This is a genomic window from Conexibacter sp. DBS9H8, assembly GCF_023330685.1.
Taxonomy (GTDB): Bacteria; Actinomycetota; Thermoleophilia; order Solirubrobacterales; family Solirubrobacteraceae; genus Palsa-465.
In genome coordinates this window covers 1,244,774-1,357,031 of the sequence record NZ_CP097128.1, presented here as the reverse complement: position 1 = coordinate 1,357,031, position 112,258 = coordinate 1,244,774, and the positions used below count along the sequence as shown (strand labels likewise).

At 71.0% G+C, this 112,258-nt stretch carries 108 protein-coding genes and 1 tRNA gene (2 of these 109 cut by a window edge); 44 read left to right on the top strand and 65 right to left on the bottom strand.

Features of this window, described 5'->3' with window-relative positions:
• Positions 1-613: the final stretch of a protease pro-enzyme activation domain-containing protein gene (locus M3M55_RS06390; RefSeq protein WP_249011995.1), read on the top strand. 1,844 nt of this gene lie to the left of the window's left edge; the window shows 613 of its 2,457 coding nt (coding positions 1,845-2,457); the start codon falls outside the window, past its left edge; it ends in the stop codon at positions 611-613.
• 103 nt (positions 614-716) lie between these two features.
• Here M3M55_RS06390 and M3M55_RS06385 read toward each other — a convergent pair whose 3' ends face one another.
• From M3M55_RS06385 to M3M55_RS06375, 3 genes are all read right to left on the bottom strand, one after another.
• Positions 717-1,541, bottom strand: coding sequence for an adenylate/guanylate cyclase domain-containing protein (locus tag M3M55_RS06385; RefSeq protein ID WP_249011994.1), 825 nt, complete (start codon positions 1,539-1,541; stop codon positions 717-719).
• A gap of 52 nt (positions 1,542-1,593) precedes the next feature.
• Positions 1,594-1,675 (bottom strand) — tRNA-Tyr (locus M3M55_RS06380).
• A gap of 113 nt (positions 1,676-1,788) precedes the next feature.
• On the bottom strand, positions 1,789-2,805 hold the full coding sequence (locus tag M3M55_RS06375) for an RNA polymerase sigma factor RpoD/SigA (protein ID WP_305883320.1): 1,017 nt from the start codon (positions 2,803-2,805) through the stop codon (positions 1,789-1,791).
• Between the two features lie 229 nt (positions 2,806-3,034).
• Between M3M55_RS06375 and mptA the strand changes: the two genes are divergently transcribed.
• Positions 3,035-4,024, top strand: a complete 990-nt coding sequence (mptA, locus tag M3M55_RS06370; RefSeq protein ID WP_249011993.1) for a GTP cyclohydrolase MptA — start codon at positions 3,035-3,037, stop codon at positions 4,022-4,024.
• Here mptA and pgsA read toward each other — a convergent pair.
• Complete coding sequence (gene pgsA / locus M3M55_RS06365; protein WP_249011992.1) at positions 3,985-4,647, bottom strand: CDP-diacylglycerol--glycerol-3-phosphate 3-phosphatidyltransferase; 663 nt, start codon at positions 4,645-4,647, stop codon at positions 3,985-3,987. The genes mptA and pgsA overlap by 40 nt on opposite strands.
• An 81-nt stretch (positions 4,648-4,728) precedes the next feature.
• Here pgsA and clpP point away from each other — a divergent pair, with 81 nt between their 5' ends.
• Both clpP and M3M55_RS17410 read left to right on the top strand, forming a co-directional pair.
• Positions 4,729-5,310, top strand: coding sequence for an ATP-dependent Clp endopeptidase proteolytic subunit ClpP (gene clpP / locus M3M55_RS06360; RefSeq protein WP_249011991.1), 582 nt, complete (start codon positions 4,729-4,731; stop codon positions 5,308-5,310).
• A 17-nt stretch (positions 5,311-5,327) separates the two neighbouring features.
• A complete protein-coding gene (locus M3M55_RS17410) occupies positions 5,328-5,459 on the top strand; it encodes a hypothetical protein (protein ID WP_256469044.1) in 132 nt (43 codons plus the stop codon).
• A 61-nt stretch (positions 5,460-5,520) separates the two neighbouring features.
• On the opposite strand, the gene M3M55_RS06355 is transcribed toward M3M55_RS17410, so the two are convergent.
• The gene (locus M3M55_RS06355; protein ID WP_249011990.1) at positions 5,521-5,676 is read right to left on the bottom strand and encodes a hypothetical protein; all 156 of its coding nucleotides are present in this window, start codon (positions 5,674-5,676) and stop codon (positions 5,521-5,523) included.
• A 220-nt stretch (positions 5,677-5,896) separates the two neighbouring features.
• On the opposite strand from M3M55_RS06355, the gene M3M55_RS06350 reads away from it, so the two are divergent.
• A complete protein-coding gene (locus M3M55_RS06350) occupies positions 5,897-6,259 on the top strand; it encodes a VOC family protein (RefSeq protein WP_249011989.1) in 363 nt (120 codons plus the stop codon).
• Positions 6,260-6,327: 68 nt separating this feature from the next.
• Here M3M55_RS06350 and M3M55_RS06345 read toward each other — a convergent pair whose 3' ends face one another.
• The 10 genes from M3M55_RS06345 to M3M55_RS06300 form a co-directional block, all read right to left on the bottom strand.
• Positions 6,328-7,194, bottom strand: coding sequence for a PhzF family phenazine biosynthesis protein (locus M3M55_RS06345; RefSeq protein ID WP_249011988.1), 867 nt, complete (start codon positions 7,192-7,194; stop codon positions 6,328-6,330).
• Positions 7,195-7,301: 107 nt separating this feature from the next.
• Positions 7,302-7,820, bottom strand: a complete 519-nt coding sequence (locus tag M3M55_RS06340; RefSeq protein WP_249011987.1) for a DUF1697 domain-containing protein — start codon at positions 7,818-7,820, stop codon at positions 7,302-7,304.
• A 59-nt stretch (positions 7,821-7,879) separates the two neighbouring features.
• A complete protein-coding gene (sufD, locus tag M3M55_RS06335; RefSeq protein ID WP_249011986.1) occupies positions 7,880-8,965 on the bottom strand; it encodes a Fe-S cluster assembly protein SufD in 1,086 nt (361 codons plus the stop codon).
• Positions 8,958-10,412 (bottom strand): Fe-S cluster assembly protein SufB, encoded by a 1,455-nt coding sequence (sufB, locus tag M3M55_RS06330; protein WP_249011985.1) that lies wholly within the window; start codon positions 10,410-10,412, stop codon positions 8,958-8,960. Before sufB ends, sufD begins: the two co-directional genes overlap by 8 nt.
• Positions 10,413-10,414: 2 nt before the next feature.
• A complete protein-coding gene (locus M3M55_RS06325; protein ID WP_249011984.1) occupies positions 10,415-10,729 on the bottom strand; it encodes a non-heme iron oxygenase ferredoxin subunit in 315 nt (104 codons plus the stop codon).
• A 117-nt stretch (positions 10,730-10,846) separates the two neighbouring features.
• The gene (locus M3M55_RS06320) at positions 10,847-12,724 is read right to left on the bottom strand and encodes a CocE/NonD family hydrolase (protein ID WP_249011983.1); all 1,878 of its coding nucleotides are present in this window, start codon (positions 12,722-12,724) and stop codon (positions 10,847-10,849) included.
• Between the two features lie 230 nt (positions 12,725-12,954).
• Entirely contained in the window at positions 12,955-13,380 is a 426-nt protein-coding gene (sufU, locus tag M3M55_RS06315) for a Fe-S cluster assembly sulfur transfer protein SufU (RefSeq protein ID WP_249011982.1), read from the bottom strand.
• A gap of 57 nt (positions 13,381-13,437) precedes the next feature.
• Entirely contained in the window at positions 13,438-14,673 is a 1,236-nt protein-coding gene (locus tag M3M55_RS06310; protein ID WP_249011981.1) for a SufS family cysteine desulfurase, read from the bottom strand.
• Positions 14,670-15,458, bottom strand: a complete 789-nt coding sequence (sufC, locus tag M3M55_RS06305; protein ID WP_249011980.1) for a Fe-S cluster assembly ATPase SufC — start codon at positions 15,456-15,458, stop codon at positions 14,670-14,672. Before sufC ends, M3M55_RS06310 begins: the two co-directional genes overlap by 4 nt.
• Before the next feature lie 34 nt (positions 15,459-15,492).
• Complete coding sequence (locus M3M55_RS06300; protein WP_249011979.1) at positions 15,493-16,296, bottom strand: Rrf2 family transcriptional regulator; 804 nt, start codon at positions 16,294-16,296, stop codon at positions 15,493-15,495.
• 123 nt (positions 16,297-16,419) lie between these two features.
• Here M3M55_RS06300 and M3M55_RS06295 point away from each other — a divergent pair, with 123 nt between their 5' ends.
• Together M3M55_RS06295 and M3M55_RS06290 are read left to right on the top strand one after the other, a co-directional pair.
• Positions 16,420-17,619: a ribonuclease D gene (locus M3M55_RS06295; RefSeq protein WP_249011978.1), complete on the top strand. Its 1,200-nt coding sequence runs from the start codon at positions 16,420-16,422 to the stop codon at positions 17,617-17,619.
• A gap of 28 nt (positions 17,620-17,647) precedes the next feature.
• On the top strand, positions 17,648-19,459 hold the full coding sequence (locus tag M3M55_RS06290) for a M3 family oligoendopeptidase (RefSeq protein WP_249011977.1): 1,812 nt from the start codon (positions 17,648-17,650) through the stop codon (positions 19,457-19,459).
• 52 nt (positions 19,460-19,511) lie between these two features.
• Here the strand turns inward: M3M55_RS06290 and M3M55_RS06285 are convergent, their stop codons facing one another.
• From M3M55_RS06285 to M3M55_RS06260, 6 genes are all read right to left on the bottom strand, one after another.
• Positions 19,512-19,889, bottom strand: coding sequence for a hypothetical protein (locus M3M55_RS06285; RefSeq protein WP_249011976.1), 378 nt, complete (start codon positions 19,887-19,889; stop codon positions 19,512-19,514).
• Positions 19,890-19,963: 74 nt separating this feature from the next.
• Positions 19,964-21,175: an acyl-CoA dehydrogenase family protein gene (locus tag M3M55_RS06280; protein ID WP_249011975.1), complete on the bottom strand. Its 1,212-nt coding sequence runs from the start codon at positions 21,173-21,175 to the stop codon at positions 19,964-19,966.
• Positions 21,176-21,244: 69 nt separating this feature from the next.
• On the bottom strand, positions 21,245-22,369 hold the full coding sequence (locus M3M55_RS06275; RefSeq protein WP_249011974.1) for an ABC transporter ATP-binding protein: 1,125 nt from the start codon (positions 22,367-22,369) through the stop codon (positions 21,245-21,247).
• A complete protein-coding gene (locus tag M3M55_RS06270) occupies positions 22,366-23,253 on the bottom strand; it encodes an ABC transporter permease (RefSeq protein WP_249011973.1) in 888 nt (295 codons plus the stop codon). Before M3M55_RS06270 ends, M3M55_RS06275 begins: the two co-directional genes overlap by 4 nt.
• Positions 23,250-24,071: an ABC transporter permease subunit gene (locus tag M3M55_RS06265; protein WP_249011972.1), complete on the bottom strand. Its 822-nt coding sequence runs from the start codon at positions 24,069-24,071 to the stop codon at positions 23,250-23,252. The genes M3M55_RS06270 and M3M55_RS06265 overlap by 4 nt, the downstream gene beginning before the upstream one ends.
• Positions 24,072-24,232: 161 nt before the next feature.
• On the bottom strand, positions 24,233-25,423 hold the full coding sequence (locus M3M55_RS06260; protein WP_249011971.1) for an ABC transporter substrate-binding protein: 1,191 nt from the start codon (positions 25,421-25,423) through the stop codon (positions 24,233-24,235).
• A gap of 205 nt (positions 25,424-25,628) precedes the next feature.
• On the opposite strand from M3M55_RS06260, the gene M3M55_RS06255 reads away from it, so the two are divergent.
• From M3M55_RS06255 to M3M55_RS06245, 3 genes are read left to right on the top strand one after another with little or no spacing between them, the layout of a single operon-like run.
• Positions 25,629-26,315 (top strand): glycerophosphodiester phosphodiesterase, encoded by a 687-nt coding sequence (locus M3M55_RS06255; RefSeq protein ID WP_249011970.1) that lies wholly within the window; start codon positions 25,629-25,631, stop codon positions 26,313-26,315.
• Entirely contained in the window at positions 26,299-27,777 is a 1,479-nt protein-coding gene (locus tag M3M55_RS06250) for an acyl-CoA synthetase (RefSeq protein WP_249011969.1), read from the top strand. Before M3M55_RS06255 ends, M3M55_RS06250 begins: the two co-directional genes overlap by 17 nt.
• Before the next feature lie 13 nt (positions 27,778-27,790).
• Positions 27,791-28,549: a gamma-glutamyl-gamma-aminobutyrate hydrolase family protein gene (locus tag M3M55_RS06245; protein ID WP_249011968.1), complete on the top strand. Its 759-nt coding sequence runs from the start codon at positions 27,791-27,793 to the stop codon at positions 28,547-28,549.
• Positions 28,550-28,597: 48 nt separating this feature from the next.
• Here M3M55_RS06245 and ilvA read toward each other — a convergent pair whose 3' ends face one another.
• Entirely contained in the window at positions 28,598-29,842 is a 1,245-nt protein-coding gene (gene ilvA / locus M3M55_RS06240; protein ID WP_249011967.1) for a threonine ammonia-lyase, read from the bottom strand.
• Positions 29,843-29,854: 12 nt separating this feature from the next.
• Positions 29,855-30,250: a Rid family detoxifying hydrolase gene (locus M3M55_RS06235; protein ID WP_249011966.1), complete on the bottom strand. Its 396-nt coding sequence runs from the start codon at positions 30,248-30,250 to the stop codon at positions 29,855-29,857.
• A gap of 18 nt (positions 30,251-30,268) precedes the next feature.
• Here M3M55_RS06235 and M3M55_RS06230 point away from each other — a divergent pair, with 18 nt between their 5' ends.
• Both M3M55_RS06230 and M3M55_RS06225 read left to right on the top strand, forming a co-directional pair.
• Positions 30,269-32,386, top strand: coding sequence for a thioredoxin domain-containing protein (locus M3M55_RS06230; protein WP_249011965.1), 2,118 nt, complete (start codon positions 30,269-30,271; stop codon positions 32,384-32,386).
• A gap of 90 nt (positions 32,387-32,476) precedes the next feature.
• The gene (locus tag M3M55_RS06225; RefSeq protein WP_249011964.1) at positions 32,477-33,469 is read left to right on the top strand and encodes a type IV toxin-antitoxin system AbiEi family antitoxin domain-containing protein; all 993 of its coding nucleotides are present in this window, start codon (positions 32,477-32,479) and stop codon (positions 33,467-33,469) included.
• Here M3M55_RS06225 and M3M55_RS06220 read toward each other — a convergent pair.
• The 6 genes from M3M55_RS06220 to M3M55_RS06195 all read right to left on the bottom strand — a co-directional run bounded on the left by M3M55_RS06220 (position 33,451) and on the right by M3M55_RS06195 (position 40,972).
• Positions 33,451-34,791, bottom strand: coding sequence for a glutamine synthetase family protein (locus tag M3M55_RS06220; protein WP_249011963.1), 1,341 nt, complete (start codon positions 34,789-34,791; stop codon positions 33,451-33,453). The two genes, M3M55_RS06225 and M3M55_RS06220, sit on opposite strands and share 19 nt — an antisense overlap.
• A gap of 177 nt (positions 34,792-34,968) precedes the next feature.
• Positions 34,969-35,349, bottom strand: a complete 381-nt coding sequence (locus M3M55_RS06215; RefSeq protein WP_249011962.1) for a helix-turn-helix domain-containing protein — start codon at positions 35,347-35,349, stop codon at positions 34,969-34,971.
• 33 nt (positions 35,350-35,382) lie between these two features.
• On the bottom strand, positions 35,383-35,943 hold the full coding sequence (locus M3M55_RS06210; RefSeq protein WP_249011961.1) for a carboxymuconolactone decarboxylase family protein: 561 nt from the start codon (positions 35,941-35,943) through the stop codon (positions 35,383-35,385).
• A 385-nt stretch (positions 35,944-36,328) separates the two neighbouring features.
• On the bottom strand, positions 36,329-36,757 hold the full coding sequence (locus M3M55_RS06205; protein ID WP_249011960.1) for a hypothetical protein: 429 nt from the start codon (positions 36,755-36,757) through the stop codon (positions 36,329-36,331).
• 292 nt (positions 36,758-37,049) lie between these two features.
• Positions 37,050-37,577 (bottom strand): c-type cytochrome, encoded by a 528-nt coding sequence (locus M3M55_RS06200; RefSeq protein ID WP_249011959.1) that lies wholly within the window; start codon positions 37,575-37,577, stop codon positions 37,050-37,052.
• Between the two features lie 41 nt (positions 37,578-37,618).
• On the bottom strand, positions 37,619-40,972 hold the full coding sequence (locus tag M3M55_RS06195) for a DNA polymerase III subunit alpha (RefSeq protein ID WP_249011958.1): 3,354 nt from the start codon (positions 40,970-40,972) through the stop codon (positions 37,619-37,621).
• A 174-nt stretch (positions 40,973-41,146) separates the two neighbouring features.
• Here M3M55_RS06195 and M3M55_RS06190 point away from each other — a divergent pair, with 174 nt between their 5' ends.
• On the top strand, positions 41,147-41,731 hold the full coding sequence (locus tag M3M55_RS06190) for a TetR/AcrR family transcriptional regulator (RefSeq protein WP_249011957.1): 585 nt from the start codon (positions 41,147-41,149) through the stop codon (positions 41,729-41,731).
• On the opposite strand, the gene M3M55_RS06185 is transcribed toward M3M55_RS06190, so the two are convergent.
• The 7 genes from M3M55_RS06185 to M3M55_RS06155 form a co-directional block, all read right to left on the bottom strand.
• Positions 41,725-42,861: an aldo/keto reductase gene (locus M3M55_RS06185; RefSeq protein ID WP_249011956.1), complete on the bottom strand. Its 1,137-nt coding sequence runs from the start codon at positions 42,859-42,861 to the stop codon at positions 41,725-41,727. The genes M3M55_RS06190 and M3M55_RS06185 overlap by 7 nt on opposite strands.
• Before the next feature lie 155 nt (positions 42,862-43,016).
• Positions 43,017-43,262 carry a hypothetical protein gene (locus tag M3M55_RS06180; RefSeq protein ID WP_249011955.1) on the bottom strand — a complete coding sequence of 82 codons (246 nt, stop codon included), beginning with the start codon at positions 43,260-43,262 and terminating at the stop codon, positions 43,017-43,019.
• A 10-nt stretch (positions 43,263-43,272) separates the two neighbouring features.
• Positions 43,273-44,556, bottom strand: a complete 1,284-nt coding sequence (locus M3M55_RS06175; protein ID WP_249011954.1) for a hypothetical protein — start codon at positions 44,554-44,556, stop codon at positions 43,273-43,275.
• A 189-nt stretch (positions 44,557-44,745) separates the two neighbouring features.
• The gene (locus tag M3M55_RS06170) at positions 44,746-45,624 is read right to left on the bottom strand and encodes an SDR family NAD(P)-dependent oxidoreductase (protein ID WP_249011953.1); all 879 of its coding nucleotides are present in this window, start codon (positions 45,622-45,624) and stop codon (positions 44,746-44,748) included.
• Positions 45,625-45,633: 9 nt separating this feature from the next.
• Positions 45,634-48,573: an NAD-dependent epimerase/dehydratase family protein gene (locus tag M3M55_RS06165; protein ID WP_256469043.1), complete on the bottom strand. Its 2,940-nt coding sequence runs from the start codon at positions 48,571-48,573 to the stop codon at positions 45,634-45,636.
• A gap of 16 nt (positions 48,574-48,589) precedes the next feature.
• Positions 48,590-49,621: a DegT/DnrJ/EryC1/StrS aminotransferase family protein gene (locus M3M55_RS06160; RefSeq protein ID WP_249011951.1), complete on the bottom strand. Its 1,032-nt coding sequence runs from the start codon at positions 49,619-49,621 to the stop codon at positions 48,590-48,592.
• A gap of 59 nt (positions 49,622-49,680) precedes the next feature.
• On the bottom strand, positions 49,681-50,382 hold the full coding sequence (locus tag M3M55_RS06155) for a polysaccharide deacetylase family protein (protein ID WP_249011950.1): 702 nt from the start codon (positions 50,380-50,382) through the stop codon (positions 49,681-49,683).
• A gap of 69 nt (positions 50,383-50,451) precedes the next feature.
• On the opposite strand from M3M55_RS06155, the gene M3M55_RS06150 reads away from it, so the two are divergent.
• Positions 50,452-52,620 carry an AAA family ATPase gene (locus M3M55_RS06150; protein ID WP_249011949.1) on the top strand — a complete coding sequence of 723 codons (2,169 nt, stop codon included), beginning with the start codon at positions 50,452-50,454 and terminating at the stop codon, positions 52,618-52,620.
• Positions 52,621-52,654: 34 nt separating this feature from the next.
• Here M3M55_RS06150 and M3M55_RS06145 read toward each other — a convergent pair whose 3' ends face one another.
• Both M3M55_RS06145 and M3M55_RS06140 read right to left on the bottom strand, forming a co-directional pair.
• Positions 52,655-52,906 (bottom strand): RNA-binding S4 domain-containing protein, encoded by a 252-nt coding sequence (locus M3M55_RS06145; RefSeq protein ID WP_249011948.1) that lies wholly within the window; start codon positions 52,904-52,906, stop codon positions 52,655-52,657.
• Positions 52,907-52,948: 42 nt separating this feature from the next.
• Positions 52,949-54,358 (bottom strand): cytochrome P450, encoded by a 1,410-nt coding sequence (locus tag M3M55_RS06140; protein WP_249011947.1) that lies wholly within the window; start codon positions 54,356-54,358, stop codon positions 52,949-52,951.
• Positions 54,359-54,383: 25 nt separating this feature from the next.
• On the opposite strand from M3M55_RS06140, the gene M3M55_RS06135 reads away from it, so the two are divergent.
• Complete coding sequence (locus tag M3M55_RS06135; protein ID WP_249011946.1) at positions 54,384-55,037, top strand: TetR/AcrR family transcriptional regulator; 654 nt, start codon at positions 54,384-54,386, stop codon at positions 55,035-55,037.
• 106 nt (positions 55,038-55,143) lie between these two features.
• Here the strand turns inward: M3M55_RS06135 and greA are convergent, their stop codons facing one another.
• Positions 55,144-55,614, bottom strand: coding sequence for a transcription elongation factor GreA (gene greA, locus M3M55_RS06130; protein ID WP_249011945.1), 471 nt, complete (start codon positions 55,612-55,614; stop codon positions 55,144-55,146).
• A 95-nt stretch (positions 55,615-55,709) separates the two neighbouring features.
• Here greA and M3M55_RS06125 point away from each other — a divergent pair, with 95 nt between their 5' ends.
• The 3 genes from M3M55_RS06125 to M3M55_RS06115 all read left to right on the top strand — a co-directional run bounded on the left by M3M55_RS06125 (position 55,710) and on the right by M3M55_RS06115 (position 58,930).
• A complete protein-coding gene (locus M3M55_RS06125; RefSeq protein WP_249011944.1) occupies positions 55,710-56,909 on the top strand; it encodes an LLM class flavin-dependent oxidoreductase in 1,200 nt (399 codons plus the stop codon).
• Entirely contained in the window at positions 56,906-57,712 is an 807-nt protein-coding gene (locus tag M3M55_RS06120) for a CE1759 family FMN reductase (protein ID WP_249011943.1), read from the top strand. The genes M3M55_RS06125 and M3M55_RS06120 overlap by 4 nt, the downstream gene beginning before the upstream one ends.
• 63 nt (positions 57,713-57,775) lie before the next feature.
• A complete protein-coding gene (locus M3M55_RS06115; RefSeq protein WP_249011942.1) occupies positions 57,776-58,930 on the top strand; it encodes an NAD-binding protein in 1,155 nt (384 codons plus the stop codon).
• A 232-nt stretch (positions 58,931-59,162) separates the two neighbouring features.
• Here M3M55_RS06115 and ilvD read toward each other — a convergent pair whose 3' ends face one another.
• Entirely contained in the window at positions 59,163-61,055 is a 1,893-nt protein-coding gene (gene ilvD, locus M3M55_RS06110; RefSeq protein ID WP_249011941.1) for a dihydroxy-acid dehydratase, read from the bottom strand.
• A 57-nt stretch (positions 61,056-61,112) separates the two neighbouring features.
• Complete coding sequence (gene zwf, locus M3M55_RS06105; protein WP_249011940.1) at positions 61,113-62,573, bottom strand: glucose-6-phosphate dehydrogenase; 1,461 nt, start codon at positions 62,571-62,573, stop codon at positions 61,113-61,115.
• 189 nt (positions 62,574-62,762) lie between these two features.
• Between zwf and M3M55_RS06100 the strand changes: the two genes are divergently transcribed.
• Positions 62,763-63,611, top strand: a complete 849-nt coding sequence (locus M3M55_RS06100; protein WP_249011939.1) for an oxygenase MpaB family protein — start codon at positions 62,763-62,765, stop codon at positions 63,609-63,611.
• A gap of 66 nt (positions 63,612-63,677) precedes the next feature.
• On the opposite strand, the gene M3M55_RS06095 is transcribed toward M3M55_RS06100, so the two are convergent.
• The gene (locus tag M3M55_RS06095; protein ID WP_249011938.1) at positions 63,678-64,028 is read right to left on the bottom strand and encodes an STAS domain-containing protein; all 351 of its coding nucleotides are present in this window, start codon (positions 64,026-64,028) and stop codon (positions 63,678-63,680) included.
• Between the two features lie 290 nt (positions 64,029-64,318).
• On the opposite strand from M3M55_RS06095, the gene M3M55_RS06090 reads away from it, so the two are divergent.
• The 6 genes from M3M55_RS06090 to M3M55_RS06065 all read left to right on the top strand — a co-directional run bounded on the left by M3M55_RS06090 (position 64,319) and on the right by M3M55_RS06065 (position 69,555).
• Positions 64,319-65,737 carry a PP2C family protein-serine/threonine phosphatase gene (locus tag M3M55_RS06090; protein WP_249011937.1) on the top strand — a complete coding sequence of 473 codons (1,419 nt, stop codon included), beginning with the start codon at positions 64,319-64,321 and terminating at the stop codon, positions 65,735-65,737.
• Between the two features lie 29 nt (positions 65,738-65,766).
• Positions 65,767-66,873 (top strand): alcohol dehydrogenase catalytic domain-containing protein, encoded by a 1,107-nt coding sequence (locus tag M3M55_RS06085; RefSeq protein ID WP_249011936.1) that lies wholly within the window; start codon positions 65,767-65,769, stop codon positions 66,871-66,873.
• Positions 66,874-66,884: 11 nt separating this feature from the next.
• The gene (locus M3M55_RS06080; protein ID WP_249011935.1) at positions 66,885-67,616 is read left to right on the top strand and encodes an MBL fold metallo-hydrolase; all 732 of its coding nucleotides are present in this window, start codon (positions 66,885-66,887) and stop codon (positions 67,614-67,616) included.
• Between the two features lie 102 nt (positions 67,617-67,718).
• Positions 67,719-67,883 (top strand): hypothetical protein, encoded by a 165-nt coding sequence (locus M3M55_RS06075; protein WP_249011934.1) that lies wholly within the window; start codon positions 67,719-67,721, stop codon positions 67,881-67,883.
• Entirely contained in the window at positions 67,880-68,596 is a 717-nt protein-coding gene (locus M3M55_RS06070; RefSeq protein WP_249011933.1) for a cytochrome b N-terminal domain-containing protein, read from the top strand. Before M3M55_RS06075 ends, M3M55_RS06070 begins: the two co-directional genes overlap by 4 nt.
• Positions 68,596-69,555 carry a hypothetical protein gene (locus M3M55_RS06065; protein ID WP_249011932.1) on the top strand — a complete coding sequence of 320 codons (960 nt, stop codon included), beginning with the start codon at positions 68,596-68,598 and terminating at the stop codon, positions 69,553-69,555. Before M3M55_RS06070 ends, M3M55_RS06065 begins: the two co-directional genes overlap by 1 nt.
• 9 nt (positions 69,556-69,564) lie before the next feature.
• Here the strand turns inward: M3M55_RS06065 and M3M55_RS06060 are convergent, their stop codons facing one another.
• Positions 69,565-70,035: a MarR family winged helix-turn-helix transcriptional regulator gene (locus M3M55_RS06060; protein ID WP_249011931.1), complete on the bottom strand. Its 471-nt coding sequence runs from the start codon at positions 70,033-70,035 to the stop codon at positions 69,565-69,567.
• 51 nt (positions 70,036-70,086) lie between these two features.
• On the opposite strand from M3M55_RS06060, the gene M3M55_RS06055 reads away from it, so the two are divergent.
• Positions 70,087-70,428 (top strand): hypothetical protein, encoded by a 342-nt coding sequence (locus M3M55_RS06055; RefSeq protein ID WP_249011930.1) that lies wholly within the window; start codon positions 70,087-70,089, stop codon positions 70,426-70,428.
• Here the strand turns inward: M3M55_RS06055 and M3M55_RS06050 are convergent.
• A complete protein-coding gene (locus M3M55_RS06050; RefSeq protein ID WP_249011929.1) occupies positions 70,392-71,330 on the bottom strand; it encodes an adenylate/guanylate cyclase domain-containing protein in 939 nt (312 codons plus the stop codon). The genes M3M55_RS06055 and M3M55_RS06050 overlap by 37 nt on opposite strands.
• 131 nt (positions 71,331-71,461) lie before the next feature.
• Here M3M55_RS06050 and M3M55_RS06045 point away from each other — a divergent pair, with 131 nt between their 5' ends.
• The 3 genes from M3M55_RS06045 (at position 71,462) to M3M55_RS06035 (ending at position 74,308) form a co-directional block, all read left to right on the top strand.
• Complete coding sequence (locus M3M55_RS06045; RefSeq protein WP_249011928.1) at positions 71,462-71,725, top strand: hypothetical protein; 264 nt, start codon at positions 71,462-71,464, stop codon at positions 71,723-71,725.
• A 280-nt stretch (positions 71,726-72,005) separates the two neighbouring features.
• Positions 72,006-73,475 (top strand): APC family permease, encoded by a 1,470-nt coding sequence (locus M3M55_RS06040; RefSeq protein ID WP_249011927.1) that lies wholly within the window; start codon positions 72,006-72,008, stop codon positions 73,473-73,475.
• Complete coding sequence (locus M3M55_RS06035) at positions 73,472-74,308, top strand: nitrilase-related carbon-nitrogen hydrolase (RefSeq protein ID WP_249011926.1); 837 nt, start codon at positions 73,472-73,474, stop codon at positions 74,306-74,308. The genes M3M55_RS06040 and M3M55_RS06035 overlap by 4 nt, the downstream gene beginning before the upstream one ends.
• On the opposite strand, the gene M3M55_RS06030 is transcribed toward M3M55_RS06035, so the two are convergent.
• Positions 74,266-75,210, bottom strand: coding sequence for a LysR family transcriptional regulator (locus M3M55_RS06030; protein WP_249011925.1), 945 nt, complete (start codon positions 75,208-75,210; stop codon positions 74,266-74,268). The genes M3M55_RS06035 and M3M55_RS06030 overlap by 43 nt on opposite strands.
• A 70-nt stretch (positions 75,211-75,280) precedes the next feature.
• On the opposite strand from M3M55_RS06030, the gene hisD reads away from it, so the two are divergent.
• On the top strand, positions 75,281-76,648 hold the full coding sequence (gene hisD / locus M3M55_RS06025; RefSeq protein ID WP_249011924.1) for a histidinol dehydrogenase: 1,368 nt from the start codon (positions 75,281-75,283) through the stop codon (positions 76,646-76,648).
• 10 nt (positions 76,649-76,658) lie between these two features.
• Here hisD and M3M55_RS06020 read toward each other — a convergent pair whose 3' ends face one another.
• Both M3M55_RS06020 and M3M55_RS06015 read right to left on the bottom strand, forming a co-directional pair.
• Positions 76,659-77,909, bottom strand: coding sequence for an EAL domain-containing protein (locus M3M55_RS06020; RefSeq protein ID WP_249011923.1), 1,251 nt, complete (start codon positions 77,907-77,909; stop codon positions 76,659-76,661).
• Positions 77,910-78,077: 168 nt separating this feature from the next.
• Positions 78,078-79,343 (bottom strand): serine hydrolase domain-containing protein, encoded by a 1,266-nt coding sequence (locus M3M55_RS06015; RefSeq protein ID WP_371878740.1) that lies wholly within the window; start codon positions 79,341-79,343, stop codon positions 78,078-78,080.
• Positions 79,344-79,726: 383 nt separating this feature from the next.
• Here M3M55_RS06015 and M3M55_RS06010 point away from each other — a divergent pair, with 383 nt between their 5' ends.
• The gene (locus M3M55_RS06010) at positions 79,727-80,359 is read left to right on the top strand and encodes a hypothetical protein (RefSeq protein ID WP_249011921.1); all 633 of its coding nucleotides are present in this window, start codon (positions 79,727-79,729) and stop codon (positions 80,357-80,359) included.
• Positions 80,360-80,457: 98 nt separating this feature from the next.
• Positions 80,458-80,685 carry an anti-sigma factor gene (locus tag M3M55_RS06005; RefSeq protein ID WP_249011920.1) on the top strand — a complete coding sequence of 76 codons (228 nt, stop codon included), beginning with the start codon at positions 80,458-80,460 and terminating at the stop codon, positions 80,683-80,685.
• Here M3M55_RS06005 and M3M55_RS06000 read toward each other — a convergent pair.
• Genes M3M55_RS06000 through M3M55_RS05970 form a run of 7 tightly spaced genes read right to left on the bottom strand, consistent with a single transcriptional unit; the run spans position 80,678 to position 87,564 of the window.
• Positions 80,678-81,235, bottom strand: coding sequence for an RNA polymerase sigma factor (locus tag M3M55_RS06000; protein WP_249011919.1), 558 nt, complete (start codon positions 81,233-81,235; stop codon positions 80,678-80,680). The genes M3M55_RS06005 and M3M55_RS06000 overlap by 8 nt on opposite strands.
• Positions 81,236-81,277: 42 nt before the next feature.
• Positions 81,278-82,633, bottom strand: coding sequence for an MFS transporter (locus tag M3M55_RS05995; protein WP_249011918.1), 1,356 nt, complete (start codon positions 82,631-82,633; stop codon positions 81,278-81,280).
• A complete protein-coding gene (locus tag M3M55_RS05990; protein ID WP_249011917.1) occupies positions 82,626-83,312 on the bottom strand; it encodes a TIGR04283 family arsenosugar biosynthesis glycosyltransferase in 687 nt (228 codons plus the stop codon). Before M3M55_RS05990 ends, M3M55_RS05995 begins: the two co-directional genes overlap by 8 nt.
• A 2-nt stretch (positions 83,313-83,314) precedes the next feature.
• Positions 83,315-83,956 carry a TIGR04282 family arsenosugar biosynthesis glycosyltransferase gene (locus tag M3M55_RS05985; RefSeq protein ID WP_249011916.1) on the bottom strand — a complete coding sequence of 214 codons (642 nt, stop codon included), beginning with the start codon at positions 83,954-83,956 and terminating at the stop codon, positions 83,315-83,317.
• On the bottom strand, positions 83,953-85,641 hold the full coding sequence (locus M3M55_RS05980) for a radical SAM protein (protein WP_249011915.1): 1,689 nt from the start codon (positions 85,639-85,641) through the stop codon (positions 83,953-83,955). Before M3M55_RS05980 ends, M3M55_RS05985 begins: the two co-directional genes overlap by 4 nt.
• A gap of 49 nt (positions 85,642-85,690) precedes the next feature.
• Positions 85,691-86,326, bottom strand: a complete 636-nt coding sequence (locus M3M55_RS05975) for a class I SAM-dependent methyltransferase (RefSeq protein ID WP_249011914.1) — start codon at positions 86,324-86,326, stop codon at positions 85,691-85,693.
• Positions 86,323-87,564: a cytochrome P450 gene (locus M3M55_RS05970; protein ID WP_249011913.1), complete on the bottom strand. Its 1,242-nt coding sequence runs from the start codon at positions 87,562-87,564 to the stop codon at positions 86,323-86,325. The genes M3M55_RS05975 and M3M55_RS05970 overlap by 4 nt, the downstream gene beginning before the upstream one ends.
• A gap of 174 nt (positions 87,565-87,738) precedes the next feature.
• On the opposite strand from M3M55_RS05970, the gene M3M55_RS05965 reads away from it, so the two are divergent.
• Genes M3M55_RS05965 through M3M55_RS05945 form a run of 5 tightly spaced genes read left to right on the top strand, consistent with a single transcriptional unit; the run spans position 87,739 to position 93,037 of the window.
• Positions 87,739-89,157: a hypothetical protein gene (locus M3M55_RS05965; protein WP_249011912.1), complete on the top strand. Its 1,419-nt coding sequence runs from the start codon at positions 87,739-87,741 to the stop codon at positions 89,155-89,157.
• Complete coding sequence (locus M3M55_RS05960) at positions 89,150-90,595, top strand: NAD(P)/FAD-dependent oxidoreductase (RefSeq protein ID WP_305883319.1); 1,446 nt, start codon at positions 89,150-89,152, stop codon at positions 90,593-90,595. Before M3M55_RS05965 ends, M3M55_RS05960 begins: the two co-directional genes overlap by 8 nt.
• Positions 90,592-91,458, top strand: coding sequence for a CDP-alcohol phosphatidyltransferase family protein (locus M3M55_RS05955; RefSeq protein WP_249011910.1), 867 nt, complete (start codon positions 90,592-90,594; stop codon positions 91,456-91,458). Before M3M55_RS05960 ends, M3M55_RS05955 begins: the two co-directional genes overlap by 4 nt.
• Positions 91,446-92,483 carry an ERCC4 domain-containing protein gene (locus M3M55_RS05950; protein WP_249011909.1) on the top strand — a complete coding sequence of 346 codons (1,038 nt, stop codon included), beginning with the start codon at positions 91,446-91,448 and terminating at the stop codon, positions 92,481-92,483. Before M3M55_RS05955 ends, M3M55_RS05950 begins: the two co-directional genes overlap by 13 nt.
• The gene (locus M3M55_RS05945; protein WP_249011908.1) at positions 92,480-93,037 is read left to right on the top strand and encodes a hypothetical protein; all 558 of its coding nucleotides are present in this window, start codon (positions 92,480-92,482) and stop codon (positions 93,035-93,037) included. Before M3M55_RS05950 ends, M3M55_RS05945 begins: the two co-directional genes overlap by 4 nt.
• Positions 93,038-93,217: 180 nt before the next feature.
• Here M3M55_RS05945 and M3M55_RS05940 read toward each other — a convergent pair whose 3' ends face one another.
• Complete coding sequence (locus M3M55_RS05940; RefSeq protein ID WP_249011907.1) at positions 93,218-94,174, bottom strand: LysR substrate-binding domain-containing protein; 957 nt, start codon at positions 94,172-94,174, stop codon at positions 93,218-93,220.
• Between the two features lie 112 nt (positions 94,175-94,286).
• Between M3M55_RS05940 and M3M55_RS05935 the strand changes: the two genes are divergently transcribed.
• Genes M3M55_RS05935 through M3M55_RS05905 form a run of 7 tightly spaced genes read left to right on the top strand, consistent with a single transcriptional unit; the run spans position 94,287 to position 101,240 of the window.
• Positions 94,287-95,165, top strand: coding sequence for a fumarylacetoacetate hydrolase family protein (locus tag M3M55_RS05935; protein ID WP_249011906.1), 879 nt, complete (start codon positions 94,287-94,289; stop codon positions 95,163-95,165).
• Complete coding sequence (locus tag M3M55_RS05930; RefSeq protein WP_249011905.1) at positions 95,162-95,350, top strand: ferredoxin; 189 nt, start codon at positions 95,162-95,164, stop codon at positions 95,348-95,350. The genes M3M55_RS05935 and M3M55_RS05930 overlap by 4 nt, the downstream gene beginning before the upstream one ends.
• Positions 95,351-95,358: 8 nt before the next feature.
• Positions 95,359-96,741, top strand: coding sequence for a glutamine synthetase family protein (locus M3M55_RS05925; protein ID WP_249011904.1), 1,383 nt, complete (start codon positions 95,359-95,361; stop codon positions 96,739-96,741).
• Positions 96,742-96,755: 14 nt separating this feature from the next.
• The gene (locus M3M55_RS05920; protein ID WP_249011903.1) at positions 96,756-97,988 is read left to right on the top strand and encodes a cytochrome P450; all 1,233 of its coding nucleotides are present in this window, start codon (positions 96,756-96,758) and stop codon (positions 97,986-97,988) included.
• Positions 97,985-98,977, top strand: coding sequence for a VOC family protein (locus tag M3M55_RS05915; protein ID WP_249011902.1), 993 nt, complete (start codon positions 97,985-97,987; stop codon positions 98,975-98,977). Before M3M55_RS05920 ends, M3M55_RS05915 begins: the two co-directional genes overlap by 4 nt.
• Positions 98,974-99,777, top strand: coding sequence for an acetoacetate decarboxylase family protein (locus M3M55_RS05910; RefSeq protein WP_249011901.1), 804 nt, complete (start codon positions 98,974-98,976; stop codon positions 99,775-99,777). The genes M3M55_RS05915 and M3M55_RS05910 overlap by 4 nt, the downstream gene beginning before the upstream one ends.
• A complete protein-coding gene (locus M3M55_RS05905; protein WP_249011900.1) occupies positions 99,774-101,240 on the top strand; it encodes an aldehyde dehydrogenase in 1,467 nt (488 codons plus the stop codon). The genes M3M55_RS05910 and M3M55_RS05905 overlap by 4 nt, the downstream gene beginning before the upstream one ends.
• 41 nt (positions 101,241-101,281) lie before the next feature.
• Here the strand turns inward: M3M55_RS05905 and M3M55_RS05900 are convergent, their stop codons facing one another.
• The 10 genes from M3M55_RS05900 to xylA all read right to left on the bottom strand — a co-directional run.
• Positions 101,282-102,550 carry a D-arabinono-1,4-lactone oxidase gene (locus M3M55_RS05900; RefSeq protein WP_249011899.1) on the bottom strand — a complete coding sequence of 423 codons (1,269 nt, stop codon included), beginning with the start codon at positions 102,548-102,550 and terminating at the stop codon, positions 101,282-101,284.
• Positions 102,547-103,671: a galactokinase family protein gene (locus M3M55_RS05895; protein WP_249011898.1), complete on the bottom strand. Its 1,125-nt coding sequence runs from the start codon at positions 103,669-103,671 to the stop codon at positions 102,547-102,549. Before M3M55_RS05895 ends, M3M55_RS05900 begins: the two co-directional genes overlap by 4 nt.
• Positions 103,658-104,356 (bottom strand): L-ribulose-5-phosphate 4-epimerase AraD, encoded by a 699-nt coding sequence (gene araD, locus M3M55_RS05890; protein ID WP_249011897.1) that lies wholly within the window; start codon positions 104,354-104,356, stop codon positions 103,658-103,660. The genes M3M55_RS05895 and araD overlap by 14 nt, the downstream gene beginning before the upstream one ends.
• Positions 104,357-105,751: an L-fucose/L-arabinose isomerase family protein gene (locus M3M55_RS05885; protein WP_249011896.1), complete on the bottom strand. Its 1,395-nt coding sequence runs from the start codon at positions 105,749-105,751 to the stop codon at positions 104,357-104,359. It lies immediately after the preceding gene.
• On the bottom strand, positions 105,748-107,379 hold the full coding sequence (locus M3M55_RS05880; protein WP_249011895.1) for a ribulokinase: 1,632 nt from the start codon (positions 107,377-107,379) through the stop codon (positions 105,748-105,750). Before M3M55_RS05880 ends, M3M55_RS05885 begins: the two co-directional genes overlap by 4 nt.
• Before the next feature lie 2 nt (positions 107,380-107,381).
• On the bottom strand, positions 107,382-108,206 hold the full coding sequence (locus M3M55_RS05875) for an ATP-binding cassette domain-containing protein (protein WP_249011894.1): 825 nt from the start codon (positions 108,204-108,206) through the stop codon (positions 107,382-107,384).
• Positions 108,199-109,266 carry an ABC transporter permease gene (locus M3M55_RS05870; RefSeq protein ID WP_249011893.1) on the bottom strand — a complete coding sequence of 356 codons (1,068 nt, stop codon included), beginning with the start codon at positions 109,264-109,266 and terminating at the stop codon, positions 108,199-108,201. Before M3M55_RS05870 ends, M3M55_RS05875 begins: the two co-directional genes overlap by 8 nt.
• Positions 109,267-109,275: 9 nt before the next feature.
• The gene (locus M3M55_RS05865; protein WP_249011892.1) at positions 109,276-110,424 is read right to left on the bottom strand and encodes a sugar ABC transporter substrate-binding protein; all 1,149 of its coding nucleotides are present in this window, start codon (positions 110,422-110,424) and stop codon (positions 109,276-109,278) included.
• Positions 110,425-110,877: 453 nt separating this feature from the next.
• Complete coding sequence (locus M3M55_RS05860; protein ID WP_249011891.1) at positions 110,878-111,927, bottom strand: LacI family DNA-binding transcriptional regulator; 1,050 nt, start codon at positions 111,925-111,927, stop codon at positions 110,878-110,880.
• A 39-nt stretch (positions 111,928-111,966) separates the two neighbouring features.
• Positions 111,967-112,258, bottom strand: partial view of a xylose isomerase gene (gene xylA / locus M3M55_RS05855; RefSeq protein WP_249011890.1) — the final stretch only. It continues 857 nt past the right edge of the window; only the last 292 of its 1,149 coding nucleotides appear in the window; its start codon lies off the right edge, out of view; it ends in the stop codon at positions 111,967-111,969.

The following is a 112,258-nucleotide window of genomic DNA, read 5'->3' as shown; positions in this document are numbered from 1 at the left end:
CTGCAACCCGTCCCTCGCGCTGACGGCGACGGCAAGCGGGAGCGGGACCGGGACGACGAGCGGGAGCGGGAGCGGGACGACAAGCGGGACCGGGACGGCAAGCGGGACCGGGACGGCAAGCGGGACCGGGACGACAAGCGGGACCGGAACGACAAGCGGGACCGGAACGACAAGCGGGACCGGAACGACAGGCACGGACAGCGGCCCGAGCCCGGGCACCCCAGTGGCCTGTCGCCCCGAGTCGATCCGGATCGGCCCGTTCCGTCGCGTACTGCTCCTCGACCGGCGCCGGCATCAGATCGTCATCGCCTTCCCGCTCGCCCTGCCGCGCGGTTGTGCTGCGGAGACGCTGACCCTGCGCCGCCTCATCCACACGACCGAGCCCGGCCGGCTGCGCGGACGCGACCGCCTCAGCATCGAGATCTTCAACCGCAGCGGAGATTGGTTGGCGACCCTGCGCACCCTCAGTGGCAGCCAGGCCGCGACCGGCACCGTCGGGGTCAGCCTGAAGCAGTTCGCGGGCCGCGCCCTCATCCTCGGCCTGGTCGCCAGCCGGAGCGGGCGGGCGAGCACCCGCTTTACGATCCTCGGAATGACACTGAGCTGGCACTGACCCGTCCGCTGTCGGAGGTCGTCCAGAGTCGTGTTCAGTCACAGCGAGGACGGTCCGGGCCGGCCTGGGACACACATCCCCAAGGGCACCCGGCGGCGCGGGATCAGCCGCGTCGGGCGACGGCGATCTGCAGGGACGCCGGCGCCTCAGGCGACCGCAGCCGCTTGCGGCGCCCGAACCGGAGCCCGTGCGCTGCGGGGTCGATCTGCAGCAGCGCCGGCGTCGACACGAGCACCTGACCCGGGCGTGCCGCGGCACCCACGGCGGCGACGACGCTCACGTCCACTCCGACGTAGTCCCCGCGCAGCCGGCGGGGACGGCCCCAGTGCACCCCGATCCGCAGGCGCACGCGGGTGCCGTCGACCTCAACGAAGAGCACCGCGTCCTGGATGTCGAGGGCCGCCGCCACTGCCGACTCCGCGGTACTGAAGCTCGCGATGATCCCGTCCCCGAGCCGCCGCACGATGCGCCCCTGATGGGCCTCCACGCAGGCCTGGACCGTGTTGGCAACGGCGCGCAGCACCTCCACGGTCACCTCGTCTCCGACGCGCAGGGCGAGGGAGGAAGAGTCGACGATGTCCGCGTAGAGCAACGCCATCTCACGCTCACCGCGGCCCCGCCCGGTCGCCTCCGCGAGTGACTGCCACAGCTGCAGGCCCGCCAGCCCGACCTCAGCGACGACGCTGTCGGGCTCCGGCGTCAGCGTCGCCACGCTTTCCACCAGGTAGGCGAGCGTCGGGGCTCCCGCAGTGGAGAAGGCGTCGCCGAACTCGGGGTCCCCCGGGAGCCGACGCCGCAGCCGGCGGACGGTGAGCAGCAGGGCGGGCTGGCGGTCAAGACCGGCGAACGCTCCACGCAGTCGGCTCAGGAGGCGGCGGGACCCGCCGGGGTGGGCGGAGATCGGTCTGAGCGGAGGGTCGCCGGCCATCGGCCTGGCGATCCTACCGGGGAGCGCCCGAGGGCCACCTCCGCGAGAGCAATGGCGGGAGCAGGATTCGAACCTGCGAAGGCGTAGCCAGCGGATTTACAGTCCGCCCCATTTGACCGCTCTGGAATCCCGCCGGGAGTCGAGCCGGACCGAGTGTATTAAGCCCGGCGCCGATGTGCTCACCCGCCGCCCACTCACGCGCCTGACCGCCCGCCCACCGCCCGACTGTGTGGCGGGGCACCCCGCGTCAGGAGGCGTCGCGCAGCCGTTGGGCCTCGGGCAGGGACTCGAGCTTCTTGAGGGTGTGGTTCTCGATCTGGCGGATCCGCTCGCGCGTGACGTTGAAGGTCCGTCCCACCTCCTCGAGCGTGTAGGGACGTTTCCCGCTCAGGCCGTAGCGCAACTCGATCACCTCCCGCTCCCGCTGGGGGAGCGCCGCGAGCGCGCGGCGGAGGTTCTCCTTGCGCAGGTGCTCGGCCGCCTGTTCAAAGGGCGACTCCTGGGAGAGGTCCTCGACGAAGTCACCGAGCTGGGAGTCCTCCTCCTCTCCGACGGGACGCTCGAGCGAGATCGGCGCAAGCGACATCGCGAGGATGTCCCGAACCTCATCCGTTGTCATCTCGACCTCGGTGGCGATCTCCTCGGGGCTGGGATCCCGACCGAACTGCTGGAGCAGCTGGCGTTCGGCCCGGCTCACGCGGTTGAGCTTCTCGATCATGTGGACTGGGATCCGGATCGTCCGGCCCTTGTCGGCGATCGCGCGGGTCACCGCCTGACGGATCCACCACGTCGCGTACGTCGAGAACTTGTAGCCGCGTCGGTAGTCGAACTTCTCAACCGCCCGAATCAGCCCCATCGATCCCTCCTGGATGAGATCGAGGAACGTCAGCCCGCGCCCGAGATAGGACTTTGCGATCGAGACGACGAGACGCAGGTTCGCCTCGATCATCTGCTGCTTGGCCGTCATGTCCCCGCGCTCGATCCGCTGCGCGAGCTCCACCTCCTGCTCCTTGGTCAGCAGGGGCACCCGCCCGATCGAGCGGAGGTAGAGCCGCAGCGAGTCGAGCGAGGGCTCGACGGTCAGATCAAGCTGGGCGCGGCGCTGAAAGCCGCGCGGGTCCGAGAGGAAACTCTGCTCCTCATCCACGGCCGCGGTGCTCTCACCCGGGCCATCACTCTCCTCGGCGTCGTCGGCGACCTCGCCCAGCAGCGACTCTTGTTCCTCGATGGTGCCTCCGTCGAGCAGAACCCCGGCGTCGTTCACAAATGCTCCTCTCTGGTCTCTCCCTCGATGAGACTGAAGGAGTCTTACCACAACTGTCCGACGGGACCTAATCCGGTCCGGTCCCCGACCGGCCCGGGCCGCAGGCTCGGGGTGCCGCATTCAGCCGAGCGTGGGCCGACCGCTGCGATGTGCCAACCTTCCCGGTGGGGGTCGACCTTCTGGCCCGGAGCCCCGGCTGTTTCCTGACGATCTCTACCCTTCAGGCTCCATGGCTCTCACCTCGCACTCTCTCGATGTTCAGGCGCGCACGCCCGCTGTCGCGCTGAGTCTCTCCCAGGTCGGGGTCACCGGCGTGGAGAAGGTCATTCGACTCAACCAGGACGGCACCGAACAGCTCTTCTGGGCCCGGTTCGAGTGTGTGGTCGAACTCGGCCCCAACCAGAAGGGCGCGCACATGTCGCGCTTTGAGGAGGTCGTCAACGAGGCGATCGGAGAGGTCGTGCTCGGCGAGTCGGGCTTCAAGGCCGAGACCCTTGCGGAGCGGATCGCCGTGCTCGTGCGCGAACGCCAGCGGGCCCGCCGGGCCGAGGTGAGCGTCACCGCCCGGTTCCCCGAGCACAAACCGGCTCCCCTGTCGGGCATCCAGACCCAGGAGCTCTACACGCTGCACGGGCTCGCGGTGGCGAGCGAGACCGGCACACGCCGGCTGATCGGTGTCACCGCCCAGGGGATGACCGCCTGCCCGTGCGCGCAGGAGATCATCACGGCCGGCGCGCGGGAGCGTCTGGAGGCTGACGGTTTCTCCGAGGAGGAGATCCTGCGCATTCTTGACGCCGTTCCGGTGGCCACCCACAACCAGCGTGGCCTCGGGACGCTCTACATCGGCCTGCCTGAGGGCTCACGCGAGGAGATCGACGCGCGGCTGCTCGTCGAGATCGTCGAATCGTCGATGTCCTCGGAGATCTACGAGCTGATGAAGCGCACCGACGAGGCCCACGTCGTCGAGAAGGCCCACCGCAAGCCGCGGTTCGTCGAGGACTGCGTGCGCGAGATGGTCAAGGGCGTGATCGACCGTCTGCCCGAGCTGGAGGATCGCGCCTTCCTCTCCGCCCGCCAGGAGAACCTCGAGACGATCCACCAGCACAACGTCGTCGCCGAGCGTCACGGCCTGCTCGGGGAGATCCGTTCAGAGCTGGACAGCGGCGAGCCCTCGACCGCTCACACGAGCCGCCGGGCCTGGCTCGACGCGGCCGCCTGAGGCCCGTCGGATTCCGGCGTGGTTGCGGGCCCCGTCGAGCCCGCTTTGACCCCACCCCCACCGTCACCGGTCCCGTCGAGCCCGCGGGCGGCCACCCAGAAGTACTCGGCCCCGGAGACGACGGTGACCGCGACGGTGACATAGAGGACGAGGTGGACCCAGACGGGGTAGTGCTGGGCCCGCGCGGGGTGGCGACTGTGATCGAGGATGAGCACGAGCACCATGGCGATCTGGCAGACCGTCTTGACCTTGCCGAACCGGCTCGCGGCGATCACGACCCCCTGCAGGGCCCCGACGGCGGCCCGGAGTACGGTCACTGCGAACTCGCGCGCGATCACGACCATCGCCACCCATGCGGCGAGGCGGTCCAGGGAAACGAGCACGACCATCGACGAGATGATCAGCAGCTTGTCGGCGATCGGGTCGAGCAGCTTGCCGAGATTGGAGACGATCTCATGCCGGCGGGCGAGCCACCCGTCGAGGCCGTCGGTGAAGCTCGCGATGCAGAACACGATCGCGGCGAGCACGTCCCCGTCGCCGGTCTTGAGGAGGAGCGCGAGCACGAGCACCGGCACGAGCGCGATCCGGACGACGGTCAGCGCGTTCGGGACGTGCCGATGCATCCTCCGATCTTGTCAGCTTCGTGCCGGAAACCGGCGTCGATCGGTTCGGCCCGACCCCGCGTACCCGCTAGGGTTCCTCCCATGCCCCTAGTTCCCATGGTCATTGAGCGCACCGCCCGCGGGGAGCGCGAGTTCGACATCTACAGCCGGCTGCTGAACGAGCGGATCATCTTCCTCGGCACGGCGATCGATGACACGGTCGCGAACCTCGTCGTCGCCCAGATGCTGCACCTCGAGTCATCGGACCCGGACAAGGACATCTCGCTCTACATCAACTCCCCGGGCGGGTCGATCTATGCGGGCCTGGCGATCTACGACACGATGCAGTTCATCAAGCCCCAGGTGCAGACCCTGTGCGTCGGGATCGCGATGTCGATGGGGTCGCTGCTGTTGATGGCCGGAGCCAAGGGCAAGCGCTTTGCGCTTCCCAACAGCCGGATCCTCATCCACCAGCCGTCCGCGGGCTTTGAGGGGCAGTCGACCGACATCGAGATCCACGCCCGGGAGATCCTCGCGATCCGGCGCCGAACCGATGAGATCTACGCCCACCACACGGGGCAGCCGATCGAGCAGGTTCACGCCGACATGGAACGCGATCGGTTCTTCAAGGCGGAGGAGGCCGTCGCCTACGGTCTCATCGACAAGGTCATCGCCAACCACTGACAGGTAAGTTTCCGTCCATGCCCGACATCGACGAATACGACGACGACGACCTCGACGGCGCCGCCTACCGAGACGCCGAGTTCGACGATCCCGACGACCTCGACGAGGACGAGGACGAGGACGCCGACGAGGACGCCGACGACGACTGAAGCCCCGCCCTGCCCGCCTGAGGTCCGTCCCGCCTCACCGGCCGGCGATCGCGGAGCGAGGTCAGTAGCTGGTGTGCATCGCCGCGGCGACCTGGCTGAGGGTCCGCTGAGCGGCGGCGCAGGCTCGAGCGCTGCCGTGGTGGAGAACCTCGCGGAGGTAGCCGCGGTCGGTGAAGCCGCCGTCGATCGTGCCCTGATCTGTGATGGGGACAGTCATGGGTGGTCCTTTCAGCCAGGACCACCCCGGCGACACGCCGTCGCCGATGACGCCGCGGGCCGCCCAGAACACCGATCAGCAGGGCCGCAGGAGAAGCGCCACCACCAGGATCGGCGATCAGTCAACGAGGTCATCACCGCTGAGGATGACCGATCCGGCCAGCGACGGGCACCGGTCCCCGTCACGGCGGCGGGAGCCGAGTAGGCCCACAATGGCAGCGATGCGTCTGCGGATCGCGCGCCACACCGCCCGGCTCGAGGAACTCGTCGCCTTCTACCGGGACCGGGTCGGATTGCCCGAGACGGGACGGTTCGTCGACCACGACGGCTACGACGGTGTCTTCTTCGAGATTCCGGGGAGCCGAGCGGAACTGGAGCTCACGACCGGGGGCGGACACGCCGCTCCCGCGCCACACCCGGAATCGCTGCTCGTCCTCTTCTTCGACGATCCCGCCGAACTCGAGGCGGTGGCCAATCGCATCGCCGGGTCGGAGGTCGTGCCGGCCAACCCATATTGGCGTGCCCGCGCCCGGGCGTTCGCCGACCCCGACGGCTTCCAGCTCCTGCTCGTCCCGGGCCGCTGACACCGCCCCGGGGCGCTGTGACATCCGCCGTGCCCTGAGACGGCCCTCCCGGGTGTGGCTCGCCGGGTTCAGGCGAGCCGGAAGTGGCCGACTCCGACTGCCACGGCGGCACCGGCGACGGTGACCGAGCGGACCGTCTCCCCATCCCCATGGGCACAGGCGAGCAGCCGTGAGGGCCGTCCGAGCTCGACGCCCTGGATGATCTCGAGGCGCTCAGCCGAGACGAGCCGTCCGTGGCGCAGGAGGTGCACCGCGACCGGTCCGGCCGCCGACCCGGTCGCGGCATCCTCCGGCACCCCGAGGCCGGGGCAGAAGTTGCGCGAGTGGATCTGATCGCGGACCGCCCCGGGCGCGATCACGGCGACGCCGTGGGCCCCGAGCCGACTGAGGGCGCCCATGTCCGGAGCGATGCGGGCCAGCATCTCCCGCTCGGACAGGCTGACGACGACGTGACGGGGACCGTTGTCGTAGAGCTCGACGGGCAGGTCCGAGGCCTCGACGCCGAGAGCGTCGAGCAGCGCCGCAGGCTCGGGGTAGGCGACCCAGGTCGGGATCGGCTGGGTCATCTCACCGCTCAGCAGCGCCCCCTCCTCATCCCGAGCGAAGCGCACCACGATGATGCCCGCCCCGGTCCGCAGGCGCACCACCGGCGCCCCCCGGCGCTGGGCGATCGCATAGGCGGCGCCGAGCGTCGGGTGCCCGGCGAAGGGCAGCTCGGTCTGCGGGGTGAAGATCCGCAGCTGGGCGTCCGCGCTCGCCGGGTCGTCGGGGAGCAGGAAGGCCGTCTCAGAGAGGTTGAGTTCGCGGGCGAGCGGCTGGTAGAAGCGTGAGGGGATCTCCTCGGCGTGGGGGAAGACCGCCAGCGGGTTGCCCGCAAGCGGCGTGTCCGTGAACACGTCCCAGATCTCGTAGGGGTGGCCGTCCGCGTCAGACATCCGCACCCGTGCGGTCAGGCATCTTCGTCGTTCCCACCCAGCGTCGGGCGCCGGTCCGGGGTCGGCCCTTCTCTGCCGTCGAGCCGCGGCCCGGGGTCGGCCCTCGGTCAGGCATGGGCGAGCGCGGCGATCGCCAGGACGGTGTTCCAGTTGCGCGAGCTCGCCGCCTCGCCACGGGGGACGACGGCCTCGGCGAGCCGGGAGCCGGCGATCCCGTCCGGATGCCAGGAGTAGATCTCCGCTCCGTTCACGGCGACCCGCTCGCCCCCGCGAGCCTGGGCAGAGAGCGCCGCCTCCAGCCCCGGCTGAGCCGGCAGTCCGCGGAAGGTCACCTGGAGGCGCGGGGGATCCTCGGCCGCCTGCGCAGCGAACGGGTTCGCGGCGATCGCCGCGTCGAAGGCGGTGACGCTGCGGAGCACGCAGGGGACGTCGATGATCCCCCGCAGCTCCGCGATCAGCGCGTCCGGATCACCGTCGGCGACGACGTTGCCGCTCTGGCCGTGCGTGCGGACGCGGACGAACCCGGCCGCGGTGAGCGCGTCACGGAGCGCGGGCATGGCGATCCGGTTGGCCGAACCGACGTTGACCCCGCGCAGCAGGGCGATCCGGGTGCTCAGCGAGGTCACAGATACGTCGATGAGACGAATATTCGAAGGCGCTGGACGATCCTCGCCGCGACGGGCGGCTACAGGATCGTCGCGAGCCGGCCTTCGAGCGCCGCTGACAGCCGCTCGCGGACCGGACCCTCCTCAAAGCGCTCGACAAGCGCCTCCAGGAAGCCCTCGATCACCAGCCGCTTGGCGTCCGCCTCGGACAGGCCGTGGCTCTTGAGGTAGAAGATCTGCTCGGGGTCGACCTGGGCGACCGCCGCCGCGTGGGTGCAGCGGACGTCGTTGGCCTGGATCTCCAGGCCGGGGATCGCGTCCGCGTGAGCGCGCCTGGACAGCAGCAGGTTGCGTGACTCCTGGAAGGCGTCGGTCTTCTGGGCGCCCGGGTCGACGATGATGTTGCCCTTCCACACCGCGGAGGACCGGTCGGTCAGCACCCCGCGGAAGGCGAGGTCCGAGACGGTGTTCTCCGCCGCGTGCTCCTGGGTGGTGTCGAAGTCGACGTGCTGGCGTCCGTGAGTCGCGTAGGCGCCGGTGACCCGCGCGGAGGCGCCCTGGCCGACCAGGCGGGTGCTCATCAGCACATGGCCGGAGCGGCCGCCGAACCCGAGCGCAACCCAGTCGAGGGTGGCGTCACGCCCCACCTGGGCGCGCTGGTCGCCGAAGATCCACGCCGTGTCGGGCAGGTTCTGGCCGCTCACGTAGCGGAGGGTGGCGTTGTCACCGACTGTGAGTTCGGTGACAACGTTGACGGTCGCGTCGCCCTCGGCGAGGAACTGCTCCCACACCTCAGCCTGGGCTCCGGGCTCGAGCACGACGTGCGTGCGCTGGTTGACGAGCGTGCCGGCGGCGGCAACGGTCGCGAGGGAGATCGGCTCGGTCATCGCGACGTTGGCGGCGACGGTGACGACGGTCTCGATCTCACCGACCTCAACGCGGACGCCGTCGGGCAGAACGCCGGTCTCCAGCTCCCAGAGGGCGTCGGCGCCGGGTGTCCGGCCAGCCGGGGCGGCCTCATAGGCGGCCATATCGAAGCCGGTGAGGTCCGTGAACTCCCAGCCCGGACGGCCCTTCCAGGTCGGGATCTCCAGGGCCGGCGCCTGTGGGGTGTCGGGGGCGGCCGACGTGGCCGTCCCCGACAGGGCCCCGACGAATTCAGCCAATGGACCCCTCCATCTGCAGTTCGATCAGGCGGTTCATCTCCACCGCGTACTCCATCGGCAGTTCCTTGGTGATCGGCTCGATGAATCCGTTGACGATCAGCTTGGAGGCCTCCTCCTCAGAGATGCCGTGGCTCATCAGGTAGAACAGCTGATCCTCCCCGACCTTGGAGACGGTCGCCTCGTGGCCGACGTTGACGTCGTCCTCAGAGATCCGGATCGTCGGGTAGGTGTCCGAGCGACTGCGGTCGTCGAGCAGCAGGGCGTCGCAGACGACCTTGGACTTGGCGCCGTGGGCGCCCTTGGCGATCTCGAGCAGGCCCCGGTAGGAGCCCCGCCCGCCGTCCTTGGAGATCGACTTGGCGAAGATGTTCGAGGTCGTGTTCGGCGCCGCGTGGACGATCTTGCCGCCGGCGTCCTGGTGCTGACCCGCCCCGGCGAAGGCGATCGAGAGGATCTCCCCGTGCGCGCGCTCGCCCATCAGGTAAACGGCCGGGTACTTCATCGTCAGCTTGGAGCCGAGGTTGCAGTCGACCCACTCGACGGTCGCGTCACGCTCGGCCACCGCGCGCTTGGTGACGAGGTTGAACACGTTCGCCGACCAGTTCTGCACGGTCGTGTAGCGGATCCGCGCCCCGGGCTTGGCGATCAGTTCGACGACGGCGGAATGCAGCGAGGAGGCGCTGTAGGTCGGGGCGGTGCAGCCCTCCACGTAGTGCACGTAGGAGCCCTCGTCCGCGATGATCAGCGTCCGCTCGAACTGGCCCATCGACTCGGTGTTGATCCGGAAGTAGGCCTGCAGCGGCATCTCCACGTGAACGCCCGGCGGCACGTAGACGAACGAGCCGCCCGACCACACGGCGGAGTTGAGCGCCGCGAGCTTGTTGTCGTTGTTCGGGATGATCGTCCCGAAGTACTCGCGGACGATCTCCTCGTGCTCGCGCAGCGCGGTGTCCATGTCCGTGAAGATCACGCCCTGCTTGACGAGGTCCTCGTGGATCTGGTGGTAGACGACCTCAGACTCGTACTGGGCGCCGACCCCGGAGAGGAACTTGCGCTCGGCCTCGGGGATCCCGAGGCGGTCGAAGGTGCGCTTGACGTCTTCTGGCACGTCATCCCAGGAGCGTTCGGCCCGCTCGGAGGCGCGGACGAAGTAGTGGATGTCGTCGTAGTCGACCTCAGCGAGCATCGGGCTGCCCCAGGTCGGCTGCGGGCGGTCGAAGAAGTGCTGGAGCGCGACCAGACGCTGGTCGCGCATCCACTGGGGCTCGGACTTGAACTCGGAGATCTTCTCGACGATCTCGCGGTTGATCCCCTTGGGCGCCTTGTACAGGTAGTTCTCGGCGTCGTGGAAGCCGTATTTCTCGGTGTAGTCCGCGTTGATGGTGGCGAGCTGCTCGTTCTCGGTCAGCGCGACCGTCGCGATGAGTTCCGGCTCGGTTGTGGCCATGTCTAGCTCACCTCCAGCTTGATGATGTGATCTTCAACTGTCACGGGAAAGGTCTCGACCGGCTCATAGGCCGGTAGCGTCAACGGGCGGCCCGACGCGAGATCGAACTTCGCGCCGTGGCGCGGGCACTCGACCGTGCAGGCGGCGGTGTCGAGGTCTCCCTCGCCCAGTGGCCCGTCGTCATGGGAGCAACGGTCCTCGATCGCGAACAGCCGGCCCTCGCAGTTGAACACGCTCACGTCGATCCCCTCGACCGACAGCTGACGGCGCTGTCCGGAGGGCAGCTCAGCGAGGGTGCAGACATCGACGGTGGACACGTTCTAAATCCTAGCCTATGGCTCGGGATTAGTCAGCGCGGGAGGGACGGCTCAGCGCCGCCCCTCGGGCGAGGCCCCTCATCGAAGTCAGGGGCCAGCGCGGTGCGCCGGTGATGCTCAGTGGCGACCGGTCCGGCGGCGACCGGACCGGCGACCCCGCCGGGAGCGAGCGGGCCGGGGTCGGGGCCGGGGAGGCTTGCGAGCCGCGGGCGGCTGAGCAAAGACGAGTGGTCCGGCGCTCGCCGGGGACGCGAGCGGCAGCGTCAGCGTCCCCGGATTGGCCGGATCGGTGCTGACCGACACCGCGCTGGTGAGGGCGTTGCCGCGGTAGGCGGCGTCGCTGCTGGCGATCACCAGGGCGATCCGGTCGCCGGCCGGAAACCGGTGGACGATCCCCGGAAGGGTCACCGTCACCGGGGATTCGAGGTCATCGAACCGCGCCGGCGAGATGAGCCGGTCCGGCAGGGTGACGGTCCCGTTGGGCGCGATGTCCTCGAGCTTGAAGAACAACGCCAACCCTCCACTGGGATCGAGCGACCCGAGGTCGTTCTCGAGGCTGTCGTGGAGCTGCACCCGTAGGGTCGGGATGCCGACCACATCCTCCGTGTGGGCCAGCGGCGGGGTTTCGTATTCGGCGAAGGTCCCGGGCGCGTCAAAGAGCGGGACGGTCTGGCTGACGCCACTGACCTCAGTCACCGACATCGGCGCCCCGGGCGGGGGAACGAGGAAGGAAGCGGTACCGGGGGAGATCGGAGATCCCGTCCCGACGAGCGCATTGGTTCCGCTCAGTTTCAGCGTCTCCGCGGCCGGGACCGGGTAGGCCGGGGCGCTCGCATAATCACGGGCGGCGGTGGCCGCCGGTGCGTTGACCCACGGCTGGTAGTAGGAGAAGTTCAGCGCCGGGGCGGCAGGAGCTCCCTTGAGGTAGTGGGCGAACCACTGAGCGACCAGGCGCCCCTCAACGGTCAGGGTCCCGTTGGGGTTGAGGGCGTTGTTGGACCATTCCCCGGGAGCGGGGGTGCCGTTGGAGTGGCCCCAGGACTGCCAGACGAGCTTGACCGGGGTGTGTTGGGCCCGCAGTTCCTCGTAGGTGGCGACCGACTCGTGCAGGTTGAAGAGCGTGTCGTCCTCGCCCTGCATCAGCATCACCGGGATCTTGATCGCGTGGATGTAGGACTCGACGGAAGCCTGTTCGGCGAACCCGAAGGTCGACGGGTTGCCGTTCCCCGAGGCGTTGAGCTGAACCATCGCCGAGCAGGCGCGCGGATCGAAGTTCGGGCACGGTGTGAGGCGGCTCGGATCGGTCGAGGCGCCCGTGACGCCGTCTGCGATCCCGTCGGCGGAGAACAGATCGATCCACTCGAACTTGGCGACGCCGGAGCTCTCGGAGATGTCCGCGCCGGTGAGCGCGTTGTTGGGGACGAGTGAGTAGGCGAGGTTGTTCCAGGTGATGAACGGGATGATCGCGTCCAGGCGCGGATCGATGTCGGCGGCGGCGAACTGCACCTCGCCGCCGTAGGAGCCTCCGATCATCCCGACCCGCGGGTCGTAGCGGTAGTGTCGACCGTTGTGGGCCACGGCGTCATGGATGACGTAGTTGACGGTGGTTCCGTTCGTCGCCGCCGAACCACCCCCGAGGAAGGTGATCAGTTGGGAGGCGGCCTCACCGTCCCAGAGCGGGCTGTCGAGCTCGATCTTGCAGCCCGACCCGCCGAAGCCGAGACCCGAGTAGGTGAGCACCGCGTACCCGCGGCTTGCGAACGTTGCCGCCAGGCCCTCCTGGTCTTTGTAGGAGCCACCAAACCCGTTGGTGGTGAGGATCGCCGGCACCCGGTGCGTCGGTGAGGCGCCGGCCGGCTTGTAGAGCTCCCCGACGATGCTGCAGGTTTCCTGCGGCGGGGGGCCGACCGTGACGTCCCAGTGAAGGAGTTGCACCGTGTAGGGAGGCGTGGACGCCGCGGCGGGCCCCACGGCGACGAGAGCGCCCAGAAGCACGAGTGCGGCAATCGCACCTGCACGTACGCACGCGACAGCGCCCGTCCACCCGAGGTTCATCCTGACCATTCTCACCGCGTCCTCTCCTCCGTGATTGCTCTCTCACCGCCACTAACACGCCGCGGGGGCGATGGTTGCGGTCCGACCCCGACGGTCGCCGGAGAGCCCGCACACGCAGAGGACCAGACTGGCTGGCTCCCGACCTGAACCCGAGGCGCGCCCGGGTCGGCTCAGAGACCGCCGGGGGCGCCCCCGGACTCGGGCAGGCCGGCCTCCCAGTCGGCGGACTCGCCGAGTGCGGCGGCTTTGACGACCTTGAGTGAGAGCATCGCGCACTTCATCCGGGTCGCGGAGATGTCGATGCCGAGCAGCTCAAGGATCAGCTCGCGGTCAAGTGCGAGCAGCTCCTGACGGGTCTTGCCGATCAACTCGTCCGAGAGCATCGACGCCGACGCCTGGGAGATCGCACAGCCGTGGCCGTCGAAGGCGACGTCACTGACCCGGCCGTCATCCCCGATGGCGAGCTGGAAGGTCAGCTCATCCCCGCAGAGGGGGTTGAGGTCGTGGGCCTCGAGGTCGGCTCGGTCGAGGCTGCCGTGATGGTGGGGCCGCTTGTAGTGCTCGAGGATGTACTCGCGGTAGAGCTGGTCGTCCATGTCAGTGGTCTCCTCGACGACGGGGGTCGGGCAGGAAGTGGGCGGTGGCCGAGCCGGTCACAGGTCAAGCACCCGTTGGACGGTGTGGATGCCCTCGATCAGGCGGTCGATGTCCGCCGGCCCGTTGTGGACGCCGAAGGACGCCCGGGTCGTCGAGCCCCAGCCGAAGCGGCGCATCAGCGGCTGGGCGCAGTGGTGGCCGGTGCGCACACAGACTCCGTCGCGGCCGAGGATCTCTCCGATGTCGTGCGGGTGGGCGCCCTCGATCCCGAAGGAGACGAGCGCCCCGCGCGCGGCGGGATCGACGCCACCGTGGACGGTGACCCCGTCGATATCGGTGAGGCGCTCGAGCAGTTCGGCGGTGAGCGCGAACTCGTGGGCGCGGATCGCGTCGATCCCGATGCCGGTGACGAAGTCGACGGCTGCCCCAAGTCCGATCGCCTCGGCGATCGGCGCGGTCCCGGCCTCAAACTTGCCGGGAAGCTCCGACCACGTCGAGCTCGCCGTGAACACCTGGCTGATCATGTGCCCGCCGGAGTGAAACGGTGGCATCTCCTCCAGCAGCGCCCGGCGTCCGTGCAGGACCCCGACCCCGGTCGGCCCGTACACCTTGTGCCCGGTCCACGCGTAGAAGTCGGCGTCGATCACGGCCAGGTCGACCGGGATCTGCGGGACCGCCTGGGTGCCGTCGACGACGACGACCGCACCGGCGGCGTGGGCCTGCCGGGCCAGCTCCGCCGCCGGGTTGATCGTGCCCAGGACGTTGGAGACGTGCGTGAAGGCGACGACCTTGGGCTCGCGGTCCAGCAGCGCACCGACCGAGCCGGGGTCCAGTTCCCCCGTGTCGGTGACGGCGATGTAGGCGATCTCCGCTCCCCGCTGGGCGCACACCTGCTGCCAGGGCACGACGTTGGAGTGGTGCTCCATCTCGGTGAGCACGACGAGGTCCCCGGGGCCGAGATTGGCGTGCCCCCACGCCTGGGCGACGAGGTTGAGGGACATCGTCGCGTTCGCGGTGAAGATCGTCTCCTCCGCCTCCCAGTTCAGCCAGGCGGCAATCCGTTCACGCGCGCCCTCATACAGCTCGGTCGCTTCCGTGATCAGGTCATAGACGCCGCGGTGGACCGAGCCGCGATGGTTCGTGTAGTAGTCGACGATCGCGTCGATGACGACCTGCGGGGTCTGGGAGGTCGCGGCACTGTCGAGGTAGACGATCGGACGCCCGTCGACGGTCCGCCTGAGGACCGGGAACTCCTCCGTGACGGCGGCGAGCCTGTCCGGCGCGACGCTCATCCGACGGCCGCGGCCTCGGCGGCGTCGATCGGCTCGGTGATCCAGCCGTACCCCTTCTCCTCGAGCACGCCGACGAGCTCGGGCCCGCCCTCCTTGACGATCCGTCCGCGGTAGAGGATGTGCACGTGGCTGGGCTGGATGAGGTGGAGGATCCGCTGGTAGTGGGTGATGATGAGCAGGCCGAGGCTTGCGCCCTGGGCGGCCGCGACGGTGTTGACGCCCTCTGAGACGGTCCGCAGAGCGTCGATGTCGAGGCCGGAGTCGGTCTCATCGAGGATCGCCAGTGACGGCTTCTGCAGGGCGAGCTGGAGGATCTCCATCCGCTTCTTCTCCCCACCGGAGAAGCCGTCGTTGAGGTAGCGGCGGGAGAACTCCTCCGGCACCTTGGTCAGCGCCATCGCGTCGGTGACGACCTTGCGGAAGTCACGCAGACTGATCGGCTCCTCGCCCCGGGAGGCGCGGTGGGCGTTGAGCACCGTCCGCAGGTACTTGGTGACCGTCACCCCCGGGATCGCGACCGGGTACTGGAAGGCCATGAACAGGCCGAGACGGGAGCGCTCGTCGGTGTCGGCCTCGGTGATGTCCTGGCCGTCGAAGAGGACCTGTCCGTCGGTCACCTCGAGGTTCGGGTGGCCCATGATCACGTTCGCGAGCGTCGACTTGCCCGAGCCGTTGGGACCCATCAGCGCGTGGATCTCGCCGCTGCCGACCTTCAGGTCGACACCGCGCAGGATCACCTTGTCCCCGGCGTTGACGTGGAGGTTGCGGATCTCGAGTTCGGGCATGGGTTCCTTGGGTCGGTGAGGTGTGGGAGAAGGATCAGGCCGCGGCGGGCGCGGGGTCGTGATCGTGGTCGGTGCCGTCGGGGGAGGTCGGATCCTCCGCCGGGGCGGGGCGGCTGTTGAGGACGCGCAGCGGAGTGACGGTCCCCAGACGCCGACCTGAGCCGGTCCGCGGCGGAGCGACAGCTCCACGCCGTCCCGATTGCGCTGCAGCGGGCGCACCGTCGGGCTCGGGAGCGGGCGCCGCCCGCAAGCCGACCGGGAACGGGCCGGACATCTCCCGGCCCGGCGCGTCGGGGTCGGCCGCCGCCGAGCCGGTCGTCGCCCGTTCGGGCGCCCCGGCGGGAGCGGGCGCTGACGCGGTGACCGAGACGAGTCGCCCAGCGGGCTCCGGGTCGGTCTCTGAACGTCGCGAGAACTCGACGAGCTCGGCGAGAGTCGTCGTCTGCAGAGAGCGGACGATCCCACTCTGGACGCGGGTCCAGAGCAGCTTGGTCGCACAGCCGCGGGCGCTCTGGGCGCCGAGATGGGAGCAGACCACGCGCTCCATCTCGTCCCGGACGAAGCACTCCATCGGGGCGATCGTCCCCTCGAGCGCGCCAACGACGTCGAACATCGTGATCTCAGCGGGCTCGCGCGCGAGCCAATACCCGCCGTGCGCACCCCGGGCGCTCATCACCAGACCCGCCTTCTTGAGCCGGGCGACGACCTGCTCGAGGTAGGCGAGCGGAAGCCCCTCGGCGTCGGCGATCGCCTTGAGGCTGGTGGGCTGCTCCGGGGTCTGGCGGCCGAGCTCGACCATCAGGCGCACGCCGTATTCGGCTTTGGAGGAGAAGATCATTCGCCCCTAAATCCTACCACTCAGGTAGGTGTTAGATCGGGTGGCGCCCCGGTACGCGGGCGCCAGCCGTCGCCGGCCGCCGCGGAACCGGCACCCGGTCCGGTACCGTCGCCTCAGCCGATGATGTCTGAACCCTCCCCCGCTGGCGCGCTCGCCACGAGCGCCGACGTCGCCGCCTCGGCCACCCTGGCGGCCCACAGCGGCCGCCTGGGGATCGACACCGAGTTCATGTCCGAGGGCCGCTACCGCGCGCTGCTCTGTCTCACCCAGGTCGCCGTCGAGGACGCTGACAGCCCGACAGGGATCCGGACGATACTCATCGACGGGCTCGACACCGGCGTCGACTGTGCCCCCCTCGCACGGCTGCTGGCCGACCCCGAGATCGAGGTCGTCCTCCACGCCGGACGCCAGGACGTTGCGATCCTCCGCCGCGCCTGGCGGACGGAGATCACCCACATCTTCGACACCCAGATCGCCGCCGGGTTCGCCGGTGAGGCCGCCCAGGCCGGCTACGGGAACCTGCTCGCCGCGGTGCTCGACCTGCGCGTCGCCAAGTCGGCCTCCTACACGCGCTGGGACATCCGCCCGCTCACTGCCGAGCAGCTCGCCTACGCCGCCGATGACGTCGCCCACCTGTTCGGTCTCGCCGACGCGCTGTCGGCCCGCCTGACGGACGCGGGCCGGGAGGAGTGGGCGCGAGAGGAGTGCCGCCGCCTCGAGGGGGTCTCTGACGAGCGCGACCCCGACACCGCCTGGGAGCGCCTGCCGCGGGTGAGCTCACTCGATCCCGGCGCCCGCGCGGTCGCCCGGACGCTGGCGGCCTGGCGGGAACGGACGGCCGCGCAGGAGGACCGTCCGGTCAGCTCGGTCCTCGCCGACCAGACCCTCGTGGAGGTCGCCAAGCGCCACCCGCGCGACCGCGGCGCCCTCGGCCAGATCCGCGGGATGCACCCGTCGGTGATCAAGCGGCGCGGGGATGCCCTCCTCACCGCCGTCGCCGCCGGGCTCGCCGAGGAGCCGATCCCCCGCGAGCCGCGCGGGATCCGCAGCGAGGCGGCCGACGCGCCGCTGATCGCCCTCGCCGAGGCGCTCCTGCGCAGCCGGGCGAGTGAGGCCGGCCTCGCCTACGAGCTGATCGCCTCCCGCGCCGAGCTCGAGCAGATCATCGCCGCCGCCCGCCTCGGCCAGCCCGAACCGGAGGTCCGCACCCTCCAGGGGTGGCGCCGCGCCCTCGTCGGCGCCGACCTCGAGGCGCTGCTGAGCGGCCGGACCGCGCTCGCAGTCGCCGGGCGGCGCCGGCTCGCCCTTCACGACATCGGGTGAGCCGGAAGCGGAGAGGTACCCTGCGGCGATGGCCACCTCCGCTGACGCACTCGCCGACCCCGCCCTGCTCGCCACCGCCTGGGACCTCTCCCCGCTGATCGACGGAGACCCCGCCGGTGGCTTTGACCGCCTGCTCGGCGAGGCCCAGGAGCGGGCCCGGACCTTCGCCGCGGGCTACGCCGGAACGGTCGCGAACCTCGATGCGGACGGGCTCGTCGCGGCGATGACCGAGCTTGCGGCGATCCACGACCTCGCCGGCCGGGCCGCCAGCTTCGCGTCCCTGAACTTCTCCACCGACACGGCCGACGCAGCCCGTGGCGCGCTGCTCGCCCGGATGCAGGAGCAGGTGACCGCGATCGAGACCGCGCTGCTGTTCTTCGACCTCGAATGGGCCGCGCTCGAGGACGCCGACGCCGACGCGCTGCTCACCTCCGCCGGTGACCGGCTCGCCTTCTGTGACCATCACCTGCGGTCGGCCCGGCGCTACCGCACCCACCTCCTCTCCGAGGCCGAGGAGAAGATCCTCGCGGAGAAGGACCTCACCGCCTCCGGCGCGTGGACACGGCTGTTCGGCGAGCTCGTCTCCGCCCTCCGGGTCGACCTCGACGGGGAGCGGCTCGGCTTCGAGCTCGCCCTCTCCCGGCTGCAGGACCCCGACCGCGAGCGTCGCCGCCAAGCCGCAGAGGCGATCACCGAAGCGCTCACCCCCGGCCTGCGCACCCGTGCGTTCATCTTCAACACGCTCATCTTCGACAAGTCCGTCGAGGATCGCCTGCGCCGCTACCCGCACTGGATCGCGAGCCGGAACCTTGCCAATGAGGCCTCAGATGAGTCGGTGGAGGCACTGATCACCGCCGTCACCGGCCGCTACGACATCCCGCAGCGCTGGTACCGGCTCAAGGCGCGCCTGCTCGGGATCCCCAAACTCGCCGACTACGACCGCAGTGCCCCATTGTCAGCCCAGGAGAAGGCCTTCACCTACGCCGAGGCGGTCGAGCTCGTCCGCAGCACCTATGAGGCGTTCTCCCCGGTCGCCGGAGCGGCGGTCGGACGGTTCTTCGACGAGGGCTGGATCGACGCGCCGCTGCGACCGAACAAGCGCAGCGGCGCGTTCTGTGCCTCGACGGTCCCGAGCGTGCACCCCTACGTGCTGCTCAACTACACCGCGACGCGGCGGGACGTGCTGACGATGGCCCACGAGCTCGGGCACGGACTCCACGGCGCGCTCGCCCAGCGTCAGGGGATCTTCCACCAGTCCACCCCGCTCACGCTCGCGGAGACGGCGTCGACCTTCGGTGAGTCGCTCGTGTTCGAGCGACTGCTCGACGCCAGCACCGACGACCGCGACCGGCTCGGCCTGCTCGCCAGCCGGATCGACGACGCGATCGCCACCGTCTTCCGGCAGGTGGCGATGAACCGGTTCGAGGATCTCGTCCACACCCGCCGCCGGGCCGAGGGAGAGCTCGGTGCCGACGACTTCTCCGCCGCGTGGCATGAGACCCAGTCGGCTCTGATGGGCGACAGCCTCGAGATCACCGACGGCTACCGGACCTGGTGGTCCTACATCCCCCACTTCATCAACACCCCCGGCTACGTGTACGCCTACGCCTACGGGCAGCTGCTCGCTCTCTCCGCCTACGGCCGCTACAAGACGGTCGGGGAGGCGTTCGTTCCCGCCTACCTCGACCTGCTCGCCTCCGGCGGCTCGAAGTCCCCGGAGGCCCTCGGGGAGATGATCGGCATCAACCTCGCCGACCCGGGGTTCTGGGACGCCGGGCTCCGGCTCGTCGACGCGCAGCTGTCTGAGGCCGAGCAGCTCGTCAGCACCCTCGGGCTCTGACGCTCCGCCCGCGGCGGCCTCAGTGCCGCTGAACGCACCGGCCGCGGCGGCCTCAGTGCCGCCGGGCGGGGCGCGCGCGGCCGCGCTCCTCCTGCTTCTCCACCACCTGGCGGATCAGCTTGAGGTACTGCTCGATCCCGTGGGCCTTGGCCTCACCGTGACTGAAGGCCTCCCGCCAGTCGGCGACGTGCCCCTTGACCGCGAGCTCGTTGAAGGCGGCACGCTGCACCTCCACGGTCACCTTCGCGTCCTCGGCGATCGCCTTGGTCACCCGTGGGCCGGGGAGCTCGACCCGGTAGAGCTGGGTGTCATGGTGGGCGCGCAACTCGAGCCCGACGACGAGCTTGAGCGGCGCGAGCGCGGGCACCTCCTCGAGAAACCGGTTGACGGCCGTCTCGATCAGGGTCCGGGTGTCCGCGGGAGAGGCCAACGCCGAACCAGTCTAAGGCCCCGGCGCGCCGGGTGTGACCGCCGCGGCGGCCATACCCGACCGTACGTCAGAGCTCAGATCTTGTTCTGCTCCAACAGCTTGCGCCCGATCACCATCCGCTGGATCTCGGAGGTGCCCTCGCCGATCAGCAGCAGCGGCGCGTCCCGGTAGAGGCGCTCGATCTCATACTCCTTGGAGTAGCCGTAGCCGCCGTGGATCCGGAAGCACTCCTCGACGACGAAGCGGCCCGCCTCGGAGGCGAACAGCTTCGCCATCCCGGCCTCGATATCCGAGCGCACCCCGGCGTCCTTCATCAGCGCCGCCTTGCGGGTGAGCAGCCGCGCGGCCTCCACCTGGGTGCCCATGTCCGCGAGCTTGAACTGGATCGCCTGGTGCTGGGCGATCGGCTTGCCGAAGGTCTTGCGCTCCTGGCTGTAGCGGAGCGCGAGCTCGAGCGCCCGCTGGGCGATCCCGACGCCGCGGGCGGCGACGTTGACCCGGCCGAGCTCGAGCGCGTCCATCATCTGGGGGAAGCCCTTGTTGAGACCACCCTCCTCCCCGCCGAGGATGTTCTCGGCCGGGCAGCGGTAGCCGTCGTAGACGAGCTCGGTCGACTCAACGCCCTTGTAGCCCATCTTGCGCAGCTGTGGCGGGACGATCAGGCCCTTGTAGGGGCCTGTGTTCTCATGCGCGCCCGGCTCCTTCTCGGTGATGAAACAGGTCATCCCGCGCTGGGGCTTCTCAGCGGTCGGGTCGGTCCGCACGAGGACGAAGACGAGCGCAGAGCGCAGGCCGTTGGTGACCCACATCTTCTGCCCGTTGATCTCCCAGGTCCCGTCCTCCTGCTTCTTCGCCGTCGCCTTGATCGCCGCGACGTCGGAGCCGAGCTCGGGCTCAGACAGGGAGAAGGCGGCCCGCATCTCCCCGGTCGCCATCTTCGGCAGGTACTTCTGCTTCTGCTCCTCGGTCCCGAACTTCATCAGCAGGTACGAGCCGATGAAGTGCGTGTTGACGACCCCGGAGATCGAGATCCAGCCGCGGGACAGCTCCTCGACGATCATCGTGTAGGTCGTCAGGTCGAGACCCATTCCGCCGTACTCCTCGGGGATCGTCACCCCGAAGAGTCCGAGCTCCTTCATCTGCTCGACGATCGGCTCCGGGAACGCGTCCTCATGGTCGTAGTGCTCGGCGTTCGGGATGATCTGCTCATCCGCGAACTGGCGGACCATGTCCGTGATCGCCTTCTGCTCGTCCGTCTTGTCGCTGAACGGTGTGACAACGGCCATGGCTGCTCCGATCCTGGGCTCGACCCCGTGCGCGGGGTCACTCAATCTTCTGAGGGGATGTGCCCTCTCCTAGGCCGCCGACGGTATCGCAACGCTCGCGACGGAGTCGGCGGACGGGGCGCTCGGCGCCGTGACGGTGACCCGGTCGGCGAGGACGCGCAGGCCAACGCGAGCGCCAACCCCGAGCCGGTCCGAGCTCGAGGACGTCTCGACGATCACCGCGGTGTCCGGCTCGAGGGCGACGCGCAGGCGCAGCGCCGAGCCGAGGAAGGTGCGCTCGACGATCTCCCCGGGGCCGGCGACGTCGAGAACCGCCTCGAGCGCTTCGGGGCGCAGCATCGCGTCAACGAGCGTCCCCGGGGCCGGGTGCTGTCCGGTGGCCGCCTGGTAGGGCACCCGCTGGCCGAGCAGAAGCACCTCACCGCGATCCCCGACGCGGCCGCGGATGCGGTTCATCGCCCCGACGAACTCGGCGACGAACGGGGTCGCCGGGTGCCGGTAGACGTTCTCGGGCGTGTCGAACTGTTCGATTCGCCCCGCGTTCAACACCCCGATCCGGTCGGCCATCGACAGCGCCTCGGACTGGTCGTGGGTGACGAACAGCGTGGTGATCCCGAGCCGCTGCTGGAGGCTTCGGATCTCCCCTCGCAGCTGGGTGCGGACACGCGCGTCAAGGGCCGACAGCGGCTCGTCGAGCAACAGCACCTTCGGTTCGATCGCCAGCGCCCGGGCGATCGCGACCCGCTGCTGCTGGCCGCCGGAGAGCTCGAACGGGTAGCGCCCGCCGTGACCCTCGAGTCCGACGAGGGCGAGCAGCTCCTGGGCGCGGCGGACCCGCTCGGCCTTGGCGAGGCGCCGGATCCGCAGGCCGAAGGTGACGTTGTCGGCGACGGTGAGGTTGGGGAACAGGCTGTAGGCCTGGAACACCATGCCCATGTCCCGGCGGTGAGCAGGGACGGTCGTCACATCGGCCCCGTCGACGCTGATCGTGCCGGCGTCCGGCCGGTCAAAGCCGCCGAGCAGCCGCAGCGCCGTCGTCTTGCCACAGCCCGACGGGCCGAGCAGGGCGACGAACTCGCCCGGCTCGATCGCCAGGTCGAGCCCGGCGAGGGCGGTGCTGTCCCGGTAGTGGCGCTCGACGCCGTGGAACTGGACGGAGACACCGCGGATGGCGACGGTGAGATCGGGACTCATGAGATCACTCCGGAGGTTCGGTGCCCGCGCCGGCGCGCGAGGAAGGTGAGGACGAACAGCAACAGGAAGGTGAAGAGAAAGGACAGCAGGGTCATCGCCACCGACACGCCGGGAGCGTTGTCCTGGTTGGCGAACTGGATCATCTCCACTGGGAAGGTGTTGGTGGGGAGGTTGAGCAGGTCGGCGAGGACGACCTCCCCGAGACACAGGGCGATGGTGAGGAACATCCCGCCGAGCACCGCGGTCTGCACATTCGGGAGGATCACCCGGTAGATCGTCGTCCACCAGCCGGCGCCGAGGTTGCGCGAGGCGTCGACCAGCGTGTGCAGATCGATCGCGCGCACCCCGGTGTCGATCGACCGGTACATCAGCGGCAGGCTGAAGATGAGGTAGAAGGGCGCGAGCGCGGTGATCGTGTGGTTGAACAGGAGGGTGACGAGCCACAGCGGCGCGGTCTCGCGCATCTGGTCGAGCCCGGCGACGATCACGATCGGCGGCACGACGATCGGCAGGATCGTCAGCGCCTCCATCCAGATCGTCAGCCGTGGCAGCTTCAGCCGCACGAGCACGACGGTCGGCAGCATCAACAGGACGGAGGCGGCGGCGACGATCCCGGCGATCTCGAGCGACAGCAGCGCGGAGGCGCGCACGTCCGCGCTGTTGAAGATCGCCGAGTAGTTGGAGAGGTCGTACTTCCCGCTCGCGGAGATGAGGCTGAACTTGATGCTCGAGAGGAGGATGATCAGGTAGAGGCCGGCGACGATGACCATGATCGACACCCGCCACAGGGCGGGTCGGCGCCGGGGCCGGAAGGGCCCGCGGCTGCGCGGCAGCTGGGCGGTGACCTCGGCGACCTGGGCCTCGATCCCTTCGACGGCGCTCATCGCAGCCACCGTCCGGCGCGGCGCTGGACGAACCAGTAGAGGACCATCACGACGGCGACGATGAGGATCATCTCGGCCCCGAGCGCCTCGCCGACGTTCGTCTGCCCGACGATCACGTTGTTGGACAGCGCGAGGTTGATCTGGGTCGGGACGATGTCGATCGTCCCGCCGTCGAGGGCGAGCGCGGTCGCGTAGGCGGAGAAGGCGCTGCCGAACAGCAGCAGCGTCGCAGCGATCACCGACGGGGCGAGCACGGGCGCGGCGACCCGGCGCAGGTACTGGGCGCGGGTCGCGCCGAGGTTGCGCGCCGCCTCCTCCCACTCGGGGCGCAGGCCCTCCAGCGCCGGGGTGACGAAGATGACCATCAGCGGAATCTGGAAGTAGAAGTAGGTGAGCCCGACCCCGAGGATCGAGGCGGTCGAGAACGTATTGGTGAGGTTGACGTGGAAGAGGCTGTTGATCAGCACCGTGACGGTGCCGAGAGTTCCGTAGGAGGCGATCACCGCGAAGGCGAGCGGGGCACCCGCGAAGTAGGCGAGCACCCCGGAGGCGCTCGCGACGATCCGGCGGAGCAGACCGTCGGGGTTGCCCGCCACGATCGCCGCGGCGAACCACAGCCCGAGGATCGCCGGGCCGATCGAGGTCCACAGCGCGAGCACGGCGTCGTTACGCAGGGCGCGCAGGTACTGGGCGTGGGAGAAGACGGCGGAGAAGTTCGCGAGCGTGAACCCCCCCGTGTTGGTGCTGAACGCCCCGTGGATGACGTAGTAGAGGGGGACGCCGAGGAACGCGACGACGATCACCGCGAAGGGGAGCATCCCGAGCCACGGCAGCGCCGCCCGCGCCCCGGCCCGCCTCCCCCGGCGGGGAGCGGCCCCGACCGGCGCCCCGCCCCCGGGACGCCCGCGACGCCGACCGGCCCCGCGGCGCGAGGCCGCGGGACCGGGGACGACGACGTTGTCCTGGGTGGTGGAGATGGCTACGCGCTCCAGCCGGCGGCGATGACCTTGCCGGCGTTGGTCTCCTCGGCGATCGTCGGGTACTGGGCGACGTTGTGGATCGGAGGCAGCTTCGCGTAGGCGGCCTTGTCCACCGTGCCGTTCTTGACGAGCGCGGCGAGCTCGACCGGCCGCGCGTACCCCTTGAGGAAGTTGTTCTGACCCTGGTTCGAGTAGAGGAACTCCTCCCACAGCCGCGCGGCGGCGGGGTCCGGGGCGGTCTTGGAGATCGCCTGGGCGTAGTACTCGGCGAACGCCGGGCCGTTGGGGACGTTGACGACCCACCTGGAGCCCTTGGGCAGCCCCCACGCGCCGGCGACGTTGAGGAAATCCCAGTTGATGATGATCGGGCACTGGCCCGCCTCGATCAGGGACGCCGCGTCGCAGTCGGTGGCGTTGAAGTTGCCGTTCGCCTTCAGCTTGTTGAAGAACGCGAGCCCCGGCTTGACGTTCGCGAAGCTGCCGCCGTTGTTGAGCGCCGCGGCCTGGACCGCGCCGGTCGCGGCGCCGGCCTGACCGGGAACGCCGTTGAGGGCGACCGCCTTGTGGTACTTGGAGCTGGTGAGCTGTGACCAGGTGGTCGGGCAGCTCGACACGACCTTCAGATCACAGCCGAAAGAGACGTATCCGCCGTAGTCGTTGTACCAGTTGCCGTTGGGGTCCTTGTTGGCGGCCGGGATCATGTTCCAGGACTGGACCTTGTAGGGCGCGAACAGGTTCGCGTCCTGGACGGCGAAGCTCTCACCGACGTCGACGACGTCGGGCGCGGTGGAGCTGCCCCGTCCGCTCTCGATCGCCTGGATCTCCTGGGCGGAGGAGCCACTCGGAATCGCGTCGTGGATCTTGATCCCGTACATCTGGCTGAACTCCTTCATCTGGGTCCCGTAGTTGGCCCAGTTGGCGGGGAGGGTGATGACGTTGAGCTTGCCCTCCTTCTTGGCCGCCGCGACGAGGGCGGCCATCCCGCCACCCTGGGCGGCGCTCGTGGCGGTCGCCCAGTTGACGCTCGTGCCGCCGCTGGCGGTCTTGGCGGAGCTTCCGGCTGAGGAACTGGTGCTCGAGCCGCAGGCGGCGATGCTCGCGGCGCCGATCAGCGCCGCAGCACCGACGGCGAGAGCCCGACGCCGGGTGCCCGCGGGCCCGGTCCGGCCGCAGCGAATCTCAGTGGTCAAGGTTTCCTCCTCCAGGAAGAAATGGGGTGCGATTCAGTGGGGGTGAAGCGGCAGTGAGGGTCACCTCACACCACGACGGCCGTCACGCTAGAGCTGACACTCGGCGGTCTTGTTACCCGGCTGTGACAAGAATGTGACCACCGTGTGACTGGTGTCGACCCGGGTCGCGGCGGCGACCGGCGCTACCCCTAGAGTGGCCCCGTCCATGCTCGCGATCATCGCCCACCGCGGCCGCCACGACCACCACCCCGAGAACACCCTCGCCGCCTTCAGCGCCGCCGCCGAGGCCGGCGCGACGATGGTCGAGTGTGACCTGCGCCGCACCCAGGACGGGGCGCTCGCGATCTTCCACGACCCCGAGATCGACCGGCGGCCGCTGGCGAACCTCACGCTCGCGGAGCTGCGTGACCGCTCAGGGATCGCCGTCCCGACCCTCGAGGAGCTCCTCGACTGGGCCTCCGCCGCCGGAGTCGGGATCGACCTCGAGCTCAAGGAGGACGGCTACGTCGACACGGTCACCGACGCCCTCACCGGCTTCCCCGGGCCGCTGTGGCTCACCTCCTTCCTCGACCCGGTCCTCGCCCAGCTTGCCGAGCGCCTCCCCGACGTCGAGCGGGGCCTGCTGCTCAGTCTCACCGCGCGGGCCGCCGCCGCACGCGTCCGCGACTGCGGCGCCCACGGCGCGGTGATCGAGGTCGGGCTGCTCAGCGCCGGCGTCCTCGACGAGCTCGTTGGGGCCGGGCTGCGCGCGGCCGCCTGGGACTTCCTGCCCGAGCGCCGCGGCCACGCCGAATGGCTGGCCGACCCGCGCCTGCACGCCGTCATCACCGACGACGTGCCCGGGACCCGCGCCGCGCTGGCACACTTCCCCAAAGATGAACTTCGCCGCTGATGTCGTCGACCGCTTTCCGTCCGACCGCCCGGCGCTGATCGAGCGCGCGCGGGACGGGAGCCGCCGGGAGTGGAGCTTCGGGGAGGTACGCAGCGCCTCCCTCGCCCTCACCGATCGTCTGCGCCGAGCCGGAGTCCAGCGCGGAGACGTCGTCATGACCCTGGTCGGCAACCGGCCCGAGTGGGTGATCGCGATGGTCGCCTGCTTCCGCGCCGGCTGGGTCGCCCTCCCCTGCAACGAGCAGCTGCGCCCCGGTGACCTGGCCGCCCGGCTCGCCGCCGCGCGCCCACGCGCGATCGTCGTCGACGCGCGCAACCTCGACACCCTCACCGCCGCCCGTCCGGACGCCGGCACCGAGATCGTCGTCATCCCGGACCCCGGCCTGTCGGGGACCGGTGTCGGTGATGCCGGCTCACAGGCCGGCATCACCGAGGTCGCGCCGGTGGCCCTCGCGGCGACCGACCCGTGCCTGATCACCTTCACCTCCGGCACGACCGGGTCGGCCAAGGGCGTCATCCACGGCCAGCGCTACCTCACCGGACAGGCTCTGCAGGCCGAGCACTGGCTCGCTCCCGAGCCGGGCGACGTCGTCTGGTGCACGGCCGCTTCGGGCTGGTCCAAGTCGGCCCGCAACGTGTTCATCGCCCCATGGCTGCGGGGCGCGGTCGCGCTGCTGCACGATGAGCGCTTCGATCCGGCCCAGCGGCTCGAACTGCTCGCCGCCGAGCGGGTCAACGTGCTCTGCATGGCCCCGACCGAGTACCGGGTGATGGCCAAGCGGATCGACCTGCGTGCGCTGCCGGCCCTGCGCGGGATGGTCGCCGCCGGGGAGGCGCTCAACGGCGAGGTCCTGCGCGCCTGGCGGGAGGCGGTCGGACTCGACATCCGCGACGGGTACGGCCAGACCGAGACCGGGCAGCTGACGGCCAACCCGGCCGGTGTCCCCGCCCGCGAGGGGTCGATGGGCCGGGCCCTTCCCGGGGTGGCGCTTGCGATTCGCGACGGCGAGCTCGTGCTCGAGGACCCCCGCAGCGATCCAACCTTCTTCGTCGGCTACCTCGGCGGCGAGCCCGCCCCCGAGGCGGAGCCGTGGCGGACCGGGGACCGGGTGCGGATCGAGGCGGACGGCTACCTGTTCTTCGAGGGCCGCTCCGACGACGTGATCATCTCCGCCGGGTACCGGATCGGCCCCTTTGAAGTCGAGTCCGCGCTCGTCGCGCACGCGGCGGTGGCCGAAGCGGCTGCGGTCGCCGCCGCGGATGAGGAGCGCGGGGCGGTCGTGCGGGCGGTCGTCGTACTCGCCGACGGGTATGCCCCGTCAGACGCGCTCGCCCGTGAGCTGCAGGAGTGGGTCAAGTCCGAGACCGCGCCGTACAAGTACCCGCGGATCGTCGACTTCGTCCCCGACCTGCCCAAGACCGCGAGCGGCAAGGTGCAGCGCGCCGCACTGAGAAAGAACTAAACTCCGATCGCACATGCAAGATTTAGTGCCGGTGATCGGAATCCCCGCCGCCCATGAGCCGGCACGCTTCGGTGCCTGGGAGCAGCCGGCAGCACTGTTGCCGTTCTCCTACGTCGAAGCCGTCCAGCGGGCCGGGGCGATCGCGCTGTTGATCCCCCCGGACCCGGCGCTCGTGACCGACCCAAGCCAGATCATCGCCCGCCTCGACGGGCTGCTGCTCGCCGGCGGAGCCGACATCGACCCGTCCTACTACGGGGAGAGCACCGGGCCGAGTACCGGGCCGGTGTTCCCCGACCGCGACGCGACCGAACTCGCCCTGACCCGCGCCGCGCTCGCGGCCGGGCTGCCGATCCTCGGGGTCTGCCGGGGCCTGCAGATCCTCAACGTCGCCCGCGGCGGCAGCCTGATCCAGCATCTTCCCGACGTCGACGGGGTCGGCGAGCAGCACCGCCGGCACATCGGGACCTTCGTCGGCAACGAGCATGAGGTCGCCCTTGTCCCCGGCTCCCTTGCCGCGCGGGTGGCGGGTGAGACCATCCACTCGACTCTGTCGCACCACCATCAGGCGGTCGGGCGGGTCGCCGACGGCCTCATGATCTCCGGGACCGCTGCTGACGGGGTGATTGAGGCGATCGAGGACCCCGCCAGCGACTACTGCCTCGGCGTGCAGTGGCATCCCGAGGCTGACGGGGACAGTCCGATCATCGCGACGCTCGTGGAGAGTGCGCGGCGACGCCTGCGCGGCCGCGGCGGGCGGGTCGCCGCCGCCTGAGACGTGGGCGGCGCGCTGGCCTGGGCCTGGGCCTGGGCCGGGTAGGGTTCAGCGATAGCCGGCGGCCGCGAGCGCGGCGGTGACCGTCGCGGCGTGCTCGGGCCCGCGGGTCTCGAGCACGAGCGCGACCACGGTCTCACGTACGTGCAGGTCGAGCCCCTCCCGGATGTGGCGGACGTCGAGCAGGTTCGCGCCCGTGCCCGCAACCGTCCCGAGCAGGCCGGCGAGCGCGCCCGGCCGGTCCGGTAGGTGGGCCTCGAGCACGAGCCGGCGGCCGGCCTGGGTCTCGTGCCGGCGGGTGATCTGGGCGAGCAGGCCAGCGTCGACGTTACCTCCCGACAGCACGAGCGCCGTCGCGCCCGACCGCGGCGGCAGCCGACCGTCGAGCGCGGCGGCGACCCCGACCGCCCCGGCTCCCTCCACGACGAGCTTGGCCCGTTCGAGCAGGAGCACCATCGCCTCGGCGACCTGATCCTCGCCGACCACGAGGACCTCGTCCACCCAGCGCTGGATCAGCGCGAGCGTCCGTTCCCCCGGACGTTTGACGGCGATACCGTCGGCGATCGTGCTCTGGGGCGCGGTGACGGGTACGGGCACGCCCGCGGCCAACGACGGTCCAACCGCCGCACACGCCTCCACCTGGACGCCGACGATCTCCACCCCGGGCCGCTGGGAACGGATCGCCACCGCGATCCCGGAGATGAGGCCGCCTCCGCCGATCGGGACGACGACCCGGGCGAGGTCGGGGACCTGCTCGAGCAGCTCGAGCCCGACCCCACCCTGGCCGGAGATGACGTCAGGGTCGTCAAAGGGGTGGATGAAGGCCATCTCCGCCGCGTCCGCCCGGGCCTGGGCGGCGGCGACAGCGTCATCCACGCTCGCCCCCCCGAGCCGGACGGTCGCCCCGAGCGCGGTCGCCGCCTCCGTCTTGGCGATCGGCGCCCCGTCGGGCATGAACACCTCACAGGGGATGCCGCGGGCGCGGGCGGCGTAGGCGACCGCCTGGGCGTGGTTGCCGGCGCTCCCGCACACGACGCCGCGCGGGGGCTGGCCACTCCGTTCCAGCGCGGCGATCTTGGCGAGCGCACCCCGCAGCTTGAACGAGCCGGTGCGCTGGAGGTTCTCCGCCTTGAGCACGACCGTCGTCCCCGCCGCCTCGGAGATCGTGCGGGTGCTGAGGACGGGGGTGACGCGGGCGACCTCAGCGGCGACGGCGGCCGCCGCGCGCACGTCCGCAAGGGTGGGAGACCGCTCCGCGGGGGTCCCGTCCGGGGTGGCGGCCTCGGGGCTCATCACCGCCGCCGGCTAGGCGCCGACGGTGAAGATGCCGTCGATCTCGACCTGGGCGCCACGCGGGAGGGCGGCGACACCGACGGCTACGCGGGCCGGCGGCTCGGTGTCGGAGAAGAAACTCGCGTACACCTCATTGACCTCGGAGAAGGAGGACAGGTCGGTCATGTAGACGGTGAGCTTGACCGCGTCAGCGAGCCGGGCACCGCCGGCCTCGGCGACGGCGGACAGATTCGTGAGGCACTGGCGGGCCTGCTCGGCGGGCGTCGCGCCGACGATCTCCCCGCTCGCGGGGTCGAGCGGGATCTGGCCGGAGGCGAACAGCAGTGTTCCACTGGCGGCGACCGCGTGGACGTAGGGCCCGACCGCCGCGGGGGCGGCGTCGGCGTGAACGGCTTGGCGGGAACTCATGACAGCTAGCTTTAGCACGTGACCAACGCCCTCGCGCAGGAATCCTCTCCCTACCTCCGCCAGCACGCCGCGAACCCGGTCGACTGGGTGCCCTGGAGCCCCGGGGTCCTCGAGCGCGCCCGCGCCCTCGGCCGCCCGGTGCTCGTGTCGATCGGCTACTCGGCCTGTCACTGGTGCCACGTGATGGCCCATGAGTGCTTCGAGGACCCGGAGATCGCCGCGCTGATGAACGCCGAACTCATCTGCGTGAAGGTCGACCGGGAGGAGCGCCCCGATCTGGACGCGGTCTGTATGGACGCCTGCCAGCGACTCACCGGGCACGGCGGCTGGCCCCTCAACGTCTTTCTCACCCCCGACGGTGAGCCGTTCTTCGCCGGCACCTACTTTCCCCCCGAGCCCCGTCACGGCCAGGCCTCCTGGCCGATGATCCTCACCGCCATCGCCGAGGCCTGGCGGGACCGGCCGGCGGCGGTCCGGGACCAGGCCCGGCGTCTCAGCAGCGCGATCAGCGCGGCCGCCGTCCCCCTCGGGGCCGGCGGACCGGTTCTCACCGAAGCGCTGACTGACGCCGTCCAGCGCCTCGCAGCCGGATTCGATCACCGGCACGGCGGTTGGGGCGACGCCCCGAAGTTCCCGCCCCACTGCGCCCTCGAGTTCCTTCTCTCGCGCGCCGCCCAGAACGTTCCCGACGCCGGTCCGGCACGGGAGATGGCACTCGACACGCTGGGAGCGATGGCCGCCGGAGGGATCTTCGATCAGGTCGGCGGCGGCTTTCACCGCTACACCGTCGACGCCACCTGGACGGTCCCGCACTTCGAGAAGATGCTCTACGACAACGCGCTGCTCGCCCGCGCCTACCTGCACGGCTTCCAGCTGTCGGGGGAGCCGCGGTTGCGTGAGGTGTGTGAGGCGACCCTCGACTTCTGCCTGGCTGAACTGCGGCGGCCCGACGGCACGTTCGGATCGGCCCTCGACGCCGACTCCGACGGGGCGGAGGGAACCTTCTATGTCTGGACCCTCACTGAGCTCGAGGGGGTCCTCGGCGATGACCCGGAGCTGTGCGTAGCGGCGGTCGACTTCTTCGGGGTGACCGCGGAAGGCAACTTCGAGGGCGCCAACGTGCTCGAGGGACACGGTCCGGTGCCCGCCCGCCTCGATGAGATCCGCACCCGCCTGTGCGCGGCCCGGGCCGGCCGGGTCCGGCCCGGCTTTGATGAGAAGGCGATCTGCGCCTGGAACGCCCTGATGATCGCTGCGCTCGCGGAGGCGGGGGCGGTGCTGTCACGTCCTGACTACCTCGCAGCGGCGCGGCGCTGCGCGGCGGCGCTCCTTCCCGCCGTGGGGGCGGAGGCGGAGCTGCGCCGGACCGGTGTCATTCCGGCGTTCCTCGACGACTACGCCTACCTCGTGGAGGCGTTGACGGTGCTCTATGAGGCGACCTGGGAGCCGCGCTGGTATCGAGCCGCAGTCGCTCTCGCCGACACCATGATCGAGCGGTTCGGAGATCGGGGCGGGCCGGCGGGCAAGGCCGGCCCCGAGGCTCGGCGCGAACGGACGGGCGAGGGCGAAGGGGGCGGCCACCCTTCCGGTTTCTTCACCACGCCGGTCGGCCACGAGGAGCTGATCGGGCGCCGCCACGACCTCGAGGACACACCGATCCCGTCTGGATCCTCCGCGGCTGCTCTCGGCCTCCTGCGCCTGAGCCGACTCAGCGGCGCTCATCTCCACCAGCGCTGGGGCGACAGTGTGCTCGCCGCCCACGGCCCGATCGCTGTGCGGCATCCCGCCGCCTGCGGGCATCTGCTCCGCGCCCTGGACCTCGCGCTCGCCGCCGACGTCGCTGAGGTGGCGATCGTCGGCGAGGGGCCCGACGGCCCCCTTGCCCGGACCGTGCGCGCGCGCTTGCGCCCCCACGTCGTGCTGGCCGGCGCGCGTGAGCCGGTGGGCGGCGCGAGTGCGGGCAGCGGCGCGGACGGCGGGATGCCCGTGGACGCCGGGGGGATCGAAGCTTCGGTTCCGCTGCTGCTCGGACGCGGCCCGCTCAGCACGGGGGCGGCCGCCTACGTCTGTGAGCACTTCAGCTGCCACACCCCGGTCGGCGATCCGGCGGCGCTTGTCGCCCAGCTCGAGCGCTGACGCTGGCCATCACGCCGCTTTTTTCCGCATCGTGCGGGGATGCTCTGCCACACGGGGAGGGAATCCGGCGCCCGCGCACCTCTCGCTCTCATGACCGAGTGCGAATTTTCGTCGTATCGACGAATCTGTGACCTCGCCGCCATCCAGGGCGGCTTTGTCGGGCGGGCTCAGCTCACCGCTTCCGGGCTGAGCCGCACGACGATCGACTCATGGCGGCGGTGCGGACGCCTGCAACCGGCCTGGACGGGCGTCTATGCCGTCGGCCATCTCCCGACGGAACCGCGGGCCCGCGCCTTCGGCGCCCTCCTCGCCGCGGGGAACGGGGCCGCGCTCGCGGGCTGGTCGGCGGCCGCCTTCTACGGGGCGGTGACGCGCTGGCCCGAACGGTTCGAACTGGTCAGCCCTCGGCGGTGTCGCGTGCGGGGACTGACCGTCCACCACTGTCGGTCCCTGTGTCTTCGCGATGTCTGGCGCTTTGACGGGCTTCGCGTCACGAGCCCGGCGCGCACGGCCCTCGACCTGGCCGGCGAGGCCCGCCGGGGGCAACTGAAGGCGATCGTCGACCACCTGCGTCTCCGCCACGGACTCAGACTCGACCAACTTCGGGATGTCGCCGCCCGCAACCCGCGTCGGCCGGGAACCCAGCCGCTGCTCGTCCTGATCGGAGAGTCCGGACCCCGCCCATCCCGGTCGGCGCTGGAGCGGGGCTGGCGCCAGTTCGCTCAGGCGTGGGGGATCGGTCCGTATCAGACGAACGTTCCCGTCGCCGGACACGAGGTGGATGTCCTGATCGACGGGCGCGTGATCGTGGAGATCGACACCTTCGGGACTCACCTGCTCAACTTCGAATCCGACCGCGAACGTGATGCGCACATCCTCGCGACGACGGGGATCCCGACGGTGCGGATCACCGACACGGCCCTCAGGGGTGACCCGCGCCAGGTCGCGGAGCGGATCCGCCTGGTGATCGCCCACCGACGAGGAACCACCAGCACGCCGGCACCAGACAGGACGACGGCGTCAGAGGCGACGGCGTCAGAGGCGACGGCGTCAGAGGCGACGGCTCAGAGTACGGGCAGGTAGCGCTCGAGCTCCCAGGGCGTGACCTGGACGCGGTAGTCGTCCCACTCCTGGCGTTTGATCTCGATGTAGCGGTTGAACATGTGCTCACCGAGGGTTCGCAGCACGAGTTCAGACTGAGCGGTGAGTTCGATCGCCTCCCCGAGGGTCTCGGGGAGCTGCTCGATCCCCAGTCGGCGGCGCTCGTCCGGAGACAGATGGTAGAGGTTCTTCTCCATCGGATCCGGGAGCTCGTAACCGTGTTCGATCCCCTCCAGGCCGGCCTGGAGCAGAACCGCGAAGGTGAGATACGGGTTGCAGGCCGGGTCTGGGCAGCGCAGCTCCATCCGGGTGGCCTGCTCCTTGCCCGGGTGATACATCGGCACGCGCACGAGTGCGGACCGGTTCCGGCGCGACCAGGCGACGTAGACGGGCGCCTCATAGCCGGGCACGAGCCGCTTGTAGGAGTTCACCCACTGGGCGAAGATCGCCGAGATCTCCCGGGCGTGACGCAACTGGCCGGCGATGAACGCCTTGCCGACGTCAGAGAGGAAGTACGGGTCACGCTCGTCATAGAAGGCGTTGCGGCCGTCCTTGAACAGCGACTGGTGGGTGTGCATACCCGAGCCGTTCTCCCCGAACAGCGGCTTGGGCATGAAGGTTGCGTGCAGGCCGTACTTGAGCGCGTACTCCTTGACGGTGATCCGGTAGGTCATGCAGTGGTCGGCCATCGCCAACGCGTCCGCGTAGCGCATGTCGATCTCATGCTGGGATGGACCGACCTCATGGTGGGAGTACTCGGTCTGGATGCCGAGCGCCTCGAGTCCGAGCACCGTGTCACGGCGGAGGTCGGAGCCGGCGTCAAGGGTGGTCAGGTCGAAGTAGCCACCCTCATCGAGTACCTCGGTCGACTTGGCGTCGCGGAAGTAGAAGTATTCGAGCTCGGGACCGACGTAGAAATGGTCGAACCCCATCGCGCCGGCGCGAGCGACCGCGCGGCGGAGGACGTGACGTGGATCTCCTTCGTAGGGGATCCCCTCAGGGGTCTTGATGTCGCAGAACATCCGCGCGACCCCGTGGGCGGGGTCCCCCCAGGGGAGGATGGCGAAGGTCGCCGGGTCGGGCACCGCGATCATGTCGGACTCCTCGATCGCGTTGAAGCCGGTGATCGAGGAGCCGTCGAACCCCATCCCCCCCTCAAACGCGTCCGGGAGCTCAGCGGCGTTGATGCTGAACGCCTTGAGTTGGCCGAGGATGTCGGTGAACCAGAGGCGAATGAAGCGGATCTCCCGCTCGGCGGCGATCGCCATCACGTCTGTGGCGGTGAGGGGCGGAGTCGAACTCATCGCGTTGGAACCTTACTTGCTGGGAGCTCGGACGGGCCGGGCGTCAGTCCGGACACGTCCGGCTCCGATTTGAGCCTGGCTCACGTGCGCTCAGACGCACTCAGCAACATTGGATCGTCCCGGTCCGCGAATTAAGCGCGGCCGCCGATCCGGGAACCCACCTTCGCGCTGAACAGCTCAGTCGGCTAACCAGCGCTCCGCCCACCTCTGGATCTCTGCCAGCGCAGGACCGAGTTCGCGGCCCATCTGGGAAAGGGCATACTCGACTTTCACAGGAGCCCCGCGGTAGACGGTCCGCTCGACGATCCCTCGTGCCTCAAGCTCCTTCATCCGCTCAGACAGCAACCGATCCGACAGTTCCGGCACCCGTTGGGCGATCTCTGAGAAGCGCAGCGGGCCATCCATGAGGACGCGCAGGATCGCCCCGGTCCACCGGCGCCCGACGAGTTCGACCGCCTCGTGGTAGAGCGGGCAGCAGGTTGATCGCTGACCGACCCCCATGGCGGCTTCACGGGTCTCATCAGGATGTGCTGTCGTCGTGTGACTGAGGGCGCCCATCACCGGGCCGGGAGGATAGAACGCCAGCGCACACTATGCCGCCTTCAGCGTGCGGGATTCCTCCTGTGAACCGTCGAGGGGCACCTCTCCGGCAACGTTGACCATGGCCGTGAACGACTCGAGGGACACCGCAGCAATCGCCTCGAGCAGTTGCTCGTCCGTCCATCCGGCCTCACGCGCCTCCTCATGGAGGTGCATCGGCGGGCGCCCGTCCTCCACCACGGCCCGCAGGTATTGCATCAGCGCAGCCTCAGCCGGATCGCCAGAGTCGAATTGGCGGGCGCGAGCGACCTCGTCCAGGCCGAGGCCGGCAGCACGAGCAGTCCGGCTGTGCATCACGATGCCCTGTTCAGAACCGAAGTGCTCGGCCACCGCCAGAGCGATGCGCTCGAAGGTGGCAAGAGACAGATTGCCGTGCCGCAACTCGGAACGGAAACGAGCGTAGGCGCGGAGCGCCGCGGGCGACCCGGCCAGGACGCCGAGGAAGTTCGGCAACTGGCCCGCCCCGGACAGGGCCCCCCGGAGGATCGGGGCCGAACGCTCCGGCGCGGACAGCTCGTCGTGGATCTGGAACCTGCTCATGGTCGTCTTCATATCAACACCAATGCGCCGTATTGGTCCACGGAAACGGCCCCGGGGCATGAGCCGCCCGTCATCGGGAGAGGGAGAGAGGGGGTACTTACGATGGTTCGTCTATGACCCGGCACGTCAGCCGGTTGAGCGTGTTGTCTCCGATTGCCAGAGCTTTCAAACTGCCCTTCCATCTAGCCAGCGGGCACTAAAGAAACGCTCAGCGAGCCGTCGCGGATCACTAAGAGTTGCGTATGCGTACGCGCCGGCTGGCTCCCGGCGGCCGACAGGCGACGGAGGACCGTCAGGTCCGTTACCGCAGCCGACGGGCTTGGGCTGAGCGTCGTGTCTGCACGCGGAGGGGCTCACCCCACGCGGACCGCGACAGGGCGCCCCGCGGGCGGCCTGATCAGTGTGCGCTGGAGATCGCGACGATCAGCAGCATGACGCCGAGCAGAACCGCCCACATGGCGGTGCGATCTCCGGCGTGGAAGGCCCGGGAGGCCGGAAGGGAGGAGGCCCGTGACCCTGAACGCGAGACGAGCTGGCGGTCGGCGGTGTGACCGGTGATGACGACTGTCCGGCGCCCACCGGACTCGGCGGGCATCAACCGGGGCCGCGGGCCCCACACGCGCTCGGGGTCGGATTCGGAAACGTACTCGATGAGGGGACCGTCCCCGTCATCGTCCACGCCGAGGGCGGCGACGAGATCGAGGTCCGCAGCGTAGTCCTCGACGTGGAAACCGTGTCCGGTGTTCACGTCTACCCGCGCCCGGGCGACCGCCTCCCGACGGAGTTCGATCTGCCGCTCACGACGAGCGTGAGAGCCCGAGTTCAAGTGGCGATCACGGTCTGGGAATGCGGTTGGCGCCGTCTCAGGGACGACCCAAGAAGGGGGGGCGAGGTCGGCCGCGCTGTTGCGTCGGCGCGGTGCGGGATCTGACCAGTCGACGTCATCCATGATGACGAGGCGTGCGGTCCGTTGGTTCCTTCCCGGCATGCTCAGCGTGTTCTAGCAGCGTCGTCGGACGGATGCATTTTCAGGACTCTCGTTCTCTCCGCAGTTTGCGGCGTCAAGCCGTGAATCGACGCGGGTACGCCAACGGTGAAGGGATGGCTCTGGGCCCGGGTCAGCGACCGGCGACAGCGGCGACGAACTTGGCCACGTCCACGGCGTCTTGGCCTTGGACGATGTCAGCGGGCATCACGCCCTGACCGAGGCAGGTCTCGTTCTGCTCGCTCGCGGTAGGAGCAGGAAGACAGCCGTTGGCGAGCGTGTTCATGATCAGCGGGTAGGAGGGCTTGAGCTGATCGAGGTTGGGCCCGGTCTTGCCGACAGCACTGGCGACCGACAGGGTGTGGCAGACCGCGCAGTGCTCACCGAACAGTTCACGTCCGTTGACCTCGGCGGCCGTCAACTTGAGGCCGTTGGTCCCCGCGGACGTCCGGTTGTGGTTGGCCACGAGCAGGACGCCGGGGATGACAAAACCAAAGCCGATGATCACGGTTGCGATCGTCGCGTTGATGGCCAGGCTGACCCCCCGCTTCTGGGAGAGCATCGCCTGGGTCATCGGGGCGAGCTTGCCGCGGGGCGCGGCCCAGAAGAGCGTGGCGGCCAAGCCGGTGAAGACAACGGCGATGATGATGACGGGAACCATGAGGGCTCGCACAATATCGCGGTCGGGGCCGAAATGTCGGCTCAGCGTCGGCGGCCCGCCCCGAAACTCATCACGGCGGGGGCAACCGCGCGGAAGTCCCCGGTGGCACCGTTGCTGTCCGTCCCAGCCGACGCCGCGGCCTCATCCGCCCGGTTCGGCTCAGCGAGAGGACTGAAGTCACGGATCTCGGCGACGACCTGGTCGGGGGCGGAGATCGCTCCGACGCGATCGACGAGCACGTTGATCACCCCGCCACCGGCCGCATAGCACTCGAGCTTGCCCTCGACGAGGAGGAGCGGCTCGGCGCGGACGAGGAGACGATGGCGCTCATACACCGGAGGAGGCAGAACGAGGTTGATGACGCCGGCCTCATCCTCGAGGAGGATGAAGACGATCCCCGAGGCCGTTCCGGGGCGCTGGCGTGCGACGACGAGCCCTCCGACACGCACCCGTCGGCCGTGGGTGAGGCGTTCGAGCTCGACGCTGGTGATCGAGTCGACCGGGAGCCGACCCATGCGGCGGAGCAGGGCCACCGGATGAGTCGAGGCGGTGAGGCCGGTGCTCGCATAGTCGGCGAGCATCGTCTCCCACCCCGACAGCGGCTTCAGAGGCGGGGGAGCGGGCAGCTCCAGGGGCAGCGCCAGCTGCACGCCGGCCGGAACCCGCCGTCCCGGGGTGGCGATGCCAAGCTGCCAGAGCACCTCACGGCGCGGCGGGGAGACGGAGTGTGCCCGTCCCGTCTCTGCCCTGGCGAGTCCGTCACAGGCCCCGCTCCAGGCGAGCAGCTCCATCGCGGCCGCCCCCGCACCCGCCCGGGAGGCGAGGTCGGCGAGGCTCTGGAAGGGGCCCTCCCGATCACGCGCCACAACGAGTGCGTGTACCTCCTCCCGCCGCACCCCGCGGACGTAGCCGAGGCCGATCCGCACCGCCCCGTCCCCATCGAGGCTGCACTCGACCCCACTGGTGTTGATGTCCGGCGGACGCACCGTCAGCCCCCGGCGCTGTGCCTCGTGGACGAGCGCGTCTGGCGGGTAGAACCCCATCGGCTGCTCGTTGAGCAGGGCACAGAGGAACTCGGCCCCGTAGTGGACACGCAGCCACGTCGACTGGTAGGCGAGCAGACCAAAGGCGGCTCCGTGGGCCTTGGGGAAACCGAAGCCCGAGAACCCACGAACCATGGTGAAGACCTGCTCGGCGAGTTCCTCGGTCACCCCGTGCCGGGCGATCGCGCCGTCGATGAAGGCCCGGTGGTGGACCTCGATCGCCGCCGCGGAGCGCTTCTTGGACATCGCCCGGCGCAGGCCCTCGGCTTGGCCGATCGAGAAGCCGGCGAAGGCGACGGCGACCTCGAGCACCTGATCCTGGAAGATGATCGTGCCGAGCGTGTCGGCGAGCGGCTCCCGCAGTGACTCGTGCAGGAAGGGAACGACAAAGGACGGGTCCTCACGCAGGCGCTGCTTGCGGGCGATGTAGGGGTTGACCGCCCCGCCCTGGATCGGTCCGGGGCGGACGATCGCCACCTGGATGGTGATGTCCTGGAGGGTCTCGGGACGGGTGCGGGCGAGCGACTGCATCTGGGCGCGGCTCTCGATCTGGAAGACGCCGGTCGTGTCGGCGGCCTGAATCGCCGCGTAGGTGTCCGGATCGTCGTAGGGGATCGCCGACAGGTCGATCCGTTCCCCACGGCGTCGGGCGATCAGCTCGACGCACCGCTCGACGGCCGACAGCATGCCCAGTCCGAGCAGGTCGATCTTGAGAAACCCCGCGTCCGCGCAGGAGTCCTTGTCCCACTGCGCGATCTGACGACCGGGCATCGCCGCGGGCACGATCGGAACGCAGTCGATCAGCGGACGCGTGGCGACGATCATCCCGCCGGAGTGCTGGCTGAGATGGCGGGGCAGACCGTGGGCCTCGGCAGCGAGCTGGGCGAGCCAGCGCCAGCGCCCCTGCCGACTCCGGCCCGGGTAGGCGCCCTCGATGTCATCGCCGACCCGGCGCGCGTCCCACCCCTCCGAGGCGCGGGCGACCCGCTCGATCTCCCCTGCCGGCAACCCGAGGGCCTTGCCGAGCTCACGGATCGCCCCCCGTGCCCGATAGGTCGGAAACGCCGCGACGAGGGCGGATCGCTCTCGCCCGTAGCGTGTGTGAATGCGCGGGATGAGCACCTCACGAACGTCGCGGGGAAAGTCAAGGTCGATGTCGGGAAGCGCGGTGAGCTCGTCGTTGAGGAAGCGCCCGATCAGCAGCTCGTTGGCGACCGGATCGACGTGGGAGAGACCAGTCAGGTAACAGACAATCGATGAGACACTCGAACCGCGACCGCGTCCCGGTGGGAGCAGCCCTCGGGCGCTGTCGGGACCCCGTACCTCGACGGCCACCTCCCGGGCGAGTTCGAGCATGTCGTGGTGGAGGAGGAAGAACCCACTGAGGTTGAGCGAGGCGATGATTGCCAGCTCCTGCTCGAGACGAGCCTCGGCCCGGGGACGCAGCACTCGGGCGTCCGCGGTCGCCTCCGGTCCGTAGCGGCGCTCAAACCGGCTCTGGCACAGCTCGGAGAGCCGGCGCATCGTCGCCGGGTCCTCGGCCCCCGGATAGCGGTAGCCGAGGTCGACTCTGAGATCGAAGTCGATCCGAGCGGCGAGCTCTCGGGTCTCGGCGACCGCCTCAGGGAACTCGGGAAAGCGGGCGACCATCGCCCGCGGGGGTGCGAGCACATGGCTGAAGTTGCCCCGTCGCAGCGGCTCGGAGGCGTCGAGGGTGGTGTGGTGGGCGATGGCAACGAACGCATCCTGCAGCGGGGCGCGGGAACGTTGATGGGCGTGCACGTTCCCGGTGGCGACGGTGGGGACGCCGATCCGCTGGGCCAGCCGGGCGAGCCGCCGGTTGTGGGCCCGGTCCCCGGACAGGTAGGGGCGCTGGAGTTCGACGCGCAGCCGGTCAGAGCCAAAGCTTTCCCGCAGTCGCCACAGGGTCGCCTCATCCCCGACCCCGTGCCCGGCGCACCCGCTGAGACAGATGAGCCCATCGCTGTGGCCGAGCAGATCATCGAGCGCGAGCATCGGAGGCTGGACCGGCGCGCCGGTCCGTTCCTCCCGGGTCCGGGCGTGAGCGAGGGTGAGCAGCCGGCAGAGATTGCGCCAACCGGCCGGCTCGACAACGAGCAGGGTGAGGTGGCGGCCGTCCTCGAGGTCGACCTCGGCACCGTGAATCGCCTTCAGGCCGACGCTGTGGGCGGCGGCGGCAAACTCCATCGCCCCGGACACCGTGTTGTGGTCGGTGAGGGCGAAGCTCTCATACCCGGCCGCGGCGGCCGCGACGGCGAGCTCCTCCGGAAGCGATGTCCCGTCGAGGAAGGAGAAGGCCGAATGGGCGTGCAGCTCGACATACACGAACATATGTTCTCATAGAGTGCGGACGACCTCGAATCGCCGCGCCGCCAGCCGACGCGACGGTCAACCGGCCCGCCGAGGAGCCGCCAGCCGACGCGACGGTCAAACGGCCCGCCGAGGAGCCGCCAGACCGAGCGGGTCAGGGCCCCGTCGAGGGCTGTCTAGGCTCTCACCATGGCCATGAGCAGTCCCCGCCCCCGCGTTCCAGCCGCCGAGCGGCGCGAATCACTGATCGACGCTGCGGTCGAGGAGTTCGCCCACGGCGGCCTGCACGGCACCCCGGTCGACCGGATCGCCCGTCGCGTCGGGGTCGCCCAACCGTACGTCTTCAGCCTCTTCCCGACCAAGCGCGACCTGTTCATCGCCGCCGTCGAGCGGGGCTTCGAGCGGGTGATGGATCACTTCGCCAAAGCTCCGGAGCCGACGCTGTCGGCGATCGCCGACAGCTACCTCGCGCTGCTTGCCGCCGACCCCAACCTGCTCACCCTGCAGCTGCACGCCTACGCCGCCGCCTGCGAGGACGAGACAATCGCCGTCCACGTCCGCGGCGCCTACGCGGCCCTCGTCGAGCACGTCGGCACCCTCACCGGAGCGGACGCCGACGCCCTCGACGCGTTCATGGCCCAGGGGATGTGGCTCAACGTCCAGGCGGCGATGGGCGCCGGTGACCTCAGCGCCGCCCGCGGCTGGGTCGCCCGCCGGCGGGAATCCGCCGAGGGCGAGGGTGTGGGCGGCCCACCGGGGCCGCCCCTCCGGCGTCAGTGAACCTTGACGAGGTCGTGGTCCGGATCGATCCGCCAGCGGCCGGCGACCTCGACCAGGCGGTCGCTGAGCGGCCAGCCGTCGGGCCGCTCCTCCCCCGTGTGGACGGGACTGGCGCCCTTGAGGGCCATGCAACCATGGTTGTCCCCGAGGGCCCGGATCTCGGCGACCTCGGCGGCGGAGAGGACCCGGCCGGCAGGCAGAGCGGCAAGCTCGGCCCGCTTCTCCTCCACCGGACGGCCACCACGTTCCTGGATGAGGGTCGGGACGACGGTTTCGACGGCCGGGTGGGCGAGGTTCCACAGGCAGGCGAGCTGGAGCAGGGTGATGCCGTGGGCCTCGGCGATCGCGCGCATCCCGTCGATGCGCGCGAGACCCGCCTCGATCCACCCCGCGGGCCGGAACGTGCGGTGGTCACGCTCGGCGAGCGGGGTAACGGGTCCGACGTCCCCGCCGAACAGTCCGCCGTAGTCGACGACCCGGGTGATCACCTTGATCTGCTGGGCGGCGGCGGCGTCGAGGACATACTCACCGGGCCAGGGCTCGAGCGGGTTGAGGATCACCATCGCCCAGTCGATCCGGTCGCCGAAGCGTTCGAAGCAATCGATCAGGTCGAGGGTGAAGCCATTGGCCGGCCCGGGCGCGATTCCGATCCGGGCACACAGGCCCGCCTCACGCAGGCCGACCATACCGTCCCAGACGGTCTCGGACGTGTATCCGATCCGGTCCGGGTTGTGCAGGAGCAGAAGGTCGAAGCTGTCGATGCCGATCCGGGCCAGGGACGCCTCGGTCGCCTGACGGAGGTAGGCGGCGTACTGGTCGGGACCGCGGAGGGAGGGATCGGTGAAGCGGGGAAAGCCCTTGGCGCCGTCCCGTGTGCCGGTCTGGAAGTCATGTCCGACGGCCCCGACGATCGAGACCTGATCGCGGTCGGTGCCCGCACGCTCGAGCGCACGGCCGAGCATGCGGTCAGCCTCACCGCTGCCGTAGACGTCGGCGGTGATCGCAGTGGCGATCGCCGCATCGGGGACGATCAGCTCGAGGAAGCGTTCCTCCTCGAGTGCCTCTCCGAAGTGCATGAAGCGGCCACCGCTCCAGGTGCCGACGGCGGTGCGGGTGGGTGCGAGGCTCATCGGGTGCGATTCTAGGCCCCGCTCTGGCACCGCCCTGGTCTCGGCCTGGCACCGCCCTGGTCTCGGCCTGGCACCGCCCTGGTCTCGGCCTGGCACCGCCCCGGTCCGTCCCGCCGCCCCGCCGCCCCGCCGGGGCACCCCGCCGGAGCGGGCGCTCAGCGCTGGCGCCACCACCGTCCCGAGACGAGGTCGCAGAAGACGACCTCATCGCGGCCACAGACGGTGACGATCTCCCAGTAGCGGCGCCGCAGCGGCCGCTCGGTCCACCAGTGGTCCTCAATCAGCCAGGACTCCCGCACACTGTCGACTTGGCGGCCGTCCACGCTCACCGGACGCCCGCCCGGACCGGCGCGTACCCGGATGGTCCGCGGGACCGACAGCCGTCTCTGTCCGGGGCTCATCTCCGGACCCTCAACCCTCGAAGGGGGTCAACACCGAGCGGCGCTCGGGCAGGCGTGAGTCGGGATCGACGGCGAGGATGCGCAGCGCCGCCTCGGGTCCAGCGACCGCCCGCGCCTGACGGACCGCCTCCCCGAGCCGGGCCGCGCGCGCCTCGGCCGGGTCCTCCAGCAGGGTCCGCTGATCACCGGCAGCGGGACCGAAGCGTTCGACCGCAAGGGTGAGGGACGTCGCCGGGGCGGGCATCAGCGCGAGCCGGGGGCTCAGCGCGAGCCGCATCCGAGAGGGGTCAGAGAGCGCCTCCCGGAAGGTCACACGCTGGTTCCAGCTGCCGCCGCCCTCGATGAGCGCGGCCGAGACGACGACGGCACGCAGGGAGCGGCCGCGGCGCTCCCTGCGGGCGAGCAGGCGGTCCACGAGCACGCCGAGCACCCGCTCAAGCTGGGGGCCGTCCGCCGCCTCGAAGAGGTCGAGGGTCTCGCGCACCAGTTCCCCCGGAGTCCGCGGACGGAGGGGGAGATCGAGCCCGCAGGCGAGGCGTTGGGCGAGGATACCCAGGGCCCCGAAGCGGTCAGCCACCGCCGCTCGATCGAGTGCCGCAAGTTCACCGAGCGTTCCGATCCCGAGCCGCGCGAAGCTGTCGGGCAGTCCGGCGAGCTCATCCCGGCTCGCGAGCAGATCGACGGACAGGGGTGCGAGGAAGCGGCGACACTCCGCCTCTCCCCCGCCGATCACCAGCGGCCGCCGGGCCCGGGCCCGGGAGGCGGCGGCCACCGCCCCAAAGCGAGTCGCCGCGACACCGAGGCGCGCGGAGGCTCCGAGCACGCGCCGAGCCGCGGCAAGGACCGCTCCGATCGGGCCGACCGCCCCCGCCCCAACCGGTCCCTCCCCGAGCAATCCCGCCACCCCCTCAGCAGAGGCGTCCGCGGCGTCTCCTCCGTGCAGGCGCAGCAGACCGTGAGCGTCGAAGCAGGCGATTCCCGGTACGTCTGACTCGACGGCGGCGCCGATCGACTCGAGCCCGAGCAGGATGCCCTCCCAGCGCTCGGCCACCCCGACCGGATCGGGCGGCACGAGCGTGAGCGCCGGACAGCGGGAGAGGGCCTCTCCGAGCGCCATCCCCGCCCTCACCCCGAACGCCTCGGCCGGGGCGGACACCTCACCGAGCCGCAGGCCGCCCGGCTCGGGAGCGAGCGCCACCGGCTGGGCCAGCAGCGCCTCCCGACGGTCGCCGACGGCGACCGTCAACGCGAGACGGGGCATCAGCACGGCGACGATCAGGGGAGAGGAATTCATACGAACAGATGTTCGCATCGGGGTCGGCTGTCACCAACTCGACCCCGGCCGGTTTCCCGCTCGTTGCCGTCTTTTTTCCTCCCGGCGCCGTCGGATGGCCCACATCACCGGGGTCAAGCCGCGGTCTGCACGATCGCGTGCAGAGGGGTGCGGCGGCGGGCCCGTCCACCGCCGCGCACGGCCGGCGCTTCAGGCGACGTAGTGGCCGATCTGGCTGAAGAGGATGTCCTGGACGGCCGGGACGGCTGCGTAGGCGGCATTGGAGAGCGTGCCCAGCGGCGTGGAGACCCGCTTGGGGCGTTTGCGGATCGCTTCACAGACGAGGTCGGCGGCGGCGTCCGGGGACAGGGCGGGGAGACGCTCGTAGTGCTTGGTCGGGGCGATCATCGGGGTCCGCACGAGCGGCATGTAGACGGTCGTGATGTCGACCCGGTCGAGCACGATCTCCGGGGCGATCGACCGGGCGAAGGCGTCGAGGGCCGCCTTGGAGGCGAGGTAGGCCGAGAACCGCGGCGTATTCGTCTGCAGCCCCATCGTGGAGATGTTGATGATGTGCCCGGAGCGGCGGGCCCGCATGCCGGGGAGCACCCCGAGCGTGAGGCGGACCGCTCCGAAGTAGTTGAGCGCCATCGTCCGCTCGTAGTCGTGGAAACGCTCGTAGGAGCGGGCGACCGAGCGGCGAATCGAACGTCCCGCGTTGTTGATGAGGATGTCCGGAACGCCGTGGTCGGCGCTCACTGCGGCCACGAGTCCGTCGATCGCCTCGAGGTCGGTGAGGTCACACGGGTACGCCGCGGCGGTGCCGCCCGCTGCGGCGATCTCGGCCACGACCTGATCGAGGGTCTCCCGCGTTCGGGCGACGAGGATCACCCGGCCCCCGGCGGCGGCGACCCGGTGGGCGCTCGCCCGGCCGATCCCGGAGGAGCTGCCGGTGATGAGGACGAGCTTGCCGCCGACCGCCTGCTCGAGGGTCGGGGCGACGAGCTCACCGGCGGCCGGAATCCGGGCGCTGAAGGACAGGGCGGCCCGTGCCCCCGCCCCGATCAGCGGTCGCATCCGCGAGGCCATGGACGGACCCTACACCGGGGTCCCGGAGTCCTGAAGCAGTTCCTTGAGTGGCACCGCCCGCAGATGGTGGGCGGCGAGCGCGGCGGCGATCCGCGCGATCTCCGCGCGCGCCTGAGGGAGATCGGTGACGTGAACGGCGATCACCGCGCCGGCGTGGAGGTTCTCGAGCTGATCCCGGTTCCAGCCGCGCCAACTCGCGCCGTCGATCTGGAGCCGGCCGGCGACGAGCCGGCCACCGGTGCCGTGGGCGAACAGCCACTGGCCGAGGCTCGGGCCGGTCGAGGCATACAGGAACGGGTGGCGGTGGCCCCAGTGCAGACCGAGCCGAGCGAGCATCAGGTGCAGTTCCCGCCGCGTCCGCAGCCAGTTGAGCAACCCGCTGTCATCGAGCAGGGGCAGCGCCTGATCACCGACGGCGTGGACGCCGTCGGTGGCCGCGTCAAAGCTCGTCAGGTTGGGGCCCGTGTCGATCGCGAAGGAGGCGTGCATTCCCGCCCGGCCGAGCACCTTGAGCAGGCCGGCGACCTCCCCGGGGTGGGCTTCAAGCATCAGGCCGACCTGAGGCCGGGCGGTCGTGACGGCAGTGAGGGCCTGGACGGGCGCGACGGCCGAGACGACCGAGTACGCCAGTCCGGCGGTGAGCACCCAGCCCGAGACGACAAGCGCGGTGAACGCCGTGCTGAGCGCACGCACGGTCCGCACCCGCCAGACCGGGAGCGGGCGGATCCGCCGTTCACAGTTGGCGATCAGGGTGGCTGTCGAGGCACGGAGGGCAAACCGGGCGTCCGGTTCGGGCCGGCCGGTCGCCAAGGCGGCCGTGAGCGCGGGGGCGAGCTCGGCCTCGGTGCGGGCGACCCGGGCGAGGCCGAAGCGCTCGTAGGCGAGGTTGGAGGCGCGGATGTGGCCGTAGCCGAACCCGTAGGAGATCACCGGGCAGCCGCGGATGATCGCCTCGAGCACCGTGAGACCGGCGCTCGAGTGGATGAGCGCGTCGGAGGCGGCGAGGATGTCGCCCATCTGCTCGGTGAAGCCGAGGACGCGGAGGCGCGGCTCATCCGGGAACGCGAGCTCGACCTTGGCGCGGGCTCGCTCGTTGTGTCCGCACAGGCAGAGCACGGTCGCGTCGTCGACGGCGAGTGAGGCGCGGACGGCGCCGCAGAGATCCCCGATGCCCCAGCCGCCCCCGGACACCGTGATGATCGCCCCGTCGGCGGGCAGACCGAGGCTTGCCCGGGCGCCTGCGCGGTCGCGGCCGTGGAGGAACTCGGGCTTGGTCGGCGGACGGGCCCAGCGGACGCTGCCGGGACCGGCGATCTGCTCGACCTCGTCGGCGGACTCCGGATGGGTGATGTAGTGCATGTCGACCCCCGGGTGGGCCCAGTGGTGGAGCCCGGCGAGGTCGGTGATCGACGAGTAGAGCGGCACCTTGAGCCGGCCCCGCTGGCGCATCTCGGCGAGGACGACGGTCGCGCCCGGGTAGGTGGAGACGATCACGTCCGGCTTGTGGGCCTTGATCAGGCGCATCAGGCCACGGGAGCCGATCGCCGTCAACAGCCGGCGCGAGAGCCAGCGGGTCGGTGCGACGTTCATGAACAGGCGGTACTGCAGGTCGAACCACCACGGCACCCAGCGGAACATGAAGGCGGAGTTCTCGCGCAGGGTGCGGGTGATGAGCGTCCCCATGCAGACGAGCGAGTTGACGATCGCGACCTGAGCCCCGGGATGCTCGCTGAGGAACTCCGCGGCGACCGCCTGGGCCGGAAGATCGTGCCCGGCGCCGATGTCGGCGGTGAGGATGAGGACATTGGGGGCATCCGGCAGGGCGGAAGGCTCCGGCACCCCGGAGTCCACCCGGGCCGGCGCAGCGGCCTCGTCGGACTCGACGACAGCCAAGGACGCGACCGCAGTCCCTCCCGTCGCCACAGACCCGACCGTCGCCACGGGGGCCACCGGCCCCGGGGTCCTGACGAGCGTCTCAGCAGACACCGCGGCCGCCACCGGCGCCGCGCCGTCGCCGCCGAGCCCGACGGCCGGCGGCGACGCCACCCCCGTCTGGGCGCGTTTCCAGTCGATATAACGCCGCACACCCTCCCCAAAAGACGTCTGCGCCGTCCACCCCAACTCCGCCTCAGCCCGCGCCCCCAACACCACCTTGGACCCCAAATCCCCCGGACGCGCCGGACCGACCACCACCTCCACATCCCCCACATACTCCCCCACCAACTCAGCGATCTGCCGAATCGTCACATCCTCATCCGACACCAAGTTATAGACCCGATTGACCGCCACATCCGCCAACCCATCCACCACCCCCTGCGCCAAATCCTCCACATACACAAACCGCCGCGACTGACTCCCATCCCCCGACAACACCAACGCCTCACCCGCCAACGCCCGATTCACAAACGACGGCACCACCGCCGCCTCCCGCGCCCGCGGCCCATACGGAATCCCAAACCGCAACACCGTGTACTCAATCCCATACAACTCCTGATAGGACCGGCAATACAACTCCCCCGCCAACTTCGTCGACGTATACAAATGCGCCGGCGCCGGCAACAACGTCTCCTCATCCACCACCGCCGCCTCCGTATCCGAATACACCCAGATCGTCGACGCAAACACCACCCGCGACACCCCCACCCGACGCATCGCCTCCAACACCGCCGCCGTCCCGCGGCAGTTGATCTCCTCCGCCTGGGCGGGCGCCTTGAGGACGTCGTTGACATCGGCGACCGCCGCGAGATGGGCGACGACGTCGATGGCGTGCTCACTGAGGGCCGCCTCGAGGGCAACCATGTCGGTGATCGACCCGAGCACGGTCGGAACGTCGGGATGCCACGGGGACGGGCGCAGGTCGAAGATGACCGGGTCATGCCCGGCCGCCGTCAACTTGTCGACCACGTGTGATCCGATGAATCCCGATCCGCCTGTGACCAGAACCCTCACCGGTTAACCCCTCCCCTCAGGAGTCGGCGTCCAGTTGCGGACGGTAGTACAGCGGCGGACAGGAATGGTGTTTTGCCACCCAGTCGGTGTTGGGCAGCTCGACGTGGGTGTGACCGAAGATGCGGTGACAGGGCTGATCATAGACCCGGCCGGTGGACTGTTCGAGCCAGTCAAAGACGATGTACTTATACAGGCCCGAGGTCATCCCGGCGGGCAATTCAAGCCGGGAGCCGGGAAAGCGCGGGTCGAGATGCTCGCGCGCAACGGCGTTCTTCCAGGCGACGACGTCGGGCATCCGCTCGGTCTGGATCAGGCCGAGCGCGGCGGTGAACTCGTTCATGCGGAAGTTGAGACCCTGGACGTCATAGCTCGGCTTACCGTAGTTACGGAAACCACGGGCGAACTCGATCAGTTCCGGACGCTTGGAGACGAGGATCCCGCCCTCCCCCGTCGACACGGTCTTGGTGGCGTAGAAGGAGTAGACGCCGGCGTCGCCGTACTGGCCCGGCTTGGTGACGCTGCCGTCGGACCCGCGCCACTCCGCGCCGTGGGCGTGGGCGCAGTCCTCGATCAGGAAGATGTCGTGGGCGGCGCAGTAGTCGGCGATCCGCTTGGCGTCAAAGGCGATGTGGCCGCCGATGTGAACGAGCAGGGCGGCCTTGGGGCGGTACCGCTCGGCCTTGGCCTCGAAGTCGGCGAAGGACATGCACAGGTCCTCGCGGTTGCAGTCGACGAACTCGACCCTGGCCCCGGCGCGAACCGCAGCGAGCGGGGTCGCCATGAACGTGTTCGAGGGACAGAGCACGGTCTCCCCCTCGACCCCGGCGAAGTGCAGCGCGGCCAGCGCGCCGCCGCTCCAGCTCGAGGTGGCGACCGCGGGCAGGCCGTTCCAGTCCGACCAGGCCTGCTCGAAGCGCTCGGTGAAGGTCGCCTCCGACCAGCGGTTCGAGTCGATGACCTCGTCGATGAGGGCGTGGAAACGGTCCCGATCGCGCTGATCGAACCCGATGGCGAAGCGGCCGTAATCGGGCGCAGCGGTGGATTGCATCGGTGGTGTGCTCATTCTGTCGGGCGCCGGCCGGCGCGGAAGGCTCAGGGCAGCGGGCCTCAGGCGACCAGTACGGTAGCGAGGCCCCGCGCCTCCAGTGTGCTGAGAATGATGGCGAGTGCAGCGGCGGTACGTCGGTGAGATTTATCTGAGCTGTAGAAGTCGGCGTCGTGGAGCAACATCACGTCCCCCTCCGCGACCGCCTCACCGGCGCGAGCGCCGGTGCCCTGGAGGGCGTTGGCGGCGATTCGCTCCGGGGTGCTGAGGCGCCGCCAGTCCTTGCCCCAGGCTGACCACAACAGCGGCGCGAGGCCGTGTGCGCGCGCGTGGACGAGACCGGCGGGCGAATAGATCCCGTACGGCGGGCGGTGGCGGAGCGGCCGGATCCCAATCGCGTCCTCGATGGCCGCGATCCCGCGCGCGTAGTCGCGCTCGAGGGCGCGGCCGCGCCGGCGGGTCTGGAGGAGGTGGCGGTCCCCGTGGAGGGCGATGCCGTGGCCCTCGGCACGCATCCGGGCCAGCAGGGCGGGGCGGCGGCGGACCTGCTCACCGACGACGAAGAAGGTCGCGCACGCGCCGTGGGCGGCGAGGACGTCGAGGATCGCCGGAGTGCCCTCCGGGTGGGGGCCGTCGTCGAAGGTGATGGCGATCCCGGAGGCGGCCGTCCGGGTGGCGACGCCGAGCCGGTGGGCGCTCGGCGCGTGCAGGGAGGCGATCGCGTGGTGGGCGACGGCGATACGGGCGAGGGGACCGGCAGGCACGCCGTGTTTGTAACAGCCCACTCACGGTTGCGCGTCCGCCGCCTTGGCGAGGTCTAACGTGCCGCGGAGATGTCCGCTTTCGACGCTGAGGTGACGGTGACCCGGCAACGGTTCGCCAACCGGGAGACCGGGTTCGCCGTGCTCGACGCCGAGCAGGACGGTGAGCCGATCGTGCTCGTCGGGCCGCTCATCCATCTCGAGGCGCGGGAGCGGGCGCGCGTGCTCGGCAGCTGGGTCACCGACAGCCGGTACGGCCCCCAGGTGAAGGTGTCCGAGGCGCGCCCGCTGGCGCCGGTCGACGCCGCCGCCCTCATCACCTACCTGCGCAAGGTCAAGCACGTCGGCCGTAAGCGGGCTGAGGCGCTGCTCGAGCGCCACGGACAGGCCCACGTGCTCGAGGCGATCGACCGCGACCCGGTCGGGACCTTCCAGGGGGCCGGGCTGTCGGCCGGACGGGCCGCCGAGGCCGCCGCCGCCTGGCAGGAGCTGCGCCTCACCCGGCAGCTGCACCTGCTCCTCGCCCCACATGGGCTCGGCTACCTCGTCAGGCCGATCCATGCCGAGTACGGGCCGAGCGCCCAGCGGGTGATCCAGGAGAACCCCTATGAGCTCACGCGCGTGTTCGGCGTCGGGTTCCTCACCGCCGACCGGATCGCCCGGTCCCAGCACGGGGACATCAGCGCGATCCCCGGCCGTCCGCGGGCAGCCGTCGTCCATCTGCTCGCGGAGGCCGAGCGCAACGGATCGACCTGCCTGCCCCTGCGCCTGCTCACCGAGCAGGCGCAGGAACTGCTCGGCCACCCGCTCGCCGAGGCCGATCTCAGCGACCTGCTGCGGGCCGGGGACATCATCTTCGAAGCCGACCCGGACGGTGAGACCTTCGTCTATCGGACGGCCACCGCCGAGCTGGAGGCCGAACTCGCCGAACGGGTCCGCGGGCTCGTCGGCTCGCCGGGACGGCTCAGTGGAACGACGCCGTCACTCGCCGACACGGGGATCGCGCTCACCGACGAGCAGGCCGCCGCCGTGGCGGCGGCGTTCGCCCACCGGCTGTCGGTGATCACCGGCGGCCCGGGCACCGGCAAGACCGCGACGGTTCGCGCGATCGCAACCGCCGTGACCGCCGCGGGGGCAAAGGTGCTCCTCGTCGCGCCGACCGGACGCGCGGCCGCCCGGATGCGGGAGGCCTCGGGGCTGGAGGCGAGCACCGTCCACTCGGCGCTCGGCTGGATTCCCGGGGAGGGACCCGAACACGATGAGGACGACCCGGTCCGCGCCGACCTGTTGCTGCTCGACGAGTCCTCGATGGCCAACCTCGAGCTGATGGTGACACTCCTGCGCGCGATCTCGCAGCGGGCCCACGTCGTCCTTGTCGGGGACGCCGACCAGCTCGCCCCGGTCGGGGCGGGCAAGCCCTTTGCCGAGATGCTCAGCTCCGGGGTGGTGCCCTCCACCCAGCTGAGCCACATCTTCCGGCAGGCGGCGGGCTCGATGATCGTCCAGGGCGCGCACGCGATCCGCCGCGGCGAGATGCCCTCCTTCCAGGCCGGAGTCGGCACCGACGGGGAGCCGATGCGCCGCGACCTGTTCCTGATCGAGCGTAACGACCCGCGAGCGGCCCGCGAGGAGATCGTCTCGCTCGTCGCTGAGCGCCTGCCCGCCCACTACGGGGTCGATCCGGTCGCCGACATCCAGGTGTTCGCGCCCGTCTACCGGGGTGAGCTGGGGATCGACGCGCTCAACACCGCGCTGCGGGAGCGGCTCAACCCGCACGGGCCGCCGGTGGGGGGCGGACGGCTGCGCCTCGGGGACAAGCTGATGATGACCGGGCGCAACCTCCATGAGCTGCGGCTGATGAACGGCACCCTGCTGCGGCTCGTCGATGAGATCCCCGGCGGGTCAGGCGGTGACGGCGATGAGGCGGCGCTCCTGCTCACCGGTGACGACGGGACGGTGTTCCGGCTCGCGCCGGAGGAGGCCGAGTCCCTCAGGCTCGCCTACGCCTGCTCGGTCCACCGCGGCCAGGGGATCGAACTGCCGGTCGCCGTGATCGTCGCCCATCCGGCCGCCGGCGCGTTCCTCCTCCGCCGGGAGATGCTGTACACGGCGGTCACCCGCGCCCGGATCGCGACCGTGATCGTCGGGGTCGGCGCGGTCGTCGCGCGGGCGGCGGCGACCCCGGACGGGGGCCGGCGCCACAGCCGGCTCGCCGCGCGGCTCACCGCCCGGCTCGCGTAGACCTGACCTGCGGATGCCCCTCCGGCGGCCGCGTTCAGGCGCGCCGGGCGAGCGTCACGCTGTGACCGTCGAGGGTGACGACGTCACCGGGGTGCAACTGGCGCCCGCGTCGCTGCTCAGGCTCGCCGTTGACGGTGATCGCCGCGGTGGCGAGGATCGCCTTGACGTCGGAGCCGATGCCGGCGATCCCGGTGAGCTTGAGCAGCTGGCCGAGGCGGATCATCTCCCCGGAGATCTCGACCGTTTCAGCCGTGGCGCCTCGATCCGCATCTCCCGTTCGGGTCATCGCCGAGAACCCTAGCGGGAGCGGTCGCCGCTGATGGAACGATCACCGCCGGCGCAGGGTGAGCGGCAGCCCGTCCGCCGGGTACGGGCCGGTGCCGTAGTCGATCGGCGGCTCATATCCGGGCGGCACACTCAGCTCGAAGCGGCCGAGCAGCTGGTGGATGATCGCCTTGACCTCCATCCCGCCGAAGTGCAGCCCGATGCACTTGTGCACGTTGCCGCCGAAGGGCGCCCAGGCGTAGGGGTGGCGCTTGTCCTCAGCCCGCTCGGGAAGAAAGCGGTCGGGGTCAAAGACGTCGGGGTCAGACCACCAGGGCTCCATCCGGTGGGTCGGATAGACGCCCAACAGCAGGCGGGTGCCCGCCGGGATGTGGTGGCCGTCGATCTCGGTGTCGGCGATCGCCTGGCGGGCGATCACGCCAACGGGAGCGTTGATCCGCAGCGTCTCCCGGAACACGCGGTCGAGCACGGGCAGCGCCTCGAGATCATCAAAGCCGATCATCGCCCGGCCGACGGCGGCGCCCTCAGCCCGGACGCGCTCCTGCCATTCGGGATGCCGGGCGAGGTAGTAGGCCATCATCGACGCGGTGATCGTGCTCGTGTCATGGGCGGCCATCATCGTGAAGATCATGTGGTTGACGACATCGGCGTCATCGAAGCGCTCGCCCTCCTCGGTCTCGGCGTGGCAGAGGACGCTGAACAGGTCATCCCCAGGCCGGGCGCGCTTGGCCGGGATCTGGGCGGCGAAGTAGCCGGCGAGCCGGCGCCGGCTCGCCAGCCCGCGATGCCACTTGCCGCCGGGGATGTCGGCGCGGACGAACGCCTGTCCACCGACGACGGTGTTGATGAACGCCGCGTTGAGCCGGTCGGCCTCGGGCCCGAGCTGCCCGCCGACGAACACCTCGGTCGCGATGTCGAGGGTCATCTGCTTGACCGCCGGATAGAGGGCGAACCCGTCCATCTCCGGCCAGGCGCTCACCGCCCGCTCGATCGCCGGGTTCATCGCGTCGAGGTAGCCGACGAGTCGGGGCCGGGTGAACGCCTGCTGGAGGATCCGCCGGTGCTGGCGGTGCTCGTCAAAGTCCATCAGCATCACCCCGCGCCGGAAGAACGGGCCGATGAAGTAGTCCCACCCCTCCTGGCTGGAGAACGCCCGCTCCCGGTTCGCGTAGACGGTGCCGAGCCCCTCAGGGCCGAGCACCATCACGACCCGCGTTCCGAACGCGTTGACCCAGAACAGCGGCCCGAACCGGGCGTGCATGCGCCGGCACAGCTCGAGGCTGTCCTGGAGGAAGCCGAGCGAGTGGCCGACGAGCGGCACCCCCGGATCACCGAGGACTGCGCGCAGCCCGCTGCTCGGGTCGGGAACCGCCAGCGCGCGGGCGTCCCCGGCAGGGATCTGTTCGATCAGCGTGCCGGCGACACCGCGGACACGCATGGCAAGGGGGGTCATCATTTCTGGTACTGTACGGTTCCAGATGTCGGACGTCAAACCGCCAACGGAGCGACGCGCCTACGCCGGCCGAACCGGCGAGGACCGAGCCGCCGGACGTCGCGAGGCCCTGATCGACGCCGCCTTCACCCTCGTCGCCGCCGACGGGTGGCGAGCCCTGCGGATCGACGCGGTCTGCCGGGCCGCGGGCCTCAACAAGCGCTACTTCTATGAGAGCTTCGCCGATCTCGATGCCCTCGTCGGCGCGCTCACCGCGAGCCTCGCGGACGCGGCGATCGCCGTCACGCTCGCGGCGATCCCGACCGGAGCAACCCCGGAGGAGGCTGCGACCCGCGGCATCGCCGCCTTCGTCCACCACCTCACCGACGACCCCAGGCGCGCACGCGTGCTGTTCGGAGTCGTGCCGGCGAGCGACCGGGCCGCCGGCCACCGCAGCGCGGCGATCCACCGGCTCGTCAGCACCGCCGCGAGAACCGGCCGGGACCTGCACGTCCTCGGCGCCGCCGCGAGCGTCGACATCGCCGCGGCGATGCTCGTCGGCGGCACGAGCCAGGTGATCCTCGACTGGCTCGACGGAACGCTCCCCTGTTCTGAGGGCACCCTGATCGCGTCCCTGATCGCGTTCTGGCAGGTCGTCGGCGACAGCGCCGCCGCCCAGGCCCACCCCGGCCACGCCTGATCCGCGCGGTCACCTCGCCCCCAGGGCGACCACGCCCGCCCTCAGCGAACCCGGCCCGGCGGGTCGACCACCGAGTCGACCCGCGGGAGCGGCGCCGGCGACCGCCCTAGGCGATCGTGTCGATCCGCAGCCGCCGCTGGCCCTTGGGCGTGGCGACGGTCGCGACCTCACCCAACCGGTGGCCGACGAGGGCCTGGGCGACCGGGGAGGCGGAGGAGATGTGGCCCTCGGCCGGACGGGCATCGTTGGGGGAGACGATCGTGAAGGTCTGTTCCTTCTCGGTGCTGAGGTCGGTGACCGTGACGGTCGCACCGTGGCGGACGAGGCCGGCGGCGACGGTGGCCGGCTCGGCGACGAGGACGGCGGCACGCAGCTGCTCGCGGAGGCGAGCGATCTTCGTCTCCAGGTGCGCCTGGGCCTCCTTGGCCGCGTGATATTCCGCGTTCTCCTTGAGATCACCCCACTCGCGGGCGGTCTTGATCCGGGCGGCCATCTGGTGACGGCCGTCCCCTTCCAGCTCATCCAGTTCCGCCCGCAGGCGGGTCAACTCCGCCTCGGTCATCTCGATCGCATCCATCCCGCCGATCCTAGACGCCCCCGGCCATCGCACCCTTAGTTGTGTCCTCAACTACCTGCTACGCTGATCGACACGACATCATTGGAGGTGGTCAGATGCAGTTCGGAATCTTCTCGGTCTCAGACATCACACAAGACCCCGTGACCGGCGCGACGCCGTCGGAGGCGGAACGGATCCAGGGGTACGTGCAGATCGCCCGGACCGCGGAGGCGGCGGGGCTCGACGTGCTCGCCATCGGCGAGCACCACAACGCGCCGTTCGTCAACTCGTCCCCGACGACACTGATGGCCTACCTCGCCGCGGTCACCGAGCGGCTCATCTTCACCACCTCGATCGCCCACATCACCACCAACGACCCGGTCCGGCTCGCCGAGGACTACGCGATGCTCCAGCACCTCAGCGGGGGGCGGGTCGACGTCACCTTCGGACGCGGCAACACCGCGCCGGTGTACCCGTGGTTCGGCAAGGACATCCGCCAGTCCCTGCCCCTCGCCCTGGAGAACTACAACCTGCTCCACCGCCTCTGGCGGGAGGACGTCGTCGACTTCGAGGGCCGGTTCCGGACGCCGCTGCAGGGGTTCACCGCAACGCCACGTCCGCTCGACGGGGTGCCCCCGTTCGTCTGGCACGGCTCGATCCGGACCCCCGAGATCGCCGAGCAGGCCGCTTTCTACGGCAACGGCTACTTCGCCAACAACATCTTCTGGCCCAAGGAGCACTACCAGCGCCTGATCGGCTTCTACCGGCGTCGCTTTGCCCACCACGGACACGGGACCGAGAAGCAGGCGATCGTCGGCCTCGGCGGTCAGGCCTTCATCGCCAAGAACTCCCAGGACGCCAAGCGCGCCTTCCGCCCCTACTTCGACAACGCGCCCGTCTACGGTCACGGCCCCTCCCTGGAGGACTTCTCCGCCCGCACACCGCTCGCGGTCGGCTCCCCCCAGGAGGTGATCGAGAAGACGCTCTCCTTCCGGGAGGCGTTCGGCGACTATCAGCGCCAGCTGTTCCTGATCGACCACGCCGGGCTGCCGCTCGCCACCGTGCTCGAGCAGATCGAACTGCTCGGCTCTGAGGTGGTGCCGGTGCTGCGGCGCGAGTTCGAGTCCCGGCGCGATCCCGAGGCCCCCTCGGATCCGCCGACCCACGCGAGCCTCGTCCGCGCCCGCTACGGCGACGGGCCGACCCGCCAGTTCCGGCCCAACGCCGACCGCGGCGACAACCTCACCGCCGCCGGCCGCCCCTACCAGGACACGCCTGCGTCGGTGAGCGAGGTCCCGGCGACGGCCCCGGCATGAAGCTCGTCACGCTCAACGCGGGCGTCTCTGACCCGTCGGCGACACGGATGCTCGCTGACCGGATCATCCGGGAGATCGTGGCGCGCGCCGAGGGCGAGGGGATCACGGTGACCGTGCGGATGGTCGATCTGCGCCACCTCGCCACGGAGATCGCCACCGGCCTCATCTCGGGGCTGATCGGCCCAGGGGTGGAGCAGGCGATCGCCGCCCTCGCCGAGGCCGACGGGGTGATCGCCGCGACGCCCGTCTACAAGGCGACCGTCAGCGGGCTGTTCACCTCCTTCATCGACCTCGTCGACGATGACCTGCTGATCGGGACCCCGGTGCTGTTGGCGGCGACGGCGGGCACGGCGCGGCACGCGCTCGTCGCCGACGAGGCCCTGCGCACCCTGTTCGGCTACTTCCGCGCGCTCACCGTGCCGACCGCCGTGTTCGCCTCCGCCGAGGACTGGGGGGACCGGTCCCTCGCTGACCGAGCGGGGCGGGCGGCGACCGAGCTGCTCGCCCTCGTCCACGGCGGGGTACGGGAGCGGATCCGCGCCCAGGCGTGGCGGGGCTATGACCATGAGATCGGCTCGCGGGCGACGGCCGCGGTGAGTGACGGTCCAGGGCGGCCCGACGGTGGGGCCGGACGGGCGGAGCCGGCGAGCATCGAGCAAATCGACGGGGTCGAGATCGCCCTCGACAGCGAACTGATGCGCCTGGCGGCCGGCGGCCGCCTCGCCGGCGAGGCGACGCCCAGCTTCGAACCGGGGCCCGGCCCGGTGGCCGGGCCCACGGTCGGCCCGGCCGGGACGGCCTGAGGGGCCTCCCGATCCGGGACCGGCTGACAGGCCCTGACCGCGCTGACACAATCGGCGCCCACGATGACCGAACGCCTGCTCATCCTCGGCGACCGTCGCAGCCTCGCTGACGCGCTCGTCCACCAAGTCGGCGCCGGCGGGGGCAGCGCGGAGGCGGTGCTCGCCGGCTCCGACGCGGAGCTCACGCGGCGACTGAGCGAGGACGGCTGGACGGCGGTCGCCGTCCTCACCCACGACGACGCGCTCGCCCTGCGACTCAGCCTGCTCAGCGCCCACGTCCGGCCCGACCTCGAGCTGTGGGCAACGTTCTTTGACCGGTCGATCCTGCACCGGTTCTCCGAGATCGTCTCCTTCGTGCACGTGGTCGCGACGGCCGACCTCGTCGCCGACGCGCTCGCCCGCCGCTGCTGTGGCCACGCCGACTGCAGCGGGGCGGGGCTGCGGGCCGGGCTGCGGATCGTCGATGACGCCCTCACCCTGATGCTCCGGGCCGGCGCGGGCCTGATCGGGGTACTCACCCTCCAGACGCTGCTGACGGTGATCGCCTTGCACGACGGGGTCGTCAACGCCCTCTACTTCAGCACCCGGTCGGTGGCGACGGTCGCTGACGTACCCAACTCGACCCACGCCGCCTCCTGGTTCAAGCTCGTCTCAACGGCGACCACGATCACCTCCGTCGTGCTCGTGGCGATCTTCACCGCCGCGCTCGTCAAACGGCTCGGCCGGCCGCGCCTGACGACGATCTTCGGACCGCGACGAGCCCCCGCTCACGGTCACGCGATCCTCATCGGCTTTGGCCAGATCGGCTTCCGGCTCGCCCAGGCCCTGCAGAAGCGCGGGGTCCCCGTGCTCGCCCTCGAGCGCAGCTTCGACGCGCCCTGTGTCCGGCTCGCGGCGGAGGCGGGGATCCCGCTGACGATCGGACGGGGGGACGACCGCGCGACCCTCGAGCTGCTCGGGGTCCGCCGGGCCGCGGTCGTCGCGGCGGTCACCTCCGATGACCTCACCAACGTCGCGATCGGCCTCGCCGCCAGTGACGTCCGGCCCGGGGTGCCGCTCGTGCTCCGGCTCGGGGACGGGAACGTCGCCGCGGAGACCGAGTCGCTGCTCCATCTCGGGGAGATCGTCGACGCGAACCAGCTCGTCGCCGAGCACATCAGCGCCGCCCTGTTCGCCCCGCGGGTCCGCGACCCCGAGCACCTCTGGCGGTCGATCTGAGCAGACCGCGGGCGACTCGGAGGAACGAGGGGGGACTTGTGTGTTCACAGGACGCAAAAGTCCCCCCTCGTTGGGCGGCGGGACGGCCGGATCCGGCGACGCGCGGGCCGGGGCCCCGCGCAGCGGGGCGCGCATCGGGGCGGGCCGGGGGGCGCAGCGGGGCGCGCATCGGGGCGGGCCGGGGCGCGCAGCGGGGCGGGGGCGCTCCGGCAGAGCGCCCCCGACACCACCCTCAGACGGAGATCGGCTTGGCGGCCGCGGCGGCCGCCATCGCCCGCGCGACCGCGTCGACATCCCGGACCGCGCCGGTGTCGGCCGAGGTCGCCATCAGCGCGTAGGCGCGCAGGGCGGGACTGACGGGGCGGTCACGCAGCTTGGGGGCGTACCCACCGGCGGACTCGATCCGCTCACGGCGCTCGGCGAGCTCCTCCTCGGACACCTCGAGCTGGAGGCGGCGGTGGGGGATGTCGATGCTGATGAGGTCACCCGTCTCGACAAGGGCGATCGTCCCGCCCGCCGCCGCCTCCGGTGAGGCGTGGCCGATCGACAATCCGGAGGTGCCGCCGGAGAAGCGGCCGTCGGTGATCAGGGCACACGCCTTGCCGAGGCCGCGGCCCTTGAGATAGGAGGTCGGGTAGAGCATCTCCTGCATCCCGGGGCCGCCCCGTGGACCCTCGTAGCGGATGACGACGACGTCACCGGGCTTGACGGTGTCGTTGAGGATCACCTCGACGGCGTCCTCCTGGGACTCGACGACGACGGCGGGCCCGGAGAAGGTCCACAACGACTCGTCCACCCCGGCGGTCTTGACGACCGCGCCGCGGGTCGCCAGGTTGCCGTAGAGGATCGCCAGGCCACCGTCGGTCGAGTAGGCGTGACTGAGATCGTGGATGCATCCGTTGGCGGCGTCGGTGTCGAGGCTCTCCCACCGTTCAGACTGAGAGAACGCCTCCGCGCTGCGGCGACAGCCGGGGGCGGCGTGGAACAGGTCGATCGCCGCCTCCGAGGGGCGCGGACTGCGGACGTCCCAGGCGCCGAGCCACTCGTCGATCCCGGCGGCGTGGACGGTGTGGACATCGGTCGCGAGCAGGCCGCCGCGGTGCAGCTCGCCGAGGATGGCGGGGATCCCGCCGGCGCGGTGGACGTCCTCCATCAGATAGGTGCCGTTGGGGGCGACCTTGCACAGGCACGGGACCCGCTTGGAGATCGCGTCGATGTCGGCCATCGTGAAGTCGAGCTCGGCCTCCTGGGCGGCAGCGAGCACGTGCAGGACGGTGTTGGTCGAGCCGCCCATCGCGATGTCGAGGGCGATCGCGTTCTCGAACGCCGGGCGGGTGGCGATGCTGCGCGGAAGCACGGAGTCGTCGTCGCGGTCGTAGTAGCGCTCACACAGCTCGACGACGAGCCGGCCGGCGTCCTCGTACAGGCGCCGGCGCAGCGTGTGGGTGGCCAGCGTCGACCCGTTGCCGGGAAGGCTGAGTCCGAGCGCCTCGGTCAGACAGTTCATCGAGTTGGCGGTGAACATGCCGCTGCAGGAGCCACACGTCGGGCAGGCGGCCTCCTCGATCCGGGCGATGTCCTCGTCCGAGACCTCGTCGTTGACGGCGTCGGCGATCGCGGTGATCAGGTTGAGCCCCTTGCGGACGGTTCCGTCCACCAGCGTCGCAGTCCCGCCCTCCATCGGGCCGCCGGAGACGAACACCGTCGGGAGGTTGAGCCGGAGGGCGGCGTTGAGCATCCCCGGGGTGATCTTGTCGCAGTTGGAGATGCAGACGAGCGCGTCGGCGCAGTGGGCGTTGACCATGTACTCGACGCTGTCGGCGATCAGGTCACGACTCGGCAGGCTGTAGAGCATGCCGCCGTGACCCATCGCGATCCCGTCGTCGACGGCGATCGTGTTGAACTCCCGCGGGATACCGCCCGCGGCGCTGACCGCCGCGGCGACGATCTCCCCGACCGGCTTGAGATGGGTGTGCCCCGGGACGAACTGGGTGTAGGAGTTGACGACGGCGACGATCGGCTTGTGACCGATGTCCTCACGGGCAACGCCGGCGGCCCGCAACAGCGCGCGGGCGCCGGCCATGTTGCGGCCGTGGGTGACGGTGCGGGAGCGAAGAGCGGGCATGTCTGGAGGCTACCGCTGCGGGGCCGGGCAGCAGGGCGATGAGCATCTTCGGGCCGCTCAGGAGAGCCCGGCGATGTCCGCCTCGGGCAACCGCCAGCCGGGGGCTGGCACGAGCGCCTGGGCCTCCTGCGGACCCCAGCTCCCGCGCGGGTATGAAACAAGCGGTGGCGGGGCATCGAGCAGCGGCTGGGCGGCCGCCCACAGCGCCTCGATCTGCTCAGACCGGGTGAACAACAGCCGGTCACCGGTCATCACGTCGTGCAGGAGGCGGGCGTAGGCCTCAAACCCGTCCTGACGAAAGTCGGCGCCGACATCAAGGGTGAAGGCGGCGGGACCGAGGCGGAGGCCGGGCCCGGGGACCTTGGCCTGGACATGGATCGCCGCCCGCGGATCGTCGGAGAGTTCGAGGACGAGCTCGGAGGGCCGCGTCGAGCCGTCAGGCGCCGCGCCGCCGAACACGCGCAGCGGCGCCGGTCGGAACGCGATCGTGACGGTGCGCCGCCCTTCCGCGAGGGCCTTGCCGGTCCGCAGGTAGAAGGGCACGCCGGCCCACCGCCAGGTGTCGATGCGCGCCTCGAGCGCGACGAAGGTCTCCACCTGCGAGTCGTCGGCAACGCCGTCACTGTCTCGGTAGCCGTCGTACTGACCGAACACCGCCCGGCCGGCGTCGAGGCGCACGAGTGACTCGAACACCTTGGTCCGCTCGCGGTGCAGCGCCTCCGGGTCGATCCGTGACGGCGGCTCGAGGGCGACGACGGCGAGGATCTGCAGCAGGTGAGTGACGACCATGTCCCGGAAGGCGCCGGTCTGCTCATAGAAACCGGCCCGGCCCTCGATGTCGAGCGCCTCGGGAACGTCGATCTGGACCGAGGTGATGTGGTCTCGGTTCCAGATCGGCTCGAAGATGCCGTTGGCGAAGCGAAGCGCGAGCAGGTTCTGGACCGGCTCCTTGCCGAGGAAGTGGTCGATCCGGTAGATCGCCTCCTCGGGGAGGACCTCGTGCAGGGTCGCGTTGAACGCCTTCGCGCTGGCGAGGTCGTGTCCGAAGGGCTTCTCGACGACGAGCGCGCAGCCCGGCGCGATCCCGGTCCGGCCGAGCATCGCGACCATGTCCGGGGCCGCTTTGGGGGGGACGGAGAGGTAGACGAGGCGGTCCCCATCCGCGTCGATCTCCGCCTCTGCCCGGATGATCGCCTCCGCGAGGTCGGCCCCGTCCTCCGCGCTGGAGACGACGAAGCTGAGCGTGGCGGCGAACCGCTCCCACTCCTCACCACCATCGTCGGGATCGACGTCGAGCGCCTTGGCGACGAGGCCGGTGAAGTCGTCGGGCGCGTGACGCCCCGATCCGATGATCGCGAAGCGTTCGGGCATCAGTCCGAGCTGGAACAGGCGGAACAGGCCCGGGAGCAACTTGCGGGCGGCAAGGTCACCGGTGGCACCGAAGAGGACGAGAACCCGGTTGGCGGGACGGCGGGCCGGTTGCTCCTGAGGGCGGTCGGCGCAGGTCGGCTCGGGCATGACCGCCACCTTACCCCCGGCGCGACTCGGGCACACCCGACCGCGGGCGACATCCCGCGGCCATCCCGCGGCCATCCCGCCGCCATCCCGCCGCCATCCCGCCGCCATCCCGCCGCCATCCCGCCGCCGCGGGGGTGCCTCGGAAGGCACCAGGAGGCCCCGTACCCGGTGGGTCACAATGTGAGCAGGATGCCCGGCTATTTCGACGACACCTCGGTGATCCGGCGCGTGCACCGGGAGTATCTCGTCGGCCTTGGCGGCGCCCGGGCGCTGCTGATGCAGGCCGCCCACCCGGTCGCCTTCGCCGGCTTCTTCATGTCGACGGGTGCGCTCGAGGACCCCTACCCGCGGCTCGCGCGGACGGCAGCGGTGCTCGACACGATCCTGTTCGGAGAGCGCGTCGACGCCGACGCCGCGACCGCGGCGGTGCGTCGCGTCCATACCCGCATGCGCGGGACCCTGCCCGAGCCCGTCGGGCGATTTCCCGCGGGCACCCCCTGGGCCGCCGATGACCCCGACCTGCTGCTGTGGATCATTGCCACGCTCGCGGACTCGGGCGCCCTTGTCTATCGCCGCTACGTCGGAGAGTTGACCCCCGCCGAGCTCGATGCCTACTGGGAGGACTGGAGGGTCGTCGGATCGCTGTTCGGACTCGAGCCCGCGCAGATGCCCGTCGGCTTTGCCGGACTGGAGGCCTACGCGCGGGAGATGCTCAGCGGAGACGTCCTCCACGTCTCCCCGACGGCTCGGGAACTCGGACGGCGGATCGTGCTGCGCCCGCCGGTGCCGCTGCTCGCCCGCCCGCTCCTCGAGGTCGCGAACTTCGTCGTCATCGGCTGGCTCCCGGCCCGGATCCGTCGCCAGTACCGGTTGTGGTGGGATCCGGCACGAACGATCGTCCTGCACACTGGGGCTGAGTCGACCCGGCGCCTGCTCGTTCCCGTCCTGCCGGCCGAGGTCCGTCGCCGGACGCCCCGCGCCGGAACGGGCAGCCACCGCCCGCACACGAACGTACGGCGCCCCGTCCCCACCGCCTGACGACGCGACTCCGCCCGCCTGCGATCACACGCTCACCGGCGGACGACCGCTCACCCGCCGACCGGGTCAGCCCTCGCCGGCCTCGCGGTCGATCGCGAGTGCCTGCTCAAGGCCGGTGATCCGCAGGACGCGGCGCACCTGCACCTGAACGGGACCGGCGATCCGCAGCCGGCGCCCGGCGGAGTCGGCGAACTCCTTGGCGCGCAGCAGGGTCGCCAACCCGGTGCTGTCGACGAACTCGACGCCGGCCAGATCGATGATCACGTCCTGGGCCTGGCGCAGGGCGTCCTCCACGAGCTGGCGGGTTTCGATCGCCACCGACAGGTCGAGTTCGCCCTGCAGGCTGAGAACGACCTCCTGGTCGCCGCGGGCACTCCAGTCGAGCGTAAAGGCTGAAGTCGAGATCCGCTGCGGCACGCCTACCGCTTGCATGGGACCGGAGAGGGAGCAGCTCGCGTGCCGACGCCCGGCTTGCGGCCTGGCCGCGTCATACCGACCGTCCCTCTCTTATCTGTTACAGAGTGTTTCACTTACTTGTTCCTTACATAGAGGCTGGGTACCTCGCCTCCGGTGCCCACAAGAACTATAGAGACTCGCCTGATCTGCAACACAAGTGCGACATCAGCGCCAGGGTCGACATCGTGACTGCGACGATCACCGATCGCGGCCGTTGCCCCCGCCCCCGGCGGTCCGCTAGAACCTCTCAGATGGCACAGGCAGACGGACGGCGGCGCGACGCGCGGGACAACCGTGACCGGATCCTCGACGTCGCCGCAGCGGTGCTGCGACGCTCGGCCGACGCCACCGTCGACGAGATCGCGCAGGCGGCGGGCGTCTCCCGGGCGACCGTCTACCGCCACTTCGGCAGCCGGGACGGCCTGGTCATCGCCGTGCGGCGGGCGCTCGCCCAGGTCGAGACGCACGACGCGACCCAGCGGGTCCGGCCCGCCGGTGAGCTTGCCGGGCTCGGCCCGGCGGTCCTCGATGTCACCGAGGTGCTCAACAAGGTGCCGCCCCAGCTGCTCGGGGAGCAGATCGTCGCCGAGGCCGAACGCCAGGCCGGGGTCCGCTCCGTCGCGATCTACCTCGTCGACATCGACGGCACCCGGCTGCGGCGACTGTCCGGGTCGCCGGAGTTCCCGGCCGAGATCGAACTTCCGCTCGCGGTCGGCCCCGAGATTCCCCGGGACGGCCTCGCACTCCTGCGAGAGGGGCTGCGCCGTGACCTGCCCGGCGCGGTGATGGCCCCGATGATGCTGCGCGGGCGGGCGATCGGCGTGCTGCTCGCCCTCGACGCCCACGTCGAGCCGTTGCTCGAACTGGCCCGCCAGGCGGCTGCCTGCATCGCTCTCGCCGAGGTGCACACCGACGTCTTCGACGCGACGCGCCGGCGCAAGGACATCAACGCCGCCTCCGAGATCCAGCAGAACCTGCTCCCACCCAGGATCGCACGGGTCTCCGGCGGCCTGCTCGCCGGCAACGTCCTCCCCAGCTACGAAGTCGGCGGAGACTGGTTCGACTATGCCGAGAACCCGGACGGGGTGTGGATCGCCGTCGCCGATGCGGCCGGCAGGGGCACCGCGGCCGCGGCGACCGCGGCGGTCACGCTCGGCGCCTTCCGGGCCCGGCGCCGGCGCGAGGCGCCGCTGGAGGAGACGATCCGCTACATGGACGCGACCGTACGCGAGCTCCCTTACCCCGACGCAGTGTCCAACGTGATCGTCGCCCGCTGGCACGGCCCGGCGGCGACGTTCGTGTGGATCGGATGTGGCCCCGGGGTGCCCTACCTGATCGGCGCCGACCGGAGCATCACGCCGCTGCCGGGCCCCACCTCCGACAGCCTCGGACGCGGACGCCCGGCGAGCGAACGGGACCTGATCGCCCACCATCAGCGCCTCGGCGAGGGTGAGATGGTCGTGATGATCTCCGACGGGGTGACGGAGCGCCGCCACCGCGACGGTGGCCAGATTGGGCTCGGCGCCCTCGAGCGGACGGTCGCCTCCCTCGACCAAGCGACCCCGCCGGCGCTCGTCCGTGCCCTCGAGCACGAGATCATCAGCGCCTCCGACGACCTCCTCGAGGACGATGCGACAATCGTCTGCTTCGCCCCGTCGAGCCTGGACTGACGGCGACAGCCCTGAGGAGGAGAGTGACGATGAAGATCACCGCGGCCGTGTTGGAGAGCTTTGGCGCACCGCTTGTGCTGAGAGAGCTCGACCTCGGGGAACCGCGTGCCGGCGAGGTGCGGGTCCGGCTCGTCGCCTGCGGAGTCTGTCACACCGACCTCTACACGGCCTCCGGCGTCGACCCGTCCGGCTACGCGCCCTGCGTGCTCGGTCATGAGGGCGCCGGCGTCGTCGAGGCGGTCGGGCCGGATGTCCGCGACCTGACCGTCGGAGACCACGTCGTCACCCTGTTCTCGCCCCAGTGCCGCGAGTGTGCGCACTGCCGGTCACCGAAGACGAACCTCTGCCTCGCCATCCGCGAGCAGCAGAATCTCGGCTTTCTGCCTGACGGCACCGCCCGCCTCTCCTCGGACGGGGAGCCGATCCGGCATTTCATGGGAACCTCGACGTTCGCGACCCACACGGTGATGCCCGAGATCGCGCTCGCCCGGATCAACCCCGAAGCATCCCTGGAAGCCTCCTGCCTGTTCGCCTGCGGCCTGTCGACGGGGATCGGAGCCGCCATGTACACCGCGAAGGTCGAGGCGGGAGCGACCGTCGTCGTGTTCGGCGCCGGGATGGTCGGGCTCGGCGCGGTCGTCGGGGCGCGGTTGCAGAACGCCGGTCAGATCATCTGCGTCGACCTGTCCGAGGAGCGCCTGGCGATGGCTCGCCACCACGGCGCGACCGACACCTGGTTGGGTGGTCCGGACACGGTCGAGCGGGTCCTCGAGGCGACCGGGGGGATGGGCGCCGACTACACCTTCGAGGCGACCGGACTCGTGTCGGTGATGCGTGAGGCCGTCGAGTCGGCGCGGATGGGCTGGGGCCTGGCGACGATGTGCGGGGTCGCCGGGAAGGGGGAGACGCTCGACATCATCCCGCGACTGTTGATCACCGGGCGGCGGGTCGCCGGGTCATCCTTTGGCGGGGTCAAGGGCCGCGACCAGGTGCCTGAGCTCGTCGAGCGCTATCTCGGCGGCGAGATCGACGCCGACGCATTCATCTCCCATCGGATCTCCCTCGCCGAGGTGAACGAAGGCTTCGCCCGGATGCACGCCCAGGACGGCATCCGTTCGGTCATCCACTTCGACTAGGGTTGCTCGGAATGGAGATCCACCGCACTGAGAGCGAGGGCTTCCTCACCAACGCCTATCTCGTCGACGACGGTGCCGGCCACGGGGTCCTGATCGACGGCAACGGCGTCGGTGCCCCCCTGCTTGAGATCGCCTCCGCTCGCGGGCTGACGTTGCTCGCCCTGCTGCTCACCCACGATCACGTCGATCACGTGATGCTCGACGACTACCGCAACCTCGGACTGCCCGTCTACGCCCACCCGGAGACGGCCGCCCGGCTCGAGGGGATCACCGTCGAGCACCTGCTCAGCGACGACGAGGTGCTCACCCTCGGGGCGCTCCGGATCGAGTGCCTGTTCACCCCCGGCCATGCGGCGGGGCACATGGCGTTCCTGATCGATGACGGCGACGTCATCACCGCGGACGTGCTGTTCGCCGGGACCGTCGGGGGGACCCGCGGCCCCGGGGCGACCGGAATCGCGGACCTGCGGGCCTCCCTGCGACGCCTCAGCGCGCTCCCGGACGCGACACGGGTGCACCCCGGTCACCGCGAGCCGACGACGATCGGCGCCGAGAAGGCTCAGAACGTCTTCCTCACCGCCCTGCTCGGCGCGGAGCGGCCGACAGGTGAGCCCTGCCGCGTCGGGGGGGAGCCCGCGACCCTGCTGTTGTGGGGGCCCGACTACGACGGCACACACAAGGCGTGGGTGCGGATGGCCGACGGGACCGAGCACATCACCGGCGGCTCCCAGGTCCAGCGCTGAGACGTACGGCCGCCCGCGGCCGTGGACCGCGTAGGTTTCCGCACCGAGAATCCGGAGATCGTCTGATGGACGGCGTCCGACGGGAGACCTAGGGTTCTCTGCGTGTTCGCCGCCATCATCAATCTCAACGGCCACGCCGGCTACGTGCACTGGGGGTTCATCGATCTGTCGGTGCCGAACCTGATCGTCATCGTTGCGATGTTCGTCGTGTTTCTCATCGCGCTAGTCGCCCCGTTTCCCGGCCACCGCCGACGGGGCCGGTCATGACCGCCACCGGCCAGCCCCCGGAGGAGCGGTCCTGGACCGTCGGGGTGCGCCGGCGCGCCCTCGCCGCCCTCCCCCCGGACAAGCTGCTCCCCGACTCCCAGCCCAGCTACGTCGCCTCGTGGATCTACATCTTCGGGGTCCTCTCGCTCGGGGCACTCGTGACCGTGATCGCCTCCGGCACGATCCTCGCCACCAAGGGTCCGGGCTGGTGGCACACGAGCAGCCTCGGGCACTTCTTCAACAGCCTCCACCTGTGGTCGGTCGAGCTGTTCTTCTTCTTCATGGTGATCCACCTGTGGGCGAAGTTCTGGATGTCGGCCTGGCGGGGCGGCCGCGCCCGCGTCTGGATGACCGGCGCGATCACGTTCATCGTCGCGATCCCCGCCGCGCTCACCGGGTACATCTCGCAGCAGAACTTCGACGCTCAGTGGATCTCGACCCAGGCCAAGGACGCGATGAACGCCACCGGCATCGGTTCGTTCTTCAACCTCCTCAACTTCGGCCAGATGTACGGCTATCACGTGTTCCTGCTCCCGCTCGCGGTGGTCGGGCTCGTCGCCGCCCACGTCCTGCTCGTGCGTAAACACGGGGTCGTTCCTCCCCTGCTCCTGTCCGACCTGACCACTCCGGCCTCGGCGACAGCCACGGCTCGAGGGACAGCCGCGGGCACGGCCAGCGCCGGCAGCCCCGGCCCCGTCTCGGAGGCCGAGTGATGACCTACCGCGAGCGCACCCGGGCCATTGACGCCGCGGCCCGGCACTGGGACGGCCCCTACCGCCCCTACGACCTGATCAAGGAGGCGACGATCGCGGTGACGATCGTCGGCCTGATCGCCGTCACCCTGGCGATCCTGTTCTCCTCACCGGACGAGGCACCGACGACGATCCGCAGCTGGTCGCGACAGAACCCGGTCGACTTCGTCTCCACGGCGATGGGGGAGCTCGACGGTACGAGCACGACCGCCGAGTACGGGCCACCCTACGACCACGGCCCCAAGGCCCAGCACCTCGCGTTCATCCACCTGCAGAGCTGGCTCGGGATCGCCCACCCGATCAACACGGCCCAGGACTACGTGCTCGGGCCACTTGCCGCCCTCCCGGGCCAGCCCGCCCTGCGCAGCGCACTGGCAACCTACCGCCGGGCCGGCAGCGCCCGGCAACTCGCCTGGGACCACGCCTACGAGCGCGCCCTGACCAAGGTCGCGGACTCGGCCACGGCGATCCGAGCAGTGCACGGACCGAACCTCGGACCCGTCCCGACCCTGATGGACTCGCTGCTGAGCTTCGCCCAGGGCGGCGGCCTCGACGGCGCCCTCCTGGCCAACCGCCAGTTCTACTCGACCGACTACACCAAGATCCTGATGCTGCTCGCCGACGGCGGCGCCCTCGCCTCCCGCGCCCGAGCCGAACACCTGCTCGGCAACCAGTGGGGAATGATGAACGAGACGGGGAGCTTCCCCGGACAGGGCTGGCTGTGGCTCTACACGATGTGGTACCAGATCAAGCCGTTCTCGACCTCCCCCAACGCCGACATCATGGTGATGGCGGTGATGTTCGTGCTCAGCCTCGGCTTCGTGCTCGTCCCGTTCCTGCCCGGCGTCCGCGACCTGCCCCGGCTCGTACCCGTCTACCGGCTGATCTGGCGCGAGCACTACCGCTCGACACGCCCGTGAGCGGACGGCTCAGCGTACGCCGGAGGTGGATGGGGTCTCGCCATGGTCGGCAATCACCGTACTGAGGCGCGCTCGCTCTGAGTCGAGCTCGGTCAGCGCGCTCGCGAGCCGGCGTTCCCCGACGCGGGTGAGGCGGAGATGGCGGATGCGGGCGTCCCGGCCTGACACCTCACGGCGGAGCAGCCCGGCGTCCTCGGTGCGGCGCACAAGCTGGGTGACGCTCACCTGAGCGACCCCGAGCGTCCGCGCGAGGCTCGTGACGGTCGCGGTCCGGCGACGCTGCTCGGCGTCCTTGATCGCCAGCAGCAGTTCGTAGCGCTCGTTGGTGAGCCCGTGGCGGCGCAGCACCTCGTCACTGGCCTGGGAGAACCGACGCAGGGCCGAGCGGAGGGCGGCAGCGGCCCGGTACTCCCCGGGCGAGGGGCCGTCAACGGCCGGCCGTTCAGTGCCGGACAGCTCGACTTGGCGGACCGGTTGCATAGGAGTACATTATCAGTATGGCTTTGCATTGATCGTTCCCAGGAGGTCACCATGCCCGACTCCGCCCCCCGTCGTGACGCCAACCCTTCCCCCGGCGCCCGCCGGCTCTCCGCCCGTCCCACCACCTCCGTCGCGCACCCGTGGCGCGACCCGATCGGCGACCGCGCGAACGAGCGAACGACCGCCATGCTCGATGCGGAGGTCGGCCGCCTGCTCCATGAGCTGCGCCCCTTCCGGGTGATGCGTGGCGGCGAGCTCGCCCGACGAGCGGGCGCCGAATACTGGGGCGGCGGAGGCTTCGACGCCGCGGTCCGGACCGGTGAACGGCGCGGCGATCTCCGCCGGTTGCCCTTCGGCTACGTCGAGCTCGCCCGCCGCTCCCGGCCGCGCTGACCGCGCGCCGGCACGACGGCGAGGTCGCCGCCGACGAGCTCATAGGCGGCGACCGGCCCGTCGATTCCGCGCAGCTCGAGCTCCCGTGGGTTCCCACAGAGCACCGCCGGCAGGCGCGCGGGCGCGAGCGCCGCGACGAGCAGCACCCCCTCGCGGCTCGCCTTCGTGAGCCGGTGGGAGAGGTTGACCGGGCGCCCGAACACGTCGCCGGCGCGGTAGACGACCCGCCCGAAGGCGAGCCCGGCGCGTGAGCGCAGGCCGGCGAGCCGGTCGAGCCCGTCGATGCAGGCGAGCGAGGCGGCCGCGACCGCCTCCGGGTCGGGACCGAGCAGGAACACCCCGTCCCCGACGTACTTGGCGACCTCGACTGCGCGCCCCCGGACCGCCGCCTGCGCGGCGGCGAACAGCCCGTCGACGAGCCGCTGGGTGCCCGCCTGAGCGGCGGTCTCGAGAAACGCGGTCGAGTCGATCACGTCGACGTGGGCGACGGCGGTCGGCACCCGCGAGCGCCGCGACCGGTCCCAGCCCTGGCCGTGGGGGCCGACCGCCCGGGTCAGCAGCACGCCGTGGAGCACGTCGAACACCTCCCGCCCGAGCGGGAGCATCCGCGTGGCGGCACGGGACAGCTCCTCCGGATCGCCGCCCGGCGCGAGTCCGTGCAGCCGGGAAAGCGCCTCCACCTCAGCAGCGACAACCCGACCGACCGCCCGCAGGTACGCCTGACCGAGGACCGCAAGGTCGGACTCGCGCAACCCCTGAGCACCGATCTCGGCGAGGGGACCGTCGAGGCGATGCTGAGCCTCCGGGGTCAGCTCCGCGTCGTCGATGCCCGCGAGCGCGAGGAAGCGGGCGACCATCGCGGCCACCCGCAGGCTCTCATCACTCGGGCCCGGCTCACTCATCCCGGGCCAGACCCTAGCTGCCGCCGCGGCCGCGCGCCCCGCGGCCCCGGAGCTGACATCCCCTGAGGCGCGGACACCCTGACGACCCAGGTCCCGAGCCGTCCCCGCTCGAGGATGAGCCCGGCGGCGTCGTGCCGGCGGCGGTTCGCGTCGTCGACGAGGTCCCCGAGCAGCAGCGCCCGCGCCTCGGGTCCGGCCCCCGCCGGCGTGCGACAGAGCAGCACCCCCGCTCCCCGGTTCGCGTACAGCTCGGGGATGACCCAGGCGTGGAGGACGAGCAGGAGCGCGATCGGGGCGAGGATCGGCTTGACCGCGACGAGCAGGCCGGCGGCGAGCAGGAACGCGTCCCATCCTACGAGCGCGGAGCCTCGAGCGCGAAGCCCGTCGACCGGTGACGCCCGACTCCCGCCCGCCCTGTGAGGCGGGCGGGAGCCAGACCGTGACTCAGGCGCCGAGCGTGGGCGCGGCCAGCAGGCGCATGATCCGGGTGTGGATCGGAGCGAACCGCCTGGTTCGTGGGGTGCCCTCGGTCTTGGCGGCGCCTGTGAGAGAGATATATGGCCCAGGTAAGGTTTCGCGACCCACAACCTCCGACCACAGTTCAAAGCCTGCCCTTGAAGTGGTCAAGGAGATCAAGGTCTGGCAGGATGGTTGCGAGCGGGTTAGCGTGCCCCTATGGACACATCCACTCCGCCTCCCCGTGGGGGGCTCCGCTCGGAGCTCAGCCTCGTTGACGCCGCCGCCTTCTCCGTCGGCCTGATCGGGCCGGTCGGCGCGATCGGCCTCCTCGGCACCGGCGCCGCCGTCATCATCGGCCAGGCGGTGACCCTGTCGTTCGTCTTCGCCGCCGTCGGCATCGCGCTCGTCGCCTACTGCTTCATCAAGCTCTCCCGGCACATCTCCCACTCCGGCTCCGTCTACGCGCTCGTCGGTGTGACGCTCGGTCCGCGCGCCGGGTTCGTCGCCGGGTGGTCGCTGATGGGTGCCTACATCGCGATCGGATGCGGCTCGACGATTGAGATGGGCCTGTTCGGCGGCAAGTTCCTCTCCGACGCCGGGATCCTCACGACCCAGCAGTGGTGGTGGATCGCCCTGATCGGCCTGATCGGGGTGGCCGCCTTCGCCTACGCGGAGATCCGGATCATCACCCGGGCGCTGCTCACCTCCGAGGTGATCGGCGCCGTGATGGTGACGATCCTCAGCGTCGTCATCCTCATCACGGTCATCTTCAGCCACGGCCCGAAGGGGCAGAGCTTCAACCTCAACTTCCTCTCGCTCCCCTCCGGCAGCGGGATCGGGACGATCGCCAAGTCGGCCGTGTACGGGTTCCTCGCCTTTGCCGGCTTTGAGGGCGCCGCCGCCCTCGGGGAGGAGACGACGAGCCCGAGGACGCAGATCCCGCGGGCGATCAAGACCGCCGTCGTCGTCGTCGGAGCGTTCTTCCTCCTCACCGCCGCGGCCCAGTCCCTGGGATACGGTGCCAACGCCGCCGGGGCCAAGGCGTACGCGAACGGGTTCCCCTTCTCGGACCTCAGCCGGGGCTACATCGGCCGCTGGTATGCGGCGATCCTCGACCTGATGGGCACGATCAGCCTGTTCGCGATCTCCCTCGGGGAGGCCGCGGCCGCCTCCCGGATCATGTACGCCCAGACCCGGGATGCGACCGGGACCGAGCGCGGTCTCGCCCGGCTCGGCAAGCGCGGCCAGCCCGTCGTCGCCCTCAGCGTCGTCCTCGTGATCTTCCTGTGTGCCCTCATCGGACAGCAGCTCAACGGCTCCTCGGTGATCAACGCGACCTTCTACCCGCTCCAGATCGGAACGGTGCTCATCCTCGTCGCCTACGTACTCGCGACCGTCGGGGCCGTCTACTACCTGTTCTTCCGGGGCACGCCGCTGGCGCCGCGGTGGCAGATCGTCGTGCCCGTGCTCGGCGGGGCGTTCGTCTGTTACACGATCTACCGCAACGTGTTCGTCGGCCAGACCGGCGCCTACTCTCGGTTCCCCTACGTCGAGGGGATCTACCTGCTGATCGGGTTGATCGTCGTGCTCGTCGCGCCCGGCCTGTCGAGCCGGGTCCGCAGCGGCCTCGCCTCCAGCGACACCTCACCGCGGGTCGACCGGGCCGTGGCCGAGCCGGTGCCGTGACCCGCATCGCCTGTCAGCAGATCGCCCCGGTGCTCGGGGAGCTCGCCGCGAACGCCGCGGCGGCGGAGGCGGCGATCCGCGCTGCCCTCGACGCCGGCGCGGAGGTGGTCGTCCTGCCCGAGCTGTGCACCTCCGGGTACATGTTCTCGGGGCCCGAGCAGGCCGCAGGCGTGGCGATCGGTCGGGCCGACCCGATCCTCGCGGCCTGGGCGAAGCTCGCCCGGGAGAGCGGAGCGGTGATCTGCGGGGGCTTCTGTGAGGCCTGCGCGGACGGACGGCTCTACAACTCCGCGGCCCTGTTCCCCGGCGCGGGTCCACCGAGCTTCTACCGGAAGCTGCACCTGTGGGATCGGGAGAAGCTCGTCTTCACGCCGGGCTCGGAGCTCCCGCCGGTCATCGACACCGCCGTCGGGCGCGTCGCCGCCGTCGTCTGTTATGACCTCGAGTTCCCGGAGCTGACCCGTGCGATCGCCCTCGCGGGCGCCCAGCTGCTGCTCGTGCCGACCAACTGGCCGCACTTCCCCCGGCCCGCGGGGGAGCGGCCGGCGGAGGTGGTCGTGGCGATGGCGACCGCCCGGATGAACCGGATGGCGGTCGCCTGTGCCGACCGGGCCGGGATCGAGCGCGGGCAGGCCTGGGAGCAGGGGGCGACGATCGTCGGTGCCGACGGCTGGGTCGCCGCCGAGTCACGGGAGCCCGGCCTGATCGTCGCCGACGTCGATCTCGAGGCGGCGCTCGACAAGCGTTTCACCGAGCTCGCCGACGCGTTCGGGGACCGTCGCAGCGACCTCTACGGCTCCCCGGCCGGCGTACCCGCGGGGACGCCGCGCTGAAGCCGGGTCGCGGTCGCCCGGGCCCAGTCGTCGATCAGCGCGACGACCTCAGCGACGCCCTGGCTGAGCCGGGTGCCGCGGCGGGTGACGAGCGCGAAGAAGTCGTAGAACGGTTCGGCGAAGCCGACCGCGCTCACCGTGTCGGGCACCGGGGATCCGGCGAGCACGGCCCGGGCGACGATCGTGCCGCCGAGACCGCGGGCGACCATCTGCAGGGCGGTCTCCGCGTGCTCGACCTCGAGCCGGGGTTCGATGGCAACCCCGGACTCCTGGGCGCGGGCGGCGAACTGGCGGCGGGTCGGGTCATCGAAGCCGTAGCTGACGTCATAGAGGATCAGCGGCGCTGCGGCGACCCGCGCGAGCGTCGCGGGGTGGCGGGTCTGCTCGGGGTCGGCGCTCACGTAGAGGACCTCATCCCGGAACAGCGCCCGCACGTCCAGCAGCGAGTCATCGACGGGCAGGACGACGAGCCCGGCCTCCAGCGTGCCCTCGGCGACCGCCCGCGCGACGTCAAAGGAGTTCTGCCCGCGCATGGTCAATCGGCCGTCCGGATGGCGCTCGCAGAAGCGCGCGGCGAGTTCGGCGATGTCGTAGTAGGGGGCGTTGCGGAAGGTTCCCAGCGTCACGAGCCGACGGCTCTGCTCACTTCGGCGGCCGACTGCACGCTCGGCGTCGGCGGCCGCGTCGGTGACCCGTTCGGCATGACCGAGGAAGGTCCGCCCGGCCGCGGTCAGGGTGAGACCGCGGCCGGTGCGGGCGAACAGGGACACGCCGAGTTCCCCCTCGAGCCGGCGGACCTGGTCTGAGACGGCCGGCTGGCTGCAGAGCAGCGCGCGGGCGGCCGCGTTGAAGGAACCGAGTTCGGCGGCGACACGGAAGTAGGTGAGCTGCTGCAGGGTCAAATCATTTCCTTGATCTGTGCAAAGTAGTCTAACCGTAGACTTTTATCGGTGGGCGGCCTAGGCTCGCGACATGGACGAGCTGCACTACCTGAAGACCCCGCTCGAGACGCCCCACATGGGCGCCGACCCGACCGTCAGCGCCCGGGTGTCGGAGATGCTGTTGGAGATCGAGGCCCACGGCCTCGACGCGGTCCGGCGGTACTCGCGGGAACTCGACGGCTGGGATCCCGGGGACTTCGAGGTGCCCGCCGCGACCGTGGCGGCGGCGAGTGAGAGCCTGCCCGAGTCGCTGCGCGCCAGCATCGCCTTCGCCCAGACCCAGATTCGCGGGTTCGCCCAGGCGCAGCGGGCGACGCTGACGGACTTCGAGGTCGAGACCCTCCCGGGGGTCTTCCTCGGCCAGCGTCAGGTGCCGGTGAGCCGGGTCGGCGCATACTGCCCGAGCGGACGGGTGCCGATGCTCGCCTGCGCGTTCATGACGATCCTCGTCCCGAAGGTCGCCGGCGTGGAGACGGTGATCGCCTGTACGCCGCCCCGGAACGGAGAGATGCACGCCCCGACCCTGCACGCGATCGCCACCTCCGGCGCGGACCGGATCTTCGGTCTCGGCGGCGTGCAGGCGCTCGCTGCGATGGCCTTCGGGCTGCTCGGCGGCGAAGCCGGGGGCGGAGCCGGGGCCGGTGGAGCCGGTCGGGTCCGCGAACCCGGGGGTCCGGTCGGGGAGGTTGACATGATCGTCGGCCCCGGGAACGCGTTTGTCGCCGAAGCCAAGCGGCAGCTGTTCGGCCGCGTCGGGATCGATCTCCTCGCCGGCCCGTCCGAGGTGGCGGTGATCGCCGACGCGAGCGCCGACCCGGAGCTCGCCGCCGCGGACCTGCTCGCCCAGGCCGAGCACGGGCCCACCTCACCGGCGGTCCTGATCACCACCTCGGAGGCAACCGGCCGTGCGGTGATCGCCGAGATCGACCGCCAGCTCGACGCGCTCGACGCGCTCGGGGGCGGAGTCGGCGACACCCCCCGGCGGGCGTGGACCGACCACGGCAGCGTCATCCTCGTGGCCGACCGCGAGGCGGCCGTGCGGGTCGCCGATGCGGTGGCGACCGAGCATCTGGAGGTGCACACGGCCGAGGACGACTTCTACTTCGCGCGGCTGCGCAACTACGGCTCACTGTTTCTCGGGGAGCGAGCGACCGTCGCGTTCTCCGACAAGGCGATCGGGACCAACCACACGCTTCCGACCGGCCGCGCCGCCCGCTACACCGGCGGGCTGTCGGTGGCGAAGTTCCTCAAGACGCTCACCTACCAGCGGATCGATTCCGATGAGGGGGTCGCCGCGATCGCCCCGCACGTCGTCGAGATCGCCCGCGCGGATCTGATGCCCGCGCATGAGGCGAGCGCCGCCAAGCGCCTGGAACGACTCGGGGTGCCGGCGGGCTGAGGGTCCGAGCTCACCCCTGCGGCGCCAACGGCGTGATCCGACGCATCAGCCGGGTCGCGGCGGCGACGACGAGGTCGCGGTCGTAGGTGACGACGTATTCGAACCGACGTGCGCTGTCGGCGCCGTCGTCCCCGACGTCACGGGCGAGGAAGGCCCCGGCGAAATGCGGGCCGAGGACGACGACATCCCATTCCTGACGCAGCGGATCGTCGGCGGTCAGCGCCGAGCCACGCACGCCCGGGGCCGGCTCGGGATCGAGCCCGTGCCCGAGCGCACCGACGAAGGCGACCCGCGCCGCGATGCTCGCGTAGCGGTCACGGGTGCTTGGAGGAAAATATCGCGCCTCCTGAAAGGTGCTGAGCAGAACCGCGGACTCACCCTGCAGCAGGGCCTGCTCCTCGAGGGCAAGGCTCATCTGCAACAGCCGCGCCTTGGTGCCCGTCCGGGAAACGCAGCACCCGATCAGATGCGCAAACGGGGTTTCGCTGCCATTGTCGACCTCGACTCTGATGCGCCCTGTCCCATCGCTGTCCGCGGCGGGCCTCAACTCACCGGGACGGCCGAACAGCCACCCCTGGCCGAGGGTGGCGCCGAGCGCCTGAGCGCGGGCGGCCTGCCGCTCGTTCTCGATCCCCTCCGCGAGGATGCGGGCGCCTGAGCGCTCGGCCTGAGCGGCGACCGCGTGCACCACCCGTGCCCGCGAGCGACTCATCGGCTGCTGGACGAAGGCCATGTCAAGCTTGATCACGTCCGGCACGAGCAGCGGCATCAGCCCAATCGACCGGGGATCGGCACCGACGTCGTCGATCGCTATCCCGCACCCTGCCCGGCGGTACTCGTCGACGAGCGCCAGCAGCTCGGCTGGCGCGGCGGTGAGGGCGCGCTCGGTGATCTCGATGGTCACGCGTAGCTGCGCCTGTGCACCCGCACGTCGCCTCAACGCGGGTGCCCACTGCCGTATGCCGGCGACCTCCGGCTCGATGTTGACGAACAGCTCCTGTGCCGTCCCGAGGCCGGCGGCGACCGCGCTGTCAACCGCCGCCCTCCGGCAGCGGTAGTCGAGCTCTGCCGTTCGTCCCGTTCTTGCTGCCGCGGCGAACAGGCGGTCGGGAAACTCAAGCGGAGACCCCTTCGGCCCCCGCGCGAGCGCCTCCCAGGCGACGGTCCGCCCGCTGTCGAGCTCGACGATCGGCTGGTAGAGCGACCGGACAGACCCAGAGGCGAGGACGAGGTCAAGTTCTGCGGCTTCGTCGCCGGCCACGGTCCGATCTGTGCAGGTTGCCGTTGTACTCACGCGGAGAGTATCGGCACGGGTGCCCGCCCCTTGAGCCGACCGGCCCAGCCTTCGACTGACAGCTGACCGCGGCCATTTCCGGCGTGCGCAGGGTCCGGCCCTCGGATCCCGAGCCGGCCTGACCCCCACCGAGGGTCAGAAGGGGCGCTCGGCGGGCGCGAGCTTCGGGGTCTGCGCGGCGATCGTCGCCATCACCGCGTAGAAGCGGCGCAGTTCGGGGTAAAGGATCGCCTTGCCGCTTGTCAGCAGCGCCGCGGAAATTCCCCGTTCGGGGTCGGCCCAGCCGACGATGTTGATGAGGCCGAGGTGACCGAAGGCGAGGTCGGTGTCCAGTCCGTAGAGGCTGACGACCTTGGCGCCGAGCATCAGCCCGTAGCTGAAGCGGACGGGGATCACGAGGGTGAGGTCCAGTTCGAGCCGCGACTGTTCGGTGAGGGCATACCGCAGCGTTTCGGGCGCCATCACCCGGTGCCCGTCGAGGGTGCCGCCGCACCGGAAGATCTCAAAGAATCGGCTCAGCTCGTTGGCGGTCGAGACGATCGTCGCCGACGGGATGATGCTCGTGAGGAACCGCGGGTCGTTGGAGAACTCGACGACCGTCTCAATTGGGGCCGACAGCGCGTGGCCGACGAGCTGGGAGACGGGCGGCAGCAGCCGCGGCCCGGTCGCGTAGCTGAGGGCGACCTGCTCGACATCCTCGGGGGCGACCCCGTAGTTGCCCCAGCGGAACCCGAGCGGATCGAGGATCTCGGCGGCGAGCACCTCGCGGATGGACCGGCCGGTGACCCGTCTGACGATCTCCCCGAGCACGATCCCGCCGCTGATCGCGTGATAGGCGAGCCGCGTGCCGGGGCGGGCGAACGGGCGCGAGGCACAGATCACCTCGAGCGCGGCGTCCATGTCGGTGAGGCTGTCGAGGTTCGCCAGCTCCCGGGGCAGCCAGGGGATCCCGGCCCGGTGAGCGAGGATATGGGCGATCGTCGTGTCCTGCTTGCCGTTGGCTCCGTACTCGGGGAGGTAATCGACGACCCGATCGTGGATGTCAAAGAACCCGCGCTCGGCGAGCATGTGGATGACGAGCGCGGTGATCCCCTTGGAGGTGGAGAACACACAGAACGGTGTCTCCGGGGTGGCGAGCACCTTCGGGGTGCCGGCCCGGTCCCGCGGTCCGTTACCCCGGGCATGCCCGATCGCCCGGTCGAGCACCACCTCACCGTTGCGGCGCACGCACAGCGCGAGGGCGGGATGCATCCCGGTCCGGTAGAGGTTCCGGCCCGCCGCCCAGATCCGCTTCACCTGGGCCTCGGTGAGGCCGGCGGCCTCCGCGGGCGCCTCCGCGCCGACGCTCGTGACCGCGGCGAGGTCTCTCGGCACGGTGATCCGGCCGAGCGGGTCGGGGATCAGGGGGAGGCGCGGGAGGGTGAGCACGGCGGGGGAGCATAGGCAGCCGCCGGGCCCGGCGGCGCAGGTGAGCCGGCGGGTCCGCACCCCACGCACCGACTGTGCGCCGCACAGCAGCCACCCCTGGCCCGCTGCGGCCGCGGTCAACGACCCAAACTGCGCAATATCGGTTCCCGTCGGTGGCCGGTGCACGATTTGGTTCGCTGGACGCGCCCAATCGTGAAAGACCACCGCGGCGAGCGGGGAAATGCACGGTTTGGGTCACTCAGGGGAGTAGGTCACCCACGCGCTCAGGCGCTCACCCATCTCCGGGGACGCGCCCGGATCGCGGTGAGCTCGAGCGCAGCGGGCGCCGGCTTGTCCGGCCTGCGAGGATCCACGGTATGGCCACGATCCGCTCCGGCGCGCTGATGCTGGTGCTCGCCCTCACCCTCGCCGGCTGTGCGACCGACATCACCGGCGCCCACCCGTCCGCGACCAGCCGAGCGAGCCGCGGCGCCCGGTCGGGGAGCAGAGCCTCCTCAGCCGGAACAGGGCCGGGCAGGTCAGGATCGGCCGCCTCCGGGTCCAACGCGGCGGCGGTCGCGGTGATCCGGGGGTGGGCGACAGCGCTCGCCCACGGCGAAATCGCCGCAGCCGCGCGGTACTTCGCGCTCCCGAGCGTGTTCGTCAACAGCGTCGATGCGGCCGGGCAGCCCGTCGGGGTGAAGGTCACCAGTGAGCGTGAGGCCCGCCTCGTCAACGAATCGTTGTCCTGCGGGGCCCAGCTCGTGCGGACCGCCCGCCACGGCCGCTACATCACCGCCACCTTCACCCTCGTCAACCGGACCGGACCGGGAGCGGGCTGTGGCAGCGGCACCGGCCAGCCCGCCGCGACGGACTTCCTCATCGCCCACGGCCGCATCGTCGAGTGGATCCGCGCGCCCGCCGGCGGCGGGATCCCCTTGGTCCCGACCCCGCAGAGCCCACCGGCCACCCCGGCCCCGAACCCGGCCAACCCGGGCGAGTCCGTCTGATCCGGGTCCGGCCCGCCTCCGAGCGAGTCGGCGTGCCCCCGGGCGAACCCTGACACGGCGAGGATCCTTTCTCGGCCGTCCCCGTCTAAGGACCAATGATGATCAACCCCATCACCCGTCACCGCGCGCGCTGTCGCCAGACGCGAGCGCTGATGTCAGACTACCTCGACGACGACCTTGATCCTGAGAGCCGACGCCGGGTCGCGCGCCACACCGCATGGTGTCCGAACTGCGGGCGGATGCTGAGGACGCTCAGTCGCACCGTGAGCGGCCTGCATCACCTCGGCGGCCTGCCCGACGAACCGTCAGACAGCCAGGTCAGCTGACGTAGCCGGCGGCGAACCAGTCGTCGAGGGCGGCACGCAACGCAAGCCGCCCCCGGTGCACCCGGCTCTTCAGCGCCCGCTCCCCGATCCCGAGGATCTCGGCCGCCTCCGCCGTCGAGAGCCCTTCGACATCTCGGAGGGTGACCGCGACGCGGTAGTCGACCGGGAGCGTCGCAAGCGCAGCGTCGACGGCCGCAAGGAACTCACGTGATTCGAAGACCTGTTCGGGACGATCGCCCCACCCCGGGATGCGCTGTCCGATCCGATCATCGAGCTCGAGGGCCTGCAGGCGGGCCGGCCTGACCGCATCGTAGGCCTCGTTGATGCCGATCCGGGTGAGCCACGTGCAGAACTGGGAGCGCCCCTCAAACCGCCCGAGGTTGAGCCAGGCTCGCGTCATCGCCTCCTGCAGCGCATCCTCGGCCTTCTCAGGGTCTCGGGTGATCCGCCAGAGAACCGCCTGCAGCCGGGGCAGGCATCGGTCGACGAGCGCTCTGAACGCGCTCTCGTCACCCTCACGTGCCTGCGCGATCAGGACCAGTTCATCCACCTGTCCCATCCTCCCGCATCAACGACGCGGGCCGCCCCGCGGTCACGATCGAGCGAGACGCTCGGTGATCGCCTCCAGGGTCATCCCGCGCGTCTCCACGCCGCGTACCCACCAGATGGCGGCGGCCAGCGCTCCGATCCCCCACAGTCCGGCGAGGGTCGCAAAGGCGCTCCAGAGCCCGAAGTCCGCGGCGGCCTGAGCGAGCACGACGGCACCGACGATCGCGCCGATCCGCCCCACCGCGACACTCGCCCCGACCCCGGTCGCCCGCAGGTGTGTGGGGAAGAGCTCCGTGAAGGTGGGGTAGGCCGAGACCCAGGCGGTCGTCGCGCACAGCACCGCGAGGGTGAAGGCAGCGAGCGTCCACGCCGGTGACCCGCTGATCGCGGCGGCTGCGACAAGCAGTGAGGAGAGGGAGGCGGCGCCGTAGCCGACCACCAGTGTGGGGCGGCGGCCGATCCGGTCAAGCGCCGAGCTCGCGGCCATCCCGCCGGCGAGCGCACCGAAGTTGGCAACCAGGTAGTAGTAGGGAACGGTCCCCGCCGGAACGTTGACGACCCCGCGAGTGAGCACGAACACGGACACGAAGGTGAACAGGCCGTAGTAGCCGGAGGCCTCAGAGAAGTCGAGTGCCATCCCGAACAGGAGCGGTCCCCGGTGGGTGTGCCACAACTCCGCGAGCTGTGACCGCAGCGAGGTCTGCAACTCAACGGGCAGATATTCGGCGCGGGCGCGGGCGATCCCGGACACCTGTTCAATCACCGCGTTTGCCTCCTCAAGGCGGCCCTGGGAGGCGAGCCAGCGTGGCGACTCAGGGACGAGCCGCCGTGCGTAGAGACCGTAGAGCGCGCTGATCACGCCAAACAGCAGCGCCACGCGCCACCCGTTGGTGCCGAGCACCGCGGAGACGAAGACGATCCCGACAAGCCCCGCCGCGATCCCGCCGAGCGCCCAGAAGTTCATCACCAGCGCGTTGGTCCGACCCCGCCCGCGGGCGGGCATGAACTCCGAGATCGCCGAACACACCGCCGAGTACTCACCCCCGACCCCGAGGCCGGTGAAGAAGCGGAAGAGCATGAACACCCCGTAGCTGGGTGAGGCCGCGGTCGCCAGCGCGGACACGGAATAGAGCAGGAGGGTCGCGATGAACAGCCGACGACGTCCGACCCGGTCGGCGAGGTACCCGAACAGGGCCGCGCCCACCCCAAGCCCCGCGAACCAGACGACGAAGACAAGAACCTGCTCGGTGTGGGAGAGGGAGAAGGTCGCGGCGATCGCGGGGATGACGCTGCCGATGATCTGCACCTCGAAGGCGTCGAGCGCCCACCCGATGCCGAGCGCGGCGGCGATCCGGCGGTGAATCGGCCGCCACGGGGCGCGGTCGAGCCGATCAGACATTCGCGTTCTCCTGGCGGGCGCTCGGGTAGAGCCGGGTCAGCCACGCCGCCGGAACCCCGGCGAGGTAGAGCCAGCGGACGGCGGTCCATGCCGCGACCGTGCGCGCCATGCCGTGGCGACGCCAGCGCCGGGACGAGGTGACCGCCGGGCCGGGAAGGCAGACGGTGCTCCCGGCCCGTTCGAGCCGACGGACGAAGTCGTAGTCGTCCATGATCGGCAGCTCCCGGAAGCCGCCGAGAGCATCAAAGACCGAGCGGCGACACCAGACCGCCGAATCTCCGTAGTAGACCCCGAGCCGACGCTCGATCGCGTACCAGCGGGCGAGCAGCGAGGAGAAACGATCATCCCCGCCAAAGCGCAGCCTGAAGTTGCCGCCGACCACCGTGGGGTTCGCCACGGCCTGCTCGATCGCCGCGACGGCATGGCGAGGCAGGCGCGTATCGGCGTGGAGGAACAGCAGGACCTCCCCGCAGGCGACCGCCGCTCCCGCGTTGAGCTGGGCAGCCCGACCGTGCTCGACCCTGAGCAGGCGGGGGGCGAGCGGGTGAGCGCCGGCGAGCGCACAGGTCGCGTCCGTTGAGCCACCGTCGACGATGATGACGTCGTCATAGTCGATGAGATGGTCGAGCAGGGCCGGGAGCTCGGCGGCTTCATCGAGGGTCGGGACGATCACCGACACGATCACGTGAGCACCTTGGCGAGCGCCGGCGGGCAGCGGGGGTGCCGCCGCAGGGCGAGCGCGTCCGCGGGCGTGTCGAGATCGGGGAGCGGTGCCAATACCGAGGTCCGCAGACCGCGTCGGCGCAGGGCCGCGAGGGTGAGGGCACAGACCTCGCTTCCGCCCCAGGCGTCGGACGGGATTGCGAAGGCCGCCGGGTCCGGCGTGGCCAGTCCGAGAAGCACGTACCCGCCGTCGAGGGCGGGAATAAGACAGGCATCCGCCCCCTCGGCGATCTCCGTGAACGCCGCATCGAGCGAGGCCGGGCCAAGCAGCGGAGCGTCGGTGCCGATCACCGCGAGCGGACCGGAGTGACGGTCTCCGGCATCCGCGCAGGCGTTCTGCATGCGCGCACCGAGATCCGCCCCGCGCTGGGGGAACAGCGCGACGTGGTCGGGCACGAACTCGGCGAAGGACGCAGCAGCCCCCACGGGCGCGTAGGCGAGGGAGACGACGTCTGCGGCCTGCGCCGCCCAGGCGACGGTGTGAGCGATCAGCGCGGCCTGGAGATCGGCAGCGCCATGATCCCCGAGCAGCACGGCCAGCCGCGTTTTGACCCTCCCGGGAAGAGGCGCCTTGGCCATGATCAGAACCCCGGTCCTCATATCGCGCAGCGGTACGCCGCCGGCAGGCTGCCGTCGGCCAGGCGGAGGGTGAGGAAGCGCTCGGTGATGAGCGCCTTTGCCTCGGCGAGCGCAACACGCCCGGGACGGACGAGGAGATCCGGGCTGGAGAGGACATCTCCGCCGAGCGGATGCCAGTGGATCCCGTCGGCGCTGACGGTCATCTCCGGTGAGACGATCGCGTCGGTGAAGTCGTTCGCCGCCTCCACGTCGGCGGCGAAACCTCGCCGAATGAGGGGCCGGACGGCAACGTCCTCGGTGGCCACGCCGAAGGCTTCGAGCAGCTCGCGGAGCTCGTCGACCTCACCGGCGTTCTCCGGGGTCTCTGTCAACGCGACCCGCAACCGGAAACCGAGGCGTCTCGCCTGAGCGATTCCGGCCATCGCCCGGGCGAACGAGCCGTCGCCGCGCCAGGCGTCGTGGGTGGCGGCGGCCGCACCATCGAGGGAGGTCTGCAGGACGAGACCCTCCGCGCCGGCGAGGTCCGCGAGATCCTGCAACCGACGGCCGGTGAACACCGTCGCGTTGGTGAGGACGACCGTCGGCAGGCGCTCGACGCAGTCGGTGATGATGGCCGCGATGTCAGGCTCCAGGAACGGCTCCCCGCCGGTGAGGTACAGCTCCCTGAACCCTTCCGCGCACGCCTCATCGGCGAGTTCACGCACCCGTGAGCGGCCGAGGGAGCGGGGGCGCGCCCGGGGGGAGGAGGCGACGACGCAGTAGCCGCAGGCGAGGTTGCAGTGGAAGTTCGTGTAGATCCACAGCCGGGGCGGGAAGGCGGGGGTGCCGAACAGGGGTACGACGGGGCGCTCCTCGACGCGGCCGCCCGGGTGGACGCCCCAGCTGATGTCCCCCCCGACAGTGACCCGGTCAAGGCTCGTTCGGTACAGGTGGAAGCGACCGCGTGCCCGCTCTGCCGGTGGCACCACCTCAAGACAGGTCGTCCACCAGCCGGTCTCGATCGTCTCGATGAACGGTTCGGGAAGCCCGGCAGCCCGCATCGACGCGGCCTGAGCCCGCCAGTCGTAGCCGACTGGGACCAGTTCAACGCTGGCGCAGCCCTCGTCGAGGTCGACGACGGCGTACCAGACCGACCGTTGACCGTCATTCGCCGGACGGCCGACGACGCCGACGTTGACGACGAGAGTGTCCCCGACGCGTCGTTGCCAGGGGATCCCGGTGTGGCTGCACAGCAGCAGGTCCGCGCCGCTGGCACGCACCCGCTCAGCGGCCGCGGCCTCATCGAGGGATTCCCAGAAGAAGTCGTTGATCGCCAGCGGCGATCCGTGCACCATGTGCACGTCAACGCCGGCGATCGTCTGCCGGTGCTCGGGGGCGAGCGTGCGCATCCATGCGGCGAACGGGCCGCTCGTGTGCTCGCGGGTGTAGTCGTAGAGCTGCTGGGCGTAGTGGTTGTCCTGCTCATCCGCGTACCCACAGCCACAGTCGGGGTCCCCGCGACCGATCGCGACGTCGTAGTTGCCGGCGATGCACTCGACCCGATGCTCTGACAGCAGCGGCCAGATTCCGTCGCAGTCTGCGCCGAAACCGCCAAGGTCACCGAGGCAGAAGATCCGCTCACAGCCACGGGTCCGCGCGTCCGTGAGGGCGGCGGCAAGGGCGAACGGGTTGGCGTACGGGCCGCCCAGCACGGCAATGCGAGACATCACAGGTTCGACTCTAGGCGGCGACCGGAGGATTCACCCGACCGCCGTTTCAGCTTCCCTTGATGCCGACGACACACACGCTGATGTAGCCGCGGTGGTTGGCCGCGACGGCGCGGACGGCGAACCCGGCCGCCGTCAGGTCAGGGACCGGATCGAGCGCCTTGAGCCCGATGAAGTGGTCGCTGCCACCGTCGGCGAGCCGACTGAAGGCCCGCGCGAGCGGGGCCAGCCAGCCACCGGCAGGGATGTAGGGGGTGAGGACACCGACGCGGCCGCCCGGCCGGAGAACGCGATGCACCTCAGCGAGCACGCGTCCGCGATCGGCCGCCTCGAACAGGTGCAGCAGGTAGGAGACGCTCGCCACCTCACAGTGGGCGTCAGGGAGCGGCAACGCCCGTGCGTCGCCCCGGGCGAGCGTCCACCCGGCCGGGAGGGGCGGAACCTGGGCGAGCATCCGCGGTGACTGGTCGACTCCGACCAGCTCGGCGGGCCGGACCGGGCGGGCCCGGAGATCACGCAGGACCGCCCCCGTGCCGGTTCCGACGTCGACCATGCGGTCCTCCGAGCCGGGTGCGAGCAGGTCAAGGAGCTGGCGGATCGACGCGCGCTCGAGCCAGTGCTGGGCGTCATAGCGTTCGCTGAGGCGGTTCCAGCGCTCCACGGCCGAGGCAGGCGCGTCGCTCACCGGCCCGCTCCGGCATCGCGCAGACTGAGACATAGCCGGCCTCCCCGGTGGGGCACGACGGCGGTCCCGCGCAGGCGCGGGCGCTCCGGACCCGCATCGGCGGTGAAGCCGAAGCGACCGACCACGCGACTGAGGATGCTGCGCAGCTCGAGCATCGCGAGGGACGCGCCGAGACAGCGCCGTGGACCTCCGCCGAAGGGGATCCAGCTGCGGGGGTCCGGCTGGCGATCGAGAAACCGCTCCGGCCGGAAGCGGCCCGGGTCCGCAGTCTCAGAGGCCCGCCCGACGAGCCCGGGGCAGATCATCATCAGGGTTCCGGCGCACACCCGCAGGTCTGCGAAGGAGGCGTCGACGGTCAGTTCACGCATGACGTCGATGAGGGGCGGATGCAGGCGCAGCGCCTCATGGATCGTCGCGTCGAGCCAGCGCCGTTGCCCGGCGGCGATGTCCTCGGCCAGCCGGGCGGACAGCGCGGGGTCGGCGGCGAGTTCGAGCAAGATCCAGGCAAGCGCGGTCGCGGTCGTGTCCTGTCCGGCGAGCAGGAGCGCAAGCAGCTCGTCGGACCCAAGCTCCGGATCGGGGCCCGCACCGCCCACCGCGCTGAGACAGCTCGCAAACCGCCGCCGGCCACGGCGGATCGCGGCCTCTGGCCCGGCGGGACCGAGGCGGTCCCCGCCGGGCACACCCGCGAGCAGGCCATAGGGCGGCAGGGCCGACGCCAAGCATCGCTCGAGCTCGGTGACTCGCGGGCCGTCACGCAGGCCGAGGAGGAGATCGGCGGCGACGGCGAAGGTGAGTGAGCGCAGCCGAGCGAGCACCGGGAAGGGACTACCGACCGGCCACGTGGCGAGGTGGGCGTCAACGAGCCCGTCGAGCCGGGTCGCCAGTTCAACGAGCGGGGCGCCGGTGACCCGGCCGCTCAGGTCCGAGCGCCGGCGCCGGTGCGCCGCGCCGTCGAGGGTGAGGACCGTGTCGGGCGGCAGCAGCGGCAGCATGCGCGCGTTCGCGGCGCCGGTGCGGGCAACCCCCTCGGGCAGACGCAGCAGGGCATCCGCGAGCGCCGGACGGGCAAGCACGATCAGCGGGCCGGCGACGAGGCTGCGGACCTGCCCGTGGCCGTCCGCACCCGTGGCGGCGGCGAGGGTCGCGAGCGGCCGGCACTCGAGCGCGACCGCGGACCGCCAGCCTCGGGCGTCGGCGCCGGCCGGAGAGAGGTGAGGGAGAGCCCCGCCGCGCATCTCCGCAGAACTGTCGCAGGTTGCCGCGTCGGGCCCGAGGGCAGGGTGCGTCGGCCGCGTCTCGCCGACGACCCCTGACCCCACGCACTCCGGAGGTGCCCGGGCGCGGTGAATCCTCGGGCCCGGTCCCCGGGTCTAAGCTCGGATGCGATCGCCATTGATGGACCTCCTCCGATGACCGCGCCGACCACCGCCTCCCGGCTCGTCGCTCGCGCGCGGCGCGCCCTCGGCGACCTCGAGGCCCGCACCCGCCCGCTGAACGCGGACACGGAGGCGGCTCTCGCCCGTCGATGGGAGGAGCTGCCCGCTGCGGTGCGCACCCCGTCCCAGCTGCTGGGGCAGCGCAGCAGCGGCTGTGAGGGCACCCACGGCGTCTTTCCGCGCTGCAACTTCGCCTGCTCACCCTGTTATCTGGGGTCCGAGGCCAATCAGGTGCGGACCGATGCCGCCCACACGGTCGCTGAGATCGACGCTCAGATGAGCTACCTGCGGGACGCGCGGGGCGCCGATCAGCACGCTCAGTTGATCGGGGGCGAGGTCACCCTGCTGGGCCCCGAGGCCCACGCGGAGGCGCTCGAAACGATGATGGCTCATCAACGCAAGCCGATGAGCATGTCCCACGGGGACTTCGACTACGACTATCTCAAGCGGCTCGCGATCAACCCGGACGGCACCCGCCGCTTTGACTTTCTGCGTTTTGCCGGGCACTTCGATTCACTGATGCGCGGTCGGCGCGATATCAACCGCCCCCGCCACGAGGCGGACCTGCACCCCTTTCGCGCCCGGTTCGTCGGCCATTTCGAGCGGCTCGAGCGCGAGCACGGCGTTGCCTTCGACCTCGCCCACAACATGACGGTGACCCCGGCGAACATCGATCAGGTCTCTGAGGTGGTGCGCGGCTGTCTCGACCTGCGCTTCGGGATGATGTCCTTTCAGCCGGCCGCCTACGTCGGCAATCCGCGGCGCTGGAGCGGTGACTTCCACGCCGTCTCGATGGACTCCGTGTGGGCGGAGATCGAGGCGGCGGTGGGAACACGGATCCCCTACGAGCATGTGCAGATGGGCGATCCTCGCTGCAACCGCAGCTGCCACGGTCTGATCGCCCAACGTCATTGGGTTCCGATCCTCGATGACCGCGACCCGCGCGATCTCGCCGTCCGCGACCGGTTTCTCGCGACGTTTCGCAGCTTCGACTTCGAGCGGCCCCCGCTCACGCTCGCGATCGCGCTCGCACGAGTGCTCGTGCGCGATCCGCTCGCGCTGCGGGGCGCCCCCGGCTGGGCGTGGCGGCTCGCCCGGCGCCTCGGCTGGCGGCGTCTGCTGTTCGGGCACCCGCGAGCGCTCACCTTCGTCGTGCACGCGTTCATGGATGCGAAGGTCGTCACCCCGGCCTGGGAGTTGATGGAGCGCGGCGAACGGGCCGAGGATCCCGAGATCCGGGCCGCGCAGGAGCGCCTGGCGGCCTGCTCCTATGCGATGGCGCACCCGGATCAGGACCGCCTCGTCCCGGCGTGTGTCCAGCACGCCGTGCTCGACGCCTCTGAGAACGTCCGGCTGCGCGAACTGCTGCCGATCAGCCACACCCGTGCGTAGCCGCCGCTACGACCTGGTGGTCGTCGGAGGCGGTACGGGCGGTCTTGTCAGCGCGATCATCGCCGGGCAACTCGGAGCGCGGGTCGCCCTGATCGAACGCGATCGGATGGGAGGTGACTGTCTGTGGACAGGGTGCGTCCCCTCCAAGGCGCTGATCGCGGCGGCTGCCGCCGCCCACACAATGCGGACGGCCGACCGGTTCGGACTCAGCCCGGTAGTGCCGGCGGTCGATCTCGCGGCCGTGATGGCGTCGGTGCGGGAGACGATCGCGACACTCGCAGTCGCCGAATCGCCCGAGCGGCTCCGCGAACACGGAGTCGAGGCGATCCCCGCCCACGGGCGGTTCCTCGGCCCGAACCGGCTGGACGCCGACGGGGTCGAGCTGGGCTGGCGCTCGGCGATCATCGCCACCGGGTCCACCCCGGCCCTGCCCCCGATCCGAGGAATCGGTGACGTCGATCCGCTCACCAACGAGTCGGTCTGGGACCTCGACGCCCTGCCCGCGCGACTGCTCGTCATCGGCGGGGGAACGATCGGCTGCGAGCTCGCCCAGGCATTCGCCCGACTCGGCGCCGCCGTCACGATCGTGGAGGCCGCCCCGCGCCTGCTCGCCCGCGAGGACCCGACCGTCAGCGAACTCATCCTCGGCCGGTTGCGGGCCGAGGGTGTCACCGTTCATCTCGACGCTCAGCCACGGGAGATCTCCCGAACGCCGGAGGGCTGCGCGCTCGAACTCACAGGGGAACCGACACGAACGATCGTCGCTGACCGTGTGCTCGTCGCCACCGGGCGACGAGCCCGGACCGACGGCCTGGCCCTCGAACGGATCGGCGTCGCCGTCGCAGCGGGCGAGCCGATCCACGTCGACACGCGGCTGCGCACCGACGCCGCCGGGGTCTACGCCGTCGGGGACGTGACCGGCCTCGCTCCGTTCACCCACGTCGCCGCCCACCATGCCCGAGTCGCAACCCCGAACGCGCTCTTTCACACCCGCAGCCGGGTTCAGAGCATCATCCCCCATGTCACCTTCACCGACCCGGAGGTCGCCCAGGTCGGGATGAGCTCGGCAGAGGCCCGGGACAGGTGGGGGAGCGCTGCCCGGATCCTCGAGCACGCCGACCGCGATCTCGACCGCGCGGTGACCGCCCGGTCAACCGACGGCTTCACCCAGCTCATCACCGACCCCCGCCGGCGGCTCGTCGGCGCGACGGTGTGCGGGCCGAGCGCCGGGGAGACGATCGCCGAGCTGACCGCCTGGATCCTCAACGCAAAGCGCGTCCACGACCTGTCCCGATCGATTCACGCCTATCCGACCTTCAGCGAGGGCCCGGCCCGAGCGGCGGATGACTTCCTCGCGGAGGAGTTGCTGAGCGGACCGGTTCGCCGGGTCGCTCGTGGCCTCCTCGGCGTCCTCCGGGTTCTGCCCGCCGGTCGATGAGCGCGGCCACCGCGGGGGAGCAGTGGGCGGCCGACGCCCTCACCGACCTCCGTCGTGACGGCTTTGCGCCCGCGGCCGTGGGTCGGTTTCTCACCCGTTCTGTCCAGCGGGCTCGGGAGAGCCGCCTCGCACGTCCCGACCTCGCCCGCCAGTCCCTTCGCTGGCAGGCCATCGGAACGCTGCTCCTGCTCGCTGTGCGCGAGCGGGCGGTGGCGGGCGGACGGCCCCAGCCGACCCGAGCCGAGCTCGTCACCTGGCTCGTCCTCGTCGGACGAATGCTCGACTGGCATCTCGGCATGCTCGAATCCGACGCCGGGGTGCCGCGCGAGCGGCTCGACACCGCCGATGCACTCATGCTCGGTCGGGCCGCCATCGCCCCCTTCATCGCCGCCGCGCCCCCGGATGCGGACACCTTTATGGCACTGATCGGCGCCGGCGCGCTCAGTGACCTGCTCGATGGCCGGCTCGCCCGCCGCCGGGGGCCCACCCGCCTCGGTCGCGACTTCGATTCGCTGGCCGACAGTGCGTTCCGGATCGCCGCGATCTCCGGCGCACGTCGGGCGGGGTGGATCGGGCCGACGGTCACCCGGCTGCACCTGGCCCGCCAGAGCTGGCTCGGGCTGGGGGCCGCCTGGCAGTGGTTTGGCCACTCCACCCGCCCGGCGGTGCCGGAGGCGACGGTCCGCTGGCACGTTCCGCTGCTGCTCGGCGGGCTCGCCGTCGCCCCGTGCCACCGCCGGACGGGTGAGCTGCTGATCGCCACCGGGCTGCTGTGGGCGACCGCCGCCCCGCTGCTGCCGGGGAGCACCGATCCGGCGGGCCTGCCGTCGTCTTCAGGCACACTGGCCGCGTGGAGCTGCTGATCGCCCGCAACCCGAACCCGGACAGCTCACTGCCCTACCTGATCCGGGTTCCCCTCGACGGCGGGCTCGTGCTGGCGACCAAGGGCACCTGGCCGCGGACCGGGGCGCTCTACTGCCACCCGGCCGCCGGGGACTGGCCGGAGGAGCCCGAGATCGTCGAACGGCTCGCGTTGCGGGCGTGTGCCCGGCGAGGGGCGGCGATCGACGTGATCTGTGACCGCGACCGTGAGCAGCGCTCCCAGATCGTCTTCACCCGCGCTCGCGGCCGGGACGTCATCTTCTGGCAGTCCCCGCGCACCCGCAAGCAGTCACGGCCGCAGGTGCGCCTGCCCACCGCCCGGGCCCAGGCCCTCCCCGACCTCGAGATCATCGTCGACGCCCACGAGCGCTACCCGTTCCGGTTCGCCCACCAGCAGGCCCAAACCGTCCGCCGGGGGCTCGCCTGCGGTGACTACGCGGTGAGCGTCGACGGCATGATCCACTGCGCAGTGGAGCGCAAGTCGATCGTCGATCTCGTCTCGAGCCTCACGAGCGGCCGCCTGCGCTACCAGCTCGCCGAGCTCGCGGCGCTTCCCCGGGCGGCGATCGTCGTGGAGGAGGGGTACGGCCGCCTGTTCGGGCTCGAGCACGTCCGCGGGGCGATGATCGCCGACGGTCTCGCCGAGCTGCAGATCCGCTGGCCGGCCGTACCGATCGTGTTCTGTGAGAGCCGCAAGCTCGCCGAGGAGTGGACCTACCGGTTCCTCGCCGCCGGCCGTCAGTGGGCCGAGCAGGAGCCCGCCGTCCGCGCGCGGATCGGAGCGGCGAACGCATCCGGGACGGCGCCACCCCCGACCCCGGCGCCACTTGCGCCGGGCCCCTCGGCGACGGAGCTGCGCGCGTGGGCGCGGGCCCAGGGCCTTCCCGTGTCGGACCGGGGGCGGATCGGTGCGGAGGTCCGGCGGGTGTGGGAGGCCGCCCAGGTGGCCGGAGCGGAACCCGCTTCGGGGCCGGAGCTCGCCCCGGATCTGGAGCGACCCGCGTGATCGCCGACCGCTGGGGAGTGCGCGACGCGGAGGTCGCGCGGGCCTATCCGTGTGATGAGTACGTACCCGCACCGGCGCTGTCGGCCTGGCGGGGGGTGAGCGTCGCCGCGCCCCCGGCCGAGCTGTGGCCGTGGGTCGCCCAGATCCGGGCGGCCCCCTACTCCTATGACTGGATCGACAACCTCGGCCGTCGTTCCCCCCGACGGCTGCTCGGGCTGCCCGACCCGGTCCCCGGGGAGCCGTTCACCCGGATCCTCGGCCGGATCCCGGCCGGGGAGGTGCTCGCCGCCGAGCCGGAGGTGCACTACAGCGGCCGCATCGCCGGGGCAGTGATGTCCTACCTGCTCGTCCCCAACGGGACCAGCACCCGCCTGCTGATGAAGCTCATGATGGCCAGGGGACGCCGGCTCGGTCCGCTGATCCTCACCGGCGACCTCGTGATGGCCCGGCGTCAGCTGCTCACCCTCGCCGCCCTCGCCGAGGGCGGGGGCCGCCCTGCCGAGGGCGGGGGCCGCCCGGCCGACGGGTCCTGCCCGGGGCCGGCGCGCGTCTGAGCGACCCAAACCGTGGGATTTTCCGCTCGCGACCCCTCGGTTTCATGATTGGGTGCGTCCAGCGACCCAAATCGTGCCCACCCCAACCGTGCGTGCCGAGATTGCGCGGTTTGGGTCGTTGTCAGGGAGAGATCCGACCTGCTGCTGGCTGAATGAGGGGCGGCCCACCCCGGCGGACCCTCACTCCGGCGGAATCGACCCCGGTGCAACCGCCCCCGCCGGCAGAGTGTACCCGGCCCCTGGGAGCGCCGCCGCCCGGACGGCCGTCTCAACGGCAAGGGCGATGAACTCGTCGACCATCGGCTCCCGCGCGAGGTGGCGCACCGCGACGACGAGCGTCGCCGGGGCCGCGTCCACGACGGGGACGAAGCGGACGTCCGGGCGGCTGAAGTAGTGGCCGATGATCGCCGGGCAGGTGTCGACCCCCTCCCCGCGGCCGATCAGGTGCAGCCACTCCTCGATGTTGTCGCCGACATACGGACTCAGCTCGGGGCGGACACCGGTCTCGGGGACGAGCATCCAGAAGTCCCGCCACGCCTGCGGGGTGCTGACCGGCTGGGAGACGAACGTCTCACCGGCGAGATCGTGGACGCTCACCCGCTCGGCCCCGGCGAGGCGGTGGACGCTGGGCAGCACCGCGACCCGCGGCTCACACAGCAGCGGCGTCACGTCGAGGTCGGCCTCGGCGATCGGTGCGTACAGGAAGGCGACGTCCGCCCGTCCGGTCCGCAGGGCCGTGAGCATCTGGGAGAACTCGAGCGCGCGCACGTCGATCCTGACCCGCGGCCGCCGGGCGCTGAAGGTCGACAGCAGCGGGGAGAGCAGCGACCCCGGCACCGGTCCGAGGGAGGCGATCGACAGCGAGGCCGACCCACCGTGGGCGAGGGCACGGACCCGCTCGAGGGTGCCGTCGGCGGCGGCGAGGATCGCCCGGGCCTCCCCGAGCAGCAGCTCTCCGGCCGGGGTGAGGCGCACCTGCCGGGTGCTGCGCTGAAGCAGCGGGCCACCGACCTCCGCCTCCAGCCGGCGGATCTGGGCCGACAGCGACGACTGGGCGAGATGCAGGCGCGCCGCCGCCCGGGAGAAGTGGAGCTCCTCGGCAACGGCGACGAACGATCTGAGTTGTGTGAGGTCCACGACGGGTGACTGATCGTCTACAGCGCACAATCGTGCGGTAATTCCTGTTGCACCGTACTGTGTCTTCGGTCACTCTGGGTGGGTGAGTGTGGAGCCGTTCAGGACGGGACAGGTGCGCATCCACCGGGACGGACGGCCGGTCTGGGGCGAGCGCATCGGCGAAACGATCCTCTGTGAGGACGGGCGGACGGTCCCGGAGGCGGCGGCGTACTACCTCGCGCCGGTCACCCCGACGAAGATCATCGCCGTCCACCTCACCTACCGCAGCCGGCTCGTCGAGTATGCGGCGAGGATTCCCGCGTACCCGTCGTACTTCATGAAGCCGCCGAGCACGCTCAACGGGCACCGGGGGGAGATCCGGCGGCCGCGGGGCACCCGCTTCCTCAACTATGAGGGTGAGCTGGCGGTGATCGTCGGGCGGCGGATGCACGGCGTCGGCGTGCAGGACGCCCTCAGCCACGTCGCCGGGTACGCCCCCGCCAACGACGTCGGCCTCCACGACTTCCGTCATGCCGACCGCGGCGCGATGTTCCGGGTCAAGGGTCAGGACGGCTTCCTCCCGCTCGGACCGACGATCACTCCGGCCGATCAGTTCGACCCGACCGACTTCACGCTGACGACGATCCTCAACGGCACGGTCGTGCAGCAGAGCACCGCCGCGGACCTGCTCTGGGGCGTCGCCTACCAGCTCGCGGACATCTGTCGCCTGATCACCCTCGAGCCGGGGGACGTCATCCTCACCGGCACCCCGGCGAACTCGCGGCCGATGGCCCCGGGCGACGTCGTGGCGGTCGAGATCAGCGGCCTGGGCCGGATCGAGAACACCGTCGTCGACTGGGAGGTCGACCTTGACACCGTCGGGGACCGGCCCGAGGTGTCGGCCAACACGCTCCATGTCGCCCTCGCCATCCCGGAGGAGGAGGCCGAGCGGATCACCCGGGGCGAGGCAACCACCGACACCGAGACGAGCACCGAGGAGGAGACCGGATGAAGGTCCACGTCGACATGAACCTCTGCCAGAGCCACGGGGAGTGCGTGATCGTCGCCCCCGACGTGTTCACCCTCGGCGAGGATGACATCCTCGTCTGGTCCGAGGAGGTGCCCGACGACCGCCGCGCGGCGATGGAGGCCGCCGTCGATGCCTGCCCGATGATGGCGATCCGGCTCGAGAACTGAGGCCGGAGATGTCCGTCCATCCACACCCCGCCATGACCGCACCGGACCCGGAGGCCGCGCCGGCGCATCTCCGCGCCGAGGAGCTGCGCCGGACCTGGCCGGCGCTCACATCGCTGCGGGTCCTCTACCCCGACCTGCACGGGATCGCCCGCGGCAAGGACGTGCCGGTCCAGGCCCTCGAGCGTGCGCTCGCCTCCGGCCTGTGCTTCTGCCACGCGGTGATGGGCACCGACCTCGCCCACACCCCGGTCCTCGGCGCGGAGGCCGGGTACCCGGACATGATCGCCCGCCCGGACCTGGGGACGCTGATGGGTCTGCCGTGGGAGCCGGGCGTCGCCAGCTGCCTCGCCGACCTCGAATCGACCGGCGAGCAACCGCTGTGTGACCCGCGCGGGGCCCTGCGGCGAGTCGCCGCCGACCTGCAGCGCCGCGGCTTCACGGCGATCGTCGGTCCCGAGCTCGAGTTCTTCCTGCTGCGCCCCGACCCGGCCGGCCCCGGCGGCTGGAGCCGCAGCGTCGACCATCTCAGCATGGTCTACACGGTCGGCCCGCAGGCGGACCCGGGCGGCATCGTCCGTCAGATGACCGAACAGCTCGCGCAGGCGGGGCTGGCCGTGCTCGCGGTCAACCACGAGTTCATGAACTCCCAGTATGAGATCAACCTCGGCCACGCGGGCGCACTCGAGGCCGCCGACCGCGCCTTCCGGCTGAAGACCTCGGTCAAGGACATCGCCGCCCAGCACGGGCTCGCCGCCACGTTCATCGGCAAGCCGTTCAACGATCAGGGCGGGTCCGGGATGCACCTCCACGTCTCCCTCGACCGCAACGGTGAGAACGCCTTCCACGACCCCGCCGCCCCCGACGGGGTGAGCGCGGAGCTGGCCGCGTTCTGTGCCGGCATCCTCGCCCACGCCCCGGCCCTCACCGCGCTGCTCAACCCGACGGTCAACGCCTACCGGCGGATGCAGCCGGACTCGCTCGCGCCGACCCACGCCAACTGGGGGTTCGACAACCGGGCGACGATGATCCGGATCCCCCCCGAACGTGGGCACGGCACCCGCCTGGAGGTCCGCTCCGGGGACGGGGCCGCCAGCCCGTATCTGGGCATCGCCGCCCTGCTCGCCGCCGGCGCCGACGGCCTGGCCGGCAACCTCACCCCACCCCCGCCGGTGGCGGGGGACGCCTACCGCGCCGACCCCGAGCGGATCGGCACCCCGCTCCCCCGCACCCTCGAGCAGGCCCTCGACGCCCTGGAGGCCGACACCGTCCTGCGTGCGAGCCTCGGCGACCCGATCGTCGACACGTTCCTCACGCTCAAGCGCACCGAGTGCGAACGCCACCGCGCGTGGGTGTCGGAGTGGGAACTGCACGAGTACGCCCACCACCTCTAGCCCGCCCCCGATCGATGACTCAGTCAGCCTCCCCCACCGACACCCCGGCGATCGACCTGTCCGACCACGACCTGTTCACCGACGCCGTCCCGCACGTGCTGTTCGCCCGCCTGCGCCGCGAGGACCCGGTGCACTGGAACCCCGAGCCCGACGGCACCGGGTTCTGGGCGGTGACCCGGTATGAGGACATCCGGACCGTGCACCGCCATCCGGAGGTGTTCTCCTCCGAGCTCGGGGGAACCTCGCTCGAGGACCTCGAGCCCGAGCACATCGAGGCACGCAAGTCGATGATCGACACCGACCCGCCCCGGCACGGAGAGCTGCGCGGCCTCGTCAACCGCCGCTTCACCCCGCGGGCGGTGCAGGCGTGGGAGGCGGCGGTACGCCGGGTCGTCGACATCGTGCTTGACCGCGCCCTCCCGCTCGAGCGCTTCGACTTCATCGCGGAGATCGCCGCCGAGATCCCGATGCAGGTGTTCGCCGAGATCCTCGGGGTCCCCCAGGAGCAGCGCCGCGAGATCATCGAGATCGGCGACCGTCTGCTCGGCAACGCCGACCCCGAGTACGCCGTCCCCCCGGACGAGGCCCACCGCCATCTGCCGTTCTCCAGCCCGGCCGCGTTGGACATGTTTGCCTTCGGCCGCCGGATCGCCGCGGAGCGGCGAACCCACCCGCGGGCGGACATCATGAGCGACCTCGTCACCGCCGGGCTGTCCGAGCGTGAGCTCGACGTCTACTTCGTGCTGCTGGCCACCGCGGGCAACGAGACGACCCGGCACACGATCAGCCACGGCCTGATCGCGCTCGCCGAGCACCCGGAGGCGCGGGAGGCGCTCGCGGCGGACCCGGACGGGCTCGGGGTCCGGGCGACGGAGGAGATGCTCCGCTGGGCGACACCGGTCCACCACTTCCGGCGCACCGCTGCGGTGGACACGGAGCTGGCGGGCACCCCGATCGCCGCCGGGGACAAGGTGACGACGTGGCTGGTCTCCGGCAACCGGGATGAGACCGTCTTTGACGACCCGGACCGCTTTGACATCACGCGGGACCCGAACCCGCACATGGCCTTCGGGCCCGGCGGGATCCACCACTGCCTCGGCGCGCACCTCGCCCGCCTCGAGATCCGCCTCACCTTCACCGAACTGCTGCGCCGCGAGGTCGACTTCGAGCTGACGGCCCCGCCCGAGCGGCTGCGCTCGAACTTCTTCAACGGGATCAAACGCCTGCCCGTCCGGGTGACAGGTTGATCGCCCTGCGCCGCATCGACCACGTCGGCCTGCGGGTCGCCGACCTCGACGGGGCGGCCGCCCGGTGGGCCGCGCAGTTCGGGCTGACCGAGGTGGAGCGTCGCGCCGACCGGATCCGGCTCGCCTGTGACGACGAACCCTACGCACTCGAGCTGATCGCCGGCACGCCGCTCGGACTCGATCACGTCGCCTACGAGCTCGCCGCCGGCTGCTCACTCGAGCAGGCCCGCGCCCACCTTCTCGACGCGGGCGCCCCGCTGGCGCCCGGCTCGCCCGGCGCCCCGCCGGCGCCCGGAGCGCCCGGCGGGCGCGACCAAGAACCCGCCCTCCACACCACCGATCCGGATGGCTTTGGAGTTGAACTGCTGCCCTTCCGTCCGCCGGCCGACTCCCGCCCCGCCCACGCCCGCCCGGCCGCCAACCCCGCCCCCGGCCATCCGCGCAAGCTCGGGCACGTCAACTTCCTCACCGCCGACCTCCCCGCCCAGCTCGCCTTCTACACCGCGACGCTCGGGATGGCGGTCACCGACTGGCTCGGGGACGGCGGGGTGTGGCTGCACATCAACGCCGACCATCACGTGATGGCGCTGATCGCCCAGCCGGCGCCGCCGGCCCCCCACTTCCACCACCTCGCCTTCGACGTCGTCGACATCGGGGCGCTGCGGGTCGCCCTCGATCACCTCGGCCGACACGGCCGCTGGCTCGCCTGGGGCCCGACCCGGCACGGAGTCGGCGGGAACATCGCCGCCTACGTCCGGATCCCGGAGGAGAACTGCCTCGTCGAGCTCTACTGCGACATGGAGGTGCTTGAGCGCGGCCACGTCCCCCGCCACTGGCCCGACGATCGCCACGCCTCCAACACCTGGGGCCAGCTGCCGCCCCGCTCCTACTTCCGCTTCGACGCCGCGGCGATCGCCTCCGAGGCCGCCAGCCTCGAGGCCCTCGGCATTCCGCTGGCCCCGCTCAGCCCAGACAAGGAGACGCCATGACCCTCACCGGCTACACCGTGCCGCGCACCCCGTCGGGCCGGGCGAGCCTCGTCCCGGCGCCCCCCTGGCACTACGTCGGGGACTTCCTCGTCATCGACTTCCACGCCGACCCGGAGGCGGCGGTCTCACTGCTGCCGGAGGGGATCGCCCCCCACCCCGACCCCGGGCGGGCGGCGATCGTGTTCGCCGACTGGCAGTCCTGCTCCGAGGACGGTGACGAGCTCGTCGACCCGTCCCGTTCCCAGTACCGCGAGTGCTACCTGGTCGTCAGCGGCGAGCTCGACGGGGAGCCGGTGACGACCTGCCCGTTCATCTGGGTCGACCAGGACTTCGCGCTCGCCCGCGGCTGGATCCAGGGGTTCCCGAAGAAGCTCGGGGACGTGTGGATGACCCGCAGCTTCGCCGCCGCCTGCCGGGCGGCGGCCCCGGTCGCGCCCGGCGGCCGCTTCGGGGCGACCTGCTCAGCCCACGGCCGCCGGCTCGTCGACGCCGAGATCGCCCTCGAACAGGTCAGCCCGGGCGGCTCGGTCCACACCGACCCGCCGCTCGTCAACGTCCGCTACTTCCCTCAGCTCGCCGCCGGCGCCCATGACCGCCCGGCCGTCCACGAGCTCGTCCGCGCCCGCAGCCGCGACCGGGTCGTCTCCGAGGTGTGGGAGGGCAGCGCCCGCCTCGAGCTGTTTCCCGCCCCCGGCGAGGAGCACACGCTGCTGGCCCCCGTCAGCGTCGAGCGCGGCTACCGGTTCACCTTCGCCTACACCGTCGATGACCTCGAGACCGTCCGGGACTACCGGCGATGAGCTCCACGACAGCGACCGAGCCGATCCTCATCGCCGGGGTGCGCGTCAGCCCTGACCATCTCATCGGCGGGGTCCGGGTCCCAAGCCCCGACCGGTTCGTCACGCTGTCGCCGATCGACGGGGCGCCGCTCGGCCACGTCGCCTGCGGGGGACCGGCGGAGGCCGCCGCGGCCGTCGGCGCCGCCGCCGCCGCCTTCCCGGAGTGGGCGGCGCTCGGGCCCGCCGGACGGGCCGCGGCGCTGCACCGCCTCGCCGATCTCATCGACTCACAGGTCGATGAGATCGCCACCGTCGAATGTGCGGACATGGGGATGCTGCTCGCCTCCCTGCGGGCCCGGGTGATCGCCCGGGCGGCGATGAACTTCCGCAACTACGCCGACCTCGCCGTCGCCTATCAGGAGCGCGACTGGCACTCCAAGGGCACCTGGAACCGGGTCCAGCGGATGCCCGCCGGCCCGGTCGCCGTCATCACCCCGTGGAACGCGCCGTTCATGCTCAGCACGTGGAAGGTCGCCCCCGCCCTCGCGGCGGGCTGCACGGTCGTGCTCAAGCCGGCGGAGTGGTCGCCGCTGTCGGCCTCCCTGCTCGCCGACCTCACCGTCGCCGCCGGCTTTTCTCCCGGCGTGTTCAACCTGCTGCAGGGGACCGGCGAGCGGACCGGCGCCGCGCTCGTGGCCGACCCGCGGCTCGCGCGGATCTCCTTCACCGGCTCCCCGGAGACGGCCCGCCAGATCGCCGCGACCGCCGGGGCGAACCTCGTGCCCTTCACCGGGGAGCTCGGCGGCAAGGGGCCGCTGATCGTCTGTGAGGACGCCGACCTCGAGCTCGCCGCCGCCCGGGCGGCCGGCCAGTACGACGACGCCGGTCAGGTCTGTCTCGCCGGGACGCGACTGCTCGTCCAGGCGAGCATCGCCGACGCGTTCCTCGAGCGCTTCGACGCCCACGTCGCCGCGCACGTGCTCGGCGACCCGCGGTCGCCCGAGACGACGATCGCCCCGCTCATCCATCCCGAGCACCTCACCCGGGTGCAGGGGTTCGTCGACCGCGCCGTCAGCGACGGGCACGCGCTGCTGCGCGGCGGTCACCGCCTCGACGGCCTGTTCTTCGAGCCGACGCTGATCGCCCCGCACTCCAACGACGCCGAGATCGTCCAGAGCGAGGTGTTCGGCCCGGTGCTCACCTTCCAGACCTTCACGGATGAGGCGGAGGCGATCGCGCTGGCCAACTCGACCCGCTATGGCCTGTCGGGGATCGTCTTCACCGCCTCGATGGGGCGGGCCGAGCGGATCGGGCGGGCGCTGCGGGCCGGTGTCGTGTGGGTCAACACGTTCCTCGTCCGTGACCTCACCGCCCCCTTCGGCGGGTGTGGGATCTCGGGGATCGGCCGGGAGGGGGGCAACTACGCCCTCGACTTCTACTCGGATCTGAAGACCCTGCAGATCCTCGAGGGCAGCGTCGGCTAGCGGCCGGCGGGCCGGGCGGTGAGCGGTGCCCGGCCGCGCGGCTAGCGGCCGCCGGGCCGGGCGGTGAGGGCGGGGAAGCGCGCGCGCACCCAGCCGTTGACGAACACGTCGCGGGGGTCGAGTTCGGCGCGGAGGGCGCCGAAGTCGGCCGTGCGCGCGTAGGCGGTGCTCAGCGCGACGGGCGGCAGGGAGAACACCTTGCCCCAGTGCGGGCGGGGCGCGAAGGGGGTGAGCGCCGCCTCGATCAGGGCGACGTTGTGGGCCACCGCATCCGGGTCCCGCGCCCAGGTGAAGTGCAGGCCGAGGCTGTCGCGCCCGTACTGGGGGCTGAGCCACAGCCCGTCGGCGGCGACGGTCCGCAGCTCGCCGACGAGCAGGCCGGGGGCGAGCCGGGGCGCGAGCTCGAGCAGCGCGCGGATCGCCGCGGGGCCGTCGGCGATGGCGACAAACAGCTCGCTCTGGATCTCGGCGCCGTGGGAGGGGTTGTGACCGGCCCGGAAGTGAGGCAGGCGCTCGGAGGAGGGGCCGGGCACGCCGAGCTGGTCGGTGCATGCGTCGGCGTCCTGACCCGGGATCGGGTGGCGGGGCGCGGGGGCGGGGTGAACGCCGAACCGCTCGGCGGCCGGCGGGGACCCCGGCGTCGCCTTCACCCACAGCGCCGGAGGCCGGTCGCTCAGATGGTGAAAGACGCTGACGCTGTAGCCGAGGGCGAAGATCTCGCTCGTGTGAGCGATCAACGTCGCCCAGTCGAGCCCCTCATAGACGGTCTGGGTGAGCGGGTAGGCGGGCAGTACCCGGAGGGTGAGCTCGAGGACGATCCCGAGCAGCCCGAGGTGAACGGTACCGGCGGGCAGGCGCGGGTCGCCCTCGGTGAGGACGAGCCGCTCGCCGGTGCCCGTCAGCAGCGTCATCGCGAGGACGGCGGTGGCGAGGTTGCCGTGCGCGCCCGAGCCGTGGGTGGCGGTCGCAACCGAGCCGCAGACGGAGATGTGGGGCAGGGAGGCGAGGTTCTCGAGGGCGAGACCGGCCCGGTGCAGCGCGGCGGTGAGCTGGGCGTAGGTGACACACGGTCCGATGGTGACGGTCATCGCCGCCGCGTCGATGCGGATCTGCCCGGCCTCGGGGAGCCGGTCGAGGCGGACGAGCGTCGCCGCGTCCCCGATCGCGGTGAAGCTGTGGCGGGTGCCGAGGACCCGCAGCTGGTCGGCGTGACCGAGGAGGGCGGCGAGCTCGCTCACCGAGTGAGGGGTGTGGACGGTGCTCGCCGCGTAGGTGTGGTTCCCCGCCCAGTTGGTGAGCGGCCCGCTCATCGGCCCAGCACCGCCGGGGCGGGACGCTCACCGTCGGGGTCGAGCCGCCGCGCACCGGGACCGGCCTCGAGGACGAGCGCGCCCGCGGGGGTCGGGGCACTGGGCTCGAGCAGGGCGAGGACGCTGCCGCCAAAGCCGCCCCCGACGAGCCGAGCACCGACCGCACCGGCGTGCATCAGCGCGGTCACCGTCGCCTCGACCGCCGGGGTGGAGACCTCATAGTCATCGCGCAGGCTCGCGTGGGAGGCGTTGAGCAGCGCGCCCAGGCGGGGCAGGTCACGGTCGCTGAGGGCGGCGACGGCCGCCCTCACCCGATCGTTCTCGCCGATCACGTGCCGGGCGCGGCGCCCCAGCGGCTCGGGGAGGGTGGCGGCCTGCTCGAGGGTCGCCTCCGTCAGGCTCGCGACACCGAGGGCCCGGCAGGCCTGGCGGCACTCCTCCCGCCGGTCGTTGTAGCCGGAGGTGGCGAGGCGGTGATCCTCACCGGAGTCGACGGCGACGAGCGTGTAACCGTCGAGGGTGAGGGGAACCGGCGTCAGGGTCGGGCCGCGGAAGTCGATCAGCAGCGCCGTGCCCGGGCGGCCACAGATCGACGCGAGCTGGTCGAGCAGGCCCGACTGGGCGCCCACCCAGTCGTGCTCGACCCGGGCGCAGAGGCGGGCGAGGGCGATCGGGTCAGGCAGCGGGGTGTCGGCGAGGCCGCACAGCGCGTAGGCGAGGGCGACCTCGAGCGCCGCGGAGGAGGAGAGGCCCCGTCCACGCGGGACCGTGCCGGTGATCTCGATCTCCGCGGCGGGGACGGTGATGCCGGCGGCGGCGAGCTCGGCGACCATCCCGCGGGTGAAGGCGCGCCAGCCACCCGCCGGGGCGGGTCCGGGGTCCGCAGTGGGGACGAGAGTGCCCGTCGGGGCGGGGGCGCCGGTCACAGCGGAGAAGCGGTCACTCTCGGCGATGTCGAGGGCCCAGACGACGTGCTCGCCGGGGTGCACGGCGGCGCGAGCGGTGACCTGAACCCCGGCGCTGATGGCGAACGGAAGGGCGAGACCGCCGTTGTAGTCGGTGTGCTCGCCGATCAGGTTGACCCGGCCGGGAGCGAAGGCGACCGCCTCAGCCCTGGCCATAGTAGGCGGCCGGCCCGTGCTTGCGCGTGTGATGTTTGACCCGAACGTGCTCCTCCAGCGCCGGCGGCATCCCGTCGCTGAGCAGGCGTGTGAACAGCGCCATCTGGGCGACCTGCTCGAGGGCGACGGCGTGCTCGACCGCCGCGCCGACCCGGTCCCCCCAGCAGAACGGCGCGTGCCCGCGCACAAGCGCGCAGGGCAGCGCGGCGGGACCGACGGTGGCGATCGTCTCGGTGAGGGCCGTGCCGGTCGCCGCCTCATAATCGCCGGCGACCTCGGCGACGGTGAGAGGCCGGGTGACTGGGATCGGATGGGCGCTGAGGTCGGCGTGGGTCGTGCCCAACAGCGGTATCTCCTCACCCGCCTGAGCCCACACGGTCGCCCACGTCGAGTGCGTGTGCACCACCCCGCCGATCTCGGGAAAGGCGCGGTAGAGCGCGAGATGGGTCGGAGTGTCGGTCGACGGGCGACGGGCGCCCTCAAGCACACGCCCGGTCAGGTCCACGATCACGAGGTCACCGGCGCTCAGAGTGTCATAGCCGACCCCGCTCGGCTTGATCGCGATCACCCCGCGCTCGCGGTCGATCCCCGAGGCGTTGCCCCAGGTGAGGGTGACGAGGCCGTGGGCGGGGAGGGCGAGGTTGGCGGCGAGCACCTCGGCGCGCAGATCGGCGAACCCGTCCACTCAGATCTCCTCGTAGGCGAGACCGAGCGCCTCCGTGAGGCGACGCCAGCGGCCACGGTCGTCACCGAGGGTGGTGATGAAGTGGTGAGGCCCGCCGCGCCGCAGCCAGGCGTCCATGAACGTCTCCATCCCGGCGGCGGGCCGGAAGTGGAAGTGGTGCATCGGGACGTGCGGGAGCCGCGGCGTGTCGAGGATCTCTCCCGACCCGACGAGCAGCGACATCTCCGCACCGGCGACCTGGACGAGCGCGGCGGTGGTCGCCGGCCCGGGGGTGGCCATGAACACCGGGGTCGGCGGATTCTCGAGCCCGCCGATCCCGAGCGGCCGGTCGATCAGCGCAATCGGCTGGTCGGGGCGGGCGATCCGCCAGTTGCCCTCCCCCATGTGGCTGACGAGCACGGAGTCGAGCTCCCAGTCCATCGCGTAGAGCTCGGAGAAGTGTGCGGTGCCAGTGAGAGAGAGCGCAGCGCACATCAGCGCGGCAGTGTTGACATCACCCTCCGCCGCGAACCCGTACCCGTCAGCCATCAGGTTCGACGCCGCCAGCAGGGGAAGTTGGCGCACGCGCCCGTCCCCTCCGATGGAGTCGAAGTGGAAACTGAAACCGCCGTAGCCGCCGTCAGACAGCAGCCCGCGCAGGGCGAGCTCCAGCCGTGCCGCGTAGGCGTGGCGCTCGCCGGGCAGGTCAGCGGCCACCCGGAAACGCTCCCGATGCACGTCGACGAGCGCGGAGACGTCCGCCTCGGCGACCGCGTCGATGCGGCGCACGAGCCCGCCGATGTCCTCGGCCTGCACGGTCACCCCGAGGGTGCGGGCGAGGGCGTTGAGGTCCGGGAGGATGTCCCCCATCCCGTTCATCGGGTTGCCGAGCAGCGCGACCTTGGTGCGCCGCAGCCGGCTCACCGTCGTCGCCGCCCGCGCCCACTCGTCGAAGCGCTCGAGGAAGGCGTCTGAGCGCCAGTCACCGGTGAGGACGGAGAAGGGGCGCTGAGAGCGCACGAGGGCGTTGGCCTGGTCCTGGGCGCCATGGATCCCCTGGTTGTAGGTGAGGTCGTCCATCGTCCAACCCGCCCCGATGCTCCGGACGGGCTGGACGTTGGCGAGCAGCAGCGGTGCACGGGTCCCGGCGAGCGCCTGGATCGTCCGCATCGCCGGACCGTAGGTGAGCATGACGATGACGATCCCGTCCACCGCTTCGGCGCTGAAGCCGCGCACGATCGCGTCGATGTCCTCGCGGTCGCGGGCGGGGCGGGAGAAGGTCACGTCCGCGACCGCCCCGAGCCGGTCGGCGAGCGTGCGCGCGTAGGCGGCCTGGCGTTCGGTGATGCCGGGCACCATCTCGTCGTAGAGGGCCTGCATGATTCCGAGCAGGCCGATGCGAGGGCGGTCACTCATTGATGTCTCCTTTCACCGGCGATCGCCTTCAGGCGATGCATGAGCTCGGCGTGCTCGACGCCGAGCAGGTCAGTGAGCCGCCGGTAGATGTCATAGACCCGGTCATAGACGGCGGCGGCCTCCGGGTCGGGAACGTAGTGGGCCCCGGCGGCGGGACGGGTGGCGGCGACCGCCGCCTCGATCCCGGTGAACGCGCCGGCCGCGACCGCTCCGAACAGGGCCGCACCGCGGGCGGGCACCCCGGCGCTGTCAGGCACCGTGACGGTGAGTCCGCTCGTGTCGGCGAGCAGCTGCATCATCAGCGGGCTCGCGCGGGCGATCCCGCCGTTGGCGACGATCCGGTCGATCGCGATCGAGTGGTCGGTGAAGTTCTCGATGATCCTCCGGTTGCCGAAGCCGATCGCCTCGAGCATCCCCCGGTAGAGTTCGGCGCGGCTGCTCTGGAGGGTGAGGCCGATGATGGTGCCGCTGAGGTCGGCGTCGGCGAGAATCGATCGGTTGCCGTTGAACCAGTCGAGGACCACGAGCCCACACGCCCCGGCAGGGATCGCCGCGGCGGCAGCCTCGAGCGAACCGAAGCTGCCGGGGGCCTCCAGCAGGGTGCGGGTGAGCCAGGCGAGCATGTCCCCGACCGCCGCCTGCCCGGCCTCATAGCCGTAGAGGCCGGGAAGGATCCCGTCGGCGGCGACGCCGGTGATCCCCGGGAGCCGCACCTCGGTCTCGGCGAGGACCATGCTGCAGATCGAGGTGCCGATCGCGACGACGAAGGTGCCCGGCTCGGTCACGCCGCTGCCGGGCACCGAGACGAAGGAGTCGACGTTGCCGACGGCGACGACCAGCTCGGGCGGGAGCCCGAGTGCGGTCGTGAGCTCGGGCCGGAGCCGCCCGGCCGGGGTCCCGAGGGCCACGAACTGCTCGCCGAGCTTCTCCTCGGGAGCAGGAAAGCCCGGATAGGCGGCGTCAAAGTAGCCGGGATCGGGGAGACCGTCGCTGCGCGACCACATCGCCTTGTACCCGGCGGTCGTGCGCTGACGGGTGAGCGTCCCCGTCAGCCACCAGACGATCCAGTCGGTCGCCTCGAGGAAGGCGCTCGTCGCCTCGTAGATCTCGCGGTCCTCGAGCCACAGCTCGATCAGCTTTGGGAAGTACCACTCCGAGGAGATGCGCCCGCCATACCGAGCGAGGAACTCCTCACCGCGGGCTGCGGCAACGGCCGTGAGCCGGTCGGCGACGCCCTGGGCGGCGTGGTGCTTCCACAGCTTCGGCCAGGCGTGCGGGCGCGAGCGCCAGCGCGCGTGCTGACACAGCGGGGTTCCGCTCGTATCCGTCGGCAGGACGGTGCAGGACGTGACGTCGATGCCGAGCCCGACGATGCGCTCGGGCGCGACCGGTGCGGCGCGCAGCAGGGCCGGGATGCCGGTCTCGATCACGTGCACCCAGTCGGCGGGATCCTGCAGCGCCCAGTCGGCCCCGAGCCGCGTGTCGGTCCCGGGCAGGATGCGGTCGATCACGCCGTTCGGATAGGGGACGACTGCGGTCGCCAGCTCCTCCCCCGACCCGAGATCAAGCAGGAGCAACCGTCCAGACTCCGTGCCGAAGTCCGCGCCGATGCTGCAGGTGGGGGGCATCGTCAGCTCGTCAACTGGCCCTGGGCGGCCGCCCGCGCGCGCCGGTACTCCTCGACGACGATCTCATTGAGCTCGTCGGGGCTCGTCTCGGCGGTCGGCCGATCGAAGGAGACGACGCCGTTCTGGATCAGGCTGACCCGATCACAGCTGGCGAACACGTGCGCGTAGTTGTGCAGGATGAGGATCATTGAGATGCTGGTCTCGGCCTTCAGCCGGGCGATCAGGTCAAGGATCATCGCCCCCTCCTTGGCGCCCATCGCCGCGAGCGGCTCGTCGAGCAGGATGATCTCGGACTCAGAGGCGATCGCCCGAGCGACCGCGATCGCCTGGCGCTGGCCGCCGGAGAGGCGGGCGACGGGCACGTCGAGGGACGGGATGTTGATCCCGATCTCATCGAGGCGCTTACGCGCCTCCCGTCGCATCACCCGGTTGTTGAGGAACGGCAGCGGCGAGTAAAGCCGCTCACGGTGAAGGAACAGGTTGTGGAAGACCGACAGCTCGTCCACGAGGGCGAGGTCCTGAAAGACGGTGTCGATCCCCTGCCGGCGGGCGTCGTCAACGTTCTTGGGCGTGTAGGCGCCGCCCTTGAGCCACATCGTCCCGCCGTCGGGCTTGTGAAATCCGGAGAGGATCTTGATCAGCGTCGACTTACCCGCCCCGTTGTCACCGAGGAGGGCGAGCACCTCCCCTTTGCGCAGGTGGACGTTGACGTCTCGCAGCGCCTGGGTCGCGCCGAACCGCTTGCTGATGTGTTCGAGGCGGAGGACGTCATCGTCGGCCCGGCCGGGCCCGATGATCTTCTCGCCGCCGTACTCGAGCTCAGCCACGGCCGGCCCCCTTACGCACGCGTGCGATGTAGATGTTGACGAGCATGGCGATGAGGATCGCCAGCCCGAGGTAGAGGTCCTCGTAGTTGGCGTTGACGCCCTTGATGACGAGACCGTCGTTAAGGATCCCGAGGAACAGGGCGCCGATCAGCGCCCCGACGACGGTGCCCGCCCCGCCGGTCATCAGCGTGCCGCCGATGATCACCGCGGCGATCGCCTGGAGGAGGACGGTGTTGGAGCCGGACGGGTCGGGGCTCGCCGTCGAGGTGCGGATCGCCTCGAGCAGACCGACGAAGCCGGCGGTCGTCGCACAGAGCATGAAGTTGCGGACGATCACGAGCTTGGTGTGGATACCCGCCTCGGCCGAGCCGATCTTGTTCGACCCGACCGCCACGGTGTAGAGCCCCCACCGGGTCGAGCTCAACAGCGCCTGGAGGACGATGACGATCCCGATCGCCCAGATCAGCTCCGAGTAGGTGCCGCCACCGAGGATCGAGGCGAACGTTCCGACGTGGGTGACCGAAGTGCCCGGCGTCGTCACCTGCTCGGAGTGGGAGACGATCAGGGTGACCCCGTCGAGGACGAACAGCATGCCGAGGGTGGTGACGAAGGACGGGATGCCGATGTAGGCGATGAGGTAGCCGCTGACCGCACCGAGCAGCGCCGCGACGATGAGCGACACGATGACCGCGAGCACGAGCGGGAAATGGGCGGAGGTGACGAGCTTCCAGAACAGGAACGGCGTCCACAGGTACATCGCGCCGATCGACAGGTCGATCTCACCGAGGGTCATCACGAACACCTGGCCGGCCGCGATGATCGCGAACGGCGCGAAGTACGGCAGCAGCGTCTTGAAGTTCGCGCCGGTGAGGAAGTGAGGCGTGGTCGCGGCGAAGTAGACGAAGGTGATGATCGTCACGACGACGATGCTCCCCTCGCGGAGGGTGAGGAACCGCTTCAGCGGGCTCAGTCCCGCCCCCGCACGGGACCGGCGTGACGCCGGCCCCGTGGTTGGGGTGGAGGGACCCGTGCTCGCCGGTGGGCTGGTCGAGCTCTCCATCTGCCCGGCCTATGCCTTCTGCACGCCCGGCGTGGAGCTCGTGCCCTCGTACTCGCTCTTGGTCGTGTTGTAGGGCTTGACCGTCGTCTGGTTGAGGAACTTCAGCCCGGTGTCGACGTCGGCCGGTCCGGTCAGGCCCTGGGAGGCCTTGTACATGTACAGCTCGAAGATCGGCAGGAAGCCCTGGAGGTAGGGCTGCTGGTCGATCGTGAACTCGATCTGTCCGGCGGCGAGGAGCTGCTGGGTGATCGGGGTGAGGTCAAACCCGCCGCCAACCCATCCCTTCTTCTTCAGGCCGTTCTTCTCGATCGCCTGGGCGACCCCCTGGGTCGAGCCGCCGTCCACGGCGAACATGCCGTTGGCGCTGGGGTGACCGACCGCCCACGCATTGATCGTCGTGATCTCACCCGGGACGCTCGCACCGGTCGGCACGACCGTGTACTTGATGTTCGGGTGCGAGGCGAGGGTCGCCTTGGCGCCGTCGATCCGCGGTTGGATGTTCGCCGCGCCGGGGGTCGCGATGAACAGCGCGATCGTGCCGCCGTGGGGCAGCAGGCTGACGATGTGCTCGCCCATCTGCTGACCGGCGACGTAGAGGTCCTGGCCGATGTAGGCGAGCCGGTTGGTCTGAGGCTCATCCGCGTTGTAGGCGATCACCGGGATCCCGGCGGCGAGCGCCTTGGCGACCGGGGCGTTGAAGGCGGTCGGATCGATCAGGGTCGTGGCGATCCCGTCGACCTGGGCGGTGATCGCGGTGTCGATCGCGTTGACCATCTCGGAGACGTTGCTCGTCGCCGAGCCGGTCCACTGGTAGCTGCAGCCCAGCAGCTTGCAGGCGTCGGCGGCCCCCGACTGGGTCGGGGTGAAGAACACGTTGGTCGTCACGTGGTTGACCATCGTGAACTTGTAGCCACCGCCGACTCCGAAGATCGCGGAGGCGCTCGAGCCACCGCTGGTGGCCGCGTTGGCGGTTCCGGTCTTGGCACTCGAGCCGCCGCAGGCCTCGAGCGCGAGGGCGGCGAGGCCGGCCGCGCCGCCGGTCAGCGCGGTGCGCCGGGTCATCTGCCGCCAGGCCAGCCCCGGCGAGTCATCCTGCTTGCGCTCGTCAAATTCGAGACGCTCGATCGCGTCGCCGACGACATCCTCAGGGTTCGACATCTCTCCTCGATTCTCACTTCGACGTCCCTCGCGACCCGATGGTCGGGTTGGGCCCGCGCAGTGTGGTGTTGGGTCAGTTCAGGGGCACAAAGCCACCCGGGCCGGTGGGGACCCCACCGTGCCTGCGGTGACGCCGCTCCGAAACGGAGCGCATCCCACGCGACCTCCGGATACACGCTGTTGCCGCGATCCGGGGACCGGCGTCTTGGTGTCCTTCGTCCCGGTCCCCCTCCCGGAACGGGAACAGGTGGTGGGAACGGACACATCTCATCTCTCTCAACCGGGCTTAGCCCAGATCCAGCGTTTCTCTCCTCTCCTCGCCGAAGCGATGTGAACGGTAACACAGAGGGTCGGACGGATGCAAGTCCCGGCCCAGAGGGCGCCCGGGCGCGTTCGCCGCGCAGCCCGACCGCCCGGGCGAGTTCGGCGCGCGGCCCGATCCCGAGGCGCGGATCAGCGGGCGCGCGGCCCGGCGGTGCTCATGCGAACGATCAGCTCGAACGGGATGATCAGCCGGCGGTCGGCCGGCTCCTCCTGCTCGATCATCCGTCGCAGCAGGTCGAACCCCTGCCGGCCGACCTCAATGAAGTCCTGGCGCACGGTCGTCAGCGGCGGACTGAAGAAGCCCGATTCCGGGGTGGCGTCGAACCCGACGATGCTGACGTCCGCCGGGATCGACAGGCCGGCCTCCCGGAACGCTCTCATCACGCCGAGGGCCATCTGGTCGTTGGAGCAGAAGACGGCGCTCACCGATGCCTGGGCGGCGAGCTCGCAACCGTGGGCATACCCGCTCGCCGAACTCCAGTCCCCGAACCGCGGCGGTGGCGGGCTGACGCCGGCGTTGATCAGCGTGTCCCGCCATCCGGCGAGGCGGATCTCCGCCTCCTGCCAGTCCCGGGGCCCGGCGATGTGGACGACTGTCTCGTGTCCGAGCTCGAGCAGATGGCGGGTGGCGGCGCTCGCCCCGCCGCGCTGATCGACCTGAACGGAGGCGATGTCGGTCTCAGGCCCGGCCTCGACGCAGACGATCGGCACCTGGCTGGAGAGCTGGGCGACCGCGGCGATCGCCGCCTGATGGGGGGCGACCGCGAGCATCCCCTCGACGTTGTGACGGCGCAGGCGCTCAGAGGCGCGCAGCACCGAGTCACGATCGAGGTCGGGCATGCTGACGACGCTCGTCAGGTAGTCGGCGTCGTAGGCGGCCCGCTCGATCCCGTACAGCGTCGAGGCGGGCCCGTACAGGGTCGTGTTGAAGCCGATCACCCCGACGGTCCGGGAGCGACCGGTAACGAGGGCGCGCGCGACCGAGCTGGGCCGGTAATCGAGCAGGCGCATCGCCTCCTCGACCCGAGCCTGGGTCTCGGGAGCGACCTTGTTCGCGCCGTTGATGACACGGGAGACGGTCTGGTGCGACACCCCGGCCAAGCGGGCGACGTCGGCCATCACGGCCGGGCGCCGGCGTCCCTCGCCGGCGGTCGGTCCGGGGTGGTCGAGGCTTGTCATCTCAGGTCTGCCCGGTCGCCATCTGAATCGGCCGGGAGACTACCTCGCCCCGAGGAGAACCTCGGTCAGCAGCTGATCGAGCGCCTCGTTGTAGTACCCCCGCTGGGCGAGGGCGTCAAGTTGCCCGGCCTCGGCTTTGAGCACCTCAGGGTCGGCCGCGCCGACGACGGTCGGCTCGTGCAACTCGGGCACCGAGGCGTGGGCGAGGGCGGCCTGCACCTCGGCGAGCCCGTCGAAGTGGACTGCCCGCTCGGCGAGAAGCCGGTAGGTGTCCATGCACCCGCGCACGAAGTCCCAGACGCCGTCGGGGTTCTCGTTGCGGTACGGGTGG

Excerpts from the sequence above, each read along its gene's own strand:
- M3M55_RS06055 (WP_249011930.1), top strand. The coding sequence starts at position 70,087 with ATGCCCGACTCCGCCCCCCGTCGTGACGCCAACCCTTCCCCCGGCGCC.
- M3M55_RS06215 (WP_249011962.1), bottom strand. The coding sequence starts at position 35,349 with ATGGGCGCCCTCAGTCACACGACGACAGCACATCCTGATGAGACCCGT.
- M3M55_RS06010 (WP_249011921.1), top strand. The coding sequence starts at position 79,727 with ATGGCCACGATCCGCTCCGGCGCGCTGATGCTGGTGCTCGCCCTCACC.
- M3M55_RS06180 (WP_249011955.1), bottom strand. The coding sequence starts at position 43,262 with ATGAGCCCCGGACAGAGACGGCTGTCGGTCCCGCGGACCATCCGGGTA.
- M3M55_RS06170 (WP_249011953.1), bottom strand. The coding sequence starts at position 45,624 with ATGGCCTCGCGGATGCGACCGCTGATCGGGGCGGGGGCACGGGCCGCC.
- M3M55_RS06005 (WP_249011920.1), top strand. The coding sequence starts at position 80,458 with ATGATCAACCCCATCACCCGTCACCGCGCGCGCTGTCGCCAGACGCGA.
- ilvA (WP_249011967.1), bottom strand. The coding sequence starts at position 29,842 with ATGAGCCCCGAGGCCGCCACCCCGGACGGGACCCCCGCGGAGCGGTCT.
- M3M55_RS06350 (WP_249011989.1), top strand. The coding sequence starts at position 5,897 with ATGCGTCTGCGGATCGCGCGCCACACCGCCCGGCTCGAGGAACTCGTC.
- mptA (WP_249011993.1), top strand. The coding sequence starts at position 3,035 with ATGGCTCTCACCTCGCACTCTCTCGATGTTCAGGCGCGCACGCCCGCT.
- M3M55_RS06195 (WP_249011958.1), bottom strand. The coding sequence starts at position 40,972 with ATGTTCGTGTATGTCGAGCTGCACGCCCATTCGGCCTTCTCCTTCCTC.
- M3M55_RS06175 (WP_249011954.1), bottom strand. The coding sequence starts at position 44,556 with ATGAATTCCTCTCCCCTGATCGTCGCCGTGCTGATGCCCCGTCTCGCG.
- M3M55_RS05925 (WP_249011904.1), top strand. The coding sequence starts at position 95,359 with ATGTCCGTCCATCCACACCCCGCCATGACCGCACCGGACCCGGAGGCC.
- M3M55_RS06290 (WP_249011977.1), top strand. The coding sequence starts at position 17,648 with ATGGCCACCTCCGCTGACGCACTCGCCGACCCCGCCCTGCTCGCCACC.
- M3M55_RS05880 (WP_249011895.1), bottom strand. The coding sequence starts at position 107,379 with ATGCCCCCCACCTGCAGCATCGGCGCGGACTTCGGCACGGAGTCTGGA.
- greA (WP_249011945.1), bottom strand. The coding sequence starts at position 55,614 with ATGGATGCGATCGAGATGACCGAGGCGGAGTTGACCCGCCTGCGGGCG.
- M3M55_RS05980 (WP_249011915.1), bottom strand. The coding sequence starts at position 85,641 with ATGTCTCGCATTGCCGTGCTGGGCGGCCCGTACGCCAACCCGTTCGCC.
- M3M55_RS06120 (WP_249011943.1), top strand. The coding sequence starts at position 56,906 with ATGAAGCTCGTCACGCTCAACGCGGGCGTCTCTGACCCGTCGGCGACA.
- sufC (WP_249011980.1), bottom strand. The coding sequence starts at position 15,458 with ATGCCCGAACTCGAGATCCGCAACCTCCACGTCAACGCCGGGGACAAG.
- M3M55_RS05965 (WP_249011912.1), top strand. The coding sequence starts at position 87,739 with ATGACCGCGCCGACCACCGCCTCCCGGCTCGTCGCTCGCGCGCGGCGC.
- M3M55_RS05920 (WP_249011903.1), top strand. The coding sequence starts at position 96,756 with ATGACTCAGTCAGCCTCCCCCACCGACACCCCGGCGATCGACCTGTCC.
- M3M55_RS06200 (WP_249011959.1), bottom strand. The coding sequence starts at position 37,577 with ATGGTTCCCGTCATCATCATCGCCGTTGTCTTCACCGGCTTGGCCGCC.
- M3M55_RS05910 (WP_249011901.1), top strand. The coding sequence starts at position 98,974 with ATGACCCTCACCGGCTACACCGTGCCGCGCACCCCGTCGGGCCGGGCG.
- pgsA (WP_249011992.1), bottom strand. The coding sequence starts at position 4,647 with ATGCATCGGCACGTCCCGAACGCGCTGACCGTCGTCCGGATCGCGCTC.
- M3M55_RS06345 (WP_249011988.1), bottom strand. The coding sequence starts at position 7,194 with ATGTCTGACGCGGACGGCCACCCCTACGAGATCTGGGACGTGTTCACG.
- M3M55_RS05870 (WP_249011893.1), bottom strand. The coding sequence starts at position 109,266 with ATGGAGAGCTCGACCAGCCCACCGGCGAGCACGGGTCCCTCCACCCCA.
- M3M55_RS06090 (WP_249011937.1), top strand. The coding sequence starts at position 64,319 with ATGGCACAGGCAGACGGACGGCGGCGCGACGCGCGGGACAACCGTGAC.
- M3M55_RS05885 (WP_249011896.1), bottom strand. The coding sequence starts at position 105,751 with ATGAGTGACCGCCCTCGCATCGGCCTGCTCGGAATCATGCAGGCCCTC.
- M3M55_RS05970 (WP_249011913.1), bottom strand. The coding sequence starts at position 87,564 with ATGCGCGGCGGGGCTCTCCCTCACCTCTCTCCGGCCGGCGCCGACGCC.
- M3M55_RS05900 (WP_249011899.1), bottom strand. The coding sequence starts at position 102,550 with ATGAGCGGGCCGCTCACCAACTGGGCGGGGAACCACACCTACGCGGCG.
- M3M55_RS05995 (WP_249011918.1), bottom strand. The coding sequence starts at position 82,633 with ATGTCTGATCGGCTCGACCGCGCCCCGTGGCGGCCGATTCACCGCCGG.
- M3M55_RS06145 (WP_249011948.1), bottom strand. The coding sequence starts at position 52,906 with ATGACCCGAACGGGAGATGCGGATCGAGGCGCCACGGCTGAAACGGTC.
- zwf (WP_249011940.1), bottom strand. The coding sequence starts at position 62,573 with ATGCCCGAGCCGACCTGCGCCGACCGCCCTCAGGAGCAACCGGCCCGC.
- M3M55_RS05860 (WP_249011891.1), bottom strand. The coding sequence starts at position 111,927 with ATGACAAGCCTCGACCACCCCGGACCGACCGCCGGCGAGGGACGCCGG.
- M3M55_RS06235 (WP_249011966.1), bottom strand. The coding sequence starts at position 30,250 with ATGAGTTCCCGCCAAGCCGTTCACGCCGACGCCGCCCCCGCGGCGGTC.
- M3M55_RS06310 (WP_249011981.1), bottom strand. The coding sequence starts at position 14,673 with ATGAGCGTCGCGCCGGACAGGCTCGCCGCCGTCACGGAGGAGTTCCCG.
- clpP (WP_249011991.1), top strand. The coding sequence starts at position 4,729 with ATGCCCCTAGTTCCCATGGTCATTGAGCGCACCGCCCGCGGGGAGCGC.
- M3M55_RS06125 (WP_249011944.1), top strand. The coding sequence starts at position 55,710 with ATGCAGTTCGGAATCTTCTCGGTCTCAGACATCACACAAGACCCCGTG.
- M3M55_RS06070 (WP_249011933.1), top strand. The coding sequence starts at position 67,880 with ATGACCGCCACCGGCCAGCCCCCGGAGGAGCGGTCCTGGACCGTCGGG.
- M3M55_RS05985 (WP_249011916.1), bottom strand. The coding sequence starts at position 83,956 with ATGAGGACCGGGGTTCTGATCATGGCCAAGGCGCCTCTTCCCGGGAGG.
- M3M55_RS05905 (WP_249011900.1), top strand. The coding sequence starts at position 99,774 with ATGAGCTCCACGACAGCGACCGAGCCGATCCTCATCGCCGGGGTGCGC.
- M3M55_RS06300 (WP_249011979.1), bottom strand. The coding sequence starts at position 16,296 with ATGATCTTCTCCTCCAAAGCCGAATACGGCGTGCGCCTGATGGTCGAG.
- M3M55_RS17410 (WP_256469044.1), top strand. The coding sequence starts at position 5,328 with ATGCCCGACATCGACGAATACGACGACGACGACCTCGACGGCGCCGCC.
- M3M55_RS06190 (WP_249011957.1), top strand. The coding sequence starts at position 41,147 with ATGAGCAGTCCCCGCCCCCGCGTTCCAGCCGCCGAGCGGCGCGAATCA.
- M3M55_RS06355 (WP_249011990.1), bottom strand. The coding sequence starts at position 5,676 with ATGACTGTCCCCATCACAGATCAGGGCACGATCGACGGCGGCTTCACC.
- M3M55_RS06050 (WP_249011929.1), bottom strand. The coding sequence starts at position 71,330 with ATGAGTGAGCCGGGCCCGAGTGATGAGAGCCTGCGGGTGGCCGCGATG.
- M3M55_RS06385 (WP_249011994.1), bottom strand. The coding sequence starts at position 1,541 with ATGGCCGGCGACCCTCCGCTCAGACCGATCTCCGCCCACCCCGGCGGG.
- M3M55_RS05955 (WP_249011910.1), top strand. The coding sequence starts at position 90,592 with ATGAGCGCGGCCACCGCGGGGGAGCAGTGGGCGGCCGACGCCCTCACC.
- M3M55_RS06135 (WP_249011946.1), top strand. The coding sequence starts at position 54,384 with ATGTCGGACGTCAAACCGCCAACGGAGCGACGCGCCTACGCCGGCCGA.
- M3M55_RS06210 (WP_249011961.1), bottom strand. The coding sequence starts at position 35,943 with ATGAAGACGACCATGAGCAGGTTCCAGATCCACGACGAGCTGTCCGCG.
- sufU (WP_249011982.1), bottom strand. The coding sequence starts at position 13,380 with ATGGACGACCAGCTCTACCGCGAGTACATCCTCGAGCACTACAAGCGG.
- M3M55_RS06040 (WP_249011927.1), top strand. The coding sequence starts at position 72,006 with ATGGACACATCCACTCCGCCTCCCCGTGGGGGGCTCCGCTCGGAGCTC.
- M3M55_RS06295 (WP_249011978.1), top strand. The coding sequence starts at position 16,420 with ATGTCTGAACCCTCCCCCGCTGGCGCGCTCGCCACGAGCGCCGACGTC.
- M3M55_RS06275 (WP_249011974.1), bottom strand. The coding sequence starts at position 22,369 with ATGAGTCCCGATCTCACCGTCGCCATCCGCGGTGTCTCCGTCCAGTTC.
- hisD (WP_249011924.1), top strand. The coding sequence starts at position 75,281 with ATGGACGAGCTGCACTACCTGAAGACCCCGCTCGAGACGCCCCACATG.
- M3M55_RS05865 (WP_249011892.1), bottom strand. The coding sequence starts at position 110,424 with ATGTCGAACCCTGAGGATGTCGTCGGCGACGCGATCGAGCGTCTCGAA.
- M3M55_RS06080 (WP_249011935.1), top strand. The coding sequence starts at position 66,885 with ATGGAGATCCACCGCACTGAGAGCGAGGGCTTCCTCACCAACGCCTAT.
- M3M55_RS05930 (WP_249011905.1), top strand. The coding sequence starts at position 95,162 with ATGAAGGTCCACGTCGACATGAACCTCTGCCAGAGCCACGGGGAGTGC.
- M3M55_RS06280 (WP_249011975.1), bottom strand. The coding sequence starts at position 21,175 with ATGGCCGTTGTCACACCGTTCAGCGACAAGACGGACGAGCAGAAGGCG.
- M3M55_RS06250 (WP_249011969.1), top strand. The coding sequence starts at position 26,299 with ATGAACTTCGCCGCTGATGTCGTCGACCGCTTTCCGTCCGACCGCCCG.
- M3M55_RS06265 (WP_249011972.1), bottom strand. The coding sequence starts at position 24,071 with ATGCTCCCCTTCGCGGTGATCGTCGTCGCGTTCCTCGGCGTCCCCCTC.
- M3M55_RS06255 (WP_249011970.1), top strand. The coding sequence starts at position 25,629 with ATGCTCGCGATCATCGCCCACCGCGGCCGCCACGACCACCACCCCGAG.
- M3M55_RS06060 (WP_249011931.1), bottom strand. The coding sequence starts at position 70,035 with ATGCAACCGGTCCGCCAAGTCGAGCTGTCCGGCACTGAACGGCCGGCC.
- M3M55_RS06270 (WP_249011973.1), bottom strand. The coding sequence starts at position 23,253 with ATGAGCGCCGTCGAAGGGATCGAGGCCCAGGTCGCCGAGGTCACCGCC.
- M3M55_RS06065 (WP_249011932.1), top strand. The coding sequence starts at position 68,596 with ATGACCTACCGCGAGCGCACCCGGGCCATTGACGCCGCGGCCCGGCAC.
- M3M55_RS06115 (WP_249011942.1), top strand. The coding sequence starts at position 57,776 with ATGACCGAACGCCTGCTCATCCTCGGCGACCGTCGCAGCCTCGCTGAC.
- M3M55_RS06160 (WP_249011951.1), bottom strand. The coding sequence starts at position 49,621 with ATGCAATCCACCGCTGCGCCCGATTACGGCCGCTTCGCCATCGGGTTC.
- M3M55_RS05895 (WP_249011898.1), bottom strand. The coding sequence starts at position 103,671 with ATGGCCAGGGCTGAGGCGGTCGCCTTCGCTCCCGGCCGGGTCAACCTG.
- M3M55_RS06150 (WP_249011949.1), top strand. The coding sequence starts at position 50,452 with ATGTCCGCTTTCGACGCTGAGGTGACGGTGACCCGGCAACGGTTCGCC.
- M3M55_RS06220 (WP_249011963.1), bottom strand. The coding sequence starts at position 34,791 with ATGAGTTCGACTCCGCCCCTCACCGCCACAGACGTGATGGCGATCGCC.
- M3M55_RS06140 (WP_249011947.1), bottom strand. The coding sequence starts at position 54,358 with ATGACCCCCCTTGCCATGCGTGTCCGCGGTGTCGCCGGCACGCTGATC.
- ilvD (WP_249011941.1), bottom strand. The coding sequence starts at position 61,055 with ATGCCCGCTCTTCGCTCCCGCACCGTCACCCACGGCCGCAACATGGCC.
- M3M55_RS06085 (WP_249011936.1), top strand. The coding sequence starts at position 65,767 with ATGAAGATCACCGCGGCCGTGTTGGAGAGCTTTGGCGCACCGCTTGTG.
- M3M55_RS06100 (WP_249011939.1), top strand. The coding sequence starts at position 62,763 with ATGCCCGGCTATTTCGACGACACCTCGGTGATCCGGCGCGTGCACCGG.
- sufB (WP_249011985.1), bottom strand. The coding sequence starts at position 10,412 with ATGGCCACAACCGAGCCGGAACTCATCGCGACGGTCGCGCTGACCGAG.
- M3M55_RS06185 (WP_249011956.1), bottom strand. The coding sequence starts at position 42,861 with ATGAGCCTCGCACCCACCCGCACCGCCGTCGGCACCTGGAGCGGTGGC.
- M3M55_RS06225 (WP_249011964.1), top strand. The coding sequence starts at position 32,477 with ATGACCGAGTGCGAATTTTCGTCGTATCGACGAATCTGTGACCTCGCC.
- M3M55_RS06245 (WP_249011968.1), top strand. The coding sequence starts at position 27,791 with ATGCAAGATTTAGTGCCGGTGATCGGAATCCCCGCCGCCCATGAGCCG.